Here is a 115,343-nt window from a genome sequence, read left to right as displayed (position 1 = left end):
GATAAGCCAGAAATGCCGATGGGTGCTCCCGGAATGGGAGGCATGGGCGGAATGATGTAATTCCGGCTTTCGCTTAGAAATATATAATTAAGGATAAGAACCACTTTCCCTGATAGGGGAGGTGGTTCTTTTTTTGGTATTCCTGCAACATCTCTGCCTTCAATTTGTTCGATTGTTGAAATACTCCTATATTTATTGTCTAATTTATTAATAAATCGTGAGATGTTGAAAGTAGTAACATTTATGAAGCAAGTAGCCCGTGGGCTACAGATGGGGGGAAACTTTGGTACTGCTCATGTATACCGTAGCAGTCTCAATGCCATCATTGCTTATTGTGGGAAAGAGGATTTCACCTTTGATGAGGTGAATCCGGAGTGGTTAAAAGGGTTTGAAGTACATCTTCGTAGTCGTGGTTGTAGCTGGAATACCGTCTCCACTTATTTGCGCACGTTTCGTGCAGTTTATAACCGTGCCGTTGATCTTCGTAAGGCACCTTATATTCCTCACCTGTTCCGTTCTGTTTATACAGGCACTCGTGCCGATCATAAACGTGCGTTGGGTGATGAGGATATAAAGAGGGTATTTGTCAAGTTGTCACAGACTTTACCTTGTTCGCAGTCGCTGCGTAAGGCACAGGAATTCTTTATCCTAATGTTTTTATTGCGTGGTTTGCCATTTGTCGATCTCGCCTATTTGCGTAAAAGTGATTTACGTGATAATGTGATTACGTATCGCAGGCGTAAGACAGGACGCACCTTGTCTGTGACACTGACCGCGGAAGCGATGGTTTTGGTAAAGAGGTATATGAATCGTGACAGTTCTTCTCCTTATCTGTTTTCTTTGTTGAAAAGCCGTGAAGGTACTCGGGAAGCTTATCGTGAATACCAGTTGGCATTGCGCACATTCAATCGTCAGTTGATGTTGTTGGGCGAATTGTTGGGACTGGGTGATAGGTTGAGTTCCTATACTGCACGCCACACCTGGGCTACGACAGCTTATTATTGTGAGATTCATCCGGGTATTATTTCCGAAGCGATGGGGCACTCTTCTATCACTGTGACTGAAACGTATTTGAAGCCTTTCAGGAATAAGAAAATTGATGAAGCTAATAAGCAGGTAGTTGATTTTGTTAAGCGGTCTATTTGTGGATTAACCGCTTGATAAATAGTCTGTTACTTTATAGGTAACGGGAGTAATACCGATGCAAATATGAGCATATTTCTTAAAACAACCAAACGAAATCGCACATTTTTTCTAATAAAGCACTCAAAAGGAGAACACAAGCATATAAAACACGTGGATTCTTTGTATTAGGGCTTGTTAACCTCTAAATTTTGCACAAGATTTCCCTCCCCTCTACCGTTTCCTTGAGGTAGGGGTTAAAAAGTTTCATTGCATATTATATCCTTTTCTAGTATTGACTACTCTCAAAGAGCAGGCACAGAGGTTCTTCCGTTACCTATAAAGTAACGGGCATGCTATTATTGAAACTTAGTGTTTAATAATATATTATTAATGTAATTTTTAAGTAGTTATGAAAAGAAAATTTGTAAAAGTGATGTTCTTCGGGGCGTTGGCACTTTCTACTGTCACCTATGTAGGCTGTAAAGACTATGATGATGACATCGACAATCTGCAGACACAGATTGACGCAAACAAAGCTAGCATTGCCGAGTTACAGAATTTTGTGAAAGAAGGTAAATGGGTAACCGCTGTAGAACCAATTACTGATGGATTTAAAATAACTTTTAATGATGGTAAGAGTTATTCTATCGTAAGTGGTGCTGCAGGGGCAAGTGGTACAAAGATTGAGATTGATCCTACTACAAAGAATTGGATTATTGATGGGAAAGACAGTGGCATTTGTTCTGAAGGACAGAAAGGTGATAAAGGAGATGACGGTGAACCGGGTAAAGGTGAACCAGGCAAAGATGGTGAGGATGGATATGCACCACAAATTTCAGAAAATGGTAACTGGATTGTTTGGGATGTTGCATCTCAAAAGCCTGTAGAAACAGATATTAAAGCCGCTTCTGATATTTATGTAACTGCTGATCCTAACAATTCATTGGTTTGGGTATTGAATGTTTTCAATAAGGAGACAAAAGAATGGGAAAAGGTTTCTATGCCGAAAGCTGCTCGTATTACTAGCATGAGTGTACTTGGTGTAAAAGCAGATGGTACTGTTAATTTAGGATCTACAGAGGCTGAAGCTACTTTATATTATGGTGTAGCAGGAGAGGACATTGAATTCAATGGAAACAAAACTTTCAAGAAGGAAGGAGATTTGCTCGTTACTAGAGGAGGTAGCATGATTCATGCATTGATTAACCCTGTGAATTTGAAAGCTGCGGATATCCAAGCCTATGAAATCGGTTTGACAGATTCTAAGGGTAATACTAACTTTATTGTTGCTAGTATCGGAGACAATTTTAGTGAAAATGCTTTGACTCGTGCAGCAGAAGAACCTGAAGCCACAGCAAATAAGGGAATTTATGATTTGACTCTTAAATTTGCAGATGGAGTAGATGATGAAACATTGAATAGCTTTGACTCTAAAACTGCGTATGCACTTACCACAAAAGATGCGTGGGGTAATGAAATCATTTCGCAGTATGGTGTAAAAGTTGATGTTCAAACTAGTGAACCAACTGTAGAATTTGTTGATCCTGAACCTCTACCTTTTAAAGTTACTTATAATCTGGATGAATTGGCTGGTAGTGGTTTAGATAACGTGGTAGCTTACTATTACGAGGTTAAAGATGAAGATGCTAAGAATGTAGATGCTACATTTGATGAAGAGAAGAACACGATTCTTGCAAATAAAGAAGGTACATTGCTTGTTACTATTCACTATCTTACTACTAAAGGAGCTAAAAAGGAGTATAAGATGAATCTGAAATTTACTTATGTAGCAAAACAAGCTGAAATAAAAGATATGACTTGGGTTGTTGATGGTAAGAAGCTAACGGCTGAATCTGATATTGTCGGTCCTTCAGTAGATGAAATTAGAAAATCTATTAGTGATATTTATTATGAGATAGAATATGCTGGCGGAAAAGTTACAATCAATGGAAAGGAAAATTTAGCATATGCAGATAATGAAAATACTAGAGAAAGTATTGAACTATCTTTGGTTGGCCTGAACGCAAAAGGTGAAGATGTTGAAAAACTGAATGATGAGACTATAACTAAATATGTAATCAGAGCTACATTCAATGAAAACTATGTTGCTGCTGTACCTCATACTGCAACAGTGAAGTTTATAAATAATGACGGAAATGCGGATCTGGGTAATCAATATTTGTATGAGACTACATTTACGATTACTGTAGATCAGCAGGATGCTAAGTTGTTTGTCTTTAAACGTGCAGGTGCTTACTTTAAGGGTGATGATGCTACAGCATATGGTAAGGTAGCGGCTACTGCTCAAACGAAGACTATTTCTTATAATCTTTACTCTTTGTATCAAGCTAACTCTATCCTTGTAGGTGATGAAACTGCTAATTCATTTGTTACATTCACTGAAGAAATACCAAAAGATGAGGCAAATAAGAAAGAAGGTAAAGCATGGCTGTCTGCAAAAGAAACTAGCAATGGAGATATTTCAGTTGAACCTTCCCCTGCATATGGTGGTGCCTATATGGGCCGTAATATAACTGTAACTTATGCACCGTTCGGAAATTCTCGTCTGAATGCTATTGTTGACGAATTTAATCTGACAATAAAATCTGAAATCTTTGAAGGTAATTTCGAATATGCGAAGAAGATAGATGATAAAGTTATAGGAACTAAGGATAATCCATTCGAAGTTGATGGTGGTCGTTCTATAGATATATTGGAGAGTGAATTCAAGAAAGAGGATGTTTATGGTGCTACCTATGACTTTGACAATGATAGAATAAATAAAGTTGAAGTAGTATTGGCAGATGATAATGCTAAAACTTATCTGACGGCTGCAACTAGCTTTGCAGATGTAACAGAGGGTGAGGAAGTATTAGATAGAAAGGTTACTATATCTAAGAATCCTTCTGCAACAGGTATTGTAACTCCTCCAGTTTGTAAAGTAGATGTTAAGATCACTGATAAGTGGGGTAAAACGAAGACTACATCAATCTATGTTGAAGTGATTAAGTAACTTAGATTAATGAACTAATAATTGAGGGCATCTTAATTCTCTTAGGACTAAAGATGCCTTCTCTTTACAGATTGAAATATGGGATAATAAATCCTTTGAAAAGAAATATATTGAGGGACAGATGGAAGGGATCATGCTTGTGAAAGTATATCCTTTAAATATCTGTCTTTTAGAAAGGGATACCTCCCTTATTTCCCACAGGTATCCCTTTTTTTGTCTCATTACATCTTCTTATTTGCACTAGAACCAATTTGCTAGTCCCTTATTTCCCTATAGATTAAGGAGATGTTTTGAGAGTATAGAAAGCCCGGGCTTGCGAAAGTCCGGGCTTTTTGCACTCTTTTGTCTTTGGAACATCTTAGCCGTTTCCTTTGTTTGTTCATGCGAGGTATTTCCATTGATGGGATAATACTCGTATATTTATCGTCTAAATTATTAATAAATTATGAGATGTTGAAAGTACTAGCATTTATGAAGCAGGTAGCCACTGGGTTACAGATGGAGGGAAACTTTGGGACTGCACATGTTTATCGTAGTAGTCTGAATGCCATCATTGCTTATCGTGGGAAAAAAGATTTTGTTTTTAGTGAAGTGACTTCGGAGTGGTTGAAAGGGTTCGAAGTATATCTTCGTAGTCGTGGATGTAGTTGGAATACCGTTTCCACCTATTTACGGACCTTTCGTGCGGTTTACAATCGTGCGGTCGATCTTCAGAAGGCTCCTTATGTTCCTCATTTGTTTCGTTCGGTTTATACCGGGACGCGAGCTGACCATAAACGTGCGTTGGGTGATGAGGATATGAAGAAGGTGTTTACTAAATTATCTCGTGCATCGGGTGTACCATTAGCGGTATATCAGGCGCAGGAGCTATTCATCCTGATGTTTTCGCTTCGTGGTATGCCGTTTGTCGATCTTGCTTATTTGCGTAAGAGTGATTTGCGCGATAATGTAATAAGGTATCGTAGACGTAAAACCGGGCGCCCATTGTCGGTGACATTGACTCCGGAAGCAATGGCTTTGGTAAAGAAATACATGAATCGTGATTCTTCTTCTCCTTATTTATTTCCGTTGTTGAGAAGTCGTGAAGGAACCAAAGAGGCTTATCGCGAATATCAGCTTGCATTACGCAGCTTTAACCAGCAGCTGATGTTATTGGGTGAATTGCTCGGATTGGGAGATAAACTTAGTTCGTACACCGCCCGTCATACCTGGGCTACGACGGCTTATTATTGTGAAATTCATCCGGGTATTATTTCTGAAGCGATGGGACATTCGTCTATCACCGTCACTGAAACCTATCTGAAACCTTTCAGGAATAAGAAAATCGATGAAGCAAATAAGCAAGTTCTTGATTTTGTGAAGCGTTCTGTGACAGGTGTAAGTGCCTGAAAATTATTCTGTTACTCTGTAGGTAACGGGAATGAATATCGGTGCAAATATGAGCATATTTCTTAAAACAACCAAACGAAATCACACATTTTTTCTAATAAAGCATTCAAAAGTAGAACTAGAACAAATAAAACACGCGGATTCTTTGTATTAGGGCTTTGTTAACTTCTAAATTTTGCAAAAGATTTCCTTCCCCTCTACTGCCTTTCAGAAGCAGGGGTAAAAAAGTTTCATCACATTTGGTATCATTTTTCAGTATTGACTACTCCAGAAGAGCAGGCACAAAGGTTTCTCTGTTACCTACAGAGTAACGGGCATGCTATTATTGAAACTTAGTGTTTAATAATATATTATTAATGTAATTTTTAAGTAGTTATGAAAAGAAAATTTGTAAAAGTGATGTTCTTCGGGGCGTTGGCACTTTCTACTGTCACCTATGTAGGTTGTAAGGACTACGATGATGACATCGACAATCTGCAAACACAGATTGACGCTGTAAAAGTGTCACTCGAGGAGTTGCAGGCAAAGGTTAACAGCGGTTCCGTTATAACAAATGTCGCGAAAGGAGAAAACGGGATTACTGTGACGCTTAGTGATGGCAAAAGCTATGAACTGAAAAATGGTACTAATGGTAAGAATGGTACAGATGCTGATGTCTGGACTATTGGTGAGAAAGATGGTTATTGGTATAAGAATGGAACGAAGACCCAATACAAAGCTGTCGGAGTGGATGGTGGAACTGGAGCTACGGGAGCAACAGGTCCTTCAGGTGCACCCGGTGCAAATGGTAAATACTATGTACCTAACAAAGAAACTGGAAAATTCGATATTTATCAGGATGGTAAATTCGTAGAAACAACTGATATTAGTTGGAAAACTACTTCTGAAGGTGGAATGACAGCTATTCTTAATGGTAATGTGTTGACTCTTCAAGGAGTTGAAGGAGCACCCGACGGTGTGACAATTGACCTCACTTCTGGTATTTCTTTGTCTTCTATAGCATTCATGCCTGATGTAGTAAGTAAGGATGTTCCTTATGCAACTACCAGTGCACCTTTCTATCACATCAAAAACTATTTGGATGAAACTAAATACAATACTGCCACTGGTGAATTTACCAATTTGTCAGATTGGGGTAAATCGAATGTGGTAGCAATGAATTACCGTTTGAATCCGGAAGATGCAAATGTAGATGGAAAGACTGTATTTGGCTTCATTGATCGCAAGGTTACAACTCGTGCAACAGGTGACAGAACAGTGTTACTGAATGTAGATGAGAAGAAAGTGGCTGACGGTGTTGTTGTGATTGGAGCAACAATCAACCCAGCTGCATTGGCGCAAAATGCAGAATATAATATCGCTGCTTTGCAGGCATGGTATGGTCAAGTGCCATTGACTTCTGATTATGTATATGCTACATCAACAGAGATTGATCTTGTGCTTGCTGATAGTGTGAAAACAAAGGCAGGAGATGATGAAGCGAAAACATTCTATAAGCGTAGCATATCCACTTCGTTCAAAGATGGTGAGACAAGTGCCTTTATTCAAAAATTCGTGAAATTAACTGCAGATGCAAATGCTGCATTTAAGTATACATCTACGATCAATTTGAAAGATTATGTTGGATTATATTCTAATCAAAAAGACAATTGGTTGGCTGCACTGGATTTTAAAGGTATGAGCTATGAATTCACTATACCTAAAGAGTACTTGGCTAATGATGACGAAAAGACAAACCAACAATGGTTTATCGTGAAAGACAAATCGAAAGACGGAGAAAATCCTCTTGAAAATGGTACAATCATGGTGAATCCAGAAGTGGTGAACGGAACTCCGGCTATCGGACGTACTCCGGTTGTACGAGTAGACGCTTTCCTTACAAGTAATAGTGGACAGAAGAAACTGGTTGCTTCTTCATACATCAAACTGGAAATTACAGCAGAAGATCCTAATCCGGGAGAAAAGCCTGATTATGGAACAATTAAGATGTCTGAACCTAAAGCTGCCGATTATCATAAGTTAGAAGCTGATCAAAACGCATTTACTAATAAATATGATCTTGATAATGTCAATATGGATTATCAGGCTATTAACAATAAGATTTATGGTACTGCAAAATTGACATCTACTACATTCTGGAATTATTATGGTGGTCAGGAACATAAATATAATGTATTGGTTACTGTTGTTAATAAGAGTGGTCAGGAAGTAACACTTATCAGTGAAGAGGCTAAACAAGAAACTGATAAAGTAATTAATACCGATGGTATACTTCTTAACATCAAGTTGAATAGTGATGCTACTAAGACGTCTGCTATTAAGGTGGGTATCAATGACGTAATCAAGACCCAGAACACTTATAAAGATGTTGATGGTAAGGGAGCTAAATACTCGGTTAAGATCATCATTCCTTCCAATGATAATTCACATGGTGACATTGTTCTTGAACAGATATTCTATGTGAAAGAAACTTGTGTTGCTTATGAATACAATCCGAACTATCATTTTGACAACTATAATGGTCATGCAAACTGTATCGTTGTTAAGGGACAGATGGCTAATGGACACTGGGAAATGTCTTCTAGAATTGCAGAGCATTTCAAGTTGATTGATGGTAAAGATATCTTCAGTTATTATAAAGACGTTAATAATACGAAAGCTATTTCTTTCAAATGGGCAGATCCGTCAGGAGTAACTCCATCAGGAGCATTCAATACCAATGAGGAACTTAAATTATCTGCTGCAATGACCGAACCGGAAATTGTGAAACAGATGAATTATGAAGTGACTTTGAATAATGACGAACCTTGTAACTTTAGTTATAATGTTGTATTCGTTAATCCGTTTGTTGCAGGTGATGCTAAGTCAATATCTATTAATGGCAACGCTATCGGTAAGAATACAGGAGAAACTATGCCACAAGTTCTTGTCACCGACAATTCTAAGCAGAATATATATTCTTACTCAACTACGACTAAAAAACTGGAATTGAGTAAGGTAGCTACAGATACTTATAAGTTGACAACATCTATCGTTAGTGTGAAGTATGAACCGGTTAAAGATCAGACATGGACTGACTTTACTTCACAGTTGACCTCTGGCTCTACTTTGAGCGTAGATCAGTCTACAGGTACTGTTACTTGGCAAAATGAAGGTACTACATTGTCTAAGAACTTCTCATTTAAAGTGAAAGCAACAGTTACATTTACAGACTTATCTGTGGTAGAATGTTACATTCCTGTTAATTTGACTAAGTAACTTGAAACAACGAAGTAACCTTGTAAAAGTATACTTCATATAATTTGCGGAGGACGTTCCAGAAAGATAAACGGAGCGTCCTCTGTTTTGAATTGAAATTAGATATAAACATGAAGATTAAATATCACATTCTGTTAGTTACGATTCTGATGTCCGCTAGTGATGTCTTTGCCTGGCAGTCCGACGATATAAAGCAGCAAGCTTTATCAAAAGACGAAGGAAAGACAGTATTCAGTCCGCATTGGGTTCTGTCTGCACAAGGCGGTGGCGCTTATACTTTGGGGGAGACAAACTTTGGAGATTTGGTATCTCCATCCTTGGCTATAGCTTTAGGATATAAATTTACTCCATTGTTCGGTGTTCGGGCAGCGGTAAGTGGTTGGCAAGCTAAAGGTGGTTGGGTGAATCCGGATATTACCTATACATATAAATATTTGCAGGGCAGTGTGGATGCAATGCTTGATTTGGGCAATTTGTGTTGTGGTTTTAATCCAAAACGCTTTTTCAATGCGTATCTTTTTCTAGGTGCGGGTTTGAATGGTGCTTTTGACAACGATGAGGCTGTGAATCTGAATGCTAGTGGATATAAACTTCAACGTTTATGGACGGGTAAGAAGCTCTATATCGCAGGGCGTATCGGTTTGGGAACAAATCTTCGCCTGAACGATCATGTCGCTATTAATTTGGAAGTAAACACTAATATGTTATCAGATAAATTCAACTCTAAAAAAGGAGTTAATGCTGATTGGCAATTCAATGGGTTGGTGGGACTATCTTTTACATTAGGAAAGAGTTATAGAAAGGCGACTATAATTTCGAATGAACCTGAAGAGTCTGTTTCAACACTACTTGTGGTAGAGCAACCGGAGAAGGTAGCAGTTGAAGGACAACCGGAATTAAAAAAAGAAACGACGATATCAGAGCCTATGAAACAGGACATCTTTTTTGCTTTGAATTCTGCCCGTATTCAAAATGACCAACAGTCGAAGATTGTTGCTCTTATTGAATACTTGAAGAAATATCCTGTGACTAAGGTGAATGTTACTGGTTATGCAGATGTAAATACCGGTAATGCAAGAATTAATTCAAAGTTGTCTGAAGCTCGTGCTAAGAATGTAGCTGAAGCATTGAAATCTAAAGGAATTGCTGCTGACAGAATTATAGTTGACTTCAAGGGGGATACGGTACAACCTTATTCTACTCCTAAAGAGAATCGTGTAAGTATTTGTATAACAGAATAAAATGAAATTAGAGGAAACAGGTGGACGGTGATGCTTGTGAAAGTATTCCATCCAAAGAACTGTTCTTCGAAAGGGATACCTCCCTTATTTCCCACAGGTATCCCTTTTAAATCTCATAGCATCTCCTTGTTGCACTAGAACCAATTTGCTAGTCCCTTATTTCCCTATAGATTAAGGAGATGTTTTGAGAGTATGGAAAGCCCGGGCTTGTGAAAGTCCGGGCTTTCTCATTATTATTTATTTATCGGATTGAATACGATGAAAGTCCTTATCATACAGTCCTACAAGTAAGTTTTGTCCTTTATCATTCACTTTCAGTCCGCCATACATGGCTTTTTGATAAAGGGTATCCTGTCCTTCTTCGAAGAAGAAAGATTCGGCACCGAGGAAGAGCCGGTAATGTACTATTTTATATTTGATGACCAGTTCATCACTGTTTACAGGTTCTAAAGCGTTTTGCAGTCGCACTATTTCTCCTACCTGATTACTGTCAGTTCGAAGTACGGCATAACCGCGTTTGGCAGTTTGTTCGTCTACCGGAGCTGATGAGGCTTCCTGGTAGTTAAGTCTCATATAGTCTCCTTGCATAAGGGAGCGGGGATCGACAGGAACTAACTGTAACAAAACCAACCGTCCGTCTTTCAAGATTTGCTCTTTCTTATAAACCGACCAGTTGAAATACCCTAGTAACAGTATCAGGTTTACGATAATCAATATTCGGCTATATTTTTTCATGTCTTGTTCTTTTTTGAGTGAAGAAATACCAGGCTGCAATACATGCAATTCCGATGAAGAAAAGCGTAATGGATTTGGTGAGCAGGCTCAAATTCAAATCATAATAGTATTTGGAAACGGCATAGATAAAGAGAAGAAGTGCAGCGGCACACTCTGCTCTATAACCATAATGAAAACATATTAAAATCAGTAACAAACTGCCGGATAAATAAGGAGCAAATACAGTAGGCAGACAGATGATAATACAAAGAACGTAGATACCAATCTGATTCACCGGATTGTCGACTTTCATGACTTGCATGATTTGTTGAATTATGATAAGAAGTCCTACCCATATACAAACGGACAATATGCCCGATACGAGCCAGCTATTTGTTTCCGATACCAGATAATTGATTGATAATCCTCCCAGTGAGACGATACTGGATATAAATAAACCGGCATGAAACGGTCTGTATTTAAAAAAGTAATTCCTCCTCTCTATCCACTCAAACAGCTTTACTTCGAAGATATTGATAAATAGAAATGCTCCAAGGATAGGGATTACTGCTATTTGCAGGGGATAAAACGAAGAAAAGACATAGGCAATTTCTCCAAATAAAGATATATTAAACAGAATGACTGAAAGAAAGGGGAGAATGAATCCTCTTGATAAAAAGAAAGTGAGTATACTGATTATTATAAGTATAAAGAAGAGGGCATGAATATTAGCACTCATGCTAAAGCCTGCCAATACGCATCCTGCTATATATAAAGTGATGTTCATCGCATCCAGAAAAGGCCGGACAACGACGCGGCTGATTGTTAACGTAGTAATGATTAACAAAATTCCTATAATCAGACTGGAAATCTCGGATTGAATGATTCTGGCAAGTGCCAGAAATCCCAGAAAGAAAATAGCCGTCAGGATTCCCCCGATAATGGATACGACTTGAATAGTGAGGTTATGCTTCTGTGCCATACCATTGCTTTTTTAGATGAAGAATGATGTAAATAAGTAAAGTTGTCCCGATGATGACAATAATTCCTCCATAGAAGAATATCTGAACATCCCTAAGATCACTTTTAGATATGAATGTAGTCAATAAAATCATTAATGTGGCAAAAGGAATGATAGCGAGATAGAACAGACTCTTTTCTCTCCATCCGTACCAAAGTCCCGCTGCGAATAGAAGGACAGTAGTTATGAGAGGAACAGATAATATGGTATAATCATCACAGATGGTCGCCATTAACAGAAAGCTGGTGTGTAGAATGGTAGCCAACGAAAGAAGACTGACAAACCAACGATTGTTTCTGTTCAAATGACCTTTTGCACTCATCCATTCCGTAATAATAGTTGCCACGGCACATATCCAGGTTACTGCATTACCCAATAGAGTTATTTCCCAAGAGCCATAGCCGGCAATTTGTATATTATACAGCCATATCGTAGTACAGAGTAATCCGATGAACGTCAGCCATAACGGAGCGAAGCGGATAGCAATCGCCCAGAGAATGGTGAAAAGAGTCCATCCCAGAAAGAGATCGTAAGCATCGGCCCCTGTTTGGTAAATTTGTCCGAAGACAGCGAAAAGCGTACCTATCAGAAATGTAGCTCCGGTGAGGAGAATTTGTTTGACGAGCTTACTCCAACGGGTAAATGTAGCGAGCAGGACAGAGACTACTAATAATACTTCTACCATTCCTAATTTGGCAAATTTAGGTAGTTCATCCCAGTTATAGGCAAAAAAGAAGACGATGCCTGCCACTGTAAAGCCAACGCCCACTGCCAATAAAAAAATAGAAAGGAATTGATTCCACTGTTTTTTATCTGCATGTAGAGCTTGTCGGGATAAAGGCGAAAAGTCGGGCTTTTCCATGTGTTTTTACTTTTTGATAATTGCAAACATAAGAAAATAAAATGATTTCCACTTCAAGATAGACTATAAAAAGGTATGACTTACCTTATTGCGATTAGCAATAATAGTAAGTCATACTTTGGGAGAGGTATTGAAGATCCTAAAAAGAGAATAACTTAAAATACCTCCCGTATATGCTTAAAGTTAGAATTGATAGTATCAATAACTTCTTGTGAGCGACCGTTGATTAACAACTTGTACATCGACTGTGCAAAACCCACCATTTGTCCGAATTCGATTTTCGGAGGCATGGCCAGTGCATTCGGATCAGTCATGATATTGACAAGTACCGGACCATCCAGTTCGAATGCATTAAGTAAGGTAGTCAATACTTCTTCCGGATCGCTGACATTAAAGCCTGCCATTCCCATTGCTTCAGCCACTTGGGCAAAGTCCGGATTCAGCATATTCGTCTGCCAGTCCGGCAGTCCGTCCACTTCCATTTCCAACTTCACCATTCCTAGTGAGCGGTTGTTGAATACGATGATTTTGATCGGCAACTTATATTGGACAACAGTTTCCAAATCTCCTAGAGTCATAGACAGTCCGCCGTCTCCGCAAAGTGCCACTACCTGACGATCCGGATAAGCTAGTGCGGCGCCGATGGCTTGCGGCAAAGCATTTGCCATAGAACCGTGATTGAAAGAACCCAGCATGTGGCGTTTGCCTGTTGCTTGCAGATAACGCGCTCCCCACACACAAGTCATTCCCGTATCTACTGTGAACACAGCATCATCCGAACTTAGTTTGTCTATTTCGGACATCACATATTCAGGATGAATCTTATTTACATCACCTTTATCTTCCGTGTAAGCAGCCAGATCCTTCTTTACTCCTTCATATCTTTTGAGTTGTTTCAACAGGAACGAATCATCCGTCTTCGGATTCAGCATACGCAATAAACTTTGGATGCTAAGTTTAACATCACCGCAAAGTCCGATATCCACCTTTGCACGGCGTCCCAGACGTTCGGGCTTTATGTCAATCTGTGCTATCTTGATGTCATTCGGCAGGAAAGCGGAATATGGAAAGTCAGTGCCGAGCATGAGAAGCACTTCGGCTTCATGCATACTGTAATAGCCCGACGGCATTCCCAGCAATCCGGTCATACCCACTTCATACGGATTTTCATATTGCACCTCCATCTTTCCTTTGAAAGTATATACAACCGGAGCGTTCAGCTTCTCGGAAAGCGCAATCACTTCCTCGTGAGCTCCCCGGCAACCGATGCCGCAGAAAAGAGTGATGCGTGTATGTTTGTTTAACAACTCGGCTAATTGAGCCAGATCTTCTTCCGATGGGCAAACTTCCGGTGGGGCAGGATAGTTGATAACCGATGAGTCGACAGCAACGGCAGAAGCCTTTGCCAAGTCACCCGGAAGCCCGATAACGGACACCCCTTTGCGGGTGACAGCCGTTTGTATGGCCGACTGGAGCATACGTGGAAATTGCTTGGGAGTAGTGGCTACTTCATTATAATAACTGCAATCGTTAAAAAGTTTGATGGTATTCGTCTCCTGAAAATATTCCGTACCGAACTCTCCGGTAGGAATTGTAGAGGCGATGGCGATTACCGGTGCACCGGATCGGTGTGCGTCATACAAGCCGTTAATCAGATGAACATGCCCCGGTCCGCTACTTCCCGCACAGCATCCCGGACGACCGGTCAGTTGTGCTTCTGCAGCAGCGGCATATGCTCCTGTTTCTTCGTGGCGCACATGTATCCATTTTACTTGATCGTTTTTTCTGACTGCTTCGTTTACTTCATTCAGACTGTCGCCTGTTACGGCGTAGATGCGTTCAACTCCGGATTTTACCAGAGTATCTATCAGTTGTTCTGCTATTTTTTTTGCCATAGCTGTAATTGGTTTAGGATTGATTTTTATGTAATAACAGATGGCTGCAAAGAAAAGTTCTAATTTAACATATACTAATAACACCTTTGTGTCGGGACACATCACCGCTTTTATGTTAAAATTAATTCTGTAACAACCTTTTAGTAAAGACGCATAAACAATTGCAGTATCCTTTTGTTATCTTTATAGGCGAAATCTTAACCTAATGTATTAAACCTCTTAATTACTCTAGAAAAATGAACAGAAATGAAATCGGTGTGAATGCCGGTAAGGTTTGGCAACTGCTTAGTAATAATGAGAAGTGGAGCTATGGACTTTTGAAGAGAAAATCCGGGCTGAAAGATAAAGAGCTGGGTGCCGCTTTGGGCTGGTTGTCAAGAGAGAGCAAAATAGAGTTCGATCAGTGCGATGAAGAACTTTATGTATATCTCTGTGTGAATGTTTATATTGGCTAAAAGAGTTTGACACTTTAACGAGAACAGAAGAATCTCCGGAGGAATGACAGCATAATCAACACTTCGGAGATTCTCGTTTTTTATCCTTTTTCTGCTTTATGTATCTTCCTTTCAATGGATTTCCGGAAATAATTCTGTTACTTTGCATCACGAATTAAAATGTAAGAAACAATGAGAAGTTTTGCCTCCGACAATAATTCCGGTGTGCATCCGTTGGTAATGGAAGCATTGAACCGGGCCAATATAGACCATTCTTTAGGATATGGCGATGATAAATGGACAGAAGAAGCCGTAGCGAAGATAAAGGATACCTTTACGCCCAACTGTGTCCCCTTGTTTGTATTTAACGGAACAGGTAGCAACGTGGTAGCATTGCAGTTGATGACCCGTCCGTATCATTCCATCTTTTGTGCGGAAACGGCTCATATCTATGTAGATGAATGCGGCTCTCCCGTGAAAATGACAGGTTGTCAGATTCGCCCGATCGCCACTCCTGACGGTAAACTTACCCCGGAATTGATGCAACCTTATCTACATGGTTTCGGCGACCAGCACCATTCACAACCCAGAGCCCTCTACATCTCCCAATGTACCGAACTTGGCACCATTTATACTCCCGAAGAATTGAAACGTCTGACAGACTTTGCCCATCTGAATGGCATGTATGTACACATGGACGGAGCCAGAATAGCCAACGCCTGTGCTGCTTTGAATCTTACCTTAAAAGAACTGACAGTAGATTGCGGAGTCGATATTCTTAGTTTCGGCGGAACGAAGAACGGACTGATGATGGGAGAGTGCGTGATTGTATTTAATAAAGACTTGCAATCGGAAGCCCGCTTCATCCGTAAGCAATCCGCCCAATTAGCGTCGAAGATGCGTTACCTCTCTTGCCAGTTTACAGCATATCTCACAGATAACCTCTGGCTGAAGAATGCCAGTCATGCCAATGCAATGGCTGCTATACTCTATGCTGAATTGAAGAAACTGCCCGAAGTAACTTTCACTCAAAAAGCCGAAAGTAACCAGTTATTCCTCACCATGCCCCGCTTGGTTATCGACCGGATGCTGGAGTCTTATTTCTTTTATTTCTGGAACGAAGAGAAGAATGAAATCCGTCTGGTAACTTCTTTTGATACCACAGAGGAGGATGTAGGCGAGTTTATAAGACTTTTAAAACGTTAAAAAGGAAATCCGGAACAACAAAAGCGCCTGAAACTCTGTTGTAATAAGAAGTTTGAAACTAACTTTGTCCGCAAAGTTTTCTACTTCTTATGATTATGAATACTAGACAGAACAGGCTAATCATATTCGCGATTTTGTTATTGACACAAACCCCATTGGGCGCGCAGCTGCATTCTACTAAAATTGAACTGCCGGAGGATTCTATACCTGTAATCATTGAAGATTCTGTTCCGGCGAAGCGCAGCTTCTTTAAGAAGTTTCTTGATTACTTCAATGATGCCAATAAGGAAAAAAAGAATAAAAAGTTTGATTTCAGTGTGATAGGCGGTCCTCACTATTCCAGTGATACCAAGTTCGGACTCGGACTGGTGGCAGCCGGATTATATCGCACCGATCGGATCGATTCGCTTCTTCCTCCCTCCAATGTTTCTCTTTACGGAGATGTGTCAACGGTTGGCTTCTATTTGTTGGGAGTCCGTGGAAACCATCTGTTCCCGCAAGATAAATACCGGTTGAATTACAATCTGTATTTCTATTCTTTCCCCAGCCTGTATTGGGGACGGGGATATGACAATGGAGCCAACTCTGATAATGAAAGCGACTATAAACGTTTTCAAGCACAGGTGAAAGTTGATTTTATGTTCCGGCTGGCAAAGAACTTCTACATCGGACCGATGGCCGTATTTGATTATATCGACGGGCGGGACTTTGATAAACCGGAACTATGGGAAGGAATGGCTGCACGGACTACCAATACCAGCCTGGGGCTTTCCCTCCTTTACGATTCACGTGATTTCCTGACAAATGCATATCATGGCTATTACTTGCGGATAGACCAACGGTTCAGTCCGGCTTTTCTCGGCAATAAATATGCGTTTAGCAGCACAGAACTCACTACCAGCTATTATCAACCGGTATGGAAGGGCGGAGTATTGGCGGGGCAATTCCACACATTGCTTACTTATGGAGATACCCCCTGGGGCTTGATGGCAACGCTGGGAAGTTCCTACTCGATGCGTGGATATTACGAAGGACGCTATCGGGACAAGTGTGCTATGGATGCACAGATAGAACTCCGTCAACACGTTTGGAAGCGGAATGGAGTGGCAGTATGGGCAGGAGCGGGAACGATTTTTCCGCGACTCTCCGAGTTCACCCCGAAACATATTCTGCCTAATTATGGTTTCGGTTATCGTTGGGAGTTTAAGAAGAGAGTAAATGTACGTTTGGATTTAGGGTTTGGCAAACACCAGACCGGATTTATTTTTAACATCAATGAAGCTTTTTAAGAATATAAAGAATTGGTTGGAGAATCAGGAACATCTGTTTTATCTGTTCCTGTTTATCTTGATAGTACCTAATATGGTACTCTGTTTTACAGAACCTTTACCATTTATGGCAAAAGTCGCCAATGTGTTGTTACCTTTCGGTTGCTATTACCTGTTGATGACTTTGTCGAGGAATTGCGGCAAGATGCTTTGGATTTTATTCCTGTTTCTGTTCTTCGGAGCCTTTCAGATCGTGCTGCTCTATTTGTTCGGCCAGTCCATTATCGCTGTCGATATGTTTTTGAATCTGGTTACCACCAATTCGAGTGAAGCCTTGGAACTGCTTGATAACCTCACACCTGCCATTATTGCCGTAATCATACTCTACGTGCCCGCTTTGATATTGGGAACCATTTCAATTGTACGCAAGCGGAAACTCACGGCAGAATTTATCCGCAGAGAACGGAAGAGAGCCTCCATAGTCTTGGGAATCTCCCTCCTTAGTCTTGTCGGAGCATATATGCAAGACCCGGGATATGAGTTGAAGTCTGATTTATACCCGCTGAATGTATGCTACAACGTAGGTCTTGCCTTCCAGCGAACCGCTTTGACGCAGGATTATCACCGTACATCCAAGGACTTTACTTTTCATGCCCGCCCTACGCATCCGGAAGAAAAACGGGAAGTATACGTAATGGTTGTAGGAGAAACCTCCCGTGCCCTGAACTGGCAACTGTATGGTTACGAACGTGAAACAAACCCGCTTTTATCCCGGCAACTGGGTCTGATTGCTTTCCCGAAAGTACTGACAGAGTCGAATACGACACATAAAAGTGTCCCCATGCTGATGTCGGACGCTACTGCTTGCAACTACGACTCTATCTACCATCAGAAAGGAATCATCACTGCTTTCAAAGAGGCAGGTTTCCGGACGGCTTTTTTCTCCAACCAACGTTACAACCATTCATTTATTGACTTCTTCGGAATGGAAGCCGATACATATGATTTTATAAAAGAAGATTCTGTCAGTTCTTCCTACAATCCTTCTGACGACGAACTTCTGAAATTGGTGGAGCAGGAACTGGCGAAAGGTGCGACGAAACAATTCATCGTACTTCACACCTACGGTTCACACTTTAACTATCGCGAACGTTATCCGTCAGAAGATGCTTTCTTTACACCCGATTATCCGGTTGATGCGGAAAGGAAATACCGGGATAATCTGATAAATGCCTACGATAACTCTATCCGTTATACAGACCGTTTCTTGTCACGGCTTATCCGCATACTGGAAAATCAGCAGACAGATGCCGCCATGCTCTACACTTCCGATCATGGAGAGGACATTTTCGACGATTCACGTCATCTGTTCCTTCACGCTTCTCCTGTACCTTCTTATTATCAGCTTCACGTTCCGTTCCTTATCTGGATGTCTGGCAACTACCGTGAAAGCTATCCCGAACACTGGAGTACCGCCATTGGTAATAAGGATAAGAATATTTCCTCCAGCAGTTCTTTCTTCCCGACCATGCTGTCTTTAGGTGGAATAGAAACCCCTTACCGGGATGATTCGCAGGCTGTAACAGCTTCGCACTACGTCCTAAAACCGAGAGTTTATCTGAACGATCACAATGAACCCCGTCCGTTGGATGATTTGGGCATGAAGAAGCAAGACTTCCAGATGCTGGAAAAGAAGGATATTAAGTATTAGGTATAATACTTAATACTTGATACTTAATACTTATTTATTTTAATTTTTGCATCCAAAAGCGGGATTGGCGTGTTATTTGCCTTATGATGTATGAACGATTAAATTCATAAAACATGGCCTATATAGATTATTACAAGATTCTTGGAGTAGACAAAAGTGCTTCGCAGAATGATATCAAAAAGGCTTTTCGTAAGTTGGCCCGGAAATATCATCCTGACTTGAATCCTAATGACCCGAGTGCAAAGGATAAGTTTCAGGAAATCAATGAAGCCAATGAGGTACTAAGTGATCCGGAGAAACGTAAAAAGTATGACGAGTACGGAGAACATTGGAAGCATGCCGATGAATTCGAAGCACAGAAACGTGCACAGCAACAAGCCGGAGGCTTTGGCGGTGCAGGAGGTTTCGGCGGATTCGGCGGTGCGGGGCAGGGTTTCTCCGACGGTAACGGAACCTATTGGTATAGTTCCGATGGAGAGGGATTCTCCGGTGGCAATGCCAGTGGATTTTCCGATTTCTTCGAATCCATGTTCGGACATCGGGGAGGAAGAGGACAAGGCTCTGCGGGATTCCGCGGACAGGACTTTAATGCCGAACTTCATCTTTCCCTTCGTGATGCTGCTCAAACGCATAAGCAGATATTGACCGTAAATGGTAAACAGGTACGTATCACTATCCCTGCCGGTGTAGCCGAGGGACAGGTTATTAAACTGAAAGGCTACGGAGCCGAGGGTGTCAACGGAGGACCTGCGGGCGACTTGTACATTACGTTCGTGATAGCTGAAGATCCGGTGTTCAAACGCTTGGGCGACGATCTGTACGTAGATGTGGAAGTAGACCTTTACTCTGCCGTATTGGGAGGCGAGAAAGTAGTCGACACGCTGGACGGTAAAGTGAAACTGAAGATAAAACCGGAAACGCAGAACGGTACGAAAGTCCGTCTGAAAGGTAAAGGATTTCCGGTTTATAAGAAGGAAGGACAATTCGGTGACTTGATTGTGACCTATTCTGTCAAGATTCCTACGAACTTGACCGACAAACAAAAAGAGTTGTTCCGTCAATTACAGAGTATGAACTAAAATGAATGAGTACTATGCAGACCGAATTAATAATTGTCAGTGAATACTGTCACAAATGTCATATTGAGCCTTCATTCATCGAAATGTTGGAAGAGGGCGGTTTGATTAACGTGCATACCGAAGGCGGCGAACATTATCTGCTTTTGTCGGAACTCCCGAACGTGGAACGTTATAGCAGAATGTACTACGACTTATCCATCAATATGGAAGGTATCGATGCCATTCATCATTTGTTGGAAAGGATGGAAGATATGAGGCACGAAATGAGTTCGCTTCGCAAACAACTTTTGCTGTATCGGGAACGGGAAATAGAAGATATGGACTGGTAAAAAAACAGAGCCTCTGTTTGATTCGAACAGAGGCTCTATTTATAGTAAACGGAGGCTCTGATTCATTCAATCAGAGCCTCCGTTTTTTCAGGACGTTTATACTGTTATTTTATAATACAATATACGCACAAATCTCTTCCAAATAGCGTGTGTCGATAGTGTCGAAGCTATCCAATGTATCACTGTCGATATCCAGCACCCCGACAACTTTGCCCTGCTTGAGGATCGGTACTACTATTTCCGATTTCGAGTCCGAACTACAGGCTATGTGTCCGGGAAACTGTTCTACATCAGGAACAATCAGTGTGCGGGCTTCTTTCCAGGCAGTTCCGCAAACTCCTCTGCCAAAGCGGATGCGAGTGCAGGCAATGGGGCCTTGAAACGGACCCAGTACGAGTTCTTCCCCTTTCACAAGGTAAAAGCCTACCCAGAAGAAACCGAAAGTCTGCTTTAAGGCTGCTGCCATATTGGCAAGATTGGCAATGAGATCCGCTTCCGTACTTACCAAAGAATGCAGTTGTGGAAGTAACTCCCGGTACTTTTCTTCCTTGCTTCCTGTGTGGATGATTAAATTTTCTGCCATCTCTTTACTATTTGATTTGGTTCAGGATGCTTGGATCTTTTATTTTATCGTCTTCTGCAAAGAAGATAATCTTAGTCAGTATCTCGGCAGTCTTCGGATCTTCATCTACGAAAGGCAGGAACAGGCGTCCGCGATTCTGTGAATGTACCGGAAGAACGGCTATCTGTGCACCACCTTCCTGATGGATCACACCGCTGCCCAGATGAATATTGTACTTACCCAGTTTGCCTTCGATGTGAGCAAAACTTCCTTTTATTGTCACGTTCTTGAAATGGAACAACGGTATCGTCAGTTCCACCAGTACGCTGCGCATCTCGATGGTAGAGTGGCTGGTTTCCGGGTCAACGCTTCCGGCATGGGCTACGCTCACTGCCAGATCTACATCTCTCATTACTTCGGAGAAGATGACAGGAGGAATCTCCGAGATTTTCATCAACTTGTAGTCTTTGCGGCTATGGAAGCAGACATATTCCAATGTCGGAGCTTCGATGTCGGCAGGGGAGAACCAGTCTGCCATGGCATAGATGGTGGCGATGATATTCTCTTTGTAATATATCTTTTGGAGACCATCCTCATAATCGGCTACCCAACGGCGTCCTTTCAGTACGGCAACCGTTTTCTGTGGTTGAATCTGATTTCCGGCATAACGGCGGGATTGAGTGGCTTCTACTTCTTCCGGAGTCGGAACGTAAAGTTCGCGGAACACCTGTTTGAAAGGTTGGCGGATTGATTTATCAAACAGGAATTTTTGGTAAGCATGCCAGTCTCCGCTTGTATACAGGTCTGTGGGGTGTGCGATGCGTAACTCGTCTTTCGGTTTTAACGGGAGGCAAACGGCATTCACTGTAACCAGCAATCCATCGGTGTAGAAGCCTGTCTGTCCGTTGCAGATGAAGACGAGATGTTTCAATAATGGCCAGATGACAGGATTCTGCATCAGCTTGCGCAATTCGTTTTCTTCAAAACGGGTGCAGTCTTCCATCGCCTGTTCCAGCATGATGCGCGAACGGGTGTACTGGTCTTTCAGCTTTTTGTGCACCGCTTTCAGTTCTTCTATATACGGATGCTTTTTCAGTTTGGCAGGCATGCTGTTGAGTTCTTTGCCGTCTTTGATTTGCTTAATCTCCGATTTGCCTTCCTCGTTGATTTGTACATACACTTCTACGCCGTCTATCTTTTTGGGAGACAGGTAGGGAAGAAGTTCTTTAATCAGTTCGGTTTCCATGCTCCAGGTCAGGCGGGTAACGTCTCCGTAACCAGAGTTGCGTGCCAGGTTTTGCAGGGCGATGTTTACCGCTTTCTTTTCGCTTTCCTGCCTTTGAGCACCGAATTCCTTGCTCTCTTTCAGGAATTTTTGCAGGTATTGATAACGAACCAGCAGTTCTTTATCCGGCTTCCGTCCCAATGGGATGAGGCCGTAGCTCATCAATAAGTCTTTGTTGCGCTTGGCTATTATTTCTTTCTTTATATCTGCCGCCTTCACTGCACCGTTGGTAGCATCGGCAAACTTACGGGCACGGGTATGGCTGTTGCTGCATGAAATATATTTAGCGGCATTGTAGACCACCTCGAAGCGTTGCTTGCCAATTGTCTTAAATGCATCTTTGAACCAGTCGATGTCAAAAGCACCTTCCTGCAGGTCATCCACGTCGATGGGGGTGTAGCGGGCGATAATCGCTTTCTTCTTGTCGTCACACGTTTCATTGGTGTGGGCGTGGAAATAATAGGCTGCACTTGTCAGTCCTTTCCAGCCTATTGCCTTTTCGGTCAGTTCAATCCATTGCGGGGCGAACATGGCGGCTTCTACCAGTCGCTCGTCGCTGATTTCGGCCTGCTTCGCCAGTTTCTTCAGATTCTCGCTGGTGTCCGTAGGCAGGGGATGGCAAGCATGAAGCAAGCTGCTCAATACACCCCGTTTGGTGCTGCCCCAGTTGTAACTGTCACGTATGAAAGTATCTTTGCCGAATGCTTGCAGAATACGGATAAATGTTTCGGCTCCATAGACGTAGCTTAGTTCTTCTGCAAGGGAGGTGACTTGTGTCTCGGAGTCTCCGCGTTTTAATTCGATTTCAAGAATCCGGTCTACCACCTTTTGGGCGAGGGAACGGAAGAGGGAGAAGTCGATGTTTTTGATATCGGCATATCTTTCTTTTTCCTTGTTGAAACGAACATTGTCGTTCAATACCATGGTGATTGCTTTAATCTGGCTGGGAGAGCTGATGCGTCCTATCATTTCACGGTATACTTCCTCTGTCGGGATGATTCCCAGCATCCAGGCACGGGCAAAGTCCGTGGCATGAAGATAAGAGTCCGTTTCCTCCAGTGGGGGGGTATGCTCCATGTAGTTGGTGAGCTTATAAAGCTGATAGCGCACCGTGAAGTAACGGATAAATAAATCATCACTCATGGGCTTTTGAGGCATTTCGAGCCAGAAGTTCACGAATTTGTTGTTATGTATCGGATAAACGACTTGTTTTTCTCCGTATTCCAGTTTGTCCTGGAGCCATGCATGCTTACTGGTGTACTGGCGGAAAATGTTTTTGGTATTTAGCAAAGGCAACAGTTGGAGTAGCATATTGACAGCCAGTCGTTGATAGACGGCTTCATCTTTGTACTCGTATGCCAGTGCTTCGATGATATCACTCATCTGTTCATAGTACGGCATCTTGCGGAGGTCTTTCTGCAATCCGCGGTAAGTGATGCCGGCATACATACGGTTGACAAGCGGCTCAAAAGTATTACTTGACTTCTGGGCTGCCTTGATGTCTTCTTCATCCTCTTCATCGTAGTCGTCCTTGTCTTTGGGAGCACCTGTCGATGCAAGCATGAAACTCATCATCAGCAATTTGTCATAGCTTCCTATTTCTTCTTCGTAGAAGGCTTTCCACAATTCCGGGAATCCGAGTCCGCTCAATCCTCCGTAGTTGCTCCAGTTTATCAGGACACTGTTACCTATCAGGCGTGCTTCTCCGTACCCATTCTTGAATTCTTCATTCTTGTAGGTTTCGATGTATTTGCTTAGTTTCTTGAAAACGAGTTTGGCCCTTCCGAAGCAAATGAATTCGAATGCTTTTTTAACGTTGAATCCTTTGTCCTGGGTAATTTCCGGCAGATTGACTTCAAGAGACGGATCGTACAGACCAAAACCGTTATCTTTGGTATAATGTTGTGTGACGCTCTCTTCTGTTCCATTGCCAATCAGAGATTCTATCAATACTTTTTCTTTTGCGTTCGGCTTCTGAATCTCTTTGACTGTCGGAATCAATTCCTGATAGATATCTTGCAGGAATTCTACGTTGTGTATGGTCTTCATCATGTCCAATCCTGCCAGGCGGCGTTCGGCAACCTTGTCTGTTAGCAAGCGGCGGATGCTGCCGGATAGCTGTTCTTTGGGCTGTTTCATCAGCAGATTGATAGCATGGATACGCATTTCACTATATTTGAAGCGCAGCAACTCTTCTACTTTCTGGTTCTGTTCGGGCGACAAGGTCATCTCGGACAATGCTTTATATGCTTCTTCACGCACATCTTGCGAACGGTCGCCCAATGATTGCAGTACATATTCTTCCTGTAGCGGACTGGTCGGTGGAGCTAATACGACACCGATATAGCCTGCCCGCATATAAGTATCCAGAGAGGGCAGATAGCTGCAAAGGTCGTCTTTCAATGCAGAGTTATTGGTCATCCAGGTGATATATGCCATCTTGAGAACGATTTCCGAACGGGTGAGCTCTGCGCTTTCCCAAGGGAACACATAAGGAGAATAAATCTCTTTGGCGGAGATGGACTGATAGACTTGCTTCAGATATTCATAATGGCGAACCGCCTCTTCTTTGCTATCAAAATAGTCGTGGAGTGACGGGACATCTTTGTGTCCTCCGTACCGGCTAAGATAGAGACCGGACAGATACAACGGTAAGATAGCCGCTACCACCGACGGTTCCTTATGCCATCTTTCGAAGGCATTTTTGCTGATTCGGTGGTTCATGCCGGAATATTGTGTACAGCGCAAGAAATAAAGTAACGTCTGTACCTGATATTTAGCACCTTTCTTGATAATTTCCGGCACAAGCGTCTGAATCTCTTCCGTATTATAGAATCCGATGCTCCATAAAGCCAGATAGAGTTCGACTGTATCTTTGCTTTGAAGAGCAGCGTGTGCCTGTTTCCGGTCGTTCAGAAAACGATGGATCAGTTCTACATATTTATTGGTGATACGTTCGCTGCTGTCTTGTTCTCCAATCCCCGTACTGACTGCAATACCGCGTTTCACGGAAGCAAATCGTTCCAGACCGTTGTCGCAGATGACCGAGAAAAGATGGAGATAACTTTCGGGACATCCTTCGTCCATCGTTTCCACGATAGCTTGACGGAGCCCTTCCTGTAATTTGGCTGCCAGAAGTAACTTTCCTTCCAGTTCCAGTAAGGGGCGGTATCCGCTCATTGCGATAGCCTGAAAATGTCCCTGATTGAGGCGGTTGGCGTTATTTTCGCTGGTCAGCACGCTGTTGAGATGCTTAATGACAGTCTGGTTGCCTTCTGCTATTTGGGCGGCCATCCAGTTCTGGCAGTTCATCGAATCCTTGTATGCTTCTATTTCTTCCGGAGTGTTTCCTCCGTTCAGTACGGCTTGATCCGTAAATCCGGTGGCGCGCAGTTTCAGAAACTGGGTCAATGCATCTATAACGTGGCCGATATGCAGAAGAGGATTTGCCGACCGTTGCGACCGGCGCGAGTATCCGTGAGTGTACGGACACCGTGCTTTGAGCTCCAGATAGGTGTGGAACAGGTGGGCGTACTCGTCTCCCAATAGATAGCGGAGTAGCTTGTTCAACTTACCGTCGAAAAGATTGGCAACGCTTTTAATCTTTTCTTCTTGGATAATATAGATGATGCAAGGCTCTAATTTATCGCTGTATGCACCATATCGGGTATCCATGTTGAAGTATTGCATGAATACATCCAACAGTGTCATTGTCTCTTTGTCTAAACTGGTTCTCTTTTTTGTTAACCTTTCAAGGTATGGAGCAATCCGTTTATTTAATGCGTCATTATAAATCAGTCTCATGATTCTTTTCGTTTTCAATGTGTTTTATAGGATAATGATTACCACAATCTTCCCGACAGCATGGCGAGCCGGATGAAGGTCAGGGTCGATTCTTCTTTAAGTTGGATGGGAGAGGATAAGTCCCCGGCTTCCGCATCATCCATGAAGATACGAAAAATCCCGTCCTCGTAGGATTGCAGGGCATTGGTGATTGCTTCGACTTCTACAGCTGGTTTGCCGTTATAATTTACTGCAAACCCTACTTTGCCGGAAGCTGTTTTATTTTCCACTTCTTCCTGTGTGAGGTATTTCAGCACTTCGCTCTGTTGCAAGCGTTCATTGTATTCGCAGACTTGCCAACTGACGATGGCTTCGATCAACCCCTGTACATTGACAGGCGGAACAGGAAAATCGATAGGAATCTTTTCGATACTGCACTTTCGTTTTCCTAACTGTTTGACTTGGATATATACTCTCATATTCTCTTTATTGGGTGATCTGAATACTTGATGTAATGGCATTCAGATCGGTTTCAGCTTCTTCGTCATAGACAAGCATGACAATGGCAAAAGATCGTTTCTTGCTCTCTTGAAAATAATGCAACACTATTTGTTTTACATCCTCTCCCGGTTCATCAGGAGCCCCGATGTGCAGGGGATTCGTGATCTTTGTCATAGGGAGTCCGTTGATGTTGACATTGCTTAGTTGGTAATCTTCTGACGGTTCCCCTTGTGCATTTCTCGGGAGAGTGAGTGATAACTCTTTCATGTGTTCAAACTCCTTCTGCGTGTCGTAGGTGAGGGCGGTAATCGTTAATTGATTCCCTCCGTTGACCAGCATGAGTAATGGAGGTTCCGCACCGTCAATTATTCCTTTTGCTCCTGCTATTTTTGTCCAGTTGGTAGGATACTGGCAACTGAATTTGGTGGCTGCATCATAATAAGACAGCCACGTATCGTCATTGCCGACAGGCGTATATGCCGGAACTTTCCTGCTGGAAAGATTGTCCGTAGCATTCACAGTGGAATGATTACTGTTCTCGTTTTCTTCTTCCAGTTCGCCATTCAGATAGGCTTCCACAATACCGCTTTCCCATTCATTACGTATCTCCGGGTAAAGAGGAGGAACGTTTTTGCACAGGATCATGAAGCTGAACAGGAATATACAGAATATACCAAGCTCCCCGATGATGGAGACAGTCCGCTGTGCATCGGGTTTCTCGAACTTGTAGCCGACCACGTATATAATTCCCAGAACAAACCCGCTTAACAACCCGCCAATATGGGCGGCATTATCAATGCCGGCTTTCATCCCGTAAACCAGATTATACCCCACAAAAATGAGGATGCTGGTTAACAATGCCTTTCGTTGTTCTTTGGCGATGCGATGAAAGAGGAGGAACGCAAGGAATATACCGTAAAGTCCGAAGATAGATCCGGAAGCTCCGGCGCTGATTGTCTCACCGTGCATATACAGGCTGAATGCAGCCGAACATAATCCGGTTAGCAGGTATGAAACGAACATACGGCGTCCTCCTATCAGTTCTTCCAACAGAAGTCCTACATACATGAAAGCATACATGTTCATCAGGAGATGGAAAGCTCCGATATGTATGAAGTTGCAAGTCACTGTGCGCCACCAGTCACCAGTGAGAGTTAGCGGTCCGAAGTCGGCTCCCCATTTCAGTAGTGACAGAGTGGAAGGGGACATAATACCCACTCCGGAAGCAATCATCACAATGAATACAAGAATGTTGATGTCTATCAGGATGGGGGTCGCTATGAATCCTTTGCGGGGAATGAAGAAAGACAGGAAGGAGTTTTTTTTCTTTTCTTCTTCTATATAAGCTTTTTCTTCTTCCGTGAGCGGTCGGTTGAACTCTTCTTCGAAATCTTCTGCTCTCCGGCTTAGCTCTTCCAGAGTGAGTGAAGTCCTTATTTCTTCCATCGCCTCCCGTAATTTCTGTATATTTTTTCTGTTCTTTCCATAATCAACAAATTGTACGGAAGAAGACTGGCTGCGAACGGATACTTCTCCGTCACTTTCCTTTTCTATAGTAAAGGTTATTACCTCTCCGTGAGAGTACATATTGAACGGGACTTCAAACCGGACTCCTTCCGGAGTCACTTCTCTGATATTCCACTCAAGTTTTTGAGAAGCTTCGAGAGCCAATATAAGGATTTCCGTGTTGGATAAACCAGGCAGATGTAGTTTGTCATTATATGAAGGTTTGAGTGCCATATTTCTATCTTTATCTAGAGTCATCAATTAAAAAATAACTTATCTCACTGACAAATGTATAGAATAATAATGGAAAATAATAGAATATGACAAATAAAAAAAGCATCCATTTCGTAAGAAAGGATGCTTTTATGAGATTTAGTCGATTATTTGTTACTTTTTGTAGAAAGCCAAATCTTCTTTGTCGAAGTTTTCGATGAAGTTTGCGTGCTTTTCCACTTCCGCTTCTGCATAGTTTAAATATACGTGTGCAGATTTGGAGAACAGTTCGGAAGCTTTGCTGGCATCTTGAATCAACAGGTGACACATGATAATGTCAGCAGCCATTTCCATCAATTTGCGGGCAGTGAAGTCAAGTAATTCCTGATCTTGTGCTTCTTTTACAGCGTTGGTGCTTGCTTCAAATTTGTCAGCCATCTTCTTCAGGCGAGACATCAGCGGTTCCATTTCCGGTGAACAAGGAATGGCCTCAAACTCGCGGATAGTAGCGATATAAGAACCATTAGTCACGTAACGGATAGCGGCTACAGTCTGCAACTGGGTAGTTCCTTCGTAGATGCTGGTGATACGCGCGTCGCGATAGATGCGTTGGCAAGCATATTCCATCATGAATCCTGAACCACCGTGAATCTGAATGCAGTCGTAAGCGTTCTGGTTAGCATATTCAGAGTTCATCCCCTTGGCCAGCGGAGTAAAGCTGTCTGCCAGTTTGGCGTATTTCTTCTGTTCCTGACGTTCTTCCGGAGTCAGTTTGCGTTCGCGGGCGATGTCATCCAGAGCTTTGTAGATGTCTACATAGCGTGCTGTTTGATACAGCAAAGCACGTCCGGCGTCCAATTTACCTTTCATGATAGCCAGCATGTCATATACTGCCGGGAACTCGATGATCGCTTTGCCGAACTGCTTACGGTCTTTGGCATAAGCCAATCCTTCATTGTAAGCTGCCTGACTCAATCCTACGGACTGTGCGGCAATACCCAGACGTGCACCGTTCATCAAAGCCATTACATATTTAATCAAACCGAGTTTGCGGTCACCGCAAAGTTCAGCTTTTGCATTCTTGTATACCAATTCGCAAGTAGGGGAACCATGGATACCGAGTTTATTTTCGATACGGCGCACATTTACACCCCCTTGGCGTTTGTCATAGATGAACATAGACAAGCCACGACCGTCTCTTGTTCCTTCTTCCGAACGTGCCAGTACGAGGTGGATATCAGCGTCACCGTTTGTAATGAAACGTTTCACGCCGTTCAGCAACCAGCATCCGTCTTTTTCGCTGTAAGTAGCTTTCAGCATAACAGATTGAAGGTCGGAACCTGCATCCGGTTCTGTCAAGTCCATGGACATTGTTTCGCCTTGGCATACACGAGGGATGAAGCGGCTGTGTTGGTCTGCATTACCGAATTCGTACAGCGTTTCGATACAGTCCTGCAAAGACCAGATATTTCCGAAACCGGCGTCGGCGGCAGCCACGATTTCCGCGCACATGGTGTACGGAGTGATCGGGAAATTCAAACCACCGAATTTGCGTGGCATGGTCATGCCGTTTAGTCCGGCTTTCACCATAGCATCCAGATTCTGTTTGGTTCCGGAAGCATATTCTACGCGACCGTTGGCACAGTGAGGACCTTCTTCGTCTACACCTTCTGCGTTAGCGGCAATGATTTCTCCTGTGATTTCTCCGGTAATCTCCAATACTTTGTCGTAAGAGTCTACAGCATCTTCGAAGTCCAGCGGAGCATAGTCGAATTCATCTTTATCTCTGTAATTGCGTTCTTTGAGTTCGCAAATACGTTTCATCATCGGATTGTTCAAGTGATACTTGAGTTCCGGTATGTCTGTATAATAATTAGCCATCTTTCCTTACTTGCTATTTTGTTTATAATACTTAATCATCTTCGGCACAACTTCTTCAATACTTCCGTTGATTACGTAATCGGCAATCGTATTGATCGGAGCATCCGGATCGTTGTTGATGGAGATGATGATACCACTTTCCTGCATACCGGCGATATGCTGAATTTGTCCGGAGATACCGCAAGCGATGTAGAGTTTCGGACGAACGGTGACACCTGTTTGTCCGATCTGGCGATCATGGTCTGCGAAACCTGCGTCAACAGCTGCACGGCTGGCACCTACTTCTGCGTGAAGTTCTTTAGCGAGGTCGAACAGCAGGTCGAAGTTTTCTTTCGAACCTACACCGTAACCACCGGCTACGATAATCGGGGAACCTTTCAGGTTGTTCTTGGCCTTTTCTACGTGGCGTTCGATCACTTTCACTACGTAGTCTGTGTCAGCTACATATTTTTTCACGTCGTGACGGATCACTTCTCCCTGATAAGTCGGAGAGAGGATTTCTTTCTTCATCACACCTTCGCGAACGGTTGCCATCTGCGGACGGTGTTCCGGGTTCACAATCGTAGCAACGATGTTACCGCCGAATGCCGGACGGATTTGGTACAACAGGTTCTTATAAGTCTTACCTTCTTTTTTGTCTTCGTGGTCACCGATTTCAAGTGAAGTACAGTCGGCAGTCAATCCGCTGGTCAGGGCAGAAGAAACGCGCGGACCGAGGTCACGACCGATAACGGTAGCACCCATCAAACAGATTTGCGGTTGCTCTTCTTTGAAGAGGTTCACCAGGATAGCTGTGTGGGGAAGTGATGTATAAGGGTAAAGTCCTTCACCGTCGAAAACGTGAAGTTTATCTACTCCATAAGGAAGGATTTGTTTTTCAATATCTTTGAGGCCGCTGCCGGCAACTACAGCTTCGAGCTGACAGTTCAACTGGTTGGCTAACGAACGACCTTTGGTCAGAAGTTCGAGGCTAACGTCTGCAACGTTACCTTCTTCTATTTCGCAATATACAAATAAGTTATTCATGATTATCCGATGGTGTGGTTAGCTAATAGTTCAACAATCAGGTCTTCCACGTCACGGTCGCTGCCGCTGATGGTTTTGCTCTCTTTAGCCTGGAACACGATGTTCTGGATGGCTTTCACTTTGGTCGGCGAACCGGACAGACCGCATTGCGCAAGGTCACCGTTTACGTCGGCTACACTCCATTCTGGCAGATTCAGATAATCACGCTTGTCATACAAATCGGTATAATCAAGGTTGCCTTGCTGCTTTTCGGTTACAGTCTTGGCATGTTTGTATTTTTGAACCAATTTTGCATTGCGCGGACGGCAGGGAGCTGCAGAACCGTTTACGGTAATCACGATGGGCAGCGGACCTTCTACAGTTTCTACGCCACCGTCAATGTGACGTTTCACTTTGATTTTACCATCGCCCACTTCCAGAATTTCTTCTGCGTATGTGATCTGCGTCAATCCCAGTTTCTCTGCTACCTGCGGACCTACTTGCGCCGTATCACCGTCGATAGCCTGACGACCGCCGATAATAATGTCACAATCACCGATTTTGCGGATGGCAGTAGCCAGTGCGTAAGACGTAGCCAGTGTGTCTGCACCAGCGAAAGCACGGTCGGTCAGCAAGTAACCGTTATCTGCACCACGGAAAAGTCCTTCACGAATAATGTCGGCTGCCCGTCCCGGTCCCATTGTCAGGATAGTTACGGTAGAGCCTGGATGAGCATCTTTCAGTCGAAGAGCTTGCTCGAGGGCATTCAGGTCTTCGGGGTTGAAGATAGCGGGAAGTGCCGCGCGGTTAATTGTCCCGTCGGCTTTCATGGCATCTTTCCCGACGTTACGTGTGTCGGGAACTTGTTTTGCCAATACAACAATTTTCAAACTCATGCTATAAATTTTAGTATTAGTATTTCTACAAGTTAGCAGCCAGTAGTCAAGTAGTAATCTCTTGCTATCTAAACTATCCGGTTAACTATCAGCTTGCAAATTTACTCAAACACTTGGTTCTGACAAGAAATCCGAGTAAAAAATGCACAGGTTTAAGATTTTTGAGCAAAAGAGGAAGGTTTTTATAGATTTCATTCAGGGTTGGCAAGGTGTTTATGGGCAGTCTGCCGGATTGTCCGGCAGACTGTTGATGAATTCCGGATTATTTGATAAGTTCGTAATAATGTGCGTTCGTGAAATTATCATTCTTGAAAATAGCTTTTTGCATAATTCCTACTTTCGTGAATCCCACTTTCTCTAATACACGCATGGATGGGGAGTTATGCTCAAATACGACTGCGAATACACGTACTTTATCAGTGTGTTCGAAATAATAGTTGATGGCTTCTTTCAAAGCATCAGTTACGATTCCCTGATTCCAGAAAGGTTCTCCAATCCAGTAGCCTGCTTCTGCACTAAAACGTTCTACATCCGTAGCGGGTACAAAACCGATACTTCCGACTGCTTCTCCATTTACTTCAATGCAGAAATCATGAATATTTTCTTTTGCTTGTATCATAGCGAGAAAAACTTTAGCATCTTCCTGACTATAAGGATAGGGGAGACCGTCACGGCAGTTATCCCAAATATTCTTGTTATTGAGATATTTGGCTAATGATGCTGCATCTTCGGTTTGCCAGGTACGGAGAGTATAGTTTTTCTTCTGCACGATAATTCCTGTTTTCTGTACCATATCATCTATTATTTTATCCCAATTTCAGCTAACCCCATCGGTTCACCGTCATGTATCATCCGTGTTGCTTTCAACTGAATATAGCGAGCCTTGACCGGAGTAAAGTAAACCGATTGCATAATCGGATTGCTCTTTATATTGGAAAATTCATCTTTGGCTACTACCTGATTGACCGCATTGCTGTCCATGCCTACAGAGATTTCATAAGCCGCGATCAACCCTTTATTATATTCACTTTGGTCGGGGAGATAGTGGAATGACGTAATCGTGCGTTCTTCTCCCAAGTCAATCAATAGTGTATTTCCATTGATGAAACAGGTGGTCTGGTCGTTCTTATCCATACCTTTCTGTGCTTCCTCCACGTCTACTCCAACAAGAGTGAACGGGTAGCTTTTCAGTTCTGTAGCTTTTGCTGTGTATGTATCCGAAGTCTCTCCTGCATAATATCCTTCAATGTTATTAATACAGAGACAAGCCCGTGAATCTGTGAAGCGGATACGAATCTTATCCGTAGTGATTGTTTCGAAACGAAGGAGCCGTTTATATCCGATAGTGGTAGTCTCCTCATTGAGCTTTACAGGGATCCATTCGCCTGCCTGGTTATATTCTACAACGAATGATTTGACACGTTGTCCGAGAGGAATATATTCCTGCAACATCATACGGTTGATCTTCTCTGCTTGAGGTAAATCGAATTCGATAGTGGCTGAAATGACATCGTCATTGGTAGCCCAATAAGTATCATAATCACCGTCGGTCACAGCTTTGGCGGAGAATGTTCTTCCGCGTTCGTCCGATGCTTTGGGAGAGAGTCCGGCCAGCAGATTGTGTGCCAGTTGTTTTTGTACATTCTGGTGGAAGTTTACGGCATTGGCAGAGTCAGTAGGATGAATCAATCCGTCACGGTCTACCGGGAAGTTTAATAATAGCGTTGCGTTATGTCCTACGCTGCGGTAATATAAATCGGTCAGTTCGTCTACTGTTTTCACACGGTCGTCTTCTTCCGGATGATAAAACCATCCCGGACGGATGGAAACATCACACTCGGCAGCTACCCATTGGTTACCGTCGGCATGACCATATTGCAGTTCACGATACTTGGGATAGCCCGGATAAACTTCTCCGGCACGGAGAAAAGACCAGTTGGTGGCTCCGGCAAATCCGTGTTCGTTGCCCACCCAACGACAGCCCGGACCTCCATCCGAGAAGATAACAGCTTGTGGCTGTAACTCATCAATCATCTTGTAAGCTCGCGGATAGTTATAATAAGTTTTGCGGTCGATCGTACGGCTGTCTTTTGCTCCGCCATACCAGCCGTCTCCACCGTTGGCACCATCAAACCAGATTTCAAATACATCACCGTAGTTGGTCAGCAATTCGTTGAGTTGTTTATAGAAGTATTCTACATATTCGGGGGAACCATAATTGGCCTGATGCCTGTCCCAGGGAGAGAGATAGACTGCGAATTTAATGCCATACTTTTTGCAGGCATCGGACAGTTCGCGAACAATATCTCCTTTTCCGTCTTTGTACGGAGTGTTGCGGATACAGTACTCTGTCAGTTGCGTGGGCCACAGGCAGAATCCATCGTGATGTTTCGCTGTCAGGATCACTCCTTTCATGCCGGATTTGACAAATGTCTGTACCCATTGTTCACAGTCCAGACGGGTAGGGTTGAATGTTTTAGGATCGGAGTCTCCATATCCCCATTCGCGGTCGTTGAATGTGTTAAGTCCGAAGTGTACAAACGCATACGTTTCCATTTTTTGCCATTCCACCTGTTTGGCTTCGGGAATGGGTAAGATAGCTTCCGGTGCTTTTACCGAATTACAGGCACTTAGTAGAAAGAGACCTGTTGCGAAGATAAGAAAGTGTTTTTTCATGGGGGTGTTTATTAGTTAATAATTGAATGTAAGAATCATCTACAATGTAATTCCAACTACAAAATAAAGTTGCTCTTCATAAGGGTTGGCTATTAGCTTTCCGAAGATGGGTAAAGAGAAGTTGGACGTTATTTTGATATCTTTTGTTGCAGATAATCCGATATTGACTACATTGAATTTGTCGGAGTACATACTTTCCCAAGGAGTGAAACCAGCTTCGATATTCATATTTACATCCTTCACGCTGAACGGGTAACTCAACTCGCAGTAACTGGACCAGGCACGTTTCCCGTTTTCCCGGTAATCGTTTCCGGCAAAGGTAGTGTACCAGCTTACTGACAATGGGAACTTTTCGCTAAGCATATAGCCGGCTCCTGCCTCGAAAGTGTGTCCGGTAGAGTGCGAACTGTAATTGAAGTATTTGAAAGGTTCTTCTTCTGTCTGGGTAAAATAGTTATTGGCGTAAAGAGTCAGGTTTTTGTATTCGTACTCTAGTGATAAATCTATTTCATTGTTCTTTTCGCGAAATTCGGTAGAGCCCCATGCGTAAACAGTCAGTCCTTTCCAGTTGAGGCCGAGTGAAGGCTGCACACTTGCATTACCGCTATCTATACCGCGCCAGATATAACTGCTTACAAAATCAGCAGTTACAAAAACTTCTTGTGCCTGTGCAAAGGCTGTACAAAACAGGATGACAATAAGTAGGATTCGTTTTTTCATTTTATCGGTTATTTCTTCTTGTTTTCGGGGGATAAAGATACACAATATATAGATAAATGATGACAGATGAGGAGAAAAAAGAAAACGGCTGTATTGAGCAGCCGTTTCTTAAGTAATTGTGAATCTTGAAAGTTAGTTAGAAAGTGACGTCCATTTTCAGCACGAAAGTACGTGGGGCGGCAACTGCCATTGGGCGGTAGCTGTATTCTTTATTCAACAGGTTGTTCACCATAAACTGGAAAGCTACTTCTTTTGTGGCTTTTACTCCGAAGCGTACGTCGACAGTAGCATAGTCTGTATTATGTTTTTTCCAGTAAGTAGCCAGTGTTTCTCCTTTTGAATAACCGAAAAGGATGCCACGTACATAATCCATCAGGTCTTTCTGCTGTTTCTCGCGTTCGTCCAACATCAGATAGTCAACTGCCAGAATTTTGCTCTTCCATGCTACATTGGCACCGACATTGATACGTTTCCACTGGAAATCTACTGTAGCTTTAAAGCTGTGCTTCGGGCGATATTTAAGATACTTACCTGTGTTCGATTTCTCTTTCATCTGAAGAGGATCGGTATAAAGCCCCTCTACTGCATTACGTTCCTGATAGTCAGCATCGCGTGGCTCCGTGTATACATATCCTAAGTTATAGAACAACTTCGTATTCTTATTGAAATTATACACGCCGTTCGTTGAAATTTCTACTCCGTAAATCTGGGCTTTCGATACATTGTGGAACTGGGCTCCGATGCCGAAACCTTTGCCATCTGTCAGCATCTGAAATGCATCGCCTATGCTATTAATCATTGTGTAATTGGCATTGTTGAACAGTCCGAACTGGAATTCAACCATGTCTTTATACTGTGTATAGAATCCTGCAACATCCACAAAACCCTGGAAATTGCCGACCTTATATCCTTGCTTAATTCCTAATTCCGCATTAAATCCTTTCTCCGGTTTGATGTCCAGATTAGGATAGACGCCAACCCCACCAATATCCTTGCGCAGGTATTTTTCATTGATAGACGGATTACGGTAACCCTGTCCGAAGCTGGCACGGATAAAACTGTAATCAGCCAGCTGATAATTTAACCCTGCACGGAAGACCGGACGGAACGGAACCTTGGTTCCGAAAATTTTGGTTTCGGCTTCACGGTGATGATTATTCACCCGATAATATTCGGCACGTACACCGGCAGACACACTCAAACGATCCCAAAAGCGCTGATCGTACTGAAGGAAAGCAGCTACATTATCACTTTTGTATACCTCATCCATTACAGCGGAGTCATAGCGGATATGTTCTAGGGTTACTCCGGTAGTGATTTGTGCACCACCTTCCCATTTCTTATTGAACTGGTAGTCGAGATAGTAATCGAAGTTCTTATCAGTCTGTGTTTTGGGAGTGTTTCGTGACGGATTGATAACATTTGATAACCACGGAATCAGATCACTCGGTAACTGTCCGTTCGCAAGTCCTCCCAAGTCACTCGGCACTCCGTTGTCCATTACCCAGGAGATCAGATCGCAATAATCGGCAGTCGTCGCATTCGGGAAAATATTGCCTAATGAGGTGAACACTCCGTTCATGGCATCTTCCAGATTACCGTTGACAAGTCCGGAACCGATACCTACCAATGCAGGATAGAGTGAACTGTAATCGCCACCGGCTATATTCTGTATCGTTTTGGCATCAGTTCCCATATTTCCCAGAATATCAGTGATGGAAGTTCCTTGGGTAGGGCGTACGATATTGTCGGCGCTGTAATAGAAACGTCCTTTAATCTTATGTGACGTACCGTTTTCCGGATTCACATAGTTGATGAACGGATCGATATGGAAATTATTCTCTTCACGTCCCATGTTGGTGAAAGGAGACGGTTTGTACACTTCCGTTGGTGAACGCCAGATGAAGAAGTCGCCGTATTGATTGGAAAGGAAATCGACATTGAAACCATAGTTCAACAGTTTCATTCCCATATCGGGCTGATGATAAGTGAGGCTCCCTCCCATACGGAAACGTTTGTTGTATCCCTGTTGGCGGTATCCTTCATCAGTGAAAAGATTGATTCCTCCGCTGACATCGAAATTACCGATACGGCGGGAATGGGAGAGGTCGAATCCTTCGTAAATAGGATTCCGTATACCGCTAAGAAGACTTCCGCGCAGGATCGGTTTAACAGAATATTTATCATCTTTCCAGAAACTCTTGTCGCTCCATTGGTATTCGTCGTTTTCCGCATCACCATATACACCGATATAGGCGCTGAATCGTGTTTTCGGTGTCAGTCCCGGACGTGCGGTACGGATATTGATAATACCATTCAAAGCTGATGAGCCATATAGTACGGAAGATGCTCCTTTAATCACTTCCACCTGTTCTACGTTCTCTAAAGGAACAGTGTTCCAGTTGATTTCTCCTGTTTTCGGATTCAGTGTGCTCATTCCGTCCACAAGAATTTGGCTGCGTGCACCTACTCCGTAAGTCCATCCGCTACCTCCGCGCATAGAAGGTTGTTTGTCTACAATGTCTACACCGGGAAGTGTGCGGAGAGTGGAAGAAATATCCGTGGGTGCCTGACGGGCAATATCTCCGGATTTAACAACGTCCATGGAGACAGTGACATCACTCAACTTCTGTTCAAAGCGTCCGGCACTGACTACGACTTCTTCCAGCAGCTTGGTGCTTTCTTTCATGTAAACGTCTTTGGTGACTACTTCACGCTTGTTGATAACGATGGGCATCAAGACATCATCATAGCCAACATAGCTGAATACAAGGTCAACTCCACCTTCGGGAAGTTTGATTTCATATTCTCCGTTAATGTTAGATACTACTCCCTGATTACCATGAAGTTTGTAGGTGACGGTGGCTCCGACCAATGGCTCATTGGTCTTGGCATCATATATATGTCCTTTCAGGGTTTGGGCAAAGATGCTTCCGAAACCGGTAAGGCATAACAGGATTGTTAGGATATATAATTTCTTCATTGTTTTTTGTTTTATTTATTTGGAACAATTTCCAAACCAAATTCTATTTTTTCAGGTGATAGAAAAGCGTCTGATATACCGTTCAAAAATATAGAGATGATTCCTCCCAGTGATTGCATATCTTCTGGAAGCAGACTGACTATTAGCGGACTAAGATCTGGTAGTAATTTGGCTATGGGAGTAAAACCTTCTTTGTCTAAGTAAATAAAAGTATGTCCATCTTTTGAAATAACTTGCATCGGGATTCCGGTAGTTAACCAATTGAAAATAGCTTTGAAAGAAGTGTCATTGACATTGAGCAGGAATCCAAGTGTTTCATTTTTTAGACTTTGATTGAGCGTGGTTAGCAATTCTTTCACTTTCATAGCATCCATTTGGGATATAGCTTCAATGATAGCATTGGTTATATTGACATCCATATATTGATTGCCGCTGGATATTGAGGCAATAATATTAGCTAAGTTTAATTTTAATATTAACTTACCGTCTTTTTGGAACCAATTAGCAAATCCTTTTGGAGATGGAATATAATTACGGTTAACAATGTTAGGAGTAATCATATCCTGTGTTAATGGATTTTCTAGAAATCCAAAAATGATATCCATGTCTACTCCTGTCAATGGTTCATTTGAATAAGAAGCCGTTACATTCCCGTCCGCTCCTAAAGTAATTTCTTGTAGAACTTGTGGCAAAATATAACTTAATATGTTTTGAATGGCACTACCCCATGTTTGAGTTGTGGCTCCACTTTCTGAAGCTTCTATGTCTGCATAAAAATAGCATGATGCATTTAGTACTTGTCCGTCAACATCTTGCCATGTATATTCTTCTCCCCACATGTCTCCAACTACAATCGTTTTGATACCATTAATAACTGTGGGTAGTTTATAAGTATTTGCCCATAATTCTGCATTGCCCATTTTGATATTGGATATATTTAATGTTAACTGTCCTTTTATTACGCGTCCTTCGTATCTAAAAGAGCTTAAAGTCTCATTTCCCATACTATTTCCTGAAAAAGAATATCCTTGCCCATCTCCAGAAAGGGGGATAGACATAATTTTTACTTCTTTTTCTCCTGGTAAAATATCATATAAGTTAATAATAGCGGTTTCTCCTGTTACAGTGCTAAAGTCTACTGATTTTCCGATCATTGTTTCACCATTATAGGTAAGAATTAGATTCGGATTGGGGTTTGATAGTTTATTTGAATAATTGGCTGTTACATCTATAGGCTCTGGTCCGTAGTGATCATTATCACAAGAAGTTAAAAATGCAGACGCTACGGCAAGGCAGCTTATTAATAGGATAGATATTTTTTTCATTGTTCTTTTATATTAGATAATTAAAATGAATTATTTCTTAGCTGTGAGGTCAATACCGATTTCCATTTTATCGAAAAGGGCTGCAACTTCAATTAAATTTGTTTCCAGCAAACTACCGATGATGCTGATGAACGGCATGAGAGTTTCTTTGTTGAAATAGATATAAGTATGTTCTTTTGTTGAGTTGATGCCCATTGGTATTCCGTCTTTCATCCATGTGAGCAGAGTTGCAAAAGTATCATCATCCAATTGAAGAATATAGGTGATTATTTCATTGTTTAAAATCATATTGATGGCACTTAACGTTAATTTTAAACGTGCCGGGTCAGATTTTAGAAGTGCTTCACTGATTCCTGCGATAAGCTGATAGTCAATTTGCTTTCCGTTGTTTTGTGCTATGAGAGACACAATGGCAGGGATATTTAGTTGTACGACAAATGCTTTGTTGCCTGTTTGATTCCAGTAGGCCAATCCTTTGGGAGATGACTCATAAGTGCGTTTGTTGATCAGACTTTTGAATTCAGCGTCAGTTTTGCCCGAATTGGCAACTTCCATAATTTCATTCATGTCTACAGGGTTCGTAGTATAGCTGGCAGTGACAATTCCATTTTTCTCAAATGTAATATCCTTCAATACATAAGGAAAAATCACATCTAATATATTAGTTGCCATTTGCTGTATTTGTAAAATCACCGGCTGGAGAGATTCTCCTCCTGCTTTTGTAGTAATATTCACGTAGCTGGCTCCGCTATTACGGATGATACTTTCTCCATCTGTTGTGTGGGAGTATGCAGGAAATGTATATGTGTTTTCAATGGAGTTGGCATAAGCCATTGTTACGTTCAGTGATAGCTGCATGTTTTTCGGAGTTATTATTCCTTCATATTTCACCGTAGCTCCTCCCATTGTGATATTGGTCCCGCTGAAAGTATAATATCCTTTCTTTTCATTCTCATAAAGTTGGATGCGACTGATAGGAGTTTCCTTTTCTCCCGGGATTATATTATTCAGCGTCAGTGTTCCCGTTTCGCTATCTTCTGTCTTGAAGCTGACAGTTTTTCCAATTAATTTCTCTCCGCTGTAGGTTAGGTCTAGCGTATATGGTTTAATATACGAGCCATATTCCTGACTAATTTCTCCTGGCCAAAATAGCTTGTCATTGTAAGTTTCTTCGCATGATGTAAAGAAAAATACTGCGCAAGCTACATAAGATAGTTTTCGTAAGTTTCTCATTTTGCTTTTTGTTTTTATTGCGTATTTAATAAAACTTTGCAAAGTTCGACTAACAATTCTTTATTGTCAAGGTCTGTTTTTTTATTTTAATGTTCTATTTTTAATCGTGTGCGGTAAAAGTACCTAAAATGAAAAAATAAATGTGTTCTATTTTTAATATCGATTGTTCTTCTTTTAAGAATGGCTGTAAAAAGAGAATGAAGAGGTCTCTAAAAAAGCAAATGGTTTTCCTCCTATTTTTCACAGGTGAGAAACCGTTCATTTTTTTTCTTCTCTATTTCTGACTCTTGCGGAAAGTTTAGAATGTAATATTCATCTTTACAACTTTCAATAAGTACTTCCGTAAAAAAGTGAAGAGGACTCCGCTGGAATATTACAAGAAATAAATCTATGTTTGCTTAAAATAGGGTTATACATAAAAATAGGATGTTTTATACATTTTCTTTGCTTTAATTAGAACCTATATGAGGATAGCAAATAAATAGGAGCTTAAATGTCTTTTTGGATTCTCCCAAAAGACAGTGATTTGATAGTAAATCCTTGCTGTTTGTATTTGTTTGCTACCAGATTCGAAATAAATCAATATTTTTTTTCTGATGTTATAGCTATTTGTTATATTGAAAATTAACGAAGTTAGAAGTGACATAGCTTGGAAACGACTCTTATTTCAATCAACGCCTCCTTCCTCACCGATGAACGGTAGCTTGGTCGGTGAGCAAGGAGGCGTTCCTCACCGACCAAGGATACCTTGCATTTAAAGAACGGACGTTTTCATACAATGAAAAACGGTCTGTTTACCCTTTATTTATGCATAATAAGGGGCGTGATATGCATATTCTTGCACTAGATTATGCATTTTATTTTCTATTTGATTCGATTCATAGCCACTGTTGAATAATAGAATCTTAAAAATAGAACAGAACAGTTTGTTGCTGTAATACAGTCGATTCACCGATAAGAATCCCCCGTTCATTGATTTTTTTTCCTTTTTCTGCTTCTCTGTCATACATTTGTTACAGTATTGTAACACTTGCTACTCTAATCCCTTATGAATATGAACGAGGCATGTAATGTAACCACCGCACTTTCCGCTTTCTCCTCCATTTCTTTGGAAGAGATGAGTACCATCCGTTTGATGAACCGTACGGACACGAAGTATATCGTTTCGCTCTCTGCCCTGATGGACGTATTACAACGGGCGAGTAATTGTTATCGTGTGCAAGAGGTGCAGGGGGAGCGAAATATAGCTTATCACACTACCTATCTCGACACTCCCGATTACGCCATGTATCTGGCTCATCAAAACGGAAGAGTGATCCGTGAGAAGATCCGTGTAAGGACGTATGTCTCTTCCGGTCTGACTTTTCTGGAAGTGAAGAATAAGAATAACAAGGGGCGGACAGATAAAAAGCGGATTCGGGTGCAAGGAGTAAACTCTTTGCGTCAGGATGGGGGAGAAGAGTTTCTTCGCAATTATGCTTGGTATGAGTTGTCCGCCTTGAAATTTCTACTGGAAAATCATTTTCATCGTATTACACTGGTGAATAAGGCAATGACAGAACGTCTGACCATCGATACTGGTGTGCATTTCCATCATCTCATAACTGGAACGGAAGCAAGATTGGAAAATCTTGCTATCATAGAACTGAAACGTGACGGGAGAACTTATTCACCCATCGGTGAAATACTGCGCGAACTGCATGTGCGGCCTTCGGGAATTAGTAAATATTGTGTGGGAACCGTACTCACAGCCGGGAACTTAAAATATAATCGGTTTAAGACCAAGTTGAGAATGGCACAGAAGATAGCAAAGAAGCAACTAATGAATATTTAATATAAAACCTGAATAATATGTTTGATGAACTAAGTGATATTACATTAATAGAAACACCATTGATGGATAGCGCAGGTTTCTTGGAATTGTTGTTGCGATTCTGCTTCAATTTACTGGTGGTATCCTGCATTATTCATCTGTTTTATTACCCTAAGAGCAAACGGCGTGATTATTACTTCACCTTTACGCTGATAAGTATCAGTATTTTCCTGATGATTTTCTTATTGGGAAGTGTCAAACTGAAAATAGGTTTTGCGCTCGGTTTATTTGCCATTTTCGGTATCATCCGTTATCGGACCGAGTCAATGCCCGTGCGTGAGATGACTTATCTTTTTGTCATCATTGCTATTTCGGTAATCAATGCCCTTGCCGTGGAAATCAGTTATGCTGAACTGGTATGTACCAACTTGCTTTTCATTGTCAGTATATGGCTTTGCGAAAGCAATCGCTGGCTGAAACATATCTCCTGTAAACTGATTCAATATGATAGAATAGAACTGATAAAACCCGAAAGGGAATTGGACTTATTACGCGATCTCCGCGAACGGACAGGACTTGACATTGTTCGTGTGGAAGTGGGACATATTGATTTTTTACGGGATACAGCCATGCTGAAAATCTATTATGAACCGCTGAAAGATGAGATAAATACGATTGATACGTTGACCCGCTTACCTAGAGAAAATGAATAAGAAAATGGAAGATAAGTCAGGCAGAGAAAGTCAGAAGAGATTCTGGGGGACAGGTAGATACCTGATTGGTTGCTTATTATTGTTGTGTATGGCAGGGAAGAGCCATGCGCAGGGAGATGACTTCGGCGTGTGGACCAGTGCGGAAGTGAAGAAAAAGATATTCTCCGGTTTCGATGCTTCTCTGGAAGGTGAATTTCGTACAAGAGACGGATTGCAGACGGTGGAACGCTGGTCGGGTTCGGCAGGTGTTTCCTATAAGATGTTTCGTTGGCTGAAAGCGTCTGCAGGATATACGTTTATTCATTATTATCATCCGATGGAGGTTACTAAAAAAGGAAACTATATCCCCGAATATTGGCAGCCGAAGCATCGTGTAAACTTGTCATTGACAGGAAAGGTGGACTGGCGCCGCTTTACGTTTTCCCTTCGTGAACGGTGGCAATATACTTATCGTCCCAGTCAGTCGGTTCCCAAATTCGATGGTGATGACGGGAGTGTGAAGAATGATGAATATATCAGCGGAAAAGGAAAAAATGTGCTTCGTTCCCGCCTTCAGGTGGAATATAATATACGTAAATGTGCTTTTACTCCTTATACTTCATGCGAACTTTCACATTCGTTGAATGAGATTGGTGCTTTTGAAAAGTTGCGATGGACATTGGGGACGGAATGGAAACTAAGTAAGAAACATGCTCTCGATTTTTATTATCTGTATCAAAATAAGGCAGACGACGATGAGGCAAACGGGCATGTGATCGGTGCAGGATATTCATTTAAGTTTTAATAGATAAAACAAGAAATTATGAAAAGGATTGTGTTGTTTTGGATACCGCTTTTATTGCTGTTGTTGGTGAACTGTACGACGGAATCATTCGATTTCGGCGATCAGGAAGGAATATTGGTCGGAGGTTCGGGAGGTGGAGGAAGCAGTCAGCCCAACCCGACGATTCCCGAGGGATCGGAAGATTTATTGGGATTTACAATCGCTTTTGATGAAAGTGATAAAACGGCGTATGGAAGCATGTCGGAAACGGTTACTTCCGATGATGATTTTATAGAGAACTCCCAATTCGCCTCTGTGGTGACGATTATCTATAATGGAACGACTGCTGCGGTAAGCAATGGTGTTTCAGGAGTGGAAGTGTCTTCCAATGGGGCGCATGTCGTGGTTAATTCTACAGTCAGCGGAGTAGAATATGTGTTGAGCGGGACTACTACGAATGGCTCGTTCAAGGTATATAGCGAAAAGAAATTCAAATTATCACTGGCAGGGGTGTCTATACTCAATCCGGTAGGTGCTGCCATTAATATCCAGTCTTCCAAACGTGTGTTCGTGGTATGTGCAGACGGAACAACGAATGTGTTGACAGATGGTTCTTCTTATACGGCAACTACTGATGGAGAGGATATGAAAGCCTGCCTGTTCAGTGAGGGACAGCTTATTTTTAGTGGTGGTGGTTCGCTCACAGTTACCGGAAATTATAAACATGCCATCACAAGCGATGATTATGTGCGTTTCCGTAGCGGGTGTAATATTACGGTAGCTTCGGCCAAAAAAGACGGAATCCATACTAATGAATCTGTGATTATCGGTGGCGGAATACTGAATATATCTTCTGACGGCGATGCTATTCAGTGTGAAGAGGGAGGAATTACGATGACCGGAGGATTTGCCAAACTCTCTACAACGGACAATAAAGCGCATGGGTTGAAATCTTGTCTGGATGTGGTAATCAGTGGCGGTGCTATTCAGGCACAAGTGGCGGGAGCAGCCTCCAAAGGAATATCCTGTGATGGTAACCTGACCATCTCCGGAGGAAAGCTGACTGCATTCACTTCTCAAACCGCACTTTATGAAGACAATGATTTGAGTTCGTGTGCAGGAATTAAATGTGACGGAAATATCCTGATTACAGGAGGGGAGATCGCCATACAGAGTACAGGTGGAGCCGGTAAAGGTATCAACTGTGACGGTTCGATTACCATCAATGACGGCACGGTGAAAGTGATAACTACCGGTACGCAGTGTGTGTATGGCAAGCTCGACTCGTCGGCAAAAGGAATCAAAGCGGACGGTGCGTTGACAATCAATGGAGGAACGGTGCTTGTGAAGGCTACCGGTGGGAAAGGCAGTGAAGGTATCGAGAGTAAAAGTGTGTTGACTGTCAATGAGGGTACGGTTGCCGCCCTTTGTTACGATGACTGTATGAATGCAAGCAACAGCATTGTTCTTAATGGTGGCAATATTTATTGTTATAGTTCCGGAAATGACGGCATTGATTCTAATGGTACGCTGACCATTACGGGGGGAGTGATCGTATCTTCGGGTACTACTTCTCCCGAAGACGGATTCGATTGCGATCAGAATACCTTTAAGATTACCGGGGGGATTGTTCTGGGTATTGGAGGAGGAACAAGTACACCTACATCAAGTGTATGTACGCAACGCAGTGTGATCTATGGTGGTTCGGGAAGTAACGGAGAAATACTGAATATCCAGTCAGCCGACGGAACCAATGTACTGACTTATCAGATTCCCCGTGCTTATTCTCAAATGACGGTATTGTTCAGCAGTCCGAATCTGACTTCGGGCGGTAGTTATATCATCTCAAAAGGAGGGGCGGTTTCCGGTGGTTCCGAGTTCTTCGGATTATATACGGGAGCCACTTATTCCGGTGGCACACAGGCAGCAACGTTTACCGCCAGTTCGATGGTGACACAAGTTGGCAGCACTTCCGGCGGTGGCCAGCCCGGTGGTGGAGGCGGCGGACATGGCCCTGGCGGATGGGGATGGTAAACAGCAGTTTACCGTCGAAATCCGTCCTTTGGTCGATTCTATTTGTGATAAAGCAGGTTCGGTTTTATCTTTGTTTCGATAATCAGAAGCAATAAGGCATGAAAAGACTACGTAAACAACACATGCTGGAGCAGAGTATTTACGGAGCTATCTGGATCGTAATATTTCTTCTTCCGCTGATAGGCGGATACTTTGCCATGAGTGGAGGACTTGAGCGGGAGGAAACCCGTATGATAATCCGCGAATCATGGTTGAGTATCCTTCCTTTTTTCGTGCTTTTCCTGTTGAACAATTATGGCTTGGTTCCCTATTTCCTTTTTAAGAAAAGGTATTGGCAGTATACTGTTTCGTTGATTTTTGTAATAGGAATGATTTGCTGGCTTTCTCCGTCTCCTTCTGCCAATCATTTCCCCAAAGATTTCAAGCGAGGAGAGTTGCCTCTTCGTATGAAGGAGAACCGGAGAGATCAGATTATTAAGATGAGAGAAAAAGCGAGGAAGGAAGGGGATGTACATTGGAATGAGTCCAATCCCGAACAACATCCTAGGGGAATGGGAGCTCCAAATGGTCCCGGAGGATTTCCAAAACCGACTCCTTTTCCTTATCCTCCTTTTGTGCTCCGCTATCTTATTCATTTCATCATTGCCTTTTTGATGGTAGGATTCAATATCGCCATCAAACTTTTCTTTAAATCTTTCCGTGATGAAGAAATGCTGGAGGAGCTGGAACATCAACGCTTGCAATCGGAACTGCAATATTTGAAGTATCAGATTAATCCTCATTTTTTCATGAATACGCTTAATAATATTCATGCCTTGGTGGATATTGATACGGGGAAAGCGAAAAGTTCGATTGTGGAACTCTCTAAACTGATGCGTTATGTACTCTACGAAGCGAGTAATAAAACAATTCTGCTTTCACGTGAGGTTCAGTTTCTTAAGAATTACATTGCCCTGATGAGTTTGCGTTATACCAACAAAGTTTCTATTAAGATGGATTTTCCGGCCGAAGTGCCCGAAGTGCAGATTCCCCCTTTACTTTTTGTCTCTTTTGTGGAAAACGCCTTTAAGCATGGAGTCAGTTACCGTAGCGAGTCTTTTATTCATGTCTTGATGCAGTTGGATGAGGGCAACCGGCTTTCATTCCGTTGTTCCAACAGCAATAATGGTTCGGCTGACGAACAGCATCATGGCATCGGACTCGAAAATATCCGTAAGCGGTTGAGGCTTTTATTTGGCAATGATTATACGCTTTCCATTACCGAAGAGGAACATAAATTTGATGTCTTACTTATTATACCTTTATTAGAATGAAATGTATAGCAATAGATGATGAGCCGTTAGCATTGACGCAGTTGTCGGATTACATATCCCAAGTACCTTTTTTGTCTTTGGTAAAGTCATGTCAGGATGCGTTCGAGGCAATGAAGATCTTGTCCGAAGAGGAGGTTGATCTGATTTTTGTGGATATTAATATGCCCGATTTGAACGGACTGGATTTCATACGTTCTTTGGTGAACCGTCCGTTGGTGATTTTCACTACTGCTTATTCTGAATATGCGGTAGAGGGCTTCAAACTGGATGCCGTGGATTATCTGCTGAAACCGTTTGAGTTCCAGGATTTATTGAAAGCGGCGGATAAAGCCCGCAGACAATTTGAATATCGTTTGTTGGAGCAACAGGGTGAAATAGGGAATGCTTCGCAGATAAAAGGAGATTCGTTATTCGTGAAGAGCGATTATAGAGTGGTCCGCATCGATGTGAAGAATATCCGCTATATTGAGGGGATGAGTGAGTATGTGCGTATCTTTGTGGAAGGAGAGGACAAGCCGGTAATAACGCTTGCCAGCCTCCAGAAAATGGAAGAACGGCTTCCCACGCATTTCATGCGGGTCCACCGTTCTTATATTGTCAATCTTCGCAAGATTACCGAAGTTTCCCGTCTTCGTATTATTTTTGATAAGAATACTTATATTCCTGTCAGCGATAATTATAAGGAGAAATTTACGGAATACATTGGGAAATTAAGCCTTTCTTAAATAATTATTTAATTCCCAGTTTCTTGGCAATTTCTTTAGGAAGTGCGTCTTTATGCACCAGGATATTCATTGTCTTGTAGGCAACGAATGCTTTGGATGCATACCAGATACCATTATATTTGCCTGATTTACCCCAAGAGTTTTTCACCATGAAGTATTCTTTTCCGTTCTGGTCTTTAGCGATACCGTAGATTACCATTCCGTGGTCGTCTGTTGTTTCCCAGTTGTCAAAAGCAACTTGGCGCATTTCCTGGGTAATGTCCTTTTCAGGGAAAGGTTTGGTGAATAGTTCTCTGCGTTTGTCGGCAGCAGTCAGTCCTGTCCAACGTGCCATGTCCGAACCGGACAGTTCGGATTCTTTGGCTGCATCCGGCATTACGGCGATACCGTCACGTGAGAATCCTTGTTCGCTGACATCGCTACCCCATGCAAAGGTATAGCCTTTCTTTACAGCATTGTCCATAACAGCCATCAGCTCTTCGATAGGCAGGTTGTAAGACAGGCCATTGCGCCAGTTATCCTGAATTTCGATGGCGAATTGAGAATAGAACGGATGGTGTGTATAAGAAGTCAGTGATACATAGTCGTTATAGTTCAATCCCAGTGATTCGGCAAAAGTCTTTGGAGTATATTCTTTGCCTTTGTAGGTGAACTTTTCCGGACATGCTCCCAGGTAAGTGTCATAAATGGCGCTTAGTCCGTTTTTCCATACCGGAGTCAGTTTGCTCAACTTACCTTTTGCAATCGCATTGATGTAACCGGAAGCAACAGCATCCAGTTCGTTATGTACCGGCAGCGTATCACCGTACATAATACCCGGCATCACTTCTTGCGGAACGATACCATAATTTTTGATACAGTACATTACATCATAAAAACTTCCGCCCGGTGAGAAAGAACTGTCACCATGGTAACGTACATAGTTTACTCCGCGGTCTTGCATTGTTTTGTGTACAACAAACATTTCAGACAGGTCGTACTCACCTTTACCTAAACGAAGTAGTTCTGATTCAACAAATCCGAGAGTTGAGAAACTCCAGCAAGTACTCGAACGATTTTGGTTCTTGATAGAAGTTATCGGATTTTCTTTCACTGTCGTGAAAACAAAACCTTCTTCAGGTTTTGCATCTTGTGCCATAACACTTAGGCTGAATAGGCCTAAAGCAGCAATAAGGATTGTCTTTTTCATTCCTATGAAATTAATATTAAATGTTTTGGCTACAAATATAGGAAAGTTTCACCACAGAGTACGCAGAGGACATAGAGTTTTTTTATTATACATTGTTCGTTCTGTCATTCTGCGTCTGTCGAACGTGCTCTTCTCTACGTATATATCAGGAGAGTAGATGCTTCGACTACGTTCAGACTATACCTTGATAAGAATATCTGAAGATGTTTTGAGCGGAGATAATGGCAGATCGATTTATTTCTTAAGAAAAAACTCTGTGTCCTCTGCGTACTCTGTGGTGAGTCTTTATTGTATCTTGGCGCGGTAAGTTCGTTCGGAGAAAGTAATATTCAGGAACAGGGAAAAGCTATTTTCTTTCTGCATACCATTAGGTATTTTCATCCGACCTTTATATTTCAATCCGAGGGAGAGGACATTATTATTGCGTAATCCGAAGTTAAGTCCGGTGCTGACATAATATTCGGTTGCCTTTTTCTTTTGAATGACAATATAGGAATTGTTGATACCTGTTCCCAATAGGATGCTGACCGGATTGCGATAGACATTGCCCAATGTATATCTTCCACCGGCTGATAGCCGGTGTTGATTCTCAAAACTGACGTTAGATTGGGAAGATAGCATCCGGCTCCAGTCCACATATTTGTAGTCGATGGTTGCCATCCATCGCAAAGTGTTGTAGGAAGCTCCTATCCCTAAGAATTGAGGAAGACATTGGCGATAGCGTTTCAGGCTTCTTTCAATATCACCCCCTCCCGAACTGCTACTAACGTATAAGTTATTATCTTGCTTAAAATCCTGCGAGTAACCATATACGGCACCGGCAACGAAAGAACGTTCGCGGTCTATAGCCCATTTATACTGTACACCAAAATCCGCATAAAAAGTATGTTTGTAGGAACTGGTTTCTTCTGTGGCAGTACCTTGCGTCTCCGTTTGTGTGATAGTCCCCGTCACATAAGAGAGATTGGTGCCGACAGAAAATCCTTTGCCGAAAAGGTAAGCCGTACTGATACCCATCTTGGAAAGCCCTCCTTCACCCTGAAAGAGAGAAGAGATGGTACCTCCATTGGTGCCTGCCACCTCTTCATCCAGCGTGATGGCATATCCTACACTGCTGACGGGAGCCATGAAAATAGCTCCATACCAGCGTGGAATAATCCGGCAGCCGATACTTAGGTTATTCAGATTTCCGGTGACGGAACGGTTGCTTGCTCCTCGTTGCGAATAAATCTGGTATGCTCCCATGATACCGGCATCGATCTGGAAGCGTTGTTCGGTCAACTCTGTGAGTGAAGCCGGATTGGCACTGTTCAGGAAATTATTTCCTCGCAATGCAATGCCTGCGCCGCCCAATCCGGCATATTGCCCGCCTTCTCCGGTTGAAAGCTCTCCCAGTCCGAACATGGAAGTAGGGGAGTTCGTTGTATTTTGTGCAATGATTATAGAGACAGGAGTATAGAATGCCAGAAGGCAAAACAAAATCTTTTTCATTGTTGATAAGTTTTGTAAAGTATGATAAGTTTGGTATTCTTTTTATTGGCAGTATGTTCCCCGTCGCCGAAGATAACGCCTTGGAGAGTGGTATAGAACAAGTTGTCAGGAAGAAATAATTGTAGTTTCTGACGGTCATATCCGGTAGTTCCCAGGTTTGTTTGCAGGAAAGAGGTGATGTCAAAGGAGTAATAAGTCTCCTCATAAGACATCTCATCGACTATCAGGTTTCCGCTTTGTACGGAACTCCCGGTGAGGTCGGTGATTACACTTTGCGTCACATTTTCATTGTTGGCGGTGTAGAGAGCCAGGCTTTTGGGCAACGGGTACATGCCGTCATAAGTTCCTTTCACTGGATATAGCTGTAACGTTGCGCTCTCGATGGTCACAAGCTCTCCTTTCTCGCAGAGATTATTTAAATGTGGGAAGTCGATGGTGACATACATGCCGGTCATTCCCTGCAAATAAGCCTGATGCTCGCTTTTTCCGGAAGAGTATTCATTACCGTCTCCACTTTGCAGGTTGGCTATCGGGGTGTTTGAGCGGTCCTGTTCTATTTTGTTGTAAGTTAAGGTGCTGCTTGTGTTGAAAACCTATGTTTTTTCGTTCAGTGTTTCCGTAATCTGGTGATAGTAGACTGTGATGCACATACTGGAGTCGTTGACTTGAAATCCGCTGATACAAGCGTCATTTGCATCGGGTATGAAAGCAATTCCCTTGAAATAATCATGGAAGAAATTCTGGGATTGTACCCATCGGCCATCATTTAGCATCAAGTTGAACCATTCTTCTCCCCATGCATCCGGCAATCGTATTTCCAGTTCCTCGCTCGGTGAGCCCGGAGTAGGACGAAAGTCGAAAGATGCCAGTGGAGTTTCGTTGTAGTAGGCAGTAGTAGTGTTGTATAGGTACCCTCTATCGTCCAGTTCTATATTCTTTGTCAGTTCATGCAGATAAATGCGTTGGTTTTTTAGTGTATCTCCCAGATAATTGCCCGAAGAATACAGGCGTATGGTGATCGAATCGAACTCATACTGGATGTTTTCATCAAAAGAATAGGAAGGTACTTCATACTCTGCATAAAAAGAGGCGGTAATTTTCCCCCATAAGTTGTCGTCACGATATCCTATCTGACAAACCGTATCTCCCGAAGTGGCTACGGAGTCGCTTAATACTGTACTAAGTAATACCGTACAGGTGTCCATCTGCGCGTTGAGAAATGAACTTTGTACCCATTTCGCTCCTATGGACGATGAATCGTCTACACAAGCAAAAAAAGAAAGAGAGATAAAGAATGAAAAAAGTTGTATGATTGACTTCATGTAGTAAAAATGAAATTGGTTTTGTAGCGGCAAAAGAAGAGGTTTTCAACAGTCCTCCAAAAAACTATCGACTAAATCTCTGTATTTGTCGACCTGAATTTTGTTGGTAGATAGAATGTCTTTATTTGTCGATAGTTTTTTTATGCGTGCCCGTTGCCGCCTACATTTGCGGTTGTAATCAACGACATATTTATGAATACGAAAATGAATAAATTACTTTGCATGATGGTGGTGCTGCTTTCATTGGCGGCATGTACGGATGATACTGAATATACGGCAGGTGTGTGGTATCGCCGTTCTGATTTTGATGGTGTGGCGCGTACGGACGCAGCTGGTTTTACGATTGGTAATGTAGGGTACCTCTGCACCGGATACCGGGGGAGTACCAAAGACCGTTTGAAAGATTGCTGGGCGTATGACATTGAGACTAATTCGTGGACACAGTGTACATCAATGCCCGATGCAGCTCCTGCCCGGAATGCGGCTACAGGTTTTGCAGTAGGTACCAAAGGATATATTGCTACCGGTTACGATGCGACGAAAAAGGATTATCTGAATGATTGCTGGCAGTATGATCCTGCCACGAATTCATGGAAGGAGATGGCTTCTATCCCGGATGGAACTGATGGAACTAATATCTATGGTAAACGGTATTATGCGCTTTCTTTCGGCATTGGTCAGTATGGGTATTTGGGTACAGGTTACAACGATAATTATCAAAAGGACTTTTGGAAGTTCGACCCGTCGGTGGGAGATAAAGGAGAGTGGACAGCCATGAGTGGATTTGGCGGGCAGAAGAGAATGGGCGGTATGGCTTTCGTCATAGATGATATCGCTTATATCTGTGGTGGTGAGAATAACGGTTCGGATGTGACGGATTTCTGGTGTTTTAATCCGGCAACGGGTACTTGGAAAGAATTGCGCGAACTTTACGATAAGAGTGATGATGATTATGACGACGATTACACTTCTATCGTCCGTTCTTATGCTTGTGCTTTCGTGATCGACGGTAAAGGATATATTGCTGTGGGGCAGACTGCAGGTGGTAGTTATCGTTCCAATTATTGGATTTACGACCCTCTTACAGACCTATGGAATGGAGAAGATTTGACAAATTTCGAAGGAAGTACACGTTCGAAAGCCGTATGCTTTTCTACCGGAAAACGAGGAATTATAGCTACGGGAGGGGCTTCTACTTATTATTACGATGATACTTGGGAGTTGAAACCTTATGAATATGAAGAGAAATAAAAAAACAATAGGTATTAGTTGCTTTGTCTTGCTGCTTTTAGTGGGAATCATATATGGGTATATGCATCCGATAAATATATATCGGCTGGAAGTAACTCAAGTTGAAGGTAGTGGATACGGTTATAAAATTTATGAGAGAGGGCGTTTGATAATTGTTCAGCCTTTTATCCCGGTTGTATCCGGGAAAAGGTCTTTTCAATCAGTACAGGATGCCCAATGTATCGGAAACTTAGTGCTGGAACGGATTAAATCCGGAAATGATTTTGCTATATCAAAGGCCGATCTGGATAACTTGGGAATTGTGTATTAATGCCATCTTGTTGGCACAGTCATGCCACCCTATTGGCACGACTGTGCCAACACGGTGGCATTGTTGTGCCAATACGATGGCACAAGATAAAGCGTTAAGTGCGAATTATTTCTTTTCTCCTTTGGGTGCTACTACATAATCTTCTTTGATAAACTCATCATACACACGCTTCGGATGGTCGAACGGTGCAATCCCATTCCTTTGTTCATTGAAGTTTTCCCGGCGGAATTGTTTCAGTTTCAGGTTATCTTCTGCATATTCCCTCAATTTCTTATGCTCATTTCCATAAAGCGAACTTTCAGTCACGTCAGAATTGAGCAGATTTTCTTTGGGAGTAATTGTTGGTAGGAGCACTTGTTCCAACAGACCACGATAGGCACCGTTATATTCGCACCATACGATATCGTTGGTTACAAATATACGATAGGAGTACTTAGACCAGGCAGTTTTGATTTCAATAGATGTAGCATAAATTTCAATGGTAGCTTCTGAACCATACGCTTGGTCACGGATCACAACGGTCGTCCGACCGCTAAGTTCTTCCTTCACGGAAGTTTGCCATTTATCAGAGTGTAAGATTTCTTCGATAATTTCCGGCAAATTTTCTTTAATCTCAAACTGTATTCTCATGGTGCTTGCCTGCGGGCAGGACTTTTTTGATTTTTTCCTCCTTAAACAATTAAGCTAGCCTAAAGTTACATAGATTAAAGCAAAAAAACAAGATTTTGTTTGAGAATTTATTCTTTTTGCCAAACTATCTGCCTTTTTCGTTTGTTTTTATAATAAATATGCACAAATCGTAAAAATAGAGTTTATGCGGAATAGGGCCCGGAAGAATTATGTCATTTATGTATTGATGTTGCTCCTGTTTGGAGGGTTGATTTATGTCGCTATTGAAGAGGGTGACCGGTTTTCGCACTATGCGATAAATGCGCATAACGTGGCACAGGGAGACCCTTTCAGCCTATTTCTTCAGTTTATACAGGACAATATTCATCATCCGCTCTCTACCTTATTGATTCAGATTATAGCTGTATTGGTGATGGTGCGTCTTTTTGGCTATTTATTTAGCCTGATCGGGCAACCGGGAGTGATTGGTGAGATTGTTGCCGGTATCGTGTTGGGACCTTCCGTGCTCGGCTTTTTCTTTCCGGATGCTTTTCATTTTCTTTTTCCGGCTCACTCGCTTACCAATCTTGAATTATTGAGTCAGGTGGGACTGATACTTTTCATGTTTGTCATCGGTATGGAGCTGGATTTCAGTGTGCTGAAAAATAAGATCAATGAAACGCTGGTGATTAGTCATGCCGGAATTTTGGTTCCTTTCTTTCTGGGTATTTTGTCTTCTTACTGGGTGTATGAAGAATATGCCGCCGACCAGACTCCATTCCTTCCATTTGCTCTGTTTATAGGTATTTCTATGAGTATCACCGCCTTTCCGGTATTGGCGCGTATCATTCAGGAACGGAATATGACTAAGACTCCTTTAGGCACGCTGACTATTGCTTCCGCGGCCAATGACGATGTGACGGCCTGGTGTCTGTTGGCGGTAGTTATCGCTATCTCCAAAGCGGGAAGTTTTGCCAGTGCACTATATTCAGTTGGACTGGCAGTTGTGTATATTGCAGTCATGTTTTTGGTCGTTCGTCCGTTTTTGAAGAAGGTAGGAGAGGTATATGCCAATCGGGAAGTTATTAATAAAACATTTGTAGCATTTATTCTGCTCATTCTTATTATTTCCTCCTGTCTGACGGAGATTATCGGTATTCATGCCCTGTTCGGAGCTTTTATGGCAGGGGTGGTGATGCCGTCCAATTTGGGTTTCCGGAAGGTGATGATGGAAAAAGTGGAAGATATATCTTTAGTCTTCTTTTTACCTTTATTCTTTGCTTTCACCGGGTTACGTACGGAAATCGGTTTGATAAACAGTCCGGAGTTGTGGATGGTATGTCTGCTGTTGGTGACGGTTGCTGTTGCCGGCAAACTGGGTGGGTGTGCCATCGCTGCCCGTCTGGTGGGTGAATCGTGGAAGGATAGTTTGACGATAGGGACATTGATGAATACACGGGGATTGATGGAGCTTGTCGCTTTGAATATCGGTTATGAAATGGGAGTTCTTCCCCCGTCTATATTCGTAATTTTGGTCATTATGGCGTTAGTTACGACCTTTATGACTACTCCTTTGCTTCATTTGGTGGAACATATTTTCGTACGTCGCGAAGAAAAGTTATCTTTGAAGCATAAATTGATATTTTGTTTCGGACGTCCGGAATCCGGGCGTGTATTGCTTTCCATTTATAGTTTGTTATTTGGGAAGCAGTTGAGGAAAAATCATTTGATTGCGGCACACTATACGGTAGGCACGGATTTGAATCCGTTGAATGCCGAGCATTATGCCAGCGAGAGTTTTGCTTTGCTCAATCAACAGGCAGTGAAATTGAATATTCAGGTGGATAACCATTATCGGGTGACGGACAAACTTGTACAGGAAATCATTCATTTTGTCCGTAAAGAACATCCTGATATGCTGCTTTTGGGAGCCGGAAGCCATTACCGTACGGATATGCCGGGGACTCCGGGGGCTATTTTATGGTTAACGCTTTTCCGGGATAAGATTGATGATATTATGGAGCAGGTGAAGTGTCCGGTAGCTGTATTTGTCAATCGTCAGTATCGGGAAGGCGCAATGGTTAGTTTCGTACTTGGTGGAATGATTGATGCATTTCTTTTTTCGTATCTGGAGAAGATGTTGCAGAACGGGCATTCGATACGTCTTTTCTTCTTTGATACGGACGATGAGGAGTTTCGCGGATGTATTGATGATTTGCAGGCACGTTATCCGGGACAAATGATTATAGTATGGTTTGAAGGAGTTGAAGATTTAGTGACTAAAGAGAAAGACGGACTATTGATAATGAGTCATCTTTCTTATACGAAATTATCCGAGGATGAGGCTGTGATACGAGAATTGTCATCTCTGCTGGTGATCCGCCGGAATAAGAATGCGGGAGATAAAAATGAAGGACTTGAAAATTGACGAATCTACGGGATTAGTGTTGGAAGGCGGGGGAATGCGTGGAGTATTTACCTGCGGTGTACTTGATTACTTTATGGATCATGATATCCGGTTTCCCTATACGATAGGAGTGTCTGCCGGTGCGTGCAACGGATTGTCGTATGCATCGCGGCAACGGGGACGTGCCAAATACAGCAATATTGACCTGTTGGAGAAGTACAACTATATCGGTCTGAAACATTTGCTCAAAAAGCGTAATATTTTGGATTTCGATCTATTGTTCAAAGAATTTCCCGAACACATTCTTCCTTATGATTATGAAACATATTTTGCTTCACCGGAACGTTTCGTGATGGTGACTACTAATTGCATTACGGGAGAAGCCAATTATTTCGAAGAGAAAAAAGACAGTAGCAGGGTGATCGATATTGTTCGTGCATCCAGCAGTCTCCCTTTTGTGTGTCCTATCACTTATGTAGACGAGGTTCCTATGCTCGATGGAGGAATTGTAGATTCCATCCCTCTGCAAAGAGCTATTGCGGATGGCTGTAAGAGAAATGTCGTGGTACTTACCCGTAACCGGGGATATCGGAAAGATTCGAAAGACATTCGTATCCCTTCGTTTGTATACCGGAAATATCCGAAGTTGCGTGAAGCGTTAAGTTGCCGGTGCGCTGTTTATAATGAACAGCTGGAAATGGTGGAACGTATGGAAGATGAAGGGAAGATTGTCGTTATCCGTCCTTTGAAACCTGTAGCTGTAGACCGTATAGAAAAAGATGTGCAAAAGCTGACAGAGTTTTATCAGGAAGGGTACGAATGTGCGAAAGCTTTATTTTCACTTTGACTTAGTATATTGCTTGGCAGCCTTTTCCAATTTCCGACTCATTAATTCTACCAATGTTTTGGGATAAAGAATTTCTATTCCGTCGACATATCCGAAGAATACCCGTTCTAACTCGTGGTTGATTACGACTTCAATTTCCAGTATGACGCTTCCGTCAGGTAGCCTTTCCACCAGTTGTTGACTGCGATGTATAGGCTTGGTTATGATGTAAGGTGCTTCGGCTGCCGCTACTTTGAAGCCAACTTTCTCCGCTACGCTTCCGGAGTTTTTGGTGACACCTACCAGGTCGTCGAAGAACGTATTCGGATCGAAGAATGTATTTTTGATATAGTGTTCTTGTGGCAGAACTTCCAATGATTGTATTCTGTCCAAAGCTAAATTCTGCAATATTCGTCCGTTTCCTCTGACCCCATAAACGAACCATCGGTTGCGATATTCTTTTAATAGATAAGGATAGAAAATAAAGCTGTTTGCCGAACGTGCTTTGAACGAACGATATTTGAGTTGTATCGGGTGCTCGTTGACAATCGCATGATAGATGGTGTCCAGATAATCCAGTCCTTTCAACGATTCATTCTTTTCAAAGTCAATGACAGGAGTGGTTTTCATCCGGGCAGAAGCAACATGGTCTTCCAGGCGATTGATAATCTCGCTCATTTCCGTGAAATAGGAGAAACCTTTAAATTGTCGCAGCACTTCCACTGCTTCCGACATCATTTTCAGGTCTTGTTCGTTCAGTGGGGTTTGTGTGATACTGTATTCCGGATCTTCATATTTATAGTATTTATTCTCGTACACCACAATCGGAGCATTATAGCCTAACTTCTCGCTACGCATCATCTGTATGTCCATTTGTACCGTCCGTTTGCTTATCCCTTTATCAATGCCTTCATATTCATAAAGAGCATCTGAACAGGCGTCTACCAAGTCTTCCAATGTCCAGCGTCGATACGGATTACGCAGACAGTTGTCAATCGTTTTATAACGGATTAGAGCATTTCTATTTGCTGGCATAAGTAGAAGAATAAAGATTTGCTTCAAAAGTAGAAAAATAAATTCAGGAAAACAAAAAGGTTACAGGGCTTTATTTCCATAATATTTTCCTAATTAGGTATCTATTTCTACTACTTTATCTTTTTTTTTCTCGATTAATTCGATTTTAAGTCATTATTAATTCACTTTTGTGGAATTTATTAAGGGATGCCTCTTTACTTTGCTGAAAATAGTTTTAAGGACTTAATGGTATAACATGAAAAACAAAGAAATAACATGGTAAAAAGGTTGAATTGGTTATTGGTCTATTTATTGTTTTCAATAGGGATAATGGCACAGTCCGGTGGCAGGAAACAGTATAATTCTTACAAAGGATTGGTTATGGCTGGTTATCAGGGGTGGTTCAACACCCCTGGTGACGGTTCCGGCCGTGGATGGCATCATTACAATGGTCATGAAGGATTTCGTCCGGGATCGTGTTCCGTAGATCTTTGGCCGGAGGTATCGGAGTATAAGAAGCTCTATAAAACGGATTTTACTTTTGCGGATGGTAAGCCTGCATCCGTCTTTTCTTCTTATGACAAATCGACTGTCAATGTTCATTTCAGATGGATGAAAGAGTATGGACTGGATGGAGTGTTCATGCAGCGTTTTATCGCAGAAATCCGGAATGAAAGCGGATTGCAGCATTTTAATAAAGTATTGAACTCGGCAATGAAAGCTGCTAATAAATATGAACGGGCTATTTGTGTAATGTATGACTTGAGCGGGATGCAGCCTGGAGAAGAAAAACTGTTGCTCAAAGACATTGCGGAAATTGCGCAACGCCATTCTTTAAAAAATCATGCGAAAAACCCTTCTTATCTGTATCACAATGGCAAACCGTTGGTAACAGTATGGGGTGTGGGATTTAATGATAATCGTCGTTATGGATTGAAAGAAGCTGCACATATTATCGACGGCTTAAAATCACAGGGATTTAGTGTGATGCTTGGAGTACCTACCCAATGGCGGGAGCTGAAAGGGGATACGGAATCAGATCCCAGGTTGCATGAGCTTATCAGAAAATGCGATATTGTGATGCCTTGGTTCGTGGGACGTTACAATGAAACCACTTATCCGAAATATCAGAAGTTGGTGGAAGAAGATATCCAGTGGGCGAAAAAGAATCAGGTTGATTATGTACCGTTGGTTTTTCCGGGTTTCTCCTGGGGGAATATGAAAGGTAAAGATCATAATTCATTTATCCCCCGCAATAAAGGCTCTTTTCTTTGGAAACAGATGATGGGAGCTATCCGGGCGGGTGCCGAAATGATTTATGTAGCTATGTTTGACGAAATTGATGAGGGGACGGCTATCTTTAAATGTGCAAAGGAAGTTCCGACAGGGAAAAGTACATTCGTTCCTATCGAGGAGGGAGTGGAAAGTGACCATTATCTGAAACTGGTTGGTGAAGCCGCTAAGGTTCTGCGCAAAGAAAAGGCGATAGCTTTTAATACCAGTCTGAATCCGGCAACTCCGAATCCTTTCATCCGGCATATGTACACAGCAGACCCTTCGGCTCATGTTTGGGAAGACGGACGTCTGTACGTATATGCTTCCCATGATATTGCACCTCCGCGAGGTTGTGATTTTATGGATCGTTATCATGTGTTTTCAACCGATGATATGGTGACCTGGACGGATCATGGAGAGATATTAAGCTCCGATCAGGTGCCATGGGGACGCAAAGAAGGAGGATTTATGTGGGCTCCGGATTGTGCTTATAAAAACGGTACTTACTATTTTTATTTTCCTCATCCCAGTGAAACAGACTGGAACGACAGTTGGAAGATCGGAGTGGCTACCAGCAATAAACCGGCGGAAGGATTCAAAGTGCAGGGATATGTTGAAGGGATGGATCCGATGATTGACCCTTGTGTCTTTGTAGATGACGACGGGCAGGCGTATATTTATAATGGCGGTGGCGGCACCTGTAAAGGAGGTAAGTTGAAAGATAATATGATGGAGCTGGATGGTCCGATGCAACTCATGAAAGGACTGGAAGATTTCCATGAGGCAGCTTGGATTCACAAATATGATGGAAAGTATTATCTCTCTTATTCCGACAATCATGATGAAAACTGGAACGATGGAGTGAAGGGGGACAACCGGATGCGCTATGCGATCAGTGACTCTCCGTTGGGACCTTGGGAATCGAAAGGTATTTATATGGAACCGACTGACAGCTATACCAATCATGGATCTATTGTCAAGTTCAAAGGACAATGGTATGCCTTTTACCATAACAGTGCGTTGTCCGGACACGACTGGCTTCGTTCTATCTGTGTAGATAAACTGTATTACAATCCTGATGGTACGATAAAGTTAGTAAGGCAAACCAAATAAGTGATTGCCCTTTTTAATTTTATTTCTGCAATTAATAAATCTGATAGTATGAAGTTGAATAAAATAGTCTGTTTAGCCGTTTTATGCAGTGTAGGTAGTCGGATGACGGCACAGGAAACGTATCCGTTCCGCAATCCGCAACTCTCTGTTGAACAGCGTGTCGACGATCTGGTTTCCCGTTTGACTTTGGAAGAAAAGGTGAAACAGATGTTGAATAGCACTCCTCCCATTGACCGTTTGGGTATTCCTGCTTATAACTGGTGGAACGAATGTCTGCATGGTATCGGTCGTACCAAATATCATGTCACCGTATTCCCACAAGCCATCGGCATGGCTGCTGCCTGGAATGATGCATTGATTAAAGAAGTTGCTTCCTCCATCGCTGACGAGGGTCGGGCTATCTATAACGATGCGCAGCGTAAAGAGGATTATAGCCAATATCACGCATTAACTTACTGGACTCCTAATATAAATATATTCCGTGATCCTCGCTGGGGACGCGGACAGGAAACCTATGGTGAAGATCCTTTTCTGACTTCTAAAATTGGAGAATCCTTTGTGTTGGGATTGCAAGGAGACAATCCCCGTTATTTAAAAGCCTCGGCTTGTGCCAAACACTATGCCGTGCATAGCGGGCCGGAGAAAAACCGTCATAGCTTCAACTCGGATGTAAGTACTTATGATTTGTGGGACACTTATCTGCCGGCTTTCCGTACATTGGTTGTTGATGCCAAGGTATCCGGCGTGATGTGTGCATACAATGCTTTTCAGGGGCAGCCTTGTTGCGGCAATGATTTGCTGATGCAATCTATTTTGCGTGATAAATGGAATTTTAAAGGATATGTCACTTCTGATTGTGGCGCTATCGATGATATATTCAATCACCATAAGACCCATCCGGACGCAGCAACGGCAGCAGCCGATGCCGTATTTCATGGAACCGACTTGGATTGTGGACAAAGTGCTTATCTGGCATTGGTCAAAGCGGTAAAAGACGGAATTATCACAGAAAAACAAATTGATGTATCTGTCAAACGTCTGTTTGAGATTCGTTTCCGCTTGGGATTGTTTGACCCGGTGGAAGAAGTGGATTATGCACGTATTCCTGTTTCTATTCTGGAATGTAGAAAACATCAGGATTTAGCCAAACAACTGGCACGTGAGTCAATGGTATTACTAAAGAACGACCAATTATTACCACTTCAAAAGAATAAACTGAAAAAGGTGGTAGTAATGGGACCGAACGCAGACTGCAGGGAATCGTTACTTGGAAACTATAATGGACAGCCTTCCCGTATGCTGACTCCTTTGCAGGCCATTCGTGAACGTTTGAATGGTTGGGCAGAAGTCATATATATAGAAGGTGTAGATCATGTAGATGCTGTTCCCGAAAATCAATTGAAAGAATACATGAGACAGTCCAAGGAAGCAGATGTCGTCATTTTTGTCGGCGGTATCAGCCCGAGACTGGAAGGTGAAGAAATGCCGGTCAGCAAAGATGGATTTGATGGCGGCGACCGTACGACAATTGCTTTACCGGCAGTTCAAACTCAAGTGATGAAAGCATTGGCTGCAGAGCATATTCCGACGGTTTTTGTGATGATGACAGGCAGCGCATTGGCTATTCCCTGGGAAGCCAAGAATGTTCCGGCTATACTGAATGCCTGGTATGGCGGACAATATGGAGGAGAAGCTATTGCTGATGTATTGTTGGGAGATTACAATCCTTCAGGAAAGCTTCCGGTCACTTTTTATGCACAGGATAGTGATTTGCCCGACTTCGAATCGTATGATATGCAGGGACGTACCTATCGCTATTTTAACGGAAAAGCTCTTTATCCTTTTGGCTATGGATTGAGCTATACGGATTTTACTTATTCTTCACTGAACCTGCCTAAAGTCTGTCACACCACAGACAAGGAAGTGCAGGTAACTGTAACGGTGAAGAATACCGGACGGTTGGAAGGTGAAGAAGTAGTTCAGCTTTATATATCCCATCCTGATAAAAAGATATTGGTTCCGTTGACCGCATTGAAAGGTTTTAAACGGGTGCACTTACGGTCTGGTGAAGCACAACGCCTGACATTTTCCCTGTCTCCGGAAGACTTGTCTTGTGTGGATGAAAATGGCATCCGGAAGGTCCTGCCGGGAACAGTAAGAATACAGGTTGGCGGTTCTTCACCTGTGCCGACGCTGGCTACTCCTTTGAAACTGGTAGAAAGTACATTGAAAATGATTGGAAATACACATATAATAGATAAATGAGATTCTGATAATATTAGAAAAACGAATATAACATGAAAAACAAAATGAAATGGATGTTGGCAATAGGATTATTGTCATGTTCGATGGCAATGGCGCAGCAACAAAGTGATATACTGTCGGTATCGGCTTCTGCCAATGCGGACAATGCTGCTTTAGCTTTTGATAAAAATGTAAAGACGATGTGGACATTACCTTCGCAGGCACTAAAGACCGAGCAATGGCTGATGTTTACCATCCAGCAACCGGGTGATGTTTGCGAACTGGATCTTCAGATGCAGGGAGTCAACAAAAATGAACTGAAAGAGGTATTGGATATCTTTGTCACTTATGACCCGATGAATCTGGGAACTCCCGTAAACTACCGGATAGAAGGCAATGACAAACAGATGAAAGTGAAATTCACTCCTAAATATGGTGCTCATGTCAAGTTGAATTTCAAGCCGGGAAAGCTGGATAAACCTTTCTCTCTAAAGGAGATTTCAGTATTGGTAGCAGAGAAGGTACTGACAGATAGTAAAGGGAAAGTGACTGACCGTCGTTATATGGATGCATCGCTTCCGGTAGAAGAACGGGTGGAAAGTCTGCTGGCAGTGATGACACCCGAAGATAAAATGGAATTGATTCGTGAAGGATGGGGGATTCCCGGTATTCCTCATTTATATGTACCGCCTATCACAAAAGTGGAAGCCGTACATGGTTTCTCGTATGGAAGCGGAGCGACTATTTTTCCGCAGGCTTTAGCAATGGGAGCCACCTGGAACCGGAAGCTGACGGAAGAAGTGGCGATGGTAATCGGAGACGAAACGGTAGCTGCCAATACAAAGCAGGCATGGTCACCGGTGCTGGACGTTGCGCAGGATGCACGTTGGGGACGTTGTGAAGAGACTTTTGGAGAAGACCCGGTATTGGTATCACAAATAGGTGGTGCATGGATCAAAGGATATCAGTCCAGAGGATTATTTACCACTCCCAAGCATTTTGGCGGACATGGTGCTCCATTGGGTGGGCGTGACTCGCATGACATCGGTTTGTCTGAACGTGAAATGCGTGAAGTTCACCTGGTGCCGTTCCGTCATGCTATCCGAAACTATGACTGTCAGTCTTTGATGATGGCTTACTCCGATTATATGGGTATTCCGGTTGCCAAGAGTATGGAACTGCTGCAACAGATTTTACGGCAGGAATGGGGCTTCAACGGATTTATTGTCAGTGACTGTGGTGCTATAGGTAATCTGACTGCCCGTAAACATTATACGGCACAAGACAAGATTGAAGCTGCTAACCAGGCATTGGCTGCCGGTATTGCAACTAATTGCGGTGATACTTATAACAATAAAGAAGTGATTCAGGCCGCCAAAGACGGCCGCATCAACATGGAAAATCTGGACAACGTATGTCGTACCATGCTTTCTACCATGTTCCGTAATGAACTCTTTGAAAAGAATCCCTGCAAACCGTTGGACTGGAAGAAGATTTATCCGGGATGGAACTCTGACAGCCATAAAGAGATGGCACGTCAGGCAGCCCGTGAATCTATCGTAATGTTGGAGAATAAAGAGAACCTTCTGCCTTTGACCAAGAACCTGCGTACAATAGCTGTACTGGGTCCCGGAGCAGACGATCTCCAACCGGGTGATTACACTCCGAAATTACTACCCGGACAGTTGAAGTCCGTATTGACAGGCATTAAAGAGGCTGTTGGTAAGCAAACGAAAGTTCTTTATGAACAGGGTTGTGACTTTACAAATCCAGATGAAACGAATATTCCCAAAGCAGTAAAAGCAGCTTCTCAATCCGATGTTGTAGTAATGGTATTGGGGGATTGTTCTACCAGCGAAGCCACCAATGATGTTCGCAAGACATGCGGCGAGAATAATGACTGGGCCACTCTGATTCTGCCGGGTAAACAACAGGAATTGCTGGAAGCGGTTTGTGCGACAGGTAAACCGGTGATTCTGATTCTTCAGGCAGGACGTCCTTATGATATTCTGAAAGCATCGGAAATGTGTAAAGCTATTCTCGTAAACTGGTTACCGGGACAGGAAGGCGGCCCGGCAATGGCAGATGTACTGTTTGGTGATTATAATCCCGGCGGTCGCTTGCCGATGACTTTTCCGCGTCACGTAGGACAACTTCCTTTATATTATAATTTCAAAACATCGGGGCGTCGTTACGAATATGTAGATATGGAATATTATCCTCTTTACCGTTTCGGATTCGGTCTTAGCTATACCTCTTTTGAATATTCGGATTTGAAGATACAGGAAAAACCGAATGGAAATGTGACGGTTCAGGCTACAGTGAAGAATACAGGAAGCCGTGCCGGTGATGAAGTAGTACAATTGTATGTGACGGATATGTATGCCAGCGTCAAGACCCGTGTTATGGAGTTAAAGGATTTCGACCGTATTTATTTGCAACCGGGAGAATCGAAAACCGTCTCTTTTGAACTGACACCATACGACATTTCATTGCTCAATGACCACATGGACAGAGTAGTGGAAAAAGGAGAATTCAAAATATGTGTCGGTGGCATGAGTCCTGACTATGTGGCCAAGAATGAGATTAAACATAGTGTGGGTTACAGCGATAAGAAAAAAGGGGTGACCGGTATGCTTAACTATACGCACGAATTCGGTGCCGACTTTATCCTTTCTATATCCAAAGTGGAAGAGAATCTGACGAAGAATCAAAAGACTGTATGGGTCAGCGTGAAAAACAATGGCACGCTGATGGATATTGGCAAGGTGGAAATGTTTGTTGACGGCAAAAAAGCAGGGGATGCCATTCATTATGAACTGGGAGCCGGAGAAGAAAAACTGATTCCGTTCAAACTGGATAAAGACAACAAGCAACCTGTTGCTTTTACTACTAAATATAAGATGGTGGCTCTGTAGAGCCATCACCTTCATCTAATTCCTGATAAAATGAAACAATTACTTTTGGTTTCGTGCTTGCTGTCACTGTCCGCTATCTTGGGATTGCCGGAAGTGAAAGCAGATGTAAGGATGCCTTTGATTTTCGGCAACCACATGGTTTTGCAGCAAGATACCCGGATTACGATTTGGGGATGGGCTGATGCCGGAGAAAACATTGAAGTACTCTTTGCCGGACAAAAAGTGAGAACCACTGCCAATGCCGACGGGACATGGCAGGTAAAATTGAAGCCGGTAAAAACGAAGAAAAAAGGAGAGACGCTGACTATTACCGGAAAAAATAAACTGGTTTATTCGGATGTACTGGTAGGTGATGTATGGGTTGCTTCCGGACAATCAAATATGGAGTGGGGGATCAAGGTCAGAAAAGAATATGCTGATGATATAGCTCATTCGGAAGATTCATTGTTACGTTTATTCTTTGTTCCTAAAAATACATCGCTACAGCCATTGTCGGAGATTGAAATTCCTCAAGGAACAGCCAGTCCCGAACGGGCTGCCAGGTGGGTGCTTTGTACTCCGGAGATGCTGGCAAAAATAAATGGGCAGGGTTTCTCTGCTACTGGCTATTACTTTGCACGTGATATGCGCGTTGCAAACGGACGTCCGTTAGGAGTGATACAGTCCGCCTGGGGTGGTACACGTGCAGAAGCTTGGACAAGCCTTTCCGGGCTAAAGCAGGAGCCAGCATTGGCTCATTATGTAGCTGCTTACGAGAAAAATGTGAAAGATAATCCGGAAATACTGGCTACTTATCCGCAAAAGCAGAAAGAGTTTGATACAGCAGTCAGAGAATGGGATCAAACAATAGGTAAAGAGTGGAATCAGGCACAGAAAGAATGGGCGGTAGCCGTACGGGCTGCACAAGCCGATGGGAAACCAGCGCCCGCCAAACCGGAACCCAGAGTACCTCGTCCACCCAATCCACGTAAACCGGACGGTGGAAATAACGGCCCGGCTAATCTGTTTAACGCCATGATTTCTCCTTTAATTCCGTTAAGTATCAAAGGTGTAATCTGGTATCAGGGTGAATTTAATTCCGGTGGCTCGGCAAAAGAATATGCGACACTTTTTTCCCGGATGATTACAGATTGGAGGGAGAAATGGGGAATAGGAGATTTTCCTTTTGTATATGTACAGCTTCCTAATTTTGAGCCTGTAGATCAGGAGCCTTCTGTTGAGGGGAACGGTTGGCGTTGGGTGCGCGAAGGTCAGTTGAAAGCACTGAGCCTGCCTAATACTGCGATGGCGGTAACGATTGATGTTGGCGACCCGTTCGATTTGCATCCGGTTGATAAATATGATGTAGGACATCGTCCAATAGCCCGCGTTGTAATCTGTATAATGAGGAAGGGTTGCCGGCATCGCCTTTTCGTACAGATCACTGGGAATGACACAAATACCGGAATAAATAAAAAGAAAAACACCATGAAGAGATCTACTCATCTATTAATTGCAAGCGTATTGGCAGGATGTATCACTTCCTGTTCATCAGGAAAGCGAATCGCCCAACATCGGATAGTAACTAATCCGATGAATCTGAACTACCGGTTTCAACCGAAAGACGAATCGCGTCGGGAAGCTGCTGATCCGGTATTGGAGTATTTTAAAGGCTATTATTATTTATTTGCGTCCAAGTCCGGTGGATATTGGCGCTCTGAAGATCTGGCCGACTGGGAATATGTTCCTTGTACGACTATCCCCACATTGGAAGATTATGCTCCTACCATTCTTCCAATAGGAGATACGCTCTATTTTACTACTTCCAGTGGGAAAACACAGATTTTCAAAAATGCCCATCCGGAAAAAGATACTTGGGAGGCTGTAGATACCAAACTGACCTACCGGCTTCACGACCCGGCTTTCTATAGTGATGAGGACGGTAAGGTGTATATGTATTGGGGGTGTTCGGATAAGGACCCGATTATGGGGGTGGAAGTAGATCCGAAAGACGGTTTTCGTGCGTTGGGTGAAGCCAAAGCACTGATCGCGCATCATGGAGACAAGTATGGCTGGGAAGTTCCCGGAAAGAATAATGAAGAACCGCGTCAGGGATGGAACGAAGGACCTTGTATGCTGAAATATGAAGGACGTTACTATTTGCAATATGCGGCTCCGGGTACTCAATATCGTATCTATGGCGATGGAATCTATGTAGGAGATACTCCTTTGGGGCCTTTTGAATATGTGGAAGACAATCCGTTCTCATTTAAACCGGGAGGCTTTATCGGTGGGGCAGGACACGGACATACTTTTCGGGATAAGTATGGAAACTACTGGCACGTAGCTTCCATGATCATTTCCGTTCGTCATATGTTTGAACGGCGGTTGGGACTTTTCCCGGTTGCTGTATCCAGTCGCAACGGTATATATGCTCACACAGTCTGGTCGGATTATCCTTTCTATATTCCTAACCGGAAAGTTGATTTTGATAAAACAGATTTGAGTATGGGATGGAATCTGCTTTCATACCGGAAACCGGTACAGGCTTCTTCGTCTCTTGCCGGCTATGAACCGGGCAATGCAAATGATGAACAGATTGAAACATGGTGGGCTGCTCAAACCGGAAAAAAGGGCGAATGGTTGCAGGTTGATTTGGAGACTCCAATGTTGGTAAATAGTATACACGTGAATTTTGCCGACCATCACTTCAAGGTTTTCGCACCACACCCTCCCGTTGTTTATCAATTTTTTATCGAAGGTTCGGCAGATGGGAAAAAATGGATGAATTTGTTTGATGAAACAGAGAATGGAAAAGATGAGCCTCATCGCCTGTTTACGTTGGATAAACCCGTGAAGGTCCGTTATTTGAGAATTTGTAACGCTAAAGAGATGGATGGGTGCTTCTCTTTATCCGGTTTCCGTGTATTTGGTAAAGGAGAAGGTGCTGCTCCTTCTAAGGTGACAGGCTTCCGGGCAATTCGGGATTCGGAGGATAAACGAATGTACCGTTTCACTTGGGATGCACAAGAAGGGGCTACCGGATACGTGTTACGGTGGGGAACACAGAAAGATAAGTTAACGCACGCAGTGACGGTATTTGACAATCAATATGAAGCCCGTTATTTTAACAGAGACTCGGAATATTATTTCTCGATAACGGCATTTAATGAGAATGGTAATTTGTGAAATGAAAGGTCGTTCTTCATGGAAAAAAGGTTCCGGGATAGCTCCGGAACTGATAGCTCCCCAACCCGGCAAATGGGAAAAAGTAAAGATTAAAATCCCTTCTGCAATCAATGTCAATGACTGGGGAAGAGGTAGCAAGGTTGGAGCAGGGACACCACGACCGTATACACCGAGTTCGGTCTATTTCCCTAGCTATCCGGAACATTGGGTATATATCCGCATGGGATGGTTGTGTCGTAACTTTCGTATTCCTGCCTCTCATGGCCTGAAACAGGAAGACCTTCCCAAAGATTTGAATAAACCGTTGATTGCTTCCTTTATATAAACCTTTGCCCATGTTCAATGCACTGAAAGCCGCACTCAAAGGCAGTGAATGGACTACATTCGAAGAAGTAAAACATCCGGTGAAACCGGAATATCCTTCTCCTGTTTATCCTGTTGCCTGTCTGATTGGACAGCCTCGTCCGGATTTAATGGATTTCATAACCAAAGCCGGTTTGGGGTTAACAGACCAGCCGAAAAAAGCAAACTTATGGATCATAGATGCCGAATCGGTGACAGCCGAAGATTTGCAGCGCATACAACCAGCTTTGAAAAAATGGAAAAAGAAAGGGGGAATGGTACTGGCATTGAGCATCGGACAGAAATTGAGTGATGACTTCTGTCACTGGTTGCCGGAGAAAGTAAAACTGACCGACCGCAGAGCTACGGCTTTAGAGATGAACAGAAATACTTCCTGGGGAAATTATTTTGAACTCCCCGATTTGTATTTTAGTGAGATGGAGGGTGACCGCTACATCTTAAAACAGGGATTATCCGGAGCATTGACCGAAAAGGGGAATATCGTATTAAAAGCCTCCCGTACAGACTGGAGCTTGTTCAATACGTCTCCCGAACATTGGAAGTGTGCGCAGGTCGTATTATGTGAAGCATTGCAGAAACCCGGGGGAGCAGCTTTAGTGACTTATCCTCTACAAGAGAATGTAAATCAGGTGTTGTCTGTGATTGACTATCGTTTACAGACGAAAGAAACGAATGTCTCCTGGAATTCCATGATGCGTGTAATGGGAATTGCAACATACGGAGCCGACTTCAATTCTCATGATGTAAAGAACAAGAAACATGGTTTGTTGATGGACGGCCCTGTAGATTAGAAAGTGGGAAAGTGATTCCGGAGCAAGTGCTACGAACAATTATAAAAGAAAATATGATAGAAAAATGGTGATAATGAACAGGTATAAAAAGATTTTGTTGGCAGGTACTTTATCTGTGATGTCTTGCTCATTGATACATGCGCAAGAGTTGTATAAGAATGAAAACGCTCCTGTGCACGAACGGGTGGCAGATTTACTTTCCCGCCTGACAGTGGAGGAAAAGATTAGTTTGCTGCGTGCTACTTCTCCCGGTATTCCTCGTTTGGGCATTGATAAATACTATCATGGCAATGAGGCATTGCATGGAGTAGTCCGTCCGGGACGTTTCACTGTATTTCCGCAAGCTATCGGACTGGCAGCTACCTGGAACCCTGAGTTACAAAAACGGGTGGCTACTGTGATTTCGGATGAGGCGCGTGCCCGTTGGAATGAACTCGATCAGGGGAGAGAGCAAAAAGAGCAGTTTAGTGATGTACTGACCTTTTGGTCACCTACGGTGAATATGGCACGTGATCCCCGTTGGGGACGTACCCCGGAAACGTATGGGGAAGATCCTTTTCTAAGCGGAGTGATGGGAACGGCTTTTGTGAAAGGCTTGCAAGGAGATGATCCGCGTTATTTGAAGATTGTTTCCACTCCCAAGCATTTTGCTGCCAATAACGAAGAACATAACCGTTTTGTCTGTAATCCGCAAATCTCGGAAAAGCAACTGCGCGAATATTATTTCCCGGCTTTCGAAATGTGTGTGAAGGAAGGAAAGGCAGCTTCTATCATGGCTGCTTACAATGCGTTGAACGATGTGCCTTGTACACTAAATGCCTGGCTGCTGAAAAAAGTGTTGCGTCAGGACTGGGGATTTCAGGGATATGTCGTTTCCGATTGTGGGGGACCTTCTTTATTGGTAAACGCCCATAAGTATGTAAAGACGAAAGAGGCGGCTGCCACTCTATCCATTCAGGCTGGATTGGATTTGGAATGTGGAGATGATGTCTATGACGAATATCTGTTGAATGCTTACAAACAATACATGGTATCGGATGCCGATATCGATTCGGCTGCCTGCCATGTGTTGACAGCGCGTATGAAACTGGGACTTTTTGATGGAACTGAACGAAATCCGTATACTAGAATCTCTCCGTCGGTGATCGGCTCGAAAGAGCATCAACAGATTGCTTTGGATGCAGCCCGGGAGTGCATTGTTTTATTGAAGAATAAGAATAATATGCTTCCATTGAATGTTAATAAGGTGAAGTCAATAGCCGTGGTAGGTATCAATGCCGGTAAATGTGAGTTTGGTGATTATAGCGGTGCGCCGGTAGTAGATCCGGTTTCCGTTTTGCAAGGTATAAAAGACAGGGCAAGCGATCAAGTGAAAGTAGTGTATGCACCCTGGAAATCTGCTGCCGACGGCTTGGAACTGATTCAAGGAGAAAACTTTCCGGAAGGATTGAAAGCAGAATATTTTGAAAACACTGCATTGGAGGGTACGCCTAAAGTACGTAAAGAAGGTTGGATTAATTTTGAGCCTGCCAATCAGGCGCCCGATCCTTTTCTTCCTAAATCTCCGCTTTCCGTTCGTTGGACGGGAAAGTTGAGACCGACTATCTCCGGTCGTTATACTTTTAGTTTTACTTCCGACGATGGTTGTCGTTTGAGTATTGACAACCAGTTGTTGATTGACGCCTGGTCGGCTCATGCGGTATCTACAGACTCTGCTTCCATCTATCTTGAAGCGGGGAAAGATTATCAGTTAAAAGCGGAATACTATGATAACCGGGATTATGCTATCGCAAAATTACAATGGAAAGTGCCGCAGGTAGGAAAAGCGACCCGTCTCGATTTGTATGGGGAGGCCGGAAAAGCAGTCCGCGAATGTGAAACGGTCGTTGCTGTGATGGGAATCAATAAGTCAATAGAACGTGAAGGACAGGACCGGTACGATATTCAGCTTCCGGCAGACCAAAGAGAGTTCTTGCAGGAAATCTATAAAGTAAATCCGAATATAATCGTTGTATTGGTAGCAGGAAGCTCACTGGCTGTCAACTGGATGAACGAACATATTCCTGCCATCGTAAATGCCTGGTATCCGGGTGAACAGGGAGGAACAGCCGTTGCCGACGTATTATTTGGTGACTACAATCCAGCCGGGCGTTTGCCGCTCACTTATTATAAATCTCTGGATGAATTGCCTGCTTTCGATGATTACGATATAACCAAAGGGCGTACTTACAAATATTTTAAAGGAGACGTTCTTTATCCTTTTGGTTACGGACTTAGTTATTCTTCTTTCAAATACAGCGATTTGAAAGTAAAAGACGGTGCAAATACCGTCAGCGTTTCTTTCCGCTTGAAGAATACCGGCAAGAGGAAAGGGGATGAAGTGGCACAGGTTTATGTGCGGATTCCGGAAACCGGAGGTGTCGTTCCGATTAAAGAGTTGAAAGGTTTCCGGCGTATTCCTTTAAAATCAGGAGAGAGCCGTGTGGTGGAAATCGAACTCGATAAAGAGCAACTTCGTTATTGGGATGCAGGATTGGGACAATTCATCGTTCCCCAAGGTGCGTTCGACATTATGGTCGGTGCTTCCTCTAAAGATATTCGTCTGCAAACTGTCATTAATTTATAGATTGTATCATAGTTGTTGAGGCTGTGTAAAGGGTAATCGATGTATTAACTGTACCTTTTACACAGCCCGACTTTTAATTTATTGTATTATGAAAAACAAGTATTTGCGGTGTATAAACGCACTATTCTTATGCTGCCTGATGGCGGAAACAACAATGGCTGCCCGTTTCCAACAGCCACCCCTGAAAGCTACTTACAACAAACCCGCAAAAGTGTGGGAAAGCGAAGCATTGCCTATCGGTAACGGTTATATGGGCGCTATGATCTTCGGAGGTGTGGAAGTAGATGTTATTCAGACAAATGAACATACTTTGTGGTCAGGAGGTCCTGGCGAAGATCCGTCTTATAACGGAGGGCATTTGGGAACCCCGGAAACGAATAAAAGTTATCTTCATAAAACCCGTGTGCTGTTACAGCAGAAGATGAATGATTTTACTGCAAATCATTCCGCTTATATTGACGCAGACGGAAAATTGATTACCCATAATTATGAGGGGGATGGTAACGGTACGGAACTACGAAACCTCATAGATAAACTGGCGGGAACTAAAGAGCATTTCGGCTCTTTTCAAACATTGAGTAATATCATTGTAGAGGTTGTAAATCCGGCTACCTCCGAACCTGCCTATTCTGACTATACTCGGACGCTGGATATCGACAATGCCATTCATCGGGTAACTTATAAAGAGGGAGGAATAACCTTCAAACGGGAGTATTTTATGAGTTATCCGGACAATATCATGGTGATGCGTCTGACATCGGATTCGAAGAAAGGAAAGATTTCACGTATGATATCTTTGGAGTCATTGCATACCGACAAGGTCATCCGGGCTTTGAACAATACGATTACCCTGACAGGATATCCTACTCCGATGAGTGGTGACAAGCGTGTAGGAGATCATTGGAAGAATGGATTGAAATACGCCCAGCAACTATTAGTGAAACATACAGGCGGAAAGATTACGGTAGTAGACGGGAAGAAATTGAAGATAGAAGATGCCAAAGAAATCATCGTATTGATGTCGGCTGCAACGAACTATGTGCAATGCATGGACGATTCTTATCATTATTTCTCTGGAGAAGAACCGCTGGATAAAGTGAAGGCTACGCTGAAAAAGGCGACCAATAAAAAATACACCACTTTATTGGCTACCCACGAGAAAGATTACCATTCGTTGTATGACAGAATGAAACTGAATCTGGGCAATCCGCCGGGAATACCCGTTACAACTACGGACAGCCTGTTGAAGGGCATGGATGCCCATACCAACTCGGAATCCGAAAATCAATACTTGGAAATGTTGTATTTCCAATTTGGTCGTTATCTATTGATTTCTTCTTCAAGAGAAGGTTCTCTGCCTGCCAATTTGCAAGGTGTGTGGGGAGAAAGACTTTCCAATCCCTGGAATTCCGACTATCACACCAATATCAATGTGCAGATGAATTATTGGCCTACGCAGCCTACTAATCTATCCCGTTGCCACCTGCCTATGGTAGAATATGTAAAGAGCCTCGTACCACGCGGAAAATATACGGCACAACAATATTATTGCAAGCCCGATGGCGGAAATGTACGTGGATGGGTGACGCATCATGAAAATAATATTTGGGGTAATACGGCTCCGGCCAAGAAAGACACTCCCCATCATTTTCCGGCAGGAGCTATTTGGATGTGCCAGGATATTTGGGAATATTACCAGTTTAATCTCGACAAGGACTTTTTAGAAGCGTATTATGATGTCATGCTCCAAGCGGCTCTTTTCTGGGTGGATAACCTTTGGACGGATGAGCGGGACGGTACTTTGGTGGCAAACCCCTCACATTCTCCCGAGCATGGTGAGTTTTCATTAGGTTGCTCCACCTCACAAGCTATGATAGCAGAGATGTTCGATATGATGATAAAAGCCAGCAAGGTGTTAGGTAAGGATAAAGAACCGGAGATTGCAGAAATAGAGACTGCAATGAACAAACTTTCCGGTCCGAATATAGGATTGGGCGGACAATTGATGGAGTGGAAGGACGAAGTGACGAAAGACGTTACCGGAGACGGTGGGCACAGACATACGAACCATCTTTTCTGGCTGCATCCGGGCTCGCAGATTGTGATCGGAAGGAGCGAAGAAGATGATAAATATGCAAATGCCATGAAAGTGACATTGAATACCCGTGGAGACGAGGGCACAGGCTGGAGTAAAGCGTGGAAACTAAATTTCTGGGCCCGTTTGCATGATGGTAACCGTTCTCATGCATTATTGCGGAGTGCAATGAAACTGACTGTTCCCCAAGGCCGTTTCGGTGGTGTATATACCAACCTTTTTGACGCGCATCCGCCTTTCCAGATTGATGGAAACTTTGGTTGTACAGCCGGGATTGCGGAAATGTTGATGCAGAGTCAGGGAGGATATATCGAGTTGCTTCCCGCTTTGCCCGATGTATGGAAAGACGGTGCGTTCAAAGGGATGAAAGCCAGGGGAAACTTTGAAGTGGATGTAACCTGGAAAGAAGGGAAAATCACTTCGATTGAAATACTTTCTAATGCAGGTGCAGAGTGTATGCTTAAATATCCGGATGCAAAGAGTCTGAAAGTTTCCGGTGCTAAGGTAAGAGTACTCGCTGACGACCGGATTGCTTTTGATACTGTTAAAGGTAAGAGATATACGATCAGATGAATATTGCACAATGCGATATTCGTTTTACAACGATTATTTCCTTTCTGAAATAAAAAAGAGAGGACGAAAGTCCGAAAGACTTTAAAACGAAAACTCCCCCTCACGGCAAAGTAAGAGGGAGTTTATTCATTCAAAACCTTTCGGACATTTGTCCTCTCTTTTATTTCTGTTTTCTACCTTATTCCTATTTGTTGGTAGTCAGGCAATTAATCATATTCACTACTAACTTACCAGCTACCGGATCTGTCGTTGCCTTTTCCGTACACATGGTAGAGATCATTGCTTCTCCCTTTCCGTCAGCTATTTGTAACATCGTCAGTCCACGCATAGATTCTATTCGTTCGATGCGGTCTTCCGGTTTTCCACCATCAATGTAAGCATGAATTTTCATCTGTCCTGCCAGTTCCGTCACGTTCTTGTGGCGATGGACTTTCAGAGTAGCGGTACATGCTTGCGGAATTTCCCGTTTATTGTTGTTGAAATAGCGTAATTCCAATACATCGATGTCATTGAACACCGGAGCATCATTGCGTTCCATAATTACGATATCGCCTTCTGTCGGGATAATCCAGCCCGTGATATATTCAGGATATATAGCTTTGACGGCTTCCTTACTGTTGAGGAAGAGTAGCTTTCCACCTTTTGACTGATAAGCACGGATCAGCTCCTTTTCTTCGTCAGTGCAGGCTGTCAGACCGGAGATAACGCAAAGGTCAGCTTTCAGTTTGCTGTTGAGCAATTCTTTTATGGAAGAAATCGGTTGATAATTGATGTTCAGGAAGTCAAATACCATTTTCGTGTTATCTTTATCCAATAATACAATCTTTTTGTTTGGGTCTACCTGACCTACATTCCACTCTTTATTAGTGAGCAACAACTCATATTCATTGGCAGAAATTGGCAGACCGTTCTCTGTGAGTTTTAATACCAGTTTGGCTTTTGTCTTGTCGGCAGGCAGATTGGCCGGCAACTGAATATCAGGTTCGGCATAGTATCGCGCATAATGTTTCACAGCTGGAATCTTTTCACTGCCGCTTGCCAGGCACTTTCCGCTTTCATCTTGTATTTCCCAGCGAAGCAGGGACGGTTGCAGATCCGTACCGTCTTCACGGTCATTGACCACATAGATGCGTGTAGGCAGTTTCTCACCTGCGTACAAGTTGCGTCCCCACAATTCTGCACTAACCAATACAGGTTGTAAAGCCCGTTTCAAAGCATAGTAGGTGGGGTACGGTTCAATGTTCTGATAATCGTATGTCTGACGGAACCATGTCATCAATGCAAAGTGCATAATACCCGAAGCCTGGTCGTTGGAGCGACGAAGCGTTTCGGCCAGTTCACCCGTGATGAATGCTTGTACTTTCAGGAAGGAAGCCGGGTCTGCCCAGTCATAAGATTCATAACCGATCAGTGTATAAGGATTTTGGTGGATGAGCTGATAGGAGCGGGTAGGATGCCCCGTTTCATTATTGGGATAACCTGTAGACATCTCCTGACTGATAAGCGGACGGTCGGTTACCTTGAACTGTTTTTGGAATTCTCCATTGAAGAAACGGAAAACCGAGTAGTCATACCAATTGTAATAACCGTGCATATCGTCAATGTCGCCATCATCGATGCTGCTCATAAAGTCAGCACCGAATTTCTTATCCTTGCCTTTGGCCTGATAGTTGGAGTCGAAGCAGATAGGACGGGTAGGGTCGATGCGACGCATCTCTTTCACTACATCCGAAATAATACGGTATTTCTCTTTGGCACGTTCCAGATTGCTGTCATTGTCGTAGAACTTCATTTCATTGTTCACTGTCCAGAAGAGCAGTGAAGGGTGATTGCGATATTTTTTCAGCAATCCTAAAAACTCGTTACGCCATATTTCAATCAGACGCTGGTCTGGAATTGGAGTGGAATGAATCATCAACCACGACCATGTGCCTTCGAATGAAACACCGATACCGTTACGGTCGGCAGCTGTCATCCAGCGTTTGTTCCACGGAGTGGTGTGTGTACGGGTTACGTCGATGTTTCCGGCTTTCATCAGTTGCATGAAAGTATTGGCCAGATTTTCATCATTAGGTGCCAGTGCGAAAGGAATGTGGTTTCCGCCGCGCAACCAGTATTTATTACCGTTCAGGTAGAAAAGTCCGTCTTTCACCTCAAAAGTACGGAATCCGGAAGTTTCTGTCAGACAGTCCAGTTCTGTTCCTTTATCTGCTACCAGGCGGAATTTGAAATCGTACAGGTTGGGATGCTGCGGTGTCCATAAGCGAGGTTTCAAATCGCTGATCGTATAGGTTTCCATGCGCTCTTCATCTGCATTGAGATTCAGTTTCCGTATGGATAATCCCGAATAGAGTACAGCACCGGTTTCTTTGTCGATGATATCCGTATAAAGGTCGAACTGTTTCTTTTTACTACCATGGTTCTTTAGGGTTACATCGAAGGTAGCGCCATTCAGGGTCGGTTTGATAAAGACATCTTCCACTTTTGCGGGGTCGGTAATCGTCAGCTTTACCGGTTGCCAGATTCCGGCAGGTTCGTCACCATAAAAACCATGAGGAATTTCTTTCAGCAGAGCATCTTTGTTCACTTCCACTTTGGCATCTTCCTGCTCACTTTCACGTACGGAAGAATAGAAGAAATCGATGGCATTTGCCGATTCCGATGCGCTTCCATCCATTTTGCGTGTCACTTTTACGGTAATCAGGTTCTTACCGGGTTTCAGCAAATGGCTGCCGTCTACCTGAATTTCACCGAACATGCCGAGATGTGAAGTGGCTAATGTTCCGTTGATATAGATTTCGGCAATTTTGGAGACCGCGTCGAAGGTCAGTGTCATATTTTTGCCTTCCACATTGGCAGGCAGTTCCAGCCATTGACGGTACCAGGCATATTTCACCCGGCGATAATCGAATGTATAGTTTTCACAGCGGTCGGTTTCCTGTTGGTAGTAGGTGTCCGACACACCTTTGGGTTGTGCACCGGTAGGAGAGGGCATCGTTTCGCCATGCAGCCAGATACGGATTGGTGTCCAGAAGTTAGGAACGGACATGATGTGCCAGTCCTGGTCGTTCGTTTGTACCGAAACAGCCTTATCCTTGTTGTCCAGTTGATAGTCGGGCATAAAGAGCCAGTTGCCATCCAGCGTGATGTCTGTGCGGCTGCCGGTGAGCGCTGCCAGTTTGGCGGAAGTATAGGAAGCCCGTTCCTGGCGGCGTTTGTTTTCTTTCTCCGCAGGAGTGGCCTTCTTTTGATATTCTGCCACTTTCACGTTTTTCAGTGCATCGTCTGCCATCGGAGTAACGGTGAGGTCATCAAATTCAGTTTCTATCCATCCTCCACCCAGAGCAACTTCACCTGATGGTACCAGGTCGGCATTCTTGTCTACAAGATCAATATGTGGTTGTTTCTCGTCGTTGAGGAATATGCGGATACGGTTGCCGCAAACTTCTACTTTTACACGATACCACTCTCCCGGTACAGGATGGAAACCTAACGGGCGGACTCCCATAAATTCGTCCGTACCCATATATCCGGTGCGCATCAGGTAAAGATCATCTTGCAGTCCGCCTTTGATACCTACCACATAACGGTCGAAACGGTTGTAATTGCGGAAGCTCGCCCATATCTGCACCTGTTCGGCATTTTTAGGGGCACGGGCTTTGAAAGAAAAGGAGTAGTTTTTCCATTCGGGATGACCGAATACGGCATAAGCGCCTTTCGAACGGAATACATTGTCGGCAATACTGCATGTTCCCCGACCCACCACTTTCAATGTTTCTCCGGCATTGGAGAAGTCGTTTGTCCATGTAGCATTGCTTTGTGCTTGTCCGTTCATGCAGAGGACGCTGCACGCACAAGCCAGAAATACTTTGCTGATTCTATTCATGATATTACAAGTTAATAATAATTTTGGTATAAAAGTACGGTTCGACAATAAATATTAGAATGAAGTACCGCTTAATGTACACTTAATATGTGCTTAATTGTCTTTGCTCTTGTTTTTCGTTGATTAATTTTGTATCTTTATAGGTTTCTCTTTCTTTTTAAATTGCTGTTCACCTTATAAAGTGACAAATAGCACTTTATAAGGTGACATTTGTCTTACTATAAGATGACTATGGTCCCGTTGCAATATGACAACTATGCCGTTGCATAAACTCCTCTAGTTTTATGCATAGAAAATCCTAAATCTATGCACAGAAAAAACTAAATCTCTGCATTGAAAAACTAAATGTTGCAATGAATTTGACATAAATGCCATGTGAAAAATAAAAAGAACCATGCCAAAAAACGAAGATTACAAGCTTACGATTTAGTGGCATGGCTATTTATAGATTAGTTTTTGTTCAATATCATAACGATACTCTATTATGAATAGGTTCCGGAATTATCCTTCGATGATTCTGAAGAACATATTCTGACTGGAGTAGTCGCTGATAAAGGTAAACTTGAATTGGAAGTTAGTAGTGGTCGGAACAATTTTCAATGTGAAAGATTGTTCTTCGCTGTTTACGTCCAATGTGCTACTCGTTTCATTTCCTTGTGGCTCTAAAACCAAAGAATAGTTTTGTTTGCAGAAATATTTCTTGCAATAGTCAGTCATCACAATCTTGTTTCCGGCAGAGTCATATTTCAGCAATACAGGCAACTTGGTACCAGTAAGACCGGTCGGACCGCCATATACGTCCCAAGAACAACCATTCGTCCAGAAAGCATGATTCTTAAAATAGTTCCCCAAGTAGTATTTCTTGCCTACTTCCAAGTCTGCCATTTTTGTCTTCGTGTCATCACCGGTGATTTCAGAAACTTTAATTTCATAGTCTTTGCTTACAACTCCTGTTGCATTCGGTTGTTTATCACTACCCATGTAAATTGTATGCTCTCCCGGTTGGCGTACAGGGTCTTTGATGTACCACTGTTCATTACCTTCGGATTTCACCTCTCCCTTTCCGGCATTGAATGTCCACGAGAACTTGAGGCCGTTGTCAGCTTCATTCATTTCATTGATCTTCTTGTCATTGAAATTAAGCTGGAATAACTGCATGTGCGGGCTGTTACGAACCAGTGTGAGTGTGTAATTGGCAGCATCCCATATTACATTATTGGCATCCCATCTTTCTTTTACTTTTGTATTCTGATCGTTTTTGTTCAACGTGATGGTGAATTCTGCATCGGCAGGTTTGAAGTTATATAACGTTTTGCGCAGATCCACATTAGTAAAGTGATAACCTTCCGTTTCATCATATACACCCGGAATTGTATATCTTTCGCCCAAACGTATGGACGGTGTTTCATTGTTGATACCAGCCTTACCGTAAATCATGATATTCAATTCAGGTTTCTTTGTCGGAGCTTCTACTACGTACTTCGAAGTTACATTACCTATATACAATCCCACTTCTTTTTCATTGAGTGTGAAAGCTGCTTTGTCTGTCCCCTCGTCATTCATAGCGAACAGGTTAGCACCATCTATACCTTCAGTTTGAGGACCTACCAATAGATAATTAGCCTTTTGAGCCGCATCATAGTAAAGACATACTTCACCATTAGCCAACTCGGTTTCTTGTGTAATCGTTGCGAGATTTGTAGTCATAGGGATTGTTTCCCAGCTGCCACCGTTAAGTTGAGTACCCAGTTTCCATGCTTTAGATGCAGTAACACCCATATTTTCCAATGTGGTTTGAGCATTGTGCACTTTGATGACTTTGGTACCTTTATAAAGACTTTCGATATTGCTCAACAGTTCTGTTACACCTGTCAGTCCAATACCATTTTTAGCAGTCGATTCATCTTGTGAGTAAATCAATACTTCTTTAGAGAATTCTTCTTCGGCAACAGTATAAGTCACTTTCACTTTACCTGATTTGTTGGCAGCTTTAGCGGTTAACACACCTTTATCTGTTACTTCGAATGTGTTATTTGGGTTCTCTGTCAACTCATAAGTTGTTTCAATAGCCAATTCACCGAATCCCAGTTCGTCTACAAACTTCACTTCTCCGCTTTCGCCGAATCCCCAGCCTATTGTTTTAGCAAGGTCGAGACTTTCGGTGCTGATGAATTTCAGAGATTCCGAGTCCTGATAAAGCGTACGTGTTTCACGATAAGCAAACAGACCGTTGCTGGCGCTGTAAGAAGTCGGTTTCACTACGAAATAATTGGAACTGGTAGTGGTCTTGTCCAATGTGATTTCCAACACTGCACCGTAGTATGGAGCTGTCATGTTGCTTGGAGTCAGTTCTACGGTCAGGAGGCCGTTTTCGTCCAGTTTCTTATTGGTATTTACCAACAGTTGAGGCACTTCCGCACGTGTCAGTTTCAATTCGTGGATATCCGCGCACTGGAAGTCTGCTTCGGACAAGTCGATGTCTTTAGGCAGAATCTTGAACTTGGCGGTAGCTGTATGGGCAGTAACCACTTTACCTAGTTTGTTAGTATAGCTGGCTGCTTCCAGGAACTCGTCTTCCTCAAAAACAAATTGTTTTTGGAAGAGGATAGAGCTGATACCGCTGAAACCACCGCCCTGTACGGGGAGGATATAGTTTTCACCGTAGATATAGACAGAGAGCGTCTTATTCTCTTTGTTCTCTGCCAGAATCGGAGTGTCTTTATCAGCTGTGATGGTGGTTTGCACCAGTCCTTCTGTTTTTTGGATGTAGATGTAACCGTTACTCTTGTCGTAGTATAACTGGTCTTTATCTGTTCCGGGGATTTCCTGTTCAGTGCCGAATGTCAACACCTTGTACCAGCCTGCACCTTTGTCTTTGGTGTATCTCCATGTACCTTCTTCCACCTTGAACTGGTAGAAAGGAGTCGCTTTATTGGAAGCCTGTACATATAATTCGTCTCCGTTGCTTAATACAATTGTGTATTGTGATTGGTCTTCACTGGGATACCAGCTCTGTACTGTCAGATTGGCGTTCAATGCAGCCTCAATCTTTTCTTTGAATCTATCCATGTCAGATTCAACCGTGCTGATACGGTTGTTCAGTCCTTCAATATCCGAGTCGTAATCCTTACAGGAAACAACTCCTGTTCCTAATGAAAACAACAGTGCTCCATAGAGAAAACTGTTTAATACTCTTTTGTTCATCATAGGTAAATTTTTAGTTTGATAAATATTTCATTTTTCTTGTTTCTTTATTTCTCTGCGATAATCTCTGCATAATTCAGGCTGATGTCACCTTCGGTCACTATCAGGTTGAAGTCGGCATATCCACGTGCATCGCGAGAATAAACTGCTATTTCGACTTCTTTCCATGTACTGCCTGTTGCGGGGAGGCTTACGCTTTTTGTCATTGTATCGCCAATCTGGCAACGTACGCTGGCAGCACCATTGCTGGAATAGCGGAAATGGATAGTTGATTTTCCGGTTCTGAAAGGGAGTTCTTTCCATTTCAGTGTGTTCAGACCACCGGAAGTGAGGTTGGTATGCCAACCACCGTTATACTTCGTGTCGTTGCAATATTTTACTGCTCCCTGTTCGGGAGCATTGTTCATTTCCACTTCCGTCAGAGATGTTTCTATCTTGCTGCCGGAAACAGTGCCTTGGTAACAGTAGTCACAAGCTTCAGCTTCCAGTTTCTGTCTGGTCGGGAAAGGATGATTGCTATACTTACGGAGCAGGTTGATGCGCTGGTTGGGATAATCGTAATAGATCTTGTCCGAACTACGCCACCATGCAGCGTTTTCTGCAAGGTCGGTAAATCCTTCAAGGAATACCAGATCAGGCTTCTTGGATAGGAAAGATTCCATCATCTTGGTTGCATAACGGCCGTGGTCGGCATCTATAAATTGCCAGTTCGGACGAGCTAGATCACCTTGTACGAATCCCGGACATCCGCTGCCTACGCTGAAACCTTTGAAGTTGTAAGCGGAAATATAGGTGTTGTAGAGCAAGTTTTCGTTATATATGTCCTCTGCCATATCCATTGTAGGAACGGCAAACCAGTTGTGAATACCATCCAGATAGGGGCAGTCCACCAGTGAGTAGTCCCGGTCAGTCCATTCGCGTTGGATGATGAGGAACGGACGTACGCCAAATGTGGTGTTGAAGTCGTCGCTGATACACTTCAGAATATAACTCAACTTTCCATGATAGGCATCTGATTTCGTTTCGTCAAGTCCGGTCGTACTTTTGTACTTTACCGGGTCTTTCTTCATCAGTTCGCTAAGATAACTGTCCTGTAGGAATCCATTGGGGTTCCAGAATAGGATGACAGGGCGTCCGTCTATCTCAAACCAATAGTCACGCGGAACATTTTCGAACGATGGTTTCAGGTTGGCATCCCAGATGTAGTAATATATCTCTTTGCGGAAATCGTTGTTTGCACCTTTCATATCTTCTTTCTCAGGGTCGAGGAAGAGTAGCGGATAGTGTGAACCCTCTACGCGGCTACCATTTTTGAACGGTTTGTTGTCGTATCCGTATCCTTTATGTGCATTGCGTGCAGCCGACCATGAGGCGGGGGTATCATCAAAGATAGCGATCTTGAATTCATGTTCCACACCTTTGCGTTTGATAGCTGCCATCAAGTCATGGAGTTTGTCGGGGCGACCGTGGTCTATATCAGGATTTGCTTCACCACGACAGTTCATGGCAACATAATCCTGACCACTGTAAGCGATTTCTTCTACGAAGTTGTCCCACCAGTCGGCTTCGGTAATTGGACCGGGATATGCTTTGTCATCTTGTGCTTCGGGATAAGCAGAAGCTACGTAACGGCAGAATAATGAACGGTTGTGCATAGTAGAAACGTCAGTGAACGGCTTGTCCATCTTTTGGCGCAAGTTGCCTTCGAATCCAGCCAATGTACCTATTTTATAGGAACGTACAATTTCCTGTTCCGTTCCCTGTCCACCTTCAGAGCCGGGACCGTCGGGCCCGTCATTCGGATTGTCATCAGAGCATGTCCAGCAGAAAGCCCCCAAACCTAGCAGACATATGTATTTCCAATATTTATTTCTCATATTCTTTTTATCATTAAAGAGTTAACATTTTAGTTCTTCTTGAATTGCTGGCGGGTGATTTCCAGATATGTTCTTCCATATCCGTTGCCATAATTTTCTACTGTCGGCTCGATGAATGAGTCGAAATTATATTTGTTGTAAGAGTCAACCAGAATCAGACGGTTGCGTCCGGCATTCATCTTGGCTACGTTACACATGGTACGATATGTGGCAGGGTCTTTTTTTACAATCGGTGAGTTACCGATAGAACCGCGACCATCCTGCACCAGCTTGTTCCAAGCCGGACCAACAGTAGGAACGAACTCCATGCTTCCGTCGCCAAATGCTGGTAATGCAGTCTCACGGTTGTACTTCCAGTTCTGGTCTATCATTTGCGGATACATATAAGAGCGGCTCATTTCCGACTGGTCGTACATATTACGGCTGGCTACAGCGTCTACGCAGCCTTCCATGTAAAAGTATTGGTAACGCATCTGGTTGCACCATACATCGGCACTTTCCACCATGATGTAGATGTCGTAGCCGGTAGCTTCTTTCACAGCTTTCCGGATGCCATCGTACATGGCTTTGGATTCTTGTGCATAGATTTCACCAGTCTTATTTTTAATGTAAACCACCGGACGCGTGCCACCGATTTTGTAGTAGCGGTCGTCAGAGAAGTAACAGCCGATTTTGCTGAAGAAGTTGTTCAGCAGTTGTTGGCGGGTGTATGTGATACCATCATATACCTTTCCGGCTGCAGTCTCGATACAATTGGTTGAAGATAGTGTAGGAGGCAGGTCGACGATGTTGTTCCAGTTAACACTAACCACAATTTTCATCGTTTTCAAGTCGACGAAGTCTATACCCGGTTGTCCCATGTGTGGCATCGGAAGGCGTTTGCCGCCTCTGCCAGAGCGTCCCAACATCAAGGTGATGAACAGAGAGTCACCTTGATTAATTTCGGTACCGGGTCCTTTACCCAAATCTGCTCCTGCTTCGGGCAGAATGATAAAGTCTGCCCCAGCTTCGATGCAATCGTCCACGTGTTGTTGTATCATTGGAATCATACGGTAACTTTGACTTCCTGCATCCGGCTGTAAATAGCCGTCTTTTTGTGATTCGGGCATTACTTGCGGTGTCAGGTTATTATAGTCATTCTTTGCACTCAATTCCTTATCGGTCAGCGTCAGAAGCTCCCAGCGGGTGAAGTTGGGATCACCGTTCGGCCTGGTGGTAATATCATTCCCTTTGTAGTAGAAAATGCCAACCTGATAATCTTCGGTGACAGGAATTTCCGGAATTTCGTAGTTCAAGAAGTAGTCATCGATGTTCGGACCCTCTTCTTTGTTGCATCCCGCAAGAAGTAATAAAGCGGCAGAGCACCCCGTAATGTATTTCATTAGTTTCATAACTGTCTTTCTTTTTATTTTATTATTTATTATCTTCTATACGTACAAACTTGATACTTGCCGCTAAGCGTTCTTCTCCTTGTAGGGAAGCATACTCGGGATAGTCTTCCAATACGTTTTCGACAAATTCTTCAATGGTGTCTCCATACCAATGAGCTACCATTTCGTTATTATACATTAACTGACCGCCTTTCCAACGTTCGTATAGACCTTCTTGATTGTATGGTCCGCCGATACCCAATGGAGTAAAGAAATTATCATTATAGTTTCCGTCGGAACGAGGTACCAGTGAAGTGGATTGTAGCATACGGCAGGCTTCCCGGTAATAGTTCATGTTCCAGTTACGTTCGTCTGTAGGATATTGCAAACGTTCGGGAACCGGATCGAATTGATTGGCCCCGTAGGTCCCGTAATTGTTCGGAGTTCCGTTATAGAAAATAGGAGGATATTTCATCACACGTGTTCTGCGTTCCAGTGTCCAACCGGCAAATCCGTTGAAGTAGTCGGCGATGTAACGTTGTTTCCATACTTGTTCCAGATTGTTTTTATAACCGCCTTTTCCGTTGATATCGGCTTTGTAGAAGGCACGGTAGTCACGACATCCCAGTCCGTTGGTGTTCCATTTGACTCCGTTACGTTCTATGTATTCGGAGATTCCGGCAGTAACACTATATTCGTTCATGGAAGCAGTAATACCGTTGTAGTAATATTGTTCAGCACTCTGCGGCAATGCAACATTCACACCCCATTCATCTTTACGTAATTGGATTTCGGCAAGCATGAAGTTTACGTCCGCCCATGTCAACAGTTTCACCATAGCATCCTGTTTGATGAAATCGCGCTGAATCAGAGCATATGTGTAGCCTTCAATACTTACGGAAGCGGTTGAATAAAGGCTCTGAAGGTTGTTGTTGTGTTCATCCTTGCCGACAATCCATCCACTCGGTGTTTGTTTCAGCTCGAAGCGGGGTAGGAAAGGTATTCTGTATGAAACTTGTACGTATTTCTGTTCTGCTTCCGACCATAGGGAGTCTCTTACTACGGCACGGTAATCACCCGTTTCATTGATACGGGATGTTTGCGCATATCTGCTCAAACGGGGATCTTTGTAAGAGCGCATATAACAGAAGAAGTATTCGTTCATTGCCGGGTAAGTCAGCCCGCCTATTTCTGTCTCCAGCTTGGTGCCCAGATCGAATTCTTTCAGGATACGGTTGTAATATAAGGAAACGTCGGCATTGGGGTCAGTACCATAGCGTCCTGCTGCATTGTCATTGTTGGAGCTGAATAAGTAGTTGTGGTTGGTTTCGTTCAACGCTTTTTCAATTTGCTCACGTGCCATAGAGATAGCTTCAGGGCTTTTTTTCATGTTCATCATGCGGATAGCCACGTCCAGACGCAAGGAGTTGGCAAATTTACGCCATTTTTCAATGTCACTGTCACCACTGGCAGAAGGATAGAAAGGATCTTTCAGCATTTTGGGTCCGTTCGGGTCGAAAGTTTCTACTGCTTGATCCAGCCAACGGAGGATTTGCATATATGCTTCAGCTTCACTGTTATAGTAATATACGTTTCCATAAGTCTCTTTACAAGCTGCGTCCATAGGTATCGGTCCCCAAGTGCCTGTCAGTACGGAGTAGAGGTAGGCTTTCCAGGTAATCAGTATTGCCCAATAATTTCTATCGGTGTCCTGAGCGTATTTATCTTCCATAATAGCTACATCACCCAATACTTTCTTATAGAAGTTATAGAATCTGTCACCTACATTGTCTGAACTTTGCGGGCTGGTCCAGGAAACCACGTAGCGTGCCATATAGGCGTAATAGTTATAATTCATTTCGGATAATACGTCCAGAGACTTGTAGATAGTGCCTGGAAATATTTTCTGAATATCAATCTCATCCAGATATAGTTTGTTGGGGTTCTGGTTAGTTGCGTCGAAACTATCTACGCAAGATGTTGCCAATCCCAACAGAGCTGCGGTACATAATGTATATAAATACTTTTTCATTGTCATCGCTGTTAAAAAGTTATTTTAAAATCGAAACCGTAACTGGAAGTCGGTAAGTTGAAACCTCGTTCCAAACCTTGTTGGATTCCCATGGAAGAAGTTGCTTCCGGATCTATCCCCTTAGGTGTTTTCTGGTGGAGAATAGCTACATTTCTGCCTACGGCTGAAATTCTCATAGATTGTATGAAACCTATCTTTCTTAACCAATTCTTAGGAATATTATATCCTAAGGAAATCTCTTTCAGTTTTACATAAGAGGCGTCATACAGGTACAGCTCACCGTTTTTGCCACTATCATTAGTCCAATAGTCTATTGGTTTAATCCATGCCTGGCAAGGCTGTCCCGCTAGTCCCGGTACGGAACTGTCATAAACGGCTCCGGGGATATTCATGCCTTTCGGGCGGGAAGCATCCATATAAATGTTGTTTTTGCCGGAAGGTACATATTTTGAATCCAGAATACCGAGATAGCCCGTCTGGTCACCTTCGTTGAGAATCATATCAGCAAATAAATGTTCTGTACGTCCGCCCAGTGACATGATAGATTGTGCATTTCGGGAAGATTGGAAGGCAGTCTCCGACCATACGTGTCCACCCATACGAATGTCGAGCATGGCAGAAAAAGACAAGTCTTTCCAACGGAGAGAAGTACGGATACTACCCGTCCATTTCGGTTCTACGCTGGCGAGGAATTTGGCTTCACCTGACAGGGGACGACCGTTGGCTCCCACCAATACTTGTCCTTCATCATTGGTTTTCCATGGCTCACGGCAATAAAGACTTACCAACGGCTCACCTTTCACGATACGTAATTCTACACTGTTTTGAACGGTAGTCAGTGTCATGTAGTCCATTCCGTTTGCCAGTGAAACTACTTCTGAGTTGTTTTTCGCCCAGTTGATGTCTACTTTCCATTCCCAATCTTTATTTCTAAAAGGAACGACTCCCAATGTCACTTCATATCCCCAGTTCTTTACTTCACCGGCATTGAACAAGGCTTCTCCATATCCGCTTACACCGTTGATGGTGGAAGTCAAAATTTGGTTTTTGGTATTCTTATTATAATAAGTGAAACTAAAGGAAGCGCGGTCTTGCAGGAAGCGCAGATCTAATCCCGTTTCGAATGAAGTGGTACTTTCCGGTTTCAATGTGTTGGTTTTCCGTTTGTTTTCACTTTCGAACCACGCCATGTCCCCCAGATAAGAAGTGTTATAACTGAATCCATTTAGCAACTGGTCGAAACCGGTATCATTACCTACTTTGGCATAAGAACCACGGAACTTGGCATACGATAGCCAATCTTTTGGAATGCTTTTTACCAACTCCGTCAGTACGAAACTGACGCCGTAGGAGGAATAGAAATAAGAACGGTTGTCAGAAGGTAAGGCAGATGACCAGTCGTTACGTCCGGTAACATCCAGATAAATGAAATCTTTATAACCTACACTGACTGTTCCATAGATTGCTTGCTTTTTCTTTGCATTATATTCCGGCCATGATTTGATAGTGGCGCCATTATTGGTAAGAGAAATAAAGTCGGAGGTAGCCAATGTTCCGACTTCCGAGTTTTGTTTCTTAAACAGGAAATCCTGCGAATTGGCACCCACGCTGGCGGATATATTGAAGTCTTTCCAGGTCTTGTTGTAAGAAAGCATAGCCTCATAAGTATAGTTACGAGCTTTCTCTGTGAACTCTTTGTAAAATCCGTCGGCATCCCCCGGAGTGTACATATTGCGGAATTCATACCCCTCTTTCATATTCAGGTCGAGAGCGGCCTTCAAACGCAGCTTCAGATCTTTGGTCAGTTTGTAGTTTACTGTTACATCGGCCAGTAACCATTCTTTCTTGTCTTGGTTGGAAAGCTCGTTCAGCATCCATACCGGACTTTTAAATTGAAGGGCGGTCGGTTTTCCGTTTTCATCTTTCCAAGGATACATTTCCTGTATGGAAAGGTCACGGGGCATATCCATCAGTGTATAGATAGGGTTACGGTCTGAATTGTTACGATAAGAGCGGTTGTTGACATGCTCATGTGTATAGCGTCCATTCAGATCGACATCCAATGACTTTGTCAACTTCACATTGGAACGTACATTGAATGCGTTACGGGTAAGTTTGTTCAACCCTTCCAGTACGTCGTCGCTTCGCAGGTTGGTAAAGCCGATACGGGTAGAGACATGTTCGGTGGCCCGTTCTATAGAAACACTGTTTGTCCAGGAGTAAGCAGTCTGGTACATAGAGGTTGTATTTTCCGGAGTAGGAACATAGGCTTTGAGTTCTCCGTTGCGTCCTACTACCTGAAAGCCTAACATAGGCATACCCCATGAACGGGAATTATCGTAACCTTCCATTCGTTGGATGCCATAAGGCATATTTGGATCATAAGGAACCTTTACGTCACCATTGAATGAGTTGGCTTTGTTATTTTCAAAACGGTTGATGTGCCCACCGCCATAGATATTCTGATAGATAGGGTATTGTGAAAATTCTGTGAATTGTACATTTGTAGAGTACGTAATCCCCAGACCACTTTTTTGACCGGCTTTTTTGGTCGTAATCAATATAGCACCATTAGCGGCATCCGAACCGTAGAGTGCGGATGCGTTGGCCCCTTTCAAAACTACGATATTTTCAATGTCGTCGGGATTGATACTGTTAGCAGGGTTACCGTAATCGATTTCACCACCAGTCACATCATTTATAATAGGTACACCGTCGATTACGTAGAGTGGTTGGTTGTTGCCGGAAATGGAATTGGCACCACGGATACGTACTGTGGCTGAACCGGCAGCACCATTTGATATCACTTGCAGACCAGCTACTTTACCAGCCAGCATATTTACAAATCCGGCATCCCGGTTTTCGGTCATGCCTTCTATGTCCATTTTCTGGAAGGCGGTAGACAGAGATTTTTCATCGCGACGTAAGTCCATAGCTGTTACTACTGTCTGTTCCAACATTACAGCATCTTCATCCAACGTCACATTCAATACATTCTTTCCTTTTACTATATTGAATGATTTGGTTTTAAAACCAATATAGGAGAATTTCAATACAGCACCGTTTTCAGGAACTTGAATAGAATACTTGCCATCAAGATCGGTTATTACACCTTTTGTTCCGCCCACTATCACTACATTGGCACCGATAATAGGCTCACCTTGTGTGTCGGTCACTGTTCCTTTTACTGTCCGGTTTTGTGCTTGCACTACCGAAACGCTGAACAGCATTAAAATAAAAATGAGACTTCTTTCATAGCATCTCATGTACTGAGAAAATCGTTGTTTCATGTTTTTCATGAATTTATTTATGAATAATCACTAAATTAAGAATTAATCGGATGAGAGAGCCTGAATTCGTTTTAAGGTTCGTCATTCGAATCAGATTAAGGTGTTCTTTCTTCTTTCATAATAATATTATATTTTTTAAGATTAATTTTCAGCAAAAGAACTATAAGACGATAAAAAAAGAGGGGTGTTCGCGATTAATTGGGAATTAAAAAACAATTAAATGTGAATTAAGTCTTTTTTTTCTTATAATCATTCACAAATAGGTGCTGTTTTTCTTGGTATTGGATGAAAACAATGTAACGGGCTATAAAATATTACTGGAATTATTCGCGTTTGTAATAAAGAAAGTATAGAATCTCCCCCTCTTTCCTCCATCTTGATATGTATCGGTGGTTTAAGGAGAGGGGGAGGTTTGTTTTATAGAATAATTAATTAAGAAGCAATTGTCGGCCGGACTTATAAGTCGGCAAATGGGATTTTGTAGCTTTCACCCATCGAGTCGTGATATTCTTTGCAGAAACGATCATATAGGTTTCGAGCTATACCTTTTTTCCCTTGTGCGGCCAGTACTGTACATTTAGCAGCCAGAGCCTCCTCATTGAGCGGGTCATGCAGGAACATGATGTCGGCAAGGCGGATAATCATATCCTGATGATTCCGGCTGATTTCAATATCCAGCAAATTTTTTAATAAGTCAATAGAATGACTGGAATAGGCATCTTTAAAATCGTCCAGCCAATCAACAATGGTATTGGGTAATAAAGGACCATATAGCAATAACTCTAAAATTCTATTGAGCAATTCTTCACTTTTCACTTGTTCGAATTGTTTGGTACATGCAAGTAATGTGTGGTAATCGCAAAAAACATTTGTTCCCCATTTTATACGCAAGAAATTGTTTTCTATCATTACTTCCATATCTCCGATACTTTCCAACAATACCCGTAGCTTGCGCAGATTTACATTACGGTTATTGCGGGCGGCTGTTTCTTCTTTTTCCGGCCATAGTATTTCCGTTGTTTTGGAAGTTAGGATGCCTTGGGCATTTTTTTCTGTATAAAGTATCAGCAGAATAAGCAAGTGTTTCAAACGGGGGGTAAAATTGGATGTGATGTCATTTCCATTTTTATCGCGTACATTGAAACAGCCCAACAAAGAAATAGATGCACGGCTACGGTCATAATAATTGATCGTTTTTGTGAAAACGGATTCCGTGTCTTGTATTCTTTCTTTTTTCGGTATGATTCTGGATTCAGACATTCCTGGTTGTTTGAGGCTGTCTTCAGTTGTTGCAGTGGGAGTTTCTTCTATAATCCTCCCGGCTGCAGATGCTTTTTTCTTTTTACTGCTGTATTTGAAACGGTAGAATACTAAACCGACCAATGCAAGTAGCAGTAAAACTCCGGCGGTATAGAAATGCCATCGGCTGTTAGCGCTTTCTTCAACTGTTGACTGCCGGATATCCATTTCATTTACGAGAGGCATATTGATGGCGTAAATAGCCACATCATGTGTGTGGTTACTTAGTATTTTATCTAATACTAAGAATAACTTTCCATGTGACGGAGAAGTATAAAGGCTGAAGTCACAATCCTGATAAGTTGATTCGTTATAAATGGGCTTGGAAACTTCCGTATAGACGGAATCTTTCATTGAAATCTTCCATAACACACCTCCTTTATTTGTCGAAACAGCATAAAAGGAACTATCCGATGGCTCGAAATACATGGAAGAGGCCATTATCGTACCATCTTCTTTGGGATTATTTTGTTGCCAGACTATACGTGACTGCTTATTTTTCAGATTGATGGAGCATAATCCCCAATAATAATGGCTACTCAACTCTTGTTTGCCATACTTGTTTCCTCTACCGCCGAAGATATATAATTCATCGCCCACTAGAGCCATAGCTGCCGAATAACGGGGGTAGAGGGGACGTTCGTATTCTATTTGTTCCACTTTGTTAGTACCGGATTTCATCCGGTAAAGATCGTTGCGGTATTGGTAGAAACCATAACCTCCGAAAAAGTAGAAACAAGAGTCTGCCGGATTAAAAGTTTTGGCATGATTATAATTGGTGGCTTCTTCTGTGTTGCGTATCTCATTACTCCATTTTTCTGTGTCAAATGAGAAACTGGAAATTATGCCTTTCTTGGGATAATAAGACACAAGCTTATTGCTTAAAGTATCATATAAGAGATGATTGGGGAATTCTACAGCCGGATAGCCTCCACGCACTATCACTTCGTTCTGCAAAACTCCATTCTCGTCTAAGATTTCGATTGATTGGGATTTGACTAAATAAAATAAGGCCTCACGGGCATTGAAGGCCACGTTCAGTTTTCCCGGAATTTTAGCCTGATGAACAAGTTTCCATTCGATATGATTGTCTATTAACCATAAGGGATGGACAGCACGTGCCACAGCTCTTTCTATTTCATCATAACAGACATTATCATTATGCTTCCACAACTTCCATTCACGTATCTGTTTTCCATCTTGTATGATGGTTATATTTCTAAGATTTATTGGAGCTACATCTGCCAGATAGTTTTGCATTTGTCCGAATAAAGCGGTAACACTTTTCACTCCTTGTAAGGGAGCCATAGCTGATATTTTCTTGTTATCGTAATCTATTTCTATGACATTATCCTTCAAACGCAAGTGCAAAGAAACATCCAGCCATTTTTCTCGTTCTATGGGGCTGTTAATGTTGACGATGCCTTCATTGAGAACCAACGCTGGAAAATGTCTTTCTTCACCTGCGACAAATGAAAAACGGATATATTGATTGGTGTTTGTATGCAGATGGAGAATAGAGCCGAAGTCATGCTCATTGACACGTACATACATTTGAAAAGAAATCGTGAAATCGTTTTTTATAGAGAAAGGTTGGTTATCATCCAAGTACAAGGTTGTTCTCTCAATTCCAGCTACTGCATGGGATTTGAGAGAAAGTCCATAATCATACAAAGAAGATGCGTCCACTTTACCTACCATGCAAAGCAGGACGAAGAGCAAAATTTGTAGTTGATATTTCATAGTACTTTATTTATAGTGCAAAAATACAAAAAACTGTATGATATCCCCAAGAATCAGAATTTATTTATAAGGCAATACTTTCAAACTACCGTTTGTTATTACGATCATACGTTTAATGAAATATGAAGATGTCCCAAAATAGAATGTAGGAAATGAAAATTCTATTTTGCGACATCTTCATATAAATCGGGCAGTACTTATTTGGCTTTTGCTGAAGGAGGAACGGCATTGTCTTCGCTGCCCCATGCTTTATTAGGTTTATTGCCCATTGTCAGTACTAATTTACCTCCGTTTTTCAAATCGTCATGGCTGAACCAGGGTTTTTCCCATTTTTGACCGTTCAGTGTAGCCGATTGGATGTACTTATTTTCGTCGGAAGCATTCTGGGCTTCGATTTCAAATACGGAACCGTTGCTGAGTATTATTTTTGTATTTGTGAAAAGTGGACTTCCGATATTGTAGATTGGTAAGCCCGGAGTGACAGGATAAAAACCCAATGAAGAGAAAACAACAAATGAAGTCATACCTCCGCCATCTTCGTCCCCAGGTATTCCCATGAGGTCATTACGGAACCATGTTTTCAGCATCTGACGGATACGCTTCTGCGTTTTCCAGGGTTGACCTGCATAATTGTAGAGATAAGGTATGTGTAATGATGGCTCATTTGCCATAGAAAACTGCCCGACATTACCCGTGTGGTCAGGTAGTTTTGAATAGAATTCATATTTACTGCGTCCCAGCGGTTCACTGAAAGTACGGTCGAGATTGGAGATGAACTGCTCTTTTCCTCCCATTAGGTTGATGAGGTCGGCCACATTGTGAGGTACATCCCAACGGTAAACCCAACCATTGTTCTCTCCATAATATTCGCGGGCGCCCATACCACCGGAATAACGGTAATCGAACGGTGTAATCCACTTGCCTTCCTTATCTTTCGGGTGGAAGAAACCGGTCTCTTTATTGAAGATATTCCGATAGTTGTAAGAGCATTGCAGATAGTGGGCGGCTTCGTCTTTCTTACCCAATAATTCTGCGATACGAGAAAGACACCATTGGTCGTAGCTGGTTCCTAATGTGACAGCGACAGGTTGACGCTTTTCGAAAGGGTGTACATTCGGATCTGTTTCCTTTTCATCCGGGCGAAGGGCGGGGATATATCCGTTTTCGCGGTAGAAGTTGTCCAACCATCCGGCAGCGGCTCCCGACCAGGGCGCAAGAGTTTTTTCTTCCATTCCTTTCCGGCACGCTTCATAGGCTTTCACCGCATTTATGTTCAGTCCTTTAGCCAGAGCGTCGGCTATGGTGGCAACGGCATGATTGGAGTTCATGCGGCGTGAGTCACCTGTAACTTCAGGGAAGGTAGGCATCCACATTGTTCCCATCTGTTCCGCCATTAACAGGAAAGAAGCAATGATGTCTTCTTCTTTTTTGGTGTCGATCAATATACGAAGTGGATGTGCCGCACGGTATGTGTCCCAAATCCAGTCATCGTTATAGAAAGGCGTACCGTTGTCATCATGTACCTTGCCGTCAAAAGCACTAAAGTAACGGCCACCGGCTTCACTCATGCAGATAGGGCGCTCGAAAGTACGGTAGAATGAAGAGTATAATACAGTCTTGTCATCTTCTGTTCCTCCTTCCACTTTGATACGTCCTAGAGTTTCGTTCCAGATTTGGCGTCCTGCTTTTGCCAGGTTTTTTATATTGTAGTCTTTCAGTTCATTACGCATATTCTTTTCTGCTTGTTCTTCACTGATGAAAGATATGCCGTAACGAAGACTGACTGTTGTTGTACCATCGGCAAAACGCCATGCTGCACAAGCATTGATGCCTTCCGCATTGTCTTTGCTGGCTTCGATGACTCCGTCTTTTAAGATGCCAGTGCTTACCGGTTTTTCCTGTGGTTCGATATATACGTACACATTGGTGTTGGCACTTAATTGCTGATGGCCGCTGATAAAGTTTTCGCCTACATGAATCGAACCATTACGGGAGTTTATAATGATATAGGCAGGTTTGTCTGCCTCAAATGTGATCCGGTAGAGAGCCGACTGATGGGAAAGGGCATATTCTGCTTTCATGCTGTTGTCGTTCAGGTCTACTTGATACGAGTAAGGCGTGATATGTTCGTTATCGTAGTTGTAGGTTATGATCGGACGAAGCTCTTTTCCCTGATAAGGACTAAGGTTGAACGCGGAACGTTCCCGGTGATTGGTGACAATCAACGGCAGCCCGTTTAACAATTCGGTGGTATAATCCGCACGTTCGGGATAGACACGAAGCATACTGTTTGGTAATTGAATGGTCGGAAACGTGGGAACTAGCAGATGGCTGATATTCCCTATGTATGGATTGACATAGTCGACCGGTGTCCGGTTAGTGGTTTGTGATTGCTCTCTATTACATCCGCTTAACATTGCAGCAACTGTGATCGTAGCAAAGAAATGTAAGATTCTCATGGTACTTTTATTTTTAATCGTTTTTAATCCTCTTTTATCTTCATTTTATCTGGCTTCCGGGTTTGTGAAGGCAGCTTTCAAAGTCGGAAGAAAATCCTTCTTGTTATCGCATTTAAAGAAACCGCTGAAATCATTCCGGTCTCCGTCTCCTATTTTAATAACCAGTTTATTCCATCCTTGCAATAGAGGGATTTCTTTATAGATTACCTCGTTACGTCCGTCGTGAGATATGCTTGTATAGGGGGTGTCATTAATGAATAATTCACGAGTTTTTGCTTTTAACATCAGAGAGAGTTTTGGCATATTAGGCTCTATCAGCAGGTCATCCAGAGGGCGCGGGCTGAATACGTAGAATTCCAGTGTCCATCCGTTATCTTTCTTTACGAATTTTTCTTTGGTTGCTACGGGGAAGTTTATCTGTTCATCACGCAGGAAGAATACTTCATTAATATTGGTTTCTGGCTTCTGATAGCTTATTCCTGCATTTTTTAAGATCATACTTAATGTGTTGTATCCTTTTTCTGAATTGGCGAATTCGGTCAATGTACTTAAATAAAAGGAGGAAGCACCTTGCTGGTATTTAACAAATACCGGAGTAGTGGACGTACATTCGTATTCACTGCGGATTGTTCCGGCAGTTTTGATTTCCTCCGGACGCTTGTTCCATTTGCGCCAGTCAGTCTTACAAGCGTTCAACAAGATATCCCCTTCTTCTACGAATGTGCCTTTTAATGAATAATTGGAAGCATCCGCTTTTTGAAGTTCGCAGAAATAGAAATCAGAATTGTTAAGTCCTTGCATCCATGCTTTCTGCACAGGTAGGAAAGAGGAACGTTTCAGTGGTTCCAGTGCGACAGGAAGTGGTAGAATATCATTGTATCTGCCTACTGTTTCCGGTGTAATTCCCCAAATCCATAAATCTGCACCTTTGGCGAGTTGTTTCTGTATTTCCTTTTGGGTAGTGTCATCTAACACTTGGCTGCCATCTATGATGTAAAGCAGTGAGGAGGGAGTGGTGATTTTAGAAGCGAATGCTACTCCTTGTGCATTTAACAGGTGTTTTACTTTGCTTTCTGGATTGCCGATAAATACTACCTCCTTATAATTTTTGTCCGGATTGGTAGTTTTGTGAGCTTTATATTGCTCTTTGTCGATGATGGCATAAGGAGACCATGCTGGTGCGCCCGGAGCATTGGCAGCACGTAAGGCACTATACATCGGCCATTCTTGATAGAGTGGCAAGGTGGGATCATAGCCAGGATTGAATGTAGTGCAATAAGGTCCCACACGTTCTGGTTGTACACCCGGAATCCCCTCTTTGTACTCACCGAAAAATACACCATCTTCTCTAACATCAGGTGCTTTGGTAATGTCTTTTTTACCGAGTGGGAGTGGTTTCAGCGCATACCATGCCATATTGAAAACCGTACTGTATGAAGCCCCCATCCGGCGTTGGTTGGCTATTAGGTTGTAACATTCGTTAGCTAACCCTTCCATACGTCCTTCTTGTGATTCGTAGGCACGTTCTCCGTTATATTTGGATACTTGCTCAGGTGTACCGTAATATGCCATACTGTGTTCACCGATTCCCCAAGGCTTTCCGATATTAATCCAGTTTTTCATGGAGTTGATGTCTCCGTAATGTCCTACGGTCACGGGTAATATACCATTACCGTCGTCTTCGCCGTCAGATGAAATCCAAGGACGGGTAGGGTCGTACAGACGTACAATGTCACGCCATTCTTTCCATGCTTTTTGTTGGGCGGGGATTAATTCGGGACGGTTATATACATGCAGGATAACAGGTTTATTTTCATTGCTGATACTCCAACCGAAAACGGATGCATGATTGCGGTCACGCAGGACGAAACGCTTTAAATGTTCTTTCGATGCTTCCCAGAAGTGATCTGAATCTAGTTTCGGACCGCCGTCGCTAGCCCAGTTAGCGGTCTCATTCAGTACGCAGATTCCCATTTCATCCGCCATATCCATATAAAAACGAGGATAAACCTGTGCGTGCGGACGAACTGCGTTGCCGTTCATGCCTTTAATAGCGGTAAACCATGCCCATGCGTAGCGGCGTGTCATTTGCGGGATACCCATGAAGTGCCAGGAGTCTCCGTGTAGAGCATAAGGTTTGCCATTGAGGTATTGTGTGGTTCCCTGTAATGTCCATTCACGCCAACCAAAACGTTCGTATTTCGTGTCGATAGTTTGTTTCTTGTCCTTGATAGAAAGTAACAAGGCATACAGATTCGGTTGTTCGGGAGTCCAATATTGTAGTATATTCTCATTGACAGGTACTTGCAGTGTTATTATCTGTGATGCATTAGCTGCAATTGAAACTTTGCGTGGTGCGACCTGTAATGCTTCCGTACCCAGTGTCCATGCGGGAACGGGAGCGGAGTTTATGTCCGTTCCGGCGTAATTTATCCATTCTCTGACATTGCCTTGCAGTTGTATGTCAGCTTTCCGGTTGGTTTTGTTTTGTATGGTTACTTCGATTTCTAATGTATTCTTGGCAACCAATGGTTTCACATATACATCTTCTATATGTATTTGGGGTAAAGCTAACAGATATACATCTTGCCAGATACCGTTGATGTGATATCCCCACATAGAGCCTCCTGGGATAATACGGCGGCCGATAGTTGAATTATCTTCAAATAAGGATTGGCTGCGCACGCCTACAAGCACCTCTATTGTTTCACCGGGAGTGACTTTATCCGTGATGTCGAAGCTAAATGGCAGAAATAAATCGAAATTTTCACCTATTTTTTCCTTATTGACATAGACTTCTGAATATCCTGCGACGGCTTCAAAGTAAAGTTTGATTTGCCGGCCTGTCCAGTTGGAAGGAATTGTTATATTTTTTTTCATCCATGCCATTTTCACTTGTTCCCATTCTTTCGGATAAGACGGATAGTTACGGTGGTCGGGACCTTCGAGATCACGATAACCAAAAGCGTTGATATTCCATGGAGAAGGTATTTTGATGCGTGTCTTACTCCAGTTACTACCATCTTTCGGGAGTGGTAATTCGGGAGCTGCTCCTTTACCTTGTTTATAGTCTTTCGGTAAAGCAATGGGTTGGAAATCCCAATAGCCATTTAAACAAATTTCTTGGCGATGCTCTTTCTCGGTTTTATTCACCAGACCTTCACTGGGAGCGAAAGGATAGGGATAGAGTAATTTTTGACTGTTAGTCGCCGTTTGTGCATTTGTCTGTACGGGCTGTAAGGTAAAACTTGCCAGCAAACTGCACAATAGGATTAGATTTTTTTTCATATTTGTACATTAATAGTTTTTCTGATATTATTAGTTAACGGCAAAGTAAAAGGAAAAGTATTAAAAAGGAGGAATGAAATGGCTTAATCTGGGATTAAAAAGTGATTAATTGCATAAAAATATTTGTTTTTCCTTTAAGTAAAGGAGAAAAAAGACTTTTAATCATCTTTTGTAGGCTTGGATAATATTATGAATAAGGATGATTTTGTTTTACGCTTGACAGCTTATTTTTCAGGTGATTGATAAGAATCCCTATAGTCAAAGTTTGTACGACAGTGGAAGAAGATGGAAAGTTCGCCCTTTCTTTTGATGGAGGGATACAGTTGGACCATTGTCACAACTACAGGGAACTGGACTGTTTATGATGATTTTATAGTATCAAACATACAATTATCAGTCGGTATTCATATGATGAAAATTCATATACTCGGTCCTATGAATATTGATTGTTTTGAATTCTGGTAGAAAAATAGTAAGGTGATGTATCAAAATTGATACCCTTTGAAACAAAGTTTATAGACGAAGGTGAATATACCCCCTATCTTTGCCTTCATCTATTTTGATTAAAAGCTTGTGTAAATCAGGAATACTTTGTTGCCATGAAAACAACCCCTTGGATAAAACTATGTAAAGGTGCGGCACTTGCATTAGCAGTCTCTTACGGACTGACTTATTGCCATACAACTAAAAGCAAGTTGACTTTGGAACAGAAAGGTGATAGCCTGACTGTCATTCACATCACCTATCCGGCTAATTATATATTGCTTCCTATAGAAGAGGAAGCAATGGAAAGTCAGGTTCTTCTGGATACAGGAGAGGCTACAGATACCGATATGGATATTCGTCTGGCACAGACAAAAGTGGACTATTTTGTTCCGCTTGCCTTACCTGCCGGAGCAAAGACTGCTACCGTACGTGTGCGTAATAAATCAAAGGATGCACTTTGCTGGAAAGAAATCAAACTATCTGATACATTTGATACAGCCAATACAGATAAGTTTCGTCCAGTTTATCACCATACTCCTCTGTATGGTTGGATGAATGATGCCAACGGGTTGGTCTATAAAGATGGAGAATATCATTTGTACTTTCAATACAACCCTTACGGTTCCAAATGGGGAAATATGCATTGGGGACATTCCGTCAGCAGAGATCTTGTGCATTGGGAACACTTACCTCCGGCTATTGCCCGTGATACATTGGGACATATCTTTTCCGGCAGTTCTGTTGTTGATAAGGAGAATGTGGCTGGCTATGGAGCGGGGAGTATTCTGGCTTTTTATACTTCTGCTAGTGACAAAAACGGGCAGAACCAATGTCTTGCTTTTAGCAAAGATAACGGACGGACATTTACGAAATACGAGAAGAATCCCATCCTTTGTCCTTCTGACGGTTTGAAAGATTTCCGCGATCCGAAAGTTTTCCGGTATGAACCGGAAGATAAGTGGGTTATGATTGTTTCTGCCGATAAGGAAATGCGTTTTTATGACTCGAAGAATCTGAAAGACTGGAATTATATGAGCAGTTTCGGAGAAGGGTACGGAGTGCAACCTTGTCAGTTTGAATGTCCGGATATGGTGGAACTTCCGATAGATGGAGAGATAAATCGTAAGAAATGGGCGTTGATAGTAAACGTGAATCCGGGATGCTATTTCGGAGGGAGTGCAACCCAGTACTTTACAGGAAACTTTGACGGAACGAAATTTATTTGTGACAATCAGCCAAATGTCACGAAATGGCTGGATTGGGGAAAGGATCATTATGCTACGGTCTGTTTTTCGAACACAAGTGATCGGACGGTTGCCATACCTTGGATGAGTAACTGGCAATATTGCAATATTGTTCCGACAAAGCAATTCCGTAGTGCCAATGCTTTACCGCGTGAGTTGGGACTTTATACACAAGACGGTGAGCTTTATCTTTCGGCGGCTCCGGTGGCAGAGACGAAAACTTTGCGGAAAGAAAACAAGGAGATTCCTTCTTTCACCGTATCCAATGATTATCATATTGATTCTCTACTGACTGATAATAACGGAGCTTATGAATTAGCATTGGAGATTACTACCGGCAAAGCGGAGATTATGGGCTTCAGTCTCTTTAATGATAAAGGTGAAAAGGTAGATATCTATTTCAATCTTCCTGAAAAAAGACTGGTAATGGACCGGACGAAAAGTGGTATCGTAGATTTCGGAAAGAATAGCGTCCCTCATGAAATAGAAGCTCATGACCGTAGAAAGACGACTTCGATCAATTATATCGATGATTTCGCATTAGCTACCTGGGCGCCGATAAAAAAAGAAAATAAATACGCTTTGGATATCTTTATTGATAAGTGTTCTGTAGAAATATTCCTGAATGGAGGAAAAATAGCAATGACGAATCTGGTTTTTCCATCGGAACCATACAACCGTATGTGTTTTTATAGTAAAGGAGGAACGTTCAATGTTGATTCATTCAATGCGTATCGATTAGGTTTATAATATAAGGTAGAGGTTTACACAATAGATATTTTCATAGATTCAGTAAGAGCAATGGGTATTAGTTGCTTAAAGGTTCATAGGTTAGATTTATAAGTTAGGTTTTGTAGATTAGAATTAGGTGTTGGTAGCTGTCAGATGTGAAATCCGGCAGCTACTTTTTATTTGCCGGGTCTTGTTGGCTATTGTCGATTATTCTTCGATTTCAATTGTATATCCCCCTTGGAATATCTCATCCGGTTGCAGGTGCTGTATCCAGTCTTTATCTTTATATTCCCCTGTATAATGTGCGCGGTCGCAACGTCCATACCAAGGCTCGATGCAGACAAAAGGAGCATTCTTTGCAGGTGGCGACCAAAGGCCGACTACCGGAGCATTGAAGTGTAAACTTAAATAAGCCCGTTTCTCCTTATTAAATAAGGTGACTTTGCGAACCTGGCCGTTTTCCAAGATCAAAGCATCTTTATCAAAAGTATGAGTATCCAATGGTAACAATCCGTCTGCCAACTCTAAGGAATACTCAACAGAAGGATCAGCGCATCCCTTTTCAGAAATAAGAATATACTTCAAGCCATCTTTCCTGTCGAATCCGAAGAACCCTCTTTCTAAACTGTTCGCATCAAACTCCGGCCAGTAGAAAGCAGGATGTGCCCCAATCTGAAAATACATTTCTTTGTCGCCGGTATTCTTTACTTTCCATATCACCTCAATTTGCTTTCCTTGAATGCGATAACCTATTTCCAGACAGAATGGAAACGGATATTTTTGCAAAGTCTCTTCATTGCTGATAAGGCGGTAATGTACTTCATTTTCTTTTTCGGAAACAAGCGTAAATTCCATGTCGCGTGCAAATCCATGTTGGGTAAGTGTATAAGGAATCCCTTCATTGCGATATTCATTTTCCCATACGCTTCCGACAATAGGGAATAGGACAGGAGAGTGACGTTTCCAAAAAGCAGGATCCGCTTGCCACAGATATTCTTTTCCATTGGCGAAGATGCTGCAAAGTTCCGCTCCATGCGGAGATACTTGAATGGTAAGTTGTTCGTTGGAGATTGTTTTCATATCGTTCAATTTTCAGTTGGTTACAATCGGTAACTGACTTTTTTTATTAATCGTTTTAATTATAACTACTTTTTAAAAGCTTATATCATTACGCAAAGGTAATATTTTCCCACTGACAAGAGAATATCTTCTCCATAATTCTTGTGATGAGAAAAATAATGTATAAAACCCTATAAAATAGCGTTCTATGCAACAAATGTTACAGCCTTTGAAACATTTTTTTCAGTCGATTGACGTAAATCAACCGTAATTTGCATTATCGATAAAGATAAAATTCGTACTTTTAATTTAATAACATCAAACTAATGCTTAGTATTATGAAGAACAAAAAACTTCTTTGCAGCGTTTGTTTCCTGTTTACTTTCATGTCAGTCCTTTGGGGACAAAACATAACGGTGAAGGGAAACGTTACTTCAAAGACTGATGGGCAACCGATTATTGGTGCTTCCGTAGTGCAAAATGATTCTAAATCAACTGGAACTATTACCGATTTAGACGGAAACTTTACTCTTAGTGTACCGGCAAATGCATCATTGGCTATTTCTTATATAGGATATAAGGAAGTGATTATTGCCGCTAAACCTTCCTTGAAGATAGTGATGGAAGAAGATTCTAAGATGATTGATGAGGTGGTTGTGACAGGTTATATGGCTGAAAAGAAAGCCAGTCTGACAGGTTCGGTAGCCGTAGTGAAGATGAAAGAGGTGGCAGACATACCTACCGGTAATGTGATGTCAGGTTTGCAGGGGCGTGTAGCCGGTATGAACGTGACAACTGATGGTAAACCCGGCGGTGGAAACACGGATACTAAATTACGTGGTATTACTACCATTAACAATTCTTCCCCTCTTTATGTGATAGATGGTGTTCAGACGCATGACAATGTAGCTTCTATCATCTCTTCCAATGATGTCGAATCCATTCAGGTGTTGAAAGATGCAGCGTCTGCTGCGATCTATGGTGCTCAGGCTGCTAACGGGGTCATTATCATTACCACAAAACGTGCTAAGGAAGGCGATGTAAAGGTAAGTTTTGATATGTCGCTCACTGCCCAGACTTTTGCCGGTGGTATTGATATGCTTGACGCTTACCAATGGGGCGATGTTTATTGGCAGGCCTATAAAAATACTTTTGGAACTTATCCAAACAGTGTTGTCTATGGAAATGGAGAAAAAGCCCAACTGCAAGAATATTATTTCGACCAGAATGGAGTGAAGATAAAGTCAGGCAATACTGATTGGGCAAAGGAGATATTTGGTACGGCTTTGATGCAGAATTATAACCTTTCCCTCTCTAAAGGATTTAAGGATGGTAATGTGGCTCTTACCTTAAACTATATGAATCAAGATGGCCTTTGCCGTAATACAGACTACGAACGCTTTAATTCGCGTTTAGCTTCTAATTTCCGCTTTGTGGATGGTAAAGTACGTGTGGGAGAAAGCATCTCGGTGAACCATTGGTTGGAACATCTTAATCCTGCCGGTATAGAAGAATTGGTTATTGCGCAGCATCCGGCCATTCCTGTGTACGATGAAAACGGAGGGTACGCCGGTGGTTATGTGGATATATTGGGAGATAAACCGAATCCCATTCGCTTGACGGACAACGAAGCCAATAATCGTCACAAAAGCTGGCGTATCTTTGGTAATGTTTATTTGGAAGTAGAGCCTATTAAAAATCTGGTATTGAAGAGCCAATTTGGCTTGAATTATACTACCGGTTTCAACTCAACCTTTGTCCCAAAATGGAGCGAAGCCGATCGGAAGGTAGATGTAAATGAACTGACCGTACGACAGGATAATAGTGTACAATGGGTATGGTCGAACACGGCTAATTATAGCATAGATTTCGGGAAGAATAATATCAGTGCTGTGATAGGAACCGAAGCTAAGAAAGAAAATGGTGAGCATTTGCAGGGGTATGGTCGCGGATTGGTGATAGAAGACCTTGACTATCGCTATCTGGACACTGTGACTGAAGGAAAAAGTGTGGGTAACAATGCTTCTACTTATGCTATGGTTTCTTACTTTGGTAAGGTGAACTATGCGTTCGATGATAAGTACCTCATATCAGGAACGGTGCGTCGTGATGCTTCTTCACGTTTTGGTAAAGGGAACAATTCAGCCATCTTTCCTTCTGTATCAGCTGGTTGGAGAATGTCACGCGAAAAATTTATGGAACGTACGCAAAACTGGCTTTCAGACCTTAAATTACGTGCATCATGGGGAATTAATGGTAATGACCAGATTGACAACAATGCTACTTACAACCTTTATTACACTAACATGTCCAATGGTTCATACAACTTCAATGGTGATGGTGCAACAGTCGTACCCGGTGTACAGAAAGATCGTTCGGGTAACAACGACTTGAAGTGGGAAGAGACCAAGCAGTTGAACTTTGGTATTGATGCCGCTTTCTTTGATAACCGTTTGGGCTTGACTCTGGACTATTTTCAAAAGAAGACCACTGGTATGCTAATTCAAAAACCTTATATAGGTGTGATTGGCGAAGGTGGATATAAATGGTATAATGCTGCCAGTATGGATAACAGCGGGGTGGAAGCAACCTTTACTTGGCGGGATGAAATAAAGGATTTCAAGTATGACATTTCGTTCAACATCTCTTATTATAAGAATGAAATTACCGAACTTCCGGATGTTATCAAATATACCTGGGGAGGTGGTAACGGTGTGGACAAAACCATTGTGGGACAACCTTATGGCTCATGGATGTCATATAAAGCCGATGGTGTATTCAAAACAAAGCAAGAGGTATATGAATATCTAAGCAAATATGATGTACAGATTGGAGCTCCCGGTGTGGGACGTATTCGCTACAAAGACCTTAACGGTGACAACGTCATCAATACTGCCGATATGGATTGGCAAGGTAGCGATCAACCTAAATTTATCGGTGGTTTAAATATCGGTGCATCTTACAAAGGGTTTGATCTTTCCGCATTCTTCAATGGTATGATTCGCGATGCATGGAATAACTCTAAGTTTTATACCGACCTATTCCAAGGCTGGACAGGTAATCACTCTGTACGTCTGATGGATGCAATGCATGCTTGGAATGATTATGAGCAAACCGGAGTTTATAATTGTGACATCCCTGCACTGACTGTGGTGGACAATAATGTAGAAACACGCAGTTCTACTTTCTTTATCGAAGATGGTTCTTACGTGAAGCTGAAGACTTTAACGCTGGGCTACACTTTCCCGGATAAGTGGATTAAAAAAGCACGTCTTTCCAATTTGCGTGTGTATCTGCAAGCACAGAACGTTTTCACCCTGACTAATTATACGGGTGCCGACCCTGAAGGACTGGGCTATCCATATCCTCAGCCTCGCACTTATACATTCGGTCTATCACTTGGTTTTTAATTTTTATCCTAAATACAGAACATTATGAAATTGAAATATATCTTTGCAGCAGGTGTTATGGCACTATTGGCAAGTTGCAATGAGAGCCGTTTTCTTGATATTAAACCACAGGGTACACTCAATGACGATTTGTTGGCATCGGCTGACGGTGTGGAACTCCTGGTAACTTCGGCTTACGCCGGATTGAAAGGTCCCAATCGTGAGATGCATTGGGTACCAATGACGAATTGGACGTATGGCGAAGTACGTTCGGACAATGCTTATAAAGGCGGTGGCGGTGTAAATGACGGTGACTTTTGCACGCTGCTTGAAACCTTTAAAATAGATGCTACATGGAGTAATGCCGACGAAAAATGGTTTCAACTCTATTGCTGTTTACAACGCTGTAACAGCGCATTGAGGGTAATGAACACGCTTGACGAGAACTCTTTGTCAATACTTAAAAGTCGTAAGGCTGAAATGAAGGTGATTCGTGCACACTTCTTCTTCGAACTGGTTCGCCTTTTCAAGCAAGTGCCTTATTTTGATGAAAATGTGGAAAATGATGACTATAAGTACATCCCCAACAACCAGTATACCCGTGAAGAACTTTTGGGTAAAATAGCACAGGAATTTCTCGATGCTGCCGACGATTTGCCTGATACTCAATCTCAAGTAGGTCGTATCACAAAGAACATAGCCTATGCCTATGCCGCTAAAGCCATACTCTATCAGGCCTATCAACAAGATGACAATAACCAAGTGGTTGCTATTGATAAGCAGTTGCTGGCTGAAGTGGTGACTCTTTGCGACAAAGTGGGTGCACAAGGAAAGACGTATGATCTTTTGAATGATTTTCAGAAACTCGATCAATTGGAATATGAGAATGGAGTAGAGTCTGTGTTTGCCGTACAATATTCGATGGATGATGAAACCGATGGTGCCGGGAATATAAACTGGAGTAATTTGCTCAACGCCCCTAAAGGTCCTTATGGTGGTGACGGATTTTTCTTGCCCAGCCAAAACTTAATCAATGCCTATAAGACAGATACCTATGGATTGCCTTTGTTTGATACTTTCAACGTCGATGACTATGGAATATATGAAGGAAGTGAACTCACTAATGTTGACGCAACTGTAGATCCTCGTTTGGATTTCGTAACCGGTCGTCCGGGCATTACTTGGAAAACATATACTGCCGAGCCTTGTAAAGCAAATTGGGTGCGTAACAGTGGCGAATATGGTTTCAACTGTACCAAACGCTTCTATATTTCTCCGGAGAGTGACGAGATGTTCCAAGGTTGGCCTTGGGGGGCTTCCCATCTCAATTGGCAGATTATCCGTTATGCCGACGTGTTGTTGTGGAAGGCTGAAGCGCTGATAGAAATAGGTGAAACTGCCGGACTGGAAGAAGCCCGCAAAATCATTAACCGTATTCGTCTGCGTGCCAAGAATAGTCCTTATGTAAAAGACTTTAAGGATTCAGACCAGAATGCAGCTAATTACCTGATCGGTGAATACCCTTCTGAAGGCTGGAATCAAGAATTAGCCCGCAAAGCACTACGTTGGGAACGCCGCATGGAATTTGCTATGGAAGGGGACCGTTTCTTCGACCTAGTACGTTGGGGTGTTGCTGCGGAAACTATGAACAGTTACATTGGTGTGGAGCAAAACAAACGTGTTTATTACCGTGGTGCTCGATTCGTCCGTGGCAGAGATGAATATTTGCCTATCCCCAATGCGCAATATAATTTCTCTGAAGGTAATTATGTGCAGAACCCTGGATATGGTAAGTTTAACTAATATGAATTCCTTAAATATAGATATGATGAAACTAAAGAGATATTTAATTAGCACTTTCTGTCTGTGCTTGTTCACAGCTTGCGACGGTGATGATAACCTGTTATGTTATGGCACTCATACTGAAATCGAAGGTGATGTTACCACATTCGGAGCTATTGGTGATGGAAAGACAGATTGTTCGAAAGCCATTAATAGTGCAATTGCCTCCTTACCTTCCGAAGGGGGAGTGGTGGTTATTCCCGAAGGTGATTTTGTACTTGATGCTCCCATTGTGATTAATAAGCACAATGTGACGATTAAGTGATTAAATCCCGGTATGCGCAGCAATATTGACGTGAATGGAATCAACGATCTGCTGGGACCTGGTGGTGGAAGCAAACTGGTTGCCCGCAATGCCGAAGCAGCTATAAAAGTAGAAACAGACGTGAAGGGGTTAAAGATTATGAATCTGATGGTGTCGGGTGGGACGGAAGCCAAGAACATCGGTATACATTTTACAGGCACGAGCGATAATGGAATACTTTCTAATATTATTGGCATAAATCTGCATACCGGCATCAAGATAGAACAGGCAAAGAATATGCAGATAGTCAACTGCTGGGTATGTGAACTTCCTAATAGTATCGAACTGATTGGTGGTGAGAATATGATTATAAAGAATTGCCAATTAGGTGCACAGCCCACTGGCATAACCTGTAAAGCGCAGGGAGTGAACAAACTGTCATTCCTTAATAATCAGGTCTACCCTGATGGACGTGAAAATTTAGTGCTTGATGATTGCAATAATAGTGTTATTGAAGGTAATAATTTCAAAAGCTACTATAATGGTATTCTTGTGTTGAGTGGCGATAACAATCGGGTAAATAAGAACATCTTTTGGCTTACAGGAGCAGTTCAGAATCAAATGCTCGACCATGGCGAGGATTTTGGTATAATCAACGTAAAAGGTAACAACAATACGTTTGTGTCCAACAGTTTGTCATGTGAATGGGCTTATGCTGATGCTGTGGCTGTAAATGCCACTCAAGGAACAGGCAACGTGTTCAAGAACTGCTTTATAGATAATTTGGAGAGCTATCGGGTATTCTTGGTGAACACAGAAACTGAAGTCTCTAATTGTGTATCATCTGATAAGGTGAGCATAATAGAATAATTTCCTCATCCTATACCATTATTAATATAGTAACACCATGAAAATAAATAAATTCTTGATAAGCGGATTGTTCCTGATGTTGGGCACATCTTGCAGTAATGATGATACCTATGCGCTTTGCGATGAATGTAAAGGTCAGAAGATAATAGATATAACGCAATTCGGACTTCCGACTGACGGATCTACCGATTGTGCAGATCTTATAAATGCTATTATAGCCGATCTCCCGCCCGAAGGAGGAACGATACTTATTCCCGAAGGGACTTTTCGCCTGGATAGTCCCATTCAGCTTACACGCAATTTCGTAACACTGAAAGGTGTGAATGATGAAACGGTTGTTCCTGTTGCTGACGCTAAAGGCAGTCGTTTGGTACTTGGAAATGCCGAATATGCATTGCATGTGGCTCCTGTTGCCGATATAGGCGGACGTAAAAATCGTATTAGCGGGGTGGAGGTAAGCGGACTTACTCTTGTGGGGAAAGCCGACCACCAAGGAACCGGAATCTATGTAGAGCATGACAATGACCGCCTGCATTTCTTCAATATTAAGATGGAAAATATGTATCAGGGCGTTAAACTCCAAGGATGTGATGCCATTACATTAGCCCGGATAGATGCAACCGATGTTGTGAATGGCATTGAAATGAATGGTGGTATACAAAATATGGTGACCAATTCTGCTTTCGGTTCATCGCAAGGCGGTGTGGCTGCACGTATTTCGGGAGAAAGCAATCTGATTTTCTCTCACAACAAACTAACGGCGAATGACGATTGGTGTGCCAACTTTACTGGCTGTAGCCGAGTGAATATTTCGGATAATGAATTTACCGGAAACAAAATGACTTTCTTTGAATTAAGCGGGCAAAACAACTTGTTAAGTGATAACTTGTTCACGGTAAACCAGAGCGATAATCAACTCAATGGCAAAGAAGCCGACTATGGAGTAATTCATGTGAAAGGTGAATACAATCATTTCACGTCGAACACCATAAATGTATCTTGGAGTGAAGGTATAGAAAATCCCACTACAGTGAATGCTGCGGAAGGAGAAAATAATCGTTTTGCAGATTGTACGATAGAAGATAAAAACAGTAATCAAGTATTTTATATCAGCGAATTATCCGAAGTGATAGATTGCGGAGTAACGGAAGAAAATATTAAGGTGAAACCGTCCGGGCTTGATTTGACAAATGCAGCTTATGTGATAACGTATAATAGTCCCGAAGAGATAGAAGATGATGATGAAAAAGCCTCTTATGCATGGTTCAAGAAACAGTTTGTGAATGGTAAAGTTGTCACTCCTGCCATGTTGACTAGTGAAGATCTTTCTGTTTACGATGTTATTTGGGTGCATATAGACCGTGTAGGCATTGGAGCCGGATGGGATAAGTTACCTTTGTCTACTGATGCGATCGCTGTCTTGACTACGTATTATAAGAATGGAGGGAATCTGTTCTTGAGTAATCATGCGACTCAGTTGGTTGTACCATTGGGGCGTACCGAACGGGCTCCAGGGATATTTGCAGATGGTGAAGGAGGAGATGGCGCGGACGTTTGGACGATTAATGCCAACATCGGAATGGAGTATGATCATCGGAGTCATCCAGTGTTTGCCGGTATGGTTACTTCCGACCAATTCTCTCATGAAACGTTCCCGCTGATCGGTCCCGGACGACGTGAAGACCATAATTGTATGTGGGACTTGAATTCTTATGGTTTCCCCGGTCTTTATCCCAATGCAGGGAATATAGTAAAGGCATTTGAAGAAGAAAACAATGCTACCGTTTTAGCAACGTGGGGACACGTGACGGATTATTGTTGTGCCGGAATGGTGGAATTTGCTTCGACAGCGGAATATCAAGGTACATGTATAGCCCTTGGGCTCGCTGCTTATGAATGGAATCAGAATAGTAATCTTAACGTTTATCAAGATAATATTGTGCTCATGACGAAAAATATATTGCATTATCTAAGCGCTAAGAAATAGGTAGGTAACATTTTTTCTATCTTCTGAAACAAAAGTGATAGGTGTAACTATCCGTTACGCCTATCTTTGCATGGTAACAAATAGAAGACAATGAATATTAATAATTAACTCTAATACCATCTGACATGAATGTATTATTCTCGTTTAAACAAGTACAGACCTTTTTGGCAATTCTGCTTATGATGATTTTCTCATTTTCGGATGCTTCAGCCGATACTTCTTCTTTATTAATAAAAGATTTGGGTGAAGGACATTGCCTGGTACATATAAATACAAATCAACGTTATTTGCTTTTACCCGTAGAGGAGGTTATGCCTGATGTACGTGTCAGCATGATCGTTAATAATAAAGAGGTGAACGTTGCGGATGTTCGCCTGGCAGTGAACAGAGTGGACTATTTTGTTCCACTGGATCTTTCGGACTATGCAGGTAAAAACATATTATTGAAATTTAAATTAGGTTCGAATGATCCGATACGGGGTAAACTTTCCGCTGTTTGCTGCAAAGAAATGAAATTGTCCGACACGTTCGATACGGGCAATCGTGAAAAGTTCCGTCCTACTTATCACTTCTCACCTCTTTATGGATGGATGAACGATCCCAATGGGATGGTATATAAAGATGGTGAATATCACCTTTTCTACCAGCACAACCCTTATGGCTCCAAATGGGGCAATATGCATTGGGGACATGCAATCAGTAAAGACCTGATAAATTGGGAACATCGTCCCGATGCTATTACTCCTGATGCGCTTGGTACAATTTTCAGCGGTTCGGCCGTAGTAGATACTGATAATACTGCCGGATTCGGTGCGGGTGCTATTGTTGCAATTTATACGCAGAATAGTGACCGACAAGTACAAAGCATTGCGTATAGCACAGATAATGGACGTTCTTTTACAAAATATGAAAATAATCCGGTATTGACGTCTGATGCCCGTGATTTTCGCGATCCGAAAGTATTCTGGCATAAAGAGACTCAACGTTGGATTATGTTGTTGGCAGTAGGACAGGAAATGCAAATTTTCTCTTCTTCCAATCTGAAAGACTGGGCCTTTGAAAGTAGTTTCGGTGAAGGACAAGGTGCACATGGCGGTGTTTGGGAATGTCCTGATTTATTTGAACTTCCAGTAGACGGCACGAACGAAAAGAAATGGGTATTGCTTTGTAATTTGAATCCCGGAGGTCCTTTCGGAGGAAGTGCCACCCAATACTTTGTCGGAACGTTCAACGGAAAAGAATTTGTAAACGAATCACCCTCCAAAACCAAATGGATGGACTGGGGGAAAGACCATTATGCTACCGTGACTTGGAGCGATGCTCCCGACAACCGTCGCATCGCTATCGCATGGATGAGCAATTGGCAATATGCAAACGATGTTCCTACCTCTCAATACCGTAGTCCGAACTCTGTTCCTCGCGATTTGAGCCTATTCACCGTAGATGGCGAAACTTATCTTCAGTCTGCTCCCTCTCCCGAACTGCTGAAACTGCGTGACATCTCCAAGAAACGCTCGTTTAAAGTGAACGGAACACGTACCATCAAAGACATGATTGCCGGCAATGAGGGGGCATACGAAATAGAACTGACTATCGAAAATCAACATGCGGATGTAATCGGCTTCCGTCTCTACAATGACAAAGGCGAAGAAGTGGATATGCAATATGACATGAAAGAAAAGAAATTCTCGATGGACCGCCGCAAGAGCGGAGATGTAGGTTTCAATGAGAACTTCCCAATGTTGACCTGGACGGCCATTGAAAGTGGAAAAGACGAATTGAAACTCCGTCTATTTGTCGATAAATCCAGTGTGGAAGCCTTTGGTGATGGCGGACGTTTTGTGATGACTAATCAGGTATTCCCGTCGGAACCTTACACTCATATCGACTTTTACAGTAAAGGAGGAGCGTATAAAGTAGATTCGTTTGTGATCTACAAGTTGAAGAAATAAGCTCATTCTCCTTACTCTATGCGCTCTTTCCTCGTTTCTTTGGAGTAGAATACTTCTTTCCTTATGGAAGAGTACGTCTGTCCTAGTGGAAGAGTTCTACTAAAGTGCGGAGACACTTTCTTCAAAGCCACGGTTCTGTTAGTTCGTCACGGCCGTGACGAGATCCTCCCACGGCCGTGGTGAGAACTCTTCACAGCCGTGGGAAGAAGCTACCACGGCCGTGGTAACCCAACAAGACCGTAGCTTTAAAGTAACAAGGAACGGGAGATACACCAACTATATAAAGGACTGATGCATAATTGCCGTAGGGTTATGTGCTCCGCCCTATGGAAACAGAATTCATCATATAAAAGATAAAATAATGGAAAACAGTAAAAACTCTTCCCTCTCCAAACTAATCCCGGTGATGCTTTGCTTCTTCGCCATGGGATTCGTTGACCTGGTAGGCATTGCCTCCAATTACGTAAAGGCAGATCTTGGTCTGTCGGACTCACAGGCGAATATCTTTCCGTCACTGGTATTCTTCTGGTTCTTGATTTTCTCCGTACCCACCGGCATGCTGATGAGCCGCATTGGTCAGAAGAAAACCGTATTGCTTAGTTTGATTGTGACTTTCGCTTCTCTGTTGCTACCCGTTTTCGGCGACAGCTATATGCTGATGCTGATTTCTTTCTCCCTCCTGGGCATCGGAAATGCGTTGATGCAGACTTCTTTGAATCCATTACTTTCCAATATCGTGCGTGGCGACCGCCTGGCAAGTAGTCTGACTTTCGGCCAGTTTGTGAAGGCCATTGCTTCTTTTCTGGCACCTTACATCGCCATGTGGGGAGCGACACAGGCCATTCCGACTTTCGATCTAGGCTGGCGCATCCTGTTCCCTATTTATATGATTGTAGCTGTCATTGCTATTCTTCTGCTCAATGTCACACAAATTGAAGAGGAAAAAGAAGAGGGCAAACCGTCTACTTTCGGACAATGCATCGCCCTGCTTGGCAAACCGTTTATTCTGCTTTGTTTCATTGGTATCATG

The 115,343-nt window shown here is 42.7% G+C and carries 69 protein-coding genes and 2 pseudogenes (2 of these 71 cut by a window edge); 39 read left to right on the top strand and 32 right to left on the bottom strand.

The window, feature by feature from the left end; genetic code table 11:
• The 6 genes from groL to AB3G73_RS10125 all read left to right on the top strand — a co-directional run.
• Positions 1-60, top strand: partial view of a chaperonin GroEL gene (gene groL, locus AB3G73_RS10150; protein ID WP_148364615.1) — the 3' end only. The gene continues 1,578 nt to the left of window position 1, outside the view; 60 of the gene's 1,638 nt are visible here — the last part of the coding sequence; its start codon lies off the left edge, out of view; its stop codon occupies positions 58-60.
• A 162-nt stretch (positions 61-222) separates the two neighbouring features.
• Positions 223-1,161, top strand: a complete 939-nt coding sequence (locus AB3G73_RS10145) for a site-specific integrase (protein WP_148364616.1) — start codon at positions 223-225, stop codon at positions 1,159-1,161.
• A gap of 373 nt (positions 1,162-1,534) precedes the next feature.
• Positions 1,535-4,138 carry a PL29 family lyase N-terminal domain-containing protein gene (locus tag AB3G73_RS10140; protein ID WP_367744756.1) on the top strand — a complete coding sequence of 868 codons (2,604 nt, stop codon included), beginning with the start codon at positions 1,535-1,537 and terminating at the stop codon, positions 4,136-4,138.
• A 450-nt stretch (positions 4,139-4,588) separates the two neighbouring features.
• On the top strand, positions 4,589-5,527 hold the full coding sequence (locus AB3G73_RS10135; protein WP_367744755.1) for a tyrosine-type recombinase/integrase: 939 nt from the start codon (positions 4,589-4,591) through the stop codon (positions 5,525-5,527).
• Between the two features lie 375 nt (positions 5,528-5,902).
• The gene (locus tag AB3G73_RS10130; RefSeq protein ID WP_367744753.1) at positions 5,903-8,785 is read left to right on the top strand and encodes a PL29 family lyase N-terminal domain-containing protein; all 2,883 of its coding nucleotides are present in this window, start codon (positions 5,903-5,905) and stop codon (positions 8,783-8,785) included.
• A gap of 110 nt (positions 8,786-8,895) precedes the next feature.
• Complete coding sequence (locus AB3G73_RS10125; RefSeq protein ID WP_320980450.1) at positions 8,896-10,026, top strand: OmpA family protein; 1,131 nt, start codon at positions 8,896-8,898, stop codon at positions 10,024-10,026.
• 237 nt (positions 10,027-10,263) lie between these two features.
• On the opposite strand, the gene AB3G73_RS10120 is transcribed toward AB3G73_RS10125, so the two are convergent.
• The 4 genes from AB3G73_RS10120 to AB3G73_RS10105 form a co-directional block, all read right to left on the bottom strand.
• Entirely contained in the window at positions 10,264-10,761 is a 498-nt protein-coding gene (locus tag AB3G73_RS10120) for a GDYXXLXY domain-containing protein (RefSeq protein WP_122138230.1), read from the bottom strand.
• A complete protein-coding gene (locus tag AB3G73_RS10115; RefSeq protein WP_367744751.1) occupies positions 10,748-11,722 on the bottom strand; it encodes a DUF4401 domain-containing protein in 975 nt (324 codons plus the stop codon). Before AB3G73_RS10115 ends, AB3G73_RS10120 begins: the two co-directional genes overlap by 14 nt.
• A complete protein-coding gene (locus AB3G73_RS10110) occupies positions 11,706-12,623 on the bottom strand; it encodes a DUF2157 domain-containing protein (RefSeq protein WP_367744750.1) in 918 nt (305 codons plus the stop codon). Before AB3G73_RS10110 ends, AB3G73_RS10115 begins: the two co-directional genes overlap by 17 nt.
• A gap of 155 nt (positions 12,624-12,778) precedes the next feature.
• Positions 12,779-14,518, bottom strand: a complete 1,740-nt coding sequence (locus AB3G73_RS10105) for a thiamine pyrophosphate-dependent enzyme (protein ID WP_367744748.1) — start codon at positions 14,516-14,518, stop codon at positions 12,779-12,781.
• A gap of 236 nt (positions 14,519-14,754) precedes the next feature.
• Here AB3G73_RS10105 and AB3G73_RS10100 point away from each other — a divergent pair, with 236 nt between their 5' ends.
• The 6 genes from AB3G73_RS10100 (at position 14,755) to AB3G73_RS10075 (ending at position 20,545) form a co-directional block, all read left to right on the top strand.
• Positions 14,755-14,973 carry a winged helix-turn-helix domain-containing protein gene (locus AB3G73_RS10100; RefSeq protein ID WP_004301053.1) on the top strand — a complete coding sequence of 73 codons (219 nt, stop codon included), beginning with the start codon at positions 14,755-14,757 and terminating at the stop codon, positions 14,971-14,973.
• Between the two features lie 171 nt (positions 14,974-15,144).
• Entirely contained in the window at positions 15,145-16,158 is a 1,014-nt protein-coding gene (locus AB3G73_RS10095; RefSeq protein WP_148364624.1) for a low specificity L-threonine aldolase, read from the top strand.
• A gap of 89 nt (positions 16,159-16,247) precedes the next feature.
• Positions 16,248-17,447, top strand: a complete 1,200-nt coding sequence (locus AB3G73_RS10090) for a BamA/TamA family outer membrane protein (protein ID WP_367744746.1) — start codon at positions 16,248-16,250, stop codon at positions 17,445-17,447.
• Positions 17,434-19,137 (top strand): phosphoethanolamine transferase, encoded by a 1,704-nt coding sequence (locus AB3G73_RS10085; RefSeq protein ID WP_298044784.1) that lies wholly within the window; start codon positions 17,434-17,436, stop codon positions 19,135-19,137. Before AB3G73_RS10090 ends, AB3G73_RS10085 begins: the two co-directional genes overlap by 14 nt.
• Positions 19,138-19,250: 113 nt before the next feature.
• Positions 19,251-20,216, top strand: a complete 966-nt coding sequence (locus AB3G73_RS10080) for a DnaJ C-terminal domain-containing protein (RefSeq protein WP_367744745.1) — start codon at positions 19,251-19,253, stop codon at positions 20,214-20,216.
• Positions 20,217-20,230: 14 nt separating this feature from the next.
• Positions 20,231-20,545 (top strand): chaperone modulator CbpM, encoded by a 315-nt coding sequence (locus tag AB3G73_RS10075; RefSeq protein ID WP_167511769.1) that lies wholly within the window; start codon positions 20,231-20,233, stop codon positions 20,543-20,545.
• A 109-nt stretch (positions 20,546-20,654) separates the two neighbouring features.
• Here AB3G73_RS10075 and AB3G73_RS10070 read toward each other — a convergent pair whose 3' ends face one another.
• The 13 genes from AB3G73_RS10070 to AB3G73_RS10010 all read right to left on the bottom strand — a co-directional run bounded on the left by AB3G73_RS10070 (position 20,655) and on the right by AB3G73_RS10010 (position 41,114).
• On the bottom strand, positions 20,655-21,128 hold the full coding sequence (locus tag AB3G73_RS10070) for a GAF domain-containing protein (RefSeq protein ID WP_148364627.1): 474 nt from the start codon (positions 21,126-21,128) through the stop codon (positions 20,655-20,657).
• Positions 21,129-21,135: 7 nt separating this feature from the next.
• Entirely contained in the window at positions 21,136-26,196 is a 5,061-nt protein-coding gene (locus AB3G73_RS10065; RefSeq protein WP_367744743.1) for a DUF4132 domain-containing protein, read from the bottom strand.
• 38 nt (positions 26,197-26,234) lie between these two features.
• A complete protein-coding gene (locus tag AB3G73_RS10060) occupies positions 26,235-26,654 on the bottom strand; it encodes a hypothetical protein (protein WP_074556967.1) in 420 nt (139 codons plus the stop codon).
• A gap of 7 nt (positions 26,655-26,661) precedes the next feature.
• Positions 26,662-28,416, bottom strand: coding sequence for a rhomboid family intramembrane serine protease (locus AB3G73_RS10055; RefSeq protein WP_074556926.1), 1,755 nt, complete (start codon positions 28,414-28,416; stop codon positions 26,662-26,664).
• A 153-nt stretch (positions 28,417-28,569) separates the two neighbouring features.
• Positions 28,570-30,276, bottom strand: coding sequence for an acyl-CoA dehydrogenase family protein (locus tag AB3G73_RS10050; RefSeq protein ID WP_148364630.1), 1,707 nt, complete (start codon positions 30,274-30,276; stop codon positions 28,570-28,572).
• A gap of 6 nt (positions 30,277-30,282) precedes the next feature.
• The gene (locus AB3G73_RS10045; protein ID WP_074556922.1) at positions 30,283-31,302 is read right to left on the bottom strand and encodes an electron transfer flavoprotein subunit alpha/FixB family protein; all 1,020 of its coding nucleotides are present in this window, start codon (positions 31,300-31,302) and stop codon (positions 30,283-30,285) included.
• Positions 31,303-31,304: 2 nt separating this feature from the next.
• Positions 31,305-32,177, bottom strand: coding sequence for an electron transfer flavoprotein subunit beta/FixA family protein (locus tag AB3G73_RS10040; protein ID WP_074556919.1), 873 nt, complete (start codon positions 32,175-32,177; stop codon positions 31,305-31,307).
• A gap of 262 nt (positions 32,178-32,439) precedes the next feature.
• Positions 32,440-32,970: a GNAT family N-acetyltransferase gene (locus tag AB3G73_RS10035; RefSeq protein ID WP_074556917.1), complete on the bottom strand. Its 531-nt coding sequence runs from the start codon at positions 32,968-32,970 to the stop codon at positions 32,440-32,442.
• Between the two features lie 8 nt (positions 32,971-32,978).
• Complete coding sequence (locus tag AB3G73_RS10030; protein WP_195650276.1) at positions 32,979-34,853, bottom strand: alpha-L-fucosidase; 1,875 nt, start codon at positions 34,851-34,853, stop codon at positions 32,979-32,981.
• 39 nt (positions 34,854-34,892) lie between these two features.
• Complete coding sequence (locus tag AB3G73_RS10025) at positions 34,893-35,573, bottom strand: hypothetical protein (RefSeq protein WP_008651952.1); 681 nt, start codon at positions 35,571-35,573, stop codon at positions 34,893-34,895.
• A 136-nt stretch (positions 35,574-35,709) separates the two neighbouring features.
• Positions 35,710-38,556, bottom strand: a complete 2,847-nt coding sequence (locus AB3G73_RS10020; RefSeq protein WP_074556912.1) for a TonB-dependent receptor — start codon at positions 38,554-38,556, stop codon at positions 35,710-35,712.
• An 11-nt stretch (positions 38,557-38,567) separates the two neighbouring features.
• Positions 38,568-39,881 (bottom strand): DUF4925 domain-containing protein, encoded by a 1,314-nt coding sequence (locus AB3G73_RS10015; RefSeq protein WP_004311757.1) that lies wholly within the window; start codon positions 39,879-39,881, stop codon positions 38,568-38,570.
• Positions 39,882-39,911: 30 nt separating this feature from the next.
• Complete coding sequence (locus AB3G73_RS10010; protein ID WP_367744724.1) at positions 39,912-41,114, bottom strand: DUF4925 domain-containing protein; 1,203 nt, start codon at positions 41,112-41,114, stop codon at positions 39,912-39,914.
• A 1,054-nt stretch (positions 41,115-42,168) separates the two neighbouring features.
• Here AB3G73_RS10010 and AB3G73_RS10005 point away from each other — a divergent pair.
• The 6 genes from AB3G73_RS10005 (at position 42,169) to AB3G73_RS09980 (ending at position 48,475) form a co-directional block, all read left to right on the top strand.
• The gene (locus AB3G73_RS10005) at positions 42,169-42,948 is read left to right on the top strand and encodes a polyphosphate polymerase domain-containing protein (protein ID WP_074637840.1); all 780 of its coding nucleotides are present in this window, start codon (positions 42,169-42,171) and stop codon (positions 42,946-42,948) included.
• A 17-nt stretch (positions 42,949-42,965) separates the two neighbouring features.
• Positions 42,966-43,640 (top strand): DUF4956 domain-containing protein, encoded by a 675-nt coding sequence (locus AB3G73_RS10000; protein WP_074637827.1) that lies wholly within the window; start codon positions 42,966-42,968, stop codon positions 43,638-43,640.
• A gap of 4 nt (positions 43,641-43,644) precedes the next feature.
• Entirely contained in the window at positions 43,645-44,424 is a 780-nt protein-coding gene (locus tag AB3G73_RS09995; protein ID WP_081352707.1) for a DUF2490 domain-containing protein, read from the top strand.
• Positions 44,425-44,442: 18 nt separating this feature from the next.
• Entirely contained in the window at positions 44,443-46,437 is a 1,995-nt protein-coding gene (locus tag AB3G73_RS09990) for a carbohydrate-binding domain-containing protein (protein WP_258981467.1), read from the top strand.
• 98 nt (positions 46,438-46,535) lie between these two features.
• Positions 46,536-47,750: a sensor histidine kinase gene (locus AB3G73_RS09985; protein ID WP_148364633.1), complete on the top strand. Its 1,215-nt coding sequence runs from the start codon at positions 46,536-46,538 to the stop codon at positions 47,748-47,750.
• Positions 47,747-48,475, top strand: coding sequence for a LytTR family DNA-binding domain-containing protein (locus tag AB3G73_RS09980; RefSeq protein ID WP_148364634.1), 729 nt, complete (start codon positions 47,747-47,749; stop codon positions 48,473-48,475). Before AB3G73_RS09985 ends, AB3G73_RS09980 begins: the two co-directional genes overlap by 4 nt.
• Before the next feature lie 4 nt (positions 48,476-48,479).
• On the opposite strand, the gene AB3G73_RS09975 is transcribed toward AB3G73_RS09980, so the two are convergent.
• The 3 genes and pseudogenes from AB3G73_RS09975 to AB3G73_RS09965 form a co-directional block, all read right to left on the bottom strand.
• The gene (locus tag AB3G73_RS09975; protein WP_148364635.1) at positions 48,480-49,664 is read right to left on the bottom strand and encodes an aminopeptidase C; all 1,185 of its coding nucleotides are present in this window, start codon (positions 49,662-49,664) and stop codon (positions 48,480-48,482) included.
• Positions 49,665-49,949: 285 nt separating this feature from the next.
• Positions 49,950-51,155 (bottom strand): hypothetical protein, encoded by a 1,206-nt coding sequence (locus AB3G73_RS09970; RefSeq protein WP_367744714.1) that lies wholly within the window; start codon positions 51,153-51,155, stop codon positions 49,950-49,952.
• A pseudogene (locus AB3G73_RS09965) lies at positions 51,152-52,477 on the bottom strand (DUF4270 family protein). The gene AB3G73_RS09970 and the pseudogene AB3G73_RS09965 overlap by 4 nt, the downstream one beginning before the upstream one ends.
• Before the next feature lie 192 nt (positions 52,478-52,669).
• Here AB3G73_RS09965 and AB3G73_RS09960 point away from each other — a divergent pair.
• Positions 52,670-53,728: a Kelch repeat-containing protein gene (locus tag AB3G73_RS09960; RefSeq protein ID WP_367744712.1), complete on the top strand. Its 1,059-nt coding sequence runs from the start codon at positions 52,670-52,672 to the stop codon at positions 53,726-53,728.
• Positions 53,715-54,038 carry a DUF4907 domain-containing protein gene (locus tag AB3G73_RS09955; protein WP_367744711.1) on the top strand — a complete coding sequence of 108 codons (324 nt, stop codon included), beginning with the start codon at positions 53,715-53,717 and terminating at the stop codon, positions 54,036-54,038. The genes AB3G73_RS09960 and AB3G73_RS09955 overlap by 14 nt, the downstream gene beginning before the upstream one ends.
• Before the next feature lie 105 nt (positions 54,039-54,143).
• Here AB3G73_RS09955 and AB3G73_RS09950 read toward each other — a convergent pair whose 3' ends face one another.
• Positions 54,144-54,668: a hypothetical protein gene (locus tag AB3G73_RS09950; RefSeq protein WP_217723057.1), complete on the bottom strand. Its 525-nt coding sequence runs from the start codon at positions 54,666-54,668 to the stop codon at positions 54,144-54,146.
• A gap of 184 nt (positions 54,669-54,852) precedes the next feature.
• Between AB3G73_RS09950 and AB3G73_RS09945 the strand changes: the two genes are divergently transcribed.
• Positions 54,853-57,075, top strand: a complete 2,223-nt coding sequence (locus AB3G73_RS09945; RefSeq protein WP_367744710.1) for a cation:proton antiporter — start codon at positions 54,853-54,855, stop codon at positions 57,073-57,075.
• A complete protein-coding gene (locus tag AB3G73_RS09940; protein ID WP_008774817.1) occupies positions 57,056-57,901 on the top strand; it encodes a patatin family protein in 846 nt (281 codons plus the stop codon). Before AB3G73_RS09945 ends, AB3G73_RS09940 begins: the two co-directional genes overlap by 20 nt.
• Here AB3G73_RS09940 and AB3G73_RS09935 read toward each other — a convergent pair.
• Positions 57,893-58,915: a YafY family protein gene (locus tag AB3G73_RS09935; protein ID WP_117935904.1), complete on the bottom strand. Its 1,023-nt coding sequence runs from the start codon at positions 58,913-58,915 to the stop codon at positions 57,893-57,895. The two genes, AB3G73_RS09940 and AB3G73_RS09935, sit on opposite strands and share 9 nt — an antisense overlap.
• A gap of 255 nt (positions 58,916-59,170) precedes the next feature.
• On the opposite strand from AB3G73_RS09935, the gene AB3G73_RS09930 reads away from it, so the two are divergent.
• The 9 genes and pseudogenes from AB3G73_RS09930 to AB3G73_RS09890 all read left to right on the top strand — a co-directional run bounded on the left by AB3G73_RS09930 (position 59,171) and on the right by AB3G73_RS09890 (position 76,060).
• Positions 59,171-61,282, top strand: coding sequence for a family 43 glycosylhydrolase (locus tag AB3G73_RS09930; protein ID WP_367744708.1), 2,112 nt, complete (start codon positions 59,171-59,173; stop codon positions 61,280-61,282).
• Between the two features lie 48 nt (positions 61,283-61,330).
• Positions 61,331-63,547 carry a glycoside hydrolase family 3 C-terminal domain-containing protein gene (locus AB3G73_RS09925; RefSeq protein ID WP_234132709.1) on the top strand — a complete coding sequence of 739 codons (2,217 nt, stop codon included), beginning with the start codon at positions 61,331-61,333 and terminating at the stop codon, positions 63,545-63,547.
• A gap of 32 nt (positions 63,548-63,579) precedes the next feature.
• On the top strand, positions 63,580-66,444 hold the full coding sequence (locus tag AB3G73_RS09920; protein WP_234132711.1) for a glycoside hydrolase family 3 N-terminal domain-containing protein: 2,865 nt from the start codon (positions 63,580-63,582) through the stop codon (positions 66,442-66,444).
• A gap of 30 nt (positions 66,445-66,474) precedes the next feature.
• Positions 66,475-67,689, top strand: a pseudogene (locus AB3G73_RS09915) (sialate O-acetylesterase); the annotation flags it as partial.
• A gap of 222 nt (positions 67,690-67,911) precedes the next feature.
• On the top strand, positions 67,912-69,612 hold the full coding sequence (locus tag AB3G73_RS09910; RefSeq protein WP_367745428.1) for a family 43 glycosylhydrolase: 1,701 nt from the start codon (positions 67,912-67,914) through the stop codon (positions 69,610-69,612).
• Positions 69,593-69,937 carry a hypothetical protein gene (locus AB3G73_RS09905; RefSeq protein WP_367744706.1) on the top strand — a complete coding sequence of 115 codons (345 nt, stop codon included), beginning with the start codon at positions 69,593-69,595 and terminating at the stop codon, positions 69,935-69,937. The genes AB3G73_RS09910 and AB3G73_RS09905 overlap by 20 nt, the downstream gene beginning before the upstream one ends.
• 10 nt (positions 69,938-69,947) lie before the next feature.
• A complete protein-coding gene (locus AB3G73_RS09900; RefSeq protein ID WP_367744705.1) occupies positions 69,948-70,766 on the top strand; it encodes a hypothetical protein in 819 nt (272 codons plus the stop codon).
• 64 nt (positions 70,767-70,830) lie between these two features.
• Entirely contained in the window at positions 70,831-73,392 is a 2,562-nt protein-coding gene (locus tag AB3G73_RS09895; protein ID WP_367744704.1) for a glycoside hydrolase family 3 C-terminal domain-containing protein, read from the top strand.
• Positions 73,393-73,480: 88 nt separating this feature from the next.
• The gene (locus AB3G73_RS09890; RefSeq protein ID WP_148364644.1) at positions 73,481-76,060 is read left to right on the top strand and encodes a glycoside hydrolase N-terminal domain-containing protein; all 2,580 of its coding nucleotides are present in this window, start codon (positions 73,481-73,483) and stop codon (positions 76,058-76,060) included.
• 184 nt (positions 76,061-76,244) lie between these two features.
• On the opposite strand, the gene AB3G73_RS09885 is transcribed toward AB3G73_RS09890, so the two are convergent.
• The 9 genes from AB3G73_RS09885 to AB3G73_RS09845 form a co-directional block, all read right to left on the bottom strand.
• Positions 76,245-79,946, bottom strand: coding sequence for a glycoside hydrolase family 2 TIM barrel-domain containing protein (locus AB3G73_RS09885; protein ID WP_298044753.1), 3,702 nt, complete (start codon positions 79,944-79,946; stop codon positions 76,245-76,247).
• Between the two features lie 501 nt (positions 79,947-80,447).
• Entirely contained in the window at positions 80,448-83,153 is a 2,706-nt protein-coding gene (locus tag AB3G73_RS09880; protein ID WP_195649710.1) for a hypothetical protein, read from the bottom strand.
• A 44-nt stretch (positions 83,154-83,197) separates the two neighbouring features.
• Positions 83,198-85,027 (bottom strand): DUF5010 domain-containing protein, encoded by a 1,830-nt coding sequence (locus tag AB3G73_RS09875; protein WP_367744699.1) that lies wholly within the window; start codon positions 85,025-85,027, stop codon positions 83,198-83,200.
• Positions 85,028-85,056: 29 nt separating this feature from the next.
• Positions 85,057-86,418 (bottom strand): glycoside hydrolase family 99-like domain-containing protein, encoded by a 1,362-nt coding sequence (locus AB3G73_RS09870; RefSeq protein WP_148364647.1) that lies wholly within the window; start codon positions 86,416-86,418, stop codon positions 85,057-85,059.
• Between the two features lie 22 nt (positions 86,419-86,440).
• The gene (locus tag AB3G73_RS09865; protein WP_321020191.1) at positions 86,441-88,429 is read right to left on the bottom strand and encodes a SusD/RagB family nutrient-binding outer membrane lipoprotein; all 1,989 of its coding nucleotides are present in this window, start codon (positions 88,427-88,429) and stop codon (positions 86,441-86,443) included.
• 11 nt (positions 88,430-88,440) lie between these two features.
• Positions 88,441-91,719, bottom strand: coding sequence for a SusC/RagA family TonB-linked outer membrane protein (locus tag AB3G73_RS09860; protein WP_148364649.1), 3,279 nt, complete (start codon positions 91,717-91,719; stop codon positions 88,441-88,443).
• Between the two features lie 456 nt (positions 91,720-92,175).
• Positions 92,176-94,761 carry a hypothetical protein gene (locus AB3G73_RS09855; protein ID WP_258981439.1) on the bottom strand — a complete coding sequence of 862 codons (2,586 nt, stop codon included), beginning with the start codon at positions 94,759-94,761 and terminating at the stop codon, positions 92,176-92,178.
• A 197-nt stretch (positions 94,762-94,958) separates the two neighbouring features.
• Complete coding sequence (locus AB3G73_RS09850) at positions 94,959-97,220, bottom strand: GH92 family glycosyl hydrolase (protein WP_195649708.1); 2,262 nt, start codon at positions 97,218-97,220, stop codon at positions 94,959-94,961.
• Between the two features lie 45 nt (positions 97,221-97,265).
• Positions 97,266-100,508: a glycoside hydrolase family 2 protein gene (locus AB3G73_RS09845; RefSeq protein ID WP_217721208.1), complete on the bottom strand. Its 3,243-nt coding sequence runs from the start codon at positions 100,506-100,508 to the stop codon at positions 97,266-97,268.
• Between the two features lie 599 nt (positions 100,509-101,107).
• Between AB3G73_RS09845 and AB3G73_RS09840 the strand changes: the two genes are divergently transcribed.
• On the top strand, positions 101,108-102,988 hold the full coding sequence (locus tag AB3G73_RS09840) for a DUF4980 domain-containing protein (protein ID WP_367744689.1): 1,881 nt from the start codon (positions 101,108-101,110) through the stop codon (positions 102,986-102,988).
• 189 nt (positions 102,989-103,177) lie between these two features.
• On the opposite strand, the gene AB3G73_RS09835 is transcribed toward AB3G73_RS09840, so the two are convergent.
• Complete coding sequence (locus AB3G73_RS09835) at positions 103,178-104,050, bottom strand: aldose 1-epimerase family protein (protein ID WP_148364653.1); 873 nt, start codon at positions 104,048-104,050, stop codon at positions 103,178-103,180.
• A 305-nt stretch (positions 104,051-104,355) separates the two neighbouring features.
• Between AB3G73_RS09835 and AB3G73_RS09830 the strand changes: the two genes are divergently transcribed.
• The 7 genes from AB3G73_RS09830 to AB3G73_RS09800 form a co-directional block, all read left to right on the top strand.
• On the top strand, positions 104,356-107,439 hold the full coding sequence (locus tag AB3G73_RS09830) for a TonB-dependent receptor (protein WP_258981435.1): 3,084 nt from the start codon (positions 104,356-104,358) through the stop codon (positions 107,437-107,439).
• A gap of 24 nt (positions 107,440-107,463) precedes the next feature.
• Positions 107,464-109,221: a RagB/SusD family nutrient uptake outer membrane protein gene (locus AB3G73_RS09825; protein WP_367744687.1), complete on the top strand. Its 1,758-nt coding sequence runs from the start codon at positions 107,464-107,466 to the stop codon at positions 109,219-109,221.
• A 22-nt stretch (positions 109,222-109,243) separates the two neighbouring features.
• Positions 109,244-109,525, top strand: a complete 282-nt coding sequence (locus AB3G73_RS09820) for a glycosyl hydrolase family 28-related protein (protein WP_367744685.1) — start codon at positions 109,244-109,246, stop codon at positions 109,523-109,525.
• A gap of 12 nt (positions 109,526-109,537) precedes the next feature.
• Entirely contained in the window at positions 109,538-110,374 is an 837-nt protein-coding gene (locus AB3G73_RS09815; protein WP_367744684.1) for a right-handed parallel beta-helix repeat-containing protein, read from the top strand.
• Positions 110,375-110,411: 37 nt separating this feature from the next.
• Complete coding sequence (locus AB3G73_RS09810; protein WP_367744682.1) at positions 110,412-112,361, top strand: DUF4960 domain-containing protein; 1,950 nt, start codon at positions 110,412-110,414, stop codon at positions 112,359-112,361.
• 125 nt (positions 112,362-112,486) lie between these two features.
• Positions 112,487-114,313, top strand: coding sequence for a GH32 C-terminal domain-containing protein (locus AB3G73_RS09805; protein ID WP_367744681.1), 1,827 nt, complete (start codon positions 112,487-112,489; stop codon positions 114,311-114,313).
• Between the two features lie 361 nt (positions 114,314-114,674).
• Positions 114,675-115,343 carry the 5' portion of an MFS transporter gene (locus AB3G73_RS09800; protein WP_074556869.1) on the top strand. The gene runs 501 nt beyond the window's last position, so 669 of the gene's 1,170 nt are visible here — the first part of the coding sequence; its start codon is at positions 114,675-114,677; the stop codon falls past the right edge of the window.

The sequence above is a fragment of the Bacteroides sp. L008 genome, from assembly GCF_040812255.1.
Lineage (GTDB): Bacteria > Bacteroidota > Bacteroidia > Bacteroidales > Bacteroidaceae > Bacteroides > Bacteroides vicugnae.
This window is presented reverse-complemented; position numbering and strand designations above follow the sequence as displayed.

Coding starts and splice junctions, on each gene's coding strand:
- AB3G73_RS09985 (WP_148364633.1), top strand. CDS start 46,536: ATGAAAAGACTACGTAAACAACACATGCTGGAGCAGAGTATTTACGGA.
- AB3G73_RS09830 (WP_258981435.1), top strand. CDS start 104,356: ATGCTTAGTATTATGAAGAACAAAAAACTTCTTTGCAGCGTTTGTTTC.
- AB3G73_RS09865 (WP_321020191.1), bottom strand. CDS start 88,429: ATGAAAAAGTATTTATATACATTATGTACCGCAGCTCTGTTGGGATTG.
- AB3G73_RS09920 (WP_234132711.1), top strand. CDS start 63,580: ATGAAAAACAAAATGAAATGGATGTTGGCAATAGGATTATTGTCATGT.
- AB3G73_RS10020 (WP_074556912.1), bottom strand. CDS start 38,556: ATGAAGAAATTATATATCCTAACAATCCTGTTATGCCTTACCGGTTTC.
- AB3G73_RS09990 (WP_258981467.1), top strand. CDS start 44,443: ATGAAAAGGATTGTGTTGTTTTGGATACCGCTTTTATTGCTGTTGTTG.
- AB3G73_RS09860 (WP_148364649.1), bottom strand. CDS start 91,719: ATGAAACAACGATTTTCTCAGTACATGAGATGCTATGAAAGAAGTCTC.
- AB3G73_RS10005 (WP_074637840.1), top strand. CDS start 42,169: ATGAACGAGGCATGTAATGTAACCACCGCACTTTCCGCTTTCTCCTCC.
- AB3G73_RS09840 (WP_367744689.1), top strand. CDS start 101,108: ATGAAAACAACCCCTTGGATAAAACTATGTAAAGGTGCGGCACTTGCA.
- AB3G73_RS10115 (WP_367744751.1), bottom strand. CDS start 11,722: ATGGCACAGAAGCATAACCTCACTATTCAAGTCGTATCCATTATCGGG.
- AB3G73_RS09855 (WP_258981439.1), bottom strand. CDS start 94,761: ATGAAATATCAACTACAAATTTTGCTCTTCGTCCTGCTTTGCATGGTA.
- AB3G73_RS09815 (WP_367744684.1), top strand. CDS start 109,538: ATGCGCAGCAATATTGACGTGAATGGAATCAACGATCTGCTGGGACCT.
- AB3G73_RS10070 (WP_148364627.1), bottom strand. CDS start 21,128: ATGGCAGAAAATTTAATCATCCACACAGGAAGCAAGGAAGAAAAGTAC.
- AB3G73_RS09890 (WP_148364644.1), top strand. CDS start 73,481: ATGAAAAACAAGTATTTGCGGTGTATAAACGCACTATTCTTATGCTGC.
- AB3G73_RS10065 (WP_367744743.1), bottom strand. CDS start 26,196: ATGAGACTGATTTATAATGACGCATTAAATAAACGGATTGCTCCATAC.
- AB3G73_RS10135 (WP_367744755.1), top strand. CDS start 4,589: ATGTTGAAAGTACTAGCATTTATGAAGCAGGTAGCCACTGGGTTACAG.
- AB3G73_RS09820 (WP_367744685.1), top strand. CDS start 109,244: ATGATGAAACTAAAGAGATATTTAATTAGCACTTTCTGTCTGTGCTTG.
- AB3G73_RS10090 (WP_367744746.1), top strand. CDS start 16,248: ATGATTATGAATACTAGACAGAACAGGCTAATCATATTCGCGATTTTG.
- AB3G73_RS09835 (WP_148364653.1), bottom strand. CDS start 104,050: ATGAAAACAATCTCCAACGAACAACTTACCATTCAAGTATCTCCGCAT.
- AB3G73_RS10025 (WP_008651952.1), bottom strand. CDS start 35,573: ATGAAAAAACGAATCCTACTTATTGTCATCCTGTTTTGTACAGCCTTT.
- AB3G73_RS09845 (WP_217721208.1), bottom strand. CDS start 100,508: ATGAAAAAAAATCTAATCCTATTGTGCAGTTTGCTGGCAAGTTTTACC.
- AB3G73_RS09930 (WP_367744708.1), top strand. CDS start 59,171: ATGGTAAAAAGGTTGAATTGGTTATTGGTCTATTTATTGTTTTCAATA.
- AB3G73_RS10055 (WP_074556926.1), bottom strand. CDS start 28,416: ATGGCACTCAAACCTTCATATAATGACAAACTACATCTGCCTGGTTTA.
- AB3G73_RS10040 (WP_074556919.1), bottom strand. CDS start 32,177: ATGAGTTTGAAAATTGTTGTATTGGCAAAACAAGTTCCCGACACACGT.
- AB3G73_RS10010 (WP_367744724.1), bottom strand. CDS start 41,114: ATGAGAAACTTACGAAAACTATCTTATGTAGCTTGCGCAGTATTTTTC.
- AB3G73_RS09970 (WP_367744714.1), bottom strand. CDS start 51,155: ATGAAAAAGATTTTGTTTTGCCTTCTGGCATTCTATACTCCTGTCTCT.
- AB3G73_RS09825 (WP_367744687.1), top strand. CDS start 107,464: ATGAAATTGAAATATATCTTTGCAGCAGGTGTTATGGCACTATTGGCA.
- AB3G73_RS09805 (WP_367744681.1), top strand. CDS start 112,487: ATGAATGTATTATTCTCGTTTAAACAAGTACAGACCTTTTTGGCAATT.
- AB3G73_RS09900 (WP_367744705.1), top strand. CDS start 69,948: ATGTTCAATGCACTGAAAGCCGCACTCAAAGGCAGTGAATGGACTACA.
- AB3G73_RS09880 (WP_195649710.1), bottom strand. CDS start 83,153: ATGATGAACAAAAGAGTATTAAACAGTTTTCTCTATGGAGCACTGTTG.
- AB3G73_RS10125 (WP_320980450.1), top strand. CDS start 8,896: ATGAAGATTAAATATCACATTCTGTTAGTTACGATTCTGATGTCCGCT.
- AB3G73_RS10100 (WP_004301053.1), top strand. CDS start 14,755: ATGAACAGAAATGAAATCGGTGTGAATGCCGGTAAGGTTTGGCAACTG.
- AB3G73_RS10105 (WP_367744748.1), bottom strand. CDS start 14,518: ATGGCAAAAAAAATAGCAGAACAACTGATAGATACTCTGGTAAAATCC.
- AB3G73_RS09925 (WP_234132709.1), top strand. CDS start 61,331: ATGAAGTTGAATAAAATAGTCTGTTTAGCCGTTTTATGCAGTGTAGGT.
- AB3G73_RS09950 (WP_217723057.1), bottom strand. CDS start 54,668: ATGAGAATACAGTTTGAGATTAAAGAAAATTTGCCGGAAATTATCGAA.
- AB3G73_RS09910 (WP_367745428.1), top strand. CDS start 67,912: ATGAAGAGATCTACTCATCTATTAATTGCAAGCGTATTGGCAGGATGT.
- AB3G73_RS10120 (WP_122138230.1), bottom strand. CDS start 10,761: ATGAAAAAATATAGCCGAATATTGATTATCGTAAACCTGATACTGTTA.
- AB3G73_RS10035 (WP_074556917.1), bottom strand. CDS start 32,970: ATGGTACAGAAAACAGGAATTATCGTGCAGAAGAAAAACTATACTCTC.
- AB3G73_RS10060 (WP_074556967.1), bottom strand. CDS start 26,654: ATGAGAGTATATATCCAAGTCAAACAGTTAGGAAAACGAAAGTGCAGT.
- AB3G73_RS10085 (WP_298044784.1), top strand. CDS start 17,434: ATGAAGCTTTTTAAGAATATAAAGAATTGGTTGGAGAATCAGGAACAT.
- AB3G73_RS09905 (WP_367744706.1), top strand. CDS start 69,593: ATGAGAATGGTAATTTGTGAAATGAAAGGTCGTTCTTCATGGAAAAAA.
- AB3G73_RS10145 (WP_148364616.1), top strand. CDS start 223: ATGTTGAAAGTAGTAACATTTATGAAGCAAGTAGCCCGTGGGCTACAG.
- AB3G73_RS10045 (WP_074556922.1), bottom strand. CDS start 31,302: ATGAATAACTTATTTGTATATTGCGAAATAGAAGAAGGTAACGTTGCA.
- AB3G73_RS10140 (WP_367744756.1), top strand. CDS start 1,535: ATGAAAAGAAAATTTGTAAAAGTGATGTTCTTCGGGGCGTTGGCACTT.
- AB3G73_RS09955 (WP_367744711.1), top strand. CDS start 53,715: ATGAAGAGAAATAAAAAAACAATAGGTATTAGTTGCTTTGTCTTGCTG.
- AB3G73_RS09895 (WP_367744704.1), top strand. CDS start 70,831: ATGGTGATAATGAACAGGTATAAAAAGATTTTGTTGGCAGGTACTTTA.
- AB3G73_RS10130 (WP_367744753.1), top strand. CDS start 5,903: ATGAAAAGAAAATTTGTAAAAGTGATGTTCTTCGGGGCGTTGGCACTT.
- AB3G73_RS09960 (WP_367744712.1), top strand. CDS start 52,670: ATGAATACGAAAATGAATAAATTACTTTGCATGATGGTGGTGCTGCTT.
- AB3G73_RS10095 (WP_148364624.1), top strand. CDS start 15,145: ATGAGAAGTTTTGCCTCCGACAATAATTCCGGTGTGCATCCGTTGGTA.
- AB3G73_RS09995 (WP_081352707.1), top strand. CDS start 43,645: ATGGAAGATAAGTCAGGCAGAGAAAGTCAGAAGAGATTCTGGGGGACA.
- AB3G73_RS09885 (WP_298044753.1), bottom strand. CDS start 79,946: ATGAATAGAATCAGCAAAGTATTTCTGGCTTGTGCGTGCAGCGTCCTC.
- AB3G73_RS09940 (WP_008774817.1), top strand. CDS start 57,056: ATGAAGGACTTGAAAATTGACGAATCTACGGGATTAGTGTTGGAAGGC.
- AB3G73_RS09870 (WP_148364647.1), bottom strand. CDS start 86,418: ATGAAACTAATGAAATACATTACGGGGTGCTCTGCCGCTTTATTACTT.
- AB3G73_RS10110 (WP_367744750.1), bottom strand. CDS start 12,623: ATGGAAAAGCCCGACTTTTCGCCTTTATCCCGACAAGCTCTACATGCA.
- AB3G73_RS09980 (WP_148364634.1), top strand. CDS start 47,747: ATGAAATGTATAGCAATAGATGATGAGCCGTTAGCATTGACGCAGTTG.
- AB3G73_RS10075 (WP_167511769.1), top strand. CDS start 20,231: ATGCAGACCGAATTAATAATTGTCAGTGAATACTGTCACAAATGTCAT.
- AB3G73_RS09810 (WP_367744682.1), top strand. CDS start 110,412: ATGAAAATAAATAAATTCTTGATAAGCGGATTGTTCCTGATGTTGGGC.
- AB3G73_RS09945 (WP_367744710.1), top strand. CDS start 54,853: ATGCGGAATAGGGCCCGGAAGAATTATGTCATTTATGTATTGATGTTG.
- AB3G73_RS10030 (WP_195650276.1), bottom strand. CDS start 34,853: ATGAAAAAACACTTTCTTATCTTCGCAACAGGTCTCTTTCTACTAAGT.
- AB3G73_RS10015 (WP_004311757.1), bottom strand. CDS start 39,881: ATGAAAAAAATATCTATCCTATTAATAAGCTGCCTTGCCGTAGCGTCT.
- AB3G73_RS09850 (WP_195649708.1), bottom strand. CDS start 97,220: ATGAGAATCTTACATTTCTTTGCTACGATCACAGTTGCTGCAATGTTA.
- AB3G73_RS10080 (WP_367744745.1), top strand. CDS start 19,251: ATGGCCTATATAGATTATTACAAGATTCTTGGAGTAGACAAAAGTGCT.
- AB3G73_RS09975 (WP_148364635.1), bottom strand. CDS start 49,664: ATGAAAAAGACAATCCTTATTGCTGCTTTAGGCCTATTCAGCCTAAGT.
- AB3G73_RS09875 (WP_367744699.1), bottom strand. CDS start 85,027: ATGAGAAATAAATATTGGAAATACATATGTCTGCTAGGTTTGGGGGCT.
- AB3G73_RS10000 (WP_074637827.1), top strand. CDS start 42,966: ATGTTTGATGAACTAAGTGATATTACATTAATAGAAACACCATTGATG.
- AB3G73_RS10050 (WP_148364630.1), bottom strand. CDS start 30,276: ATGGCTAATTATTATACAGACATACCGGAACTCAAGTATCACTTGAAC.
- AB3G73_RS09935 (WP_117935904.1), bottom strand. CDS start 58,915: ATGCCAGCAAATAGAAATGCTCTAATCCGTTATAAAACGATTGACAAC.